Genomic DNA, 115,343 nt, shown 5'->3' with positions numbered 1-115,343 from the left:
ATCAATACAATTTCTGTGGCTATTTCTGCTAACTATACTTTAGAAGATTTGGCCGTACAAGACTTTTTCTTCCAACCGGACTATGATAGACCATGGAACTACCTTAACGTTTTAGCTCAACAAGCTTTAGGTGAAACATATGGTAGCGATAAAATGCTATTCTGATGATACTATGTAGTTATATTTATATATTTTCCAATAAATATATAAAAGATTAAAATAATCAGTTTTGGGACATCATTATGTTTCAGGCTATGAACTAAATATTGGCAGTAGTTGACTGGATTGAAAATATGCTCATACTAAGCTTGTTTCAATCCTAGTCAACTTTGACGGAGCGGGACCACGAATTCATAATGATTTCTGTCCCGCTCCATTTTTCTTGTGAAAAGTAATCTATCAATAAAATAGAAAATGTAATCAAATTCAAATGAAAAGTCATCTTATTTATGTGATATTACATATTTATAAAATTTTAGATTTTCATTTTGCTAAATAAACCATATAAAATACAAATACCTCAAAAAGATTCACTCACAATGAACCTTTTCGAGGTGTTTTTTAAAACATAGAATTTATTCTGTTTCACCTTGACCAATCGTCACTGAAGTGACATAGTCATTTTCTATTTTGAATTGTAATTTAATTTGATCTCCATGATATACATATACACCATCATCGGGATGATTAGTGTCTGAATTAGTGTGAGGTATACGATTCAATTTATCACTAGGATAAGCATCTTTCATTTGGTTTAAAGACACTGATTGATCCGTTACTTTAAATCGAATACTTGTAGCAGTATCATCACTTGTTGCTCTAACTTCTTGATCATACACCTGTTTGTACTCTATATTATCTTCCTTGTCCTGATCAATCTTGTAGCCGTTAAAGTTCAACTGTCCACTATCTAATGCGTTAATAAAATTTTCACTAGTAAGATAAGAAGCATTTTCACCTGCATTACCATTATGTACAAACTCGCCTTGATCTTGAGTTACTTGATTGTTGTAACTTGACGCATGATTGTCCCCATTAACCATTTGTTCAGCGTGTGCAACTTGCGAAAGTGAAAAAGCCATCGATGATGCAGCAAGCGTTAAACCCATCATTTTGAAAACCTTCATTTTCTCACTCCTATATACTTTTAAAATTAAAGTTCACTCACACACTTTTAGTATATCAACATTGGATGAAAGTCTAATCTATTTTTCTCATCTCCCTCTTTCTAGCACTTTACTGTCCTTCATCTTCATTTTAAAGACGGTTAAGCATCCTAAGTGTCTGAATTAAAAAAGAGTTAGATTATCAACTAATTTAGTCATTAATCTAACTCTCAACACGTTACCCTTTAAATCTTTACTTTTTATTGTTTTTAGCACGATCAATCAATACTTTTTTCGCGGCTTCTTCTTCAGTATTATCTAATTCTTTAGGCTCAAATGGAATTCCTTTTCGTTCACATGCTTTTTCAAGCAAATAATCTGTCATTTCGTGATTTTTCGGTAATACAGGACCATGTAAATAAGAACCTAATAAATTCTTATAGTGAATTCCTTCTTTGCGATCTGTGTCATTATTCCCGTAGCCATGTGTTACATGACCAAGCGTACCAAAATTATGATAAGTTCTACCACCATGGTTTTCAAAGCCAACTATTGTTCCAAATGTATCACTTTCAATAACAATGTCACCTGTTAAACGATCTGTTTGAGACTCTGTATAAAAGTCAAGTACACCTAATCCTTCAAGTTCTGTGCCATCTGGTGTAATATATTTCGTGCCTAAAAATTGGTACCCGCCGCAGATAGTAAGACCAGGCATACCATCTTCTATCGCTTCTTTAAGTGGCATCTTAATCTTACTAAGTTCTTTAGTGGCGAGCGCTTGCTCTCTATCACTACCACCACCAATGAAAAAAATATCGCAATCATCAAATGTTACACCATCTGTTTCATTAATTTCTTTAACATTAAGTTTGATATTTCTCTTTTTAGCACGTTGTTTTAACGCAATAATATTACCAATGTCACTGTATAAATTTAATTTATCAGACATAAAATGATATACCGTCAGTTCATTCATTTACGACTGTCCTCCTTCAAAAGAGCGATTTAATTGCTCTAACATTGGTGTTAAAGAAGTATAGTTAGGAATAGCGACCGTAAACGATGTATAGTCCATTGTTTTAGCAGTTGCTTTGTAAATGTCGTTTTCAACAATAACAGGTACATTTACTTCAGCAAGTTTCAAACGCAATTGAAGTTCTTCAGCACGAGTACCTGTAACGATTATGGCTTCAATATCTTGTTTTGTTAACTTTTCAAAGTCAGCATCGTAAATCCACGATGTATCACGACCATCTGCTGCGTTATCATTTAAGCTAATAACATACACTTTTTTACCTTCTAACTGTTCCCCAACTGATAAACTTGCATTCATACCAGCAGGATTTTTAGCAAGATTTATCATCGCTTCTTTATTTCCTTTAGAAAAGTACTGCATTCGTCCATTATCTGAAGTATATGTTTCAAAACCTTTTTGAATCGATGCATCATTAAGACCTAATTCTTTTAATACAGCATATGCTGCTATAGCATTGAATGCGTTGAAATCTCCAGCAATCTTCATATTAAAAGTAAAATTATTGATCGTCATATTTAGAAATGGTGACGCTTCAAAAGTGGAAACTTCATATGTAGGATTTTCACGTTTGAATCCACATTCACAATGATAGTGACCAATATGATTATAGTGAATATAATCATATTGCAATAGACGTCCACAGTTAGGGCAATATTTACTTTCATTCATGGTACTTTGTTCAAACTCATGTGCATGAGCTTCCATACCATAATAAACTAAAGCATCACTTGCAATTTTTAATCGACTTACAAATGGATCATCCGCATTTAATAATAATTTGATGCCCTTATTACCTATAGACTTTGCAATATTGTTAACCATAATATCTATTTCGCCAAATCGGTCCATTTGGTCACGGAAAAAGTTAGTAAAGACCATCATTGAAGGTGTCACTTCTTTTAGTACACGAGGAATTGACCCTTCATCAATTTCAATAACAGCAATTTTGGTGTTTTTTGTTGATTGCATTATAAATGCAGATGTAATTCCAGCGGCCATATTGGCACCTTCATTATTATGAATTATATCAATATGATTCTTTTTTAATGTATGTCCTATTAAATTTGATGTCGTTGTCTTTCCATTCGTTCCACTAATAAATACAATATCATCAACATTAGCTGCTAATTTGCGTAGTATTGTAGGATCCACTCTGCGTGCAATTTGTCCTGGTAAATCTGTACCTTTTTTACCTATTGATCTGCTTGCAGTTCTAGCAAGTTTTGCTAAGTGGATTGCAGTCCATTGTCTCATTGGCTTCCTCCTCGTCTCTCTCACTCGAATAATTATAACACGTACGCTGGATAACAAAAAATAATCATTACCAGATTATATAACTTTTCTTATTGAACTCAAAGCTTTTACTAACACAACGTGCTTTGATATACTGGTGATGGTTGATTAAGTTAATTAAATAATGAGGTGAATGTTTATGCTAAGTAAAGATCTTTTAGCTGCATTAAATGAACAAATGAACCATGAATATTTTGCTGCTCATGCGTATATGGCAATGGCAGCGTATTGTGACAAAGAATCATATGAAGGATTCGCTAACTTTTATATTCAACAAGCGAAAGAAGAAAGATTCCATGGTCAAAAAATTTATGATTATATCAATGACCGTGGCGAGCATGCTGAATTCTCTGCTTTGCCAGCACCAAAGATTGAATTCAATTCAATTTTAGAAACATTTAAAGATGGTTTAGCTCAAGAACAAGATGTAACGCATCGTTTTTATAATTTATCAGAGATTGCACGTAATGATAAAGATTATGCGACAACATCATTTTTAAACTGGTTTTTAGATGAGCAAGTTGAAGAAGAAGCTATGTTTGAAACACATATTGATTACTTAAATCGTATTGGTGATGACTGTAATACACTTTATTTATATGAAAAAGAACTAGCATCACGAAATTTTAATGAAGAATAAGTCATCTTAGTATTCGTTTTATGTCTGAAAATCATAATGATTTTCAGGCTTTTTTTACATCTATTCATTTTGACTTAATCACTTTACTATGCATATTGAGAATGTTTGGTTTACAATCATTATATTAATGATTGTAGAAAGGTTGTGATGCCATTGACTAATAATGCCTTTGTAGCTTTAGACTTTGAAACTGCCAATGGCAAACGTACAAGTATTTGTTCAGTTGGTATGGTAAAAGTAATTGATAATCAAATTACTGAATCTTTTCATACGTTAATAAATCCACAAGATTACTTTTCTAAAAAAAATATTAATGTACATGGCATAAATCCAGAAGATGTGATACATGCACCACAATTTGATTATGTATTTCCATACATGCTACAGTTTATTGCTAATTTACCCGTTGTCGCACATAATGCTGCATTTGATATGAATGTGTTACATCAGAGCTTGAAACAAGCAGGTATTATAACTCCAGATTTAACTTATTTTTGTTCATATCAACTTGCTAAGAGAACTATAGATGCACCAAGATATGGTTTAAAGCACATGATGGATTTTTACAATTTAGATTTTCATGGTCATCATGATGCTTTAAATGATGCTAAAGCCTGTGCCATGATTACTTTCCGGTTGTTGCAACATTATGATGATTTAGCAACGATGCTCTCTATCTATGGTAAGAATTTAAAGGACAAAGGCTAAACTATATAGATATTTTTTAATATCGTTATACTATACTAAAATGCAGGAGGGAGCAGGACAGAATTCATAATGCATTCGTCGTCCTGCCCCGGCAAGGCTGACTAGAATTGAAACAAACTTAGTATCAGCATATTTTCAATTCAGTCAACTACTGCCAATATTTAGTTCATAGCTTAAAATATAACTGTGTTCCTGGCGCTTTAATATTGTTATCTTATGACTTAGAAATAAAGTCATAAATCGTCATATTACGATAAGTCGACTTAACCAAATTTCCTACAGTTACTCCAATTAACCGTATAGGCATCTCAGGATCTTTTAATTCTGCATACAACATATATGCGATATTATAGATGTCAGTTTCAGAACGAATTGGATCTCGGAGACTCATCTGTTTAGATAAAGTCTCAAATTTAAAGGTTTTAATTTTAACTGTCACTGTTTTAGCTGACTTCTGCAATTTATTTAAACGTTCAGCTGTCTTTCCTGACAACTCCCACATTTTCTGTAAAATTTCGTCATCATCATTAACATCTGTTGCAAAGGTTCTTTCTGTGCCAACAGACTTTCGAATTCGTGATGACTTCACTGGGCTATCATCAATACCTCGAGCTTTATTGTATAAACCTCTTCCTCGTTTACCGAATAAACGAACTAACTCAAACACATCTTTTTGGTATAAGTCTTGACCATTATAAATACCATGCTTATGCATAATTTTTTCAGAAGCTTTACCTACACCTGGAAAGTCTCCAATGTCTAATGCCATTAATATTTTATGGACATTTTCATAATCTATGACAGTCATTCCATTTGGCTTGTTCATACCACTAGCTAATTTGGCTAAAAACTTATTATACGAAACACCTGCAGAGGCAGTAAGATGTGTCTTTTCATAAATATCACGACGAATATAGTTAGCGATTTGTGATGCCGGTAAATCTGGACGTACTAAGTGTGTAATATCTAAATAAGCTTCATCTAAGGACATAGGCTCAACCGCTTCAGTATAACTACGAAAAATCGACATGATTTCATTTGAAATCGTTCTATATTTTTCATATTGTCCTTGTACATAATAACCGTCTGGACATAACTTGTGTGCCTGTGACATAGGCATAGCTGAATGGACACCATATTTACGCGCCTCGTACGATGCTGTAGATACAACACCTCTGGAACTTGCTTTGCCACCAACGATAACTGGTTTACCTCGTAGCTTAGGATTATCTCTCATTTCTACTTGTGCAAAAAAGAAATCCATATCGATATGCACGATTCGTCTCTCTGTCATTTCACTCCCACCTTTATGACATTTAATGAATACATATGAATCTAATGTTTATTTGTTTTTAAATCGTCCGCAATTACTTCAAATATCGACAACAATGCTTCATTGGTGATATTAACATCCACTTTTATCATTGGTTTTGCTCCAGGATAAGGTCGCACACTCGGATAATTAGTTGCTATCTTTCTAGATTGTGTAGTCATTTTTACAAGCAGTTGATTATCATATAGACCTCCAATCAAAACATCATCATAATATATCAAATATTCGCCCATCATTTTACGTGTTTTTACTGATGTGCTATTTATGTTAGTCATTATTTGGGTGAAAAACTGCTCACTTGTCGCCAAAATTGATTTCTCCCTATAAAAAATCTCAATACAATTATACTGTGGAATAAAAGTTAAAACATGTAATTCGCACACTATACAAATTGTACTGAGATACTATATTATTTACACTGATTATTAAAATAGTAAGGTCGATTATAATACATATAGAGACCGTCATTTGTATTTTGAATATATTTGAAGCGATTACTCCATGCAGTGCCTACTAAATATAAATCTATAAGACAGTATCCGATATGTATGCTGCTAATAAAAATAATTGAAGAATAAGCATAGAAGTTAAAAATAATAAGTAAAACAGTTGTTATTATAATAAGTGGAGCAATCATTGTGATTGTAAATTGATAAATATTCAAATATTTATCCGAAGTTTGACTGACGAGTAAACCTTTTTTATAGTCGAAGTGAATTCTATCGCCTTTTGACAAAATAAAGTACATCATTTTATGAATTAATTTATGCACGATTAACATAACTAAAAATCCAATTATGCCGAAAGTCACATTAATTAATATACTTTGTTCAATTACTTGAGTAAATGTAAACGCCCATTTATATGTCAGCAATATCATAAACATGATAACCACCAATTGAAGACAAACAAATCTGTATGGCTTTAATATACCGTTAGTTAAATCAATTTTGTGCATCACTTCGACCTCCTGTGCATTAAAGTCATCTATAGTATACAACTTTAATTCCATGCTCAAAAGGTTTTTTCAAAAAAGTAAGTTGACTGTAATATGAATTTAATAATCCAGTCAAATACTTAAAAAGTAACACAAATAGAAAATTATTATTTTACAAAGTATTTACCAATTATTCTATTTATGCTGTTTCTTTTTAAATAAAGCAACCGTCTCAATATGTGTGGTTTGTGGAAACATGTCTACGGGTGTAATTTCTTTTAAATCATATTGCGTAGCTAACATATGTGCGTCACGCTGTTGTGTGGATGGATTGCATGAAATATAAACAATTCGTTCAGGATTTAAATCAAGCAATGTTTGAATAAATTGCGCCTCACACCCTTTTCTAGGCGGATCTACCATTACAACATCTGGTTGGATACCCTCACGTTGCCAATCCATAATGACGTCTTCCGCTTTACCACACACAAATGTAGTGTTGTGTAAATCATTAACTAGTGCATTTTGGCGCGCATCTTTAATTGCAGAGGGTACTACTTCAACACCATAGACATGTTTGGCTACCGGTGCCATATATAAGCCAATTGTACCTATACCACAATACGTATCAAGTACAATTTCTTGCCCATCTAATTGCGCATAATCAATGGCCTTTTGATATAGCTTTTCAGTTTGGCTAGAATTAATTTGATAAAATGATTGATCACTAATTTTAAATGTAATATCGCTTAATTGATCAACGATCTTGTCTTTCCCATATAAAGTCACCGACTGCTGACCCATAATTACATTGGAATGACTATTGTTAATATTTTGTTTGATACTCGTAATGTTCGGAAAAGCTTGTTTTAACTGTTCCACCAGCATATTGGCGTGTTTAAATTTAGAACCATTCGTTACAAAGATTACCATGATTTCATCTGTATAATGCCCAGTGCGTATCACCAAGTGTCGTAAAACGCCTTTCTTAGTCCGCTCGTTATAAATACTGATATGATATTCATTTATCCATTTTTTAACATGATTCATAATATCTTGGTGTTGCTTATCTTGGATAAGGCAACTATCCATATCGATAATATCATGGCTTCTTTGACGGTAATAGCCCATAATTTTATGGTTCATTTTATCTTGACCAATTGGTACTTGCGACTTATTTCGATAGCGCCAAGGATTATCCATTCCAATAGTGTCATTGATTACTGTATCAGTAAATTGCCCTTTTCTATGAAAAAGATTAACAACTTGTTCTTTCTTCATTGCAAGTTGCGCTTCATAACTCATATGCTGTAATTGACAGCCTCCACATTTCCAATAATAAACACAAGGAGGGTCTACTCTATGATGACTCGCTTTATTTACCTCAAGTAATTTACCTATTGCAAAATTCTTCTTTACTTTAATAACTTTATACTTAATTTCTTCATTTATTAAGACATTAGGAATAAATATTGGATAACGATCAATTTTCACTACGCCATGCCCTTCGTGTGTTAAATCAATGACGTTACCGATTCTAATGTCATTTTTGTTTATTTCTTTCACATCTTCACCCCACATGAAAAAGAGGTTTAAGTCGTTTAATATAGATATGTGGCTTACACCCTATGTCCACAAACTAGACCTCAACCTCTTCAACTAACTATTCAACCTTATTATTTTCATTATCGTTAAATGTTTCACTAGTTGTTGCTTGATTATCATTAATACTACTTTTAACTTGTTGATCTGCCGTCAATTCTTCATTATGTATGTCTTTTGGCGTAAACACTTCAATATGGCGTTTTAAATTTAGAAAATTGGCTGGTAATTTCCCACCATATTCACCATCCACATTTAATTGCATCTCAGTAAATGAAGAAATATTAACTGATTTAGCTTTTTTATAAATAACTTTCGGATGTTTGGTATGTTCCCCACGTGAAGCAAGTGTCATAATGTGACCTAATTCTGCTAAATTAGCCTTTTCAACAATAATTAAAGTGAAATAACCATCATCTAACTTAGCATCAGGAACAAGTTTTTCGAATCCTGCCATTGAATTGGTTAAACCTAACAAAAATAACAGTGTTTCTCCTTGAAAGACTTCATCATCATATTCAATTCTTATATCTACAGCATTCATCTGTGGAAGCATTTCAAAACCTTTAATGTAATATGCAAAAGGCCCAACTATGGATTTTAGCTTACTCGGTGTTTCATATGACACTTGAGTAATTTTTCCACCAGCAGCTAAATTAATAAAGTAGCGGTTGTTCATTTTCCCTATATCTACTTTTGTAGTATGTCCATTTATGATTACATCTAATGCCCCCATGATATCATTTGGTAAATGTAAAGCTCGACCAAAATCATTAACCGTACCCATAGGAATAATACCTAACTTTGGTCTGTTTGGTTGTTCTGCAATCCCGTTGACAACCTCATTCAATGTACCGTCCCCACCAGCAGCAATAATCATATCATAGTTACACGCTAACGCACGTTCAGCTTCAAGTGTCGCATCACCTACACGTTCTGTAGCATAAGCGCTCGTTTCATAGCCGGCACGTTCTAATTTAATTAATACATCTGGTAACGTTCTTTTAAATAATTCTTTACCTGATGTAGGATTATAAATTATTCTTGCACGTTTTCTCATAGTTTATCCCTCTACTTTTTATACTCATACTTTATATTAAATGATTTATTCAGGAGTTAAAAGTATTTATGTCTAACATCGTAAATATTATTAATTTTAAATTGACTTTATTGACCGAATATTAAGTTTTCATTTATTTAACTTTACAATAGATTAAGAACGCATAATGTTTAGTAAGACATTATGCGTTCTCATACTCTTTTTTATATTATAAAGGTGGCCGCTTCACATATTCATATTATAGCTATTGCATAAATCTATGAATATTACTTCACATGTTTGTGAAAATAATATTAGCGTTGATCTAATTGTTGTTTCAATAACTTATTGACAATTTGTGGATTCGCTTGGCCTTTTGAAGCTTTCATAATTTGACCAACTAAGTAGCCCATCGCTCTACCTTTACCATTTTTATAATCTTCAACTGATTGTGGATTATTATCTAATGCTTCATTAACAAATTTCAATAAAGTTGCTTCGTCTGAAATTTGCACTAAACCTTTGTCTTCCATGATTTGTTTTGCGTCTCCACCATTTTCAGCTAATTCAGGGAAAACTTTTTTCGCAATTTTACTGCTCATTGTGCCATCTTCAATAAGTTTAATCATACCTGCTAAGTTTTCAGGTGTTAACTTTGTTTCTTCTAAATCAACTTGATTTTTATTTAAATATTCATTTACGCCACCCATGAGCCAGTTAGATGTTAACTTCACATCTGCACCTTGTGCTACAGCACCTTCAAAGAAATCAGACATTTCTTTTGTAAGTGTTAACACGTGTGCATCATACTCTGGTAAACCTAATTCTTTGACATATTTTGCTTTACGTTCATCTGGTAGTTCAGGAATGGTTTGTCGTACACGTTCTTTCCATGCGTCATCAACATACAATGGAACGATATCCGGTTCTGGGAAGTAACGATAATCATCTGAACCTTCTTTAACACGCATTAATATTGTTTTACCTGTAGACTCATCAAAACGACGTGTCTCTTGTCCAATGACACCACCATTGAGCAATTCTTCTTCTTGACGTTTTTCTTCATATTCCAAACCTTTTCTAACATAGTTAAATGAGTTAAGGTTTTTTAATTCCGTTTTAGTACCGAATTCTTTTTGCCCATATGGGCGTAATGAAATATTGGCGTCACAACGTAATGAACCTTCTTCCATTTTACAATCTGACACACCTGTATATTGAATAATTGAACGTAATTTTTCCAAATACGCATAAGCTTCTTTTGGAGAGCGAATATCAGGCTCAGAAACTATTTCAATTAATGGCGTACCTTGGCGATTAAGATCGACTAATGAATAGCCGTCTTTGTGTGATAATTTACCAGCATCTTCTTCCATGTGTAAACGCGTAATGCCAATACGCTTTGTTTCTCCATCTACTTCAATATCAATATATCCATGTTCACCAATTGGTTCATCAAATTGTGAAATTTGATACGCTTTTGGATTATCTGGATAGAAATAGTTTTTACGATCAAATTTAGAATTTGTTGCAATATCCATGTTTAAAGCCATTGATGCACGCATTGCCCAATCAACAGCACGTTTATTAACAACAGGTAAGACACCCGGATATCCTAAATCAATTACATTGGTATTTGAGTTTGGTTCTGCCCCAAAATGTGCGGGTGAGGGAGAGAACATTTTAGAATCTGTTTTTAACTCAACGTGAACTTCAAGTCCGATAACTGTTTCAAAATGCATTATTTCCACTCCTTATAAATTTTCGTATGCGTCATGTAGGTTGTATTGTGTTTCATATTGATAAGCAACACGATATAACGTCTTTTCATCAAATGGTTTACCAATAAATTGTAAGCCAATTGGTCGTCCATTGGATTGTCCACAAGGAACAGAAATACCTGGTAAGCCAGCTAAGTTTACCGGTGTCGTTAATAAGTCATTTGCATACATTGTTAGTGGATCATCTAGTTCATCACCTAAATTGAAAGCAGTTGTTGGCGCAGTAGGACCCACAATAACATCATAATCTTCAAATACTCTATCAAAATCATTTTTAATTAATGTTCTTACTTTTTGCGATTTTTTATAATATGCATCGTAATATCCAGAACTTAATGCAAAAGTCCCAAGGAAAATACGACGTTTTACTTCAGCACCAAAACCTTCGGAACGAGACATTTTATATAGCTCTTCTAATGTTTGCGCTTCTTTTGAGTGATAACCATAGCGGATACCATCAAAACGAGCCAAGTTAGCTGATGCTTCTGAAGATGCGATAACATAATATGAAGGAATACCATATTTTGTATTAGGTAATGATACTTCTTCTACTTCAGCACCTAATGATTTAAGTGTTTCTACAGCATTTTTAACTGATGATTTAACATCTTCACTGACACCTTCTCCTAAATACTCTTTAGGTAACGCTACTTTAAGACCTTTAATATCTTTTCCAATGTCTGAAGTGAAATCAACATCATCTACAGGCGCACTAGTTGAATCGTGTGCATCAACGCCTGAAATAGCTTCTAGCACGAGGGCATTATCTTTAACATTACGCGTAATAGGTCCAATTTGATCTAATGATGAAGCGAATGCTACTAAACCAAAACGAGATACTCGACCATAAGTAGGTTTCATACCAACTACGCCACAATATGCTGCTGGTTGTCTAATTGATCCTCCAGTATCAGACCCTAAACTAAATGGTACTAAGCCTGCTGCTACAGCCGCAGCAGAACCACCTGATGATCCACCCGGTACGGCCGTGTGATCAAAGGGATTGACCGTTTTTTTGAAGTAAGACGTTTCGGTTGAACCTCCCATAGCAAATTCATCCATGTTTAATTTACCGATTAATACTGCATTTTCATGCTTTAATTTATTCATTACTGTTGATTCATAAATTGGAACAAATCCTTCTAACATCTTGCTAGCACAAGTTGTTTCTACACCTTCAGTAATAATATTATCTTTAATCCCCATTGGTATACCGAAGAGCTTTCCATCCATTTGGTCTTTATCTTGTAAATGATCTAATTCTTGTGCTTTCTTAACTGCATTTTCTTTATCTAATGTTAAAAACGATTTAATCGTTGGATCTGTCTCTTCAATTGCATCATAAATATCTTTAACAATATCTGATGGTTTAACTTTTTTATCTTTAATTAATTGTTGTAGATTCTCAATTGATTCATATCGAATACTCATCTTAAGCGTCCTCCTCATTCATGATGGCTGGAACTTTAAACTGACCATCTTCTGTTTCTTTTGCATTTTTTAATGCAAGTTCTTGAGGAATACCCTCTTGAGCTTTATCTTCACGTAACACATTTTGTAAATCTAAAACGTGATATGTTGGCTCAACACCTTCAGTAGCTGCACTATCATTTTGTTTTGCAAAATCTAAAATACTTTCAAGCGTTGTTGCCATTTCTTCAGTTTCTTCAGGAGAAATTTGAAGTCTTGCTAAGTTAGCGATATGTTCAACTTCTTCGCGTGTTACCTTTGTCATTAAATTAAAAGCCTCCTTATTACTCATTCATCATAAAATTGTATCAAATTTCGACACAAAAATCTAAATATTTATTACATTACACGGGAGCAAGACAAAAATCTTATTTTATAATAAAGCTTTCGGTGCCACAGCCCAACTTACTTTAGTTTAAGGCTATTAAATTAAAAAACTATTGAAAAATGTAACGTTCGGTAATGTGTGAATTAGCTCAGCAATACATCATTATCCCTTTTATGTCTAAAAGCATTAAAATAATGTTACTCATTTATGATATTTATGCCATTATCCTAGTTACATATACAAAATCCAGAATTTTAATAGCATAGTATTCATTAATTTAAAAATTCTGAATATAAAATCTATACTTAAAATACCTTATTAAAAACTTATATTCCTTAAAAATTTAGAAGGCATAAAATTTATCTTCTCTATCTCATTCATCATATTGTATAATATTACATGTAACTAAAAATAAAGGGGGTTCTTCATATGTTATTATTGGGTTCTACATTGCAAAATCAAGTGCAAACAGACTGGCAAACGTATATTATGATTGCCATTTACTTTATTATTTTACTGATTATCGGATATTATGGCTACAGACAAGCAACAGATAATATTAGTGAATACATGTTGGGTGGTCGAAACATTGGCCCTTACATAACTGCATTATCCGCAGGTGCTTCAGATATGAGTGGCTGGATGATTATGGGACTTCCAGGTTCTGTCTATAGCACTGGATTATCTGCTATTTGGATAACAATCGGACTAACACTTGGCGCTTATCTTAATTATATTATTGTTGCACCGAGGCTTAGAGTTTATACCGAAATAGCTGGGGACGCTATCACACTTCCAGATTTTTTTAAAAATAGATTAAATGATAAAAATAACATCCTAAAAATATTCTCTGGTTTAATCATCGTTATATTTTTCACATTATACACGCATTCCGGATTTGTTTCTGGTGGCAAACTGTTTGAAAGTGCTTTTGGACTAAATTATCATATCGGTTTGCTTCTAGTAGCCGTCATTGTTATTGCTTACACGTTTTTCGGAGGATATCTAGCGGTATCAATTACTGATTTTTTCCAAGGCGTTATTATGCTAATTGCAATGGTCATGGTACCAATTGTTGCTATGATGCAACTTAATGGATGGGATACTTTCAATCGTGTTGCTGAAATGAAACCAACAAATTTAGACTTATTTCGTGGAACAACAACTTTAGGAATTATTTCCCTTTTTGCTTGGGGATTAGGATACTTTGGTCAACCACATATTATCGTACGTTTTATGTCAATAAAATCACATCAATTGCTTCCTAAAGCACGTCGCCTAGGAATTAGTTGGATGGCTGTTGGTTTATTAGGCGCTGTCGGTGTGGGGTTAACAGGTATTGCTTTTATTTCTGATACTCATATCAAAATGGAAGATCCAGAAACACTATTTATCGTCATGAGTCAAATTTTATTTCATCCACTTGTTGGTGGCTTTTTATTAGCTGCAATTTTAGCGGCGATTATGAGCACCATTTCATCTCAATTATTAGTTACTTCTAGTTCACTAACAGAGGATTTTTATAAATTAATTCGTGGGGAGAAACATGCTGCTGAGCATCAACGAGAGTTTGTTCTTGTAGGTAGATTATCGGTACTAATTGTCGCAATTGTGGCATTAGCAATCGCATGGTCTCCAAATGATACAATTCTTAATTTAGTTGGAAATGCTTGGGCCGGTTTCGGTGCTGCCTTTAGTCCTTTAGTGTTATATTCTCTTTATTGGAGAAACTTAACGCGTACCGGCGCACTAAGTGGCATGATTGCTGGTGCGGTAGTCGTTATTATTTGGATTGTATGGATCAAACCTTTGGCAACAATCAATGAAATTTTCGGTATATACGAAATTATCCCTGGATTCTTAACTAGCGTTATAGTAACTTATGTTGTCAGTTTATTAACACAGAAACCTGGAGATTTTGTCAATAAAGATATTGAAAAAGTCAAAACCATAATCCGTGAAAAGTAAATGTAAAACATTTGCGCGTTATATTTAAATGTAAAGATAATATAAGACTTACAATTTCATCTTGGATATGCTGAATTATTTGTGTCTAATGACATCAATTGCATCTTTTTCATCATGTTGTTCATTGTGGCTTGCTAGTCAAATATTATCTAGCATGGAGTAATGCAATTGTAATATCACGATATAATTAATACCGCATCATTTATTTAGCATATGATTTTTTAATTTAATTAAACACACCCTAAAAGGTAAACGTTAGTCTAACTTTTAGAGTGTGTTTTTCACTAGATAATTTAACGCTATTGTTTATATAATTCCATAAATTGTGGCGCCTATTCTTTAAAATAATCAGGCATCTTTAACTTCGTCTCTTGATTAACATCATGATATATCTCAATTGTAAATTCTGCTGGAGACATAAAGTAAAATGTATAAGCATTATGCGTATAGGTTGGTTCTTCAGAAGCATAACCATCTTTCGTAAGTCGTTCATACATCGCATCGACATCTTCAATACTTTTTTGCGGAAAACCAATGTGCAATTCTTTAGGATATTTAAAATCATCGCCATAAATCAAATTAAAGACAAAATGATTTTCATCATGCATAGCCACGAACTGTTTACCCGCGTTAACAAAACATGTCATATCGAAATATTTTTCGAAAAATGTTTTAGCCTTTTGTACATCTCTAACTACCATGTTTAAATGTTTTAATTCCATAAAACCCAACCTATCTCATTAAATTTATTTAATACAATGTGAAATAATAACCATTAAAGTTATTCACTTAATAATGGTGTATTTGATTCATTTCCCTAAACTTATTTAAATAAACAAAAGGCGGATATGAACTAATATAAGTCCTTCCGCCTTTAAAAAAGTTTCTAGTTATTATAAATATGCACTTGTGGCTCTTTGTCATCTTTTGATTTACTGATTAAAGCTCTTGAAGTATTACCGTCTTTAATACGTATTTCGTAACTATCGATGTTATCAAAATATTTATTAGCTTGTTCAGTAACATATTGAGTGATTGCAATCGTTTCAGCTTGCCCATAATAATCTATAGGTAAATCTACTGTAAGTTGACGTGGTTTTTTATCTACAAATTTCACTTTACCTGCTGCTTGAGTAAAGTTTGTAAAATATGACTGTAAATTATTATTAAATTGCTTAAAGTTATTGTTTAATGTCTCGTTTAACTTATCTGCATCATCTGAAGGCAATAAGACTGTTTTTTCATTAATGGACTTCCAATGATTGATCGTAGTTTGGCCATCATCTGCAGTTGTTTGTGCGATAAAGCTTCCCGGAGAAATAGAGTCTTGACCAGATTGTTTATAGATAGCAAAATGAATCGGTATATCTTTCAAGTCTTCGTTTGCACGTAAACGAGATAGTATTTCAGATGCCATGGATTTACCTTGTTTCTCAATTTCTTTGTCATCTAAATTTTCACTATATGTTTCTCCATCTTTTTCCTTTTGGTAATAATAAACACTATTCATTGCTAGTCCAATAGTCATTCCTTTAATATTTGAACCTTTTTTATCCCTGTTGCCATAAAAATCTTGTTCTAGTATATTCGATAAATATGCAGGAGATTTTTTAGCAATTTTAGCTTTGTCTGTTTCTCCATGATGTGATGGATTAAGGCCTAAATTCTCATTTGCATTTTTATCCTTTTGTTCGCTTTCACTCATTTTGTCAATTTCATCTTTAGTAAATTTAGGCTCAAGATATGCATTAATTGTAGACTTCGATAGATATTGACCATCTTGGTATAAATACTTGTCAGTTGAAAAGACGTCTTTGCTTAAATTCAACAGCCCTCTCTCAAAATCTTCTCCATTATATCCATTCGTCATATTATCCTGTAAAATACCACGCGCTTTGCTTTCTTTAAATGGGAGTAAGGTACGATAGTTATCACCCTGTACATCTTTATCAGTCGCAATTTGATTCGCACTGTTTGGATGATCGGCTGATTTATCTTTTCTATCATCTTGATTACCGTTACTACAAGCCGCTAATATAAATAATACTGAAATCAATAAAATTATTGTCCGCTTCATCGCCGTTCTCCTCTACTCCATTATTTCCGTTTGCTTGTTAATAAAGTCACTTTCTGACCAAATTTCAGTACCAAACTTCTGTGCTTTTGTTAATTTAGACCCTGCATCTTCACCTGCAATAACTAAATCTGTGTTTTTAGTTACACTATTGGTCACTTTTGCACCTTGTAACTGAAGCCAATCAGCCGCTTCTTTACGAGTCATCTGTTCTAGTTTGCCCGTTAATACAATTGTTTTATCTTGAAACTCTGGGTGACCAGCTAATTCTGAAATCTTTACCCCTTTAAAAGTCATATTAACATCTTTGTTAGCTAATTTAGAAATCAATGATTGAATATCTTCATTTTCTAAGTATGTGACGACAGATTGCGCAAGTTTGTCACCAATATCATGAATGCTTATAAGTTCATCTTCGGTAACAGTTAACAAACGTTCTATCGTCTCGTATTTCTCAGCCAAAACATAACTTGCTTTGGCACCTAAATGACGAATACCAAGACCAAACAGTAAATGTTCTAAAGAATTAGATTTAGCTTTGTCGATAGCTTGTAATAGATTCTCTACTTTCTTTTTACCCATGCGTTCTAAGGGTAATAAATCTTCTTCAGTTAAATAGAAAATATCTGCAACATCTTTAATCAATTCATGCTGATAGAGTTGCTGGATGATTTTCGTTCCTAAACCATCAATATTCATAGCTTGTCTAGATACGAAATGAATAAGTCCTTCAACCAGTTGAGCCTGGCATTTTGGATTGATGCAGCGTAAAGCTACTTCACCTTCAATTCTTACTAACTTATGTCCGCAGCTAGGACAATGCGTTGGCATATGATACGTTTCGGCATCATTGGGGCGCCGCTCGATAATACTTTTTACCACTTCTGGAATAATGTCTCCTGCTTTTTTCACAACAACACTATCTCCAATGCGAATATCACGCTCATGTATTAAATCTTCATTATGCAATGATGCACGTGAAACTGTGGTTCCGGCCACTTTAACTGGTTCTAGAATAGCCGTAGGTGTTACTACTCCGGTTCTTCCTATGCTTAATTCAATGTCTAACAGCCGTGTAACTACTTCTTCAGCAGGAAATTTATATGCAATTGCCCATCTAGGCGATTTTTGCGTGTAACCCATCTCTTCTTGTTGTGCTAAATCATTAACTTTAATCACGATACCATCAATATCATAAGCTAATGATTCACGTTTCGCAGTCCATTTTTCAATGTACGCCAATACACCATCAATATCACTCACACACTCACGTTCTTTATTCGTTTTGAAGCCTAAGCGATCCAGTTCATCCAAAGCATCACTTTGAGTTGTTGCATTAAAATCAGAGAAATCATTGACACTATATAAAAATACACTTAACTTTCGTTTAGCTGCCAACTTTGAATCTAATTGCCGCAACGAACCTGCAGCAGCGTTTCTTGGATTTGCAAACGGTTGTTCGTTATTTTTCTCTTTTTGTTTATTTAAGGACATAAATGAAGCTCTAGGCATATATGCTTCACCACGTACTTCGAAGTTTAATGGCTCTTTTAATTTCAAAGGGATAGCATGGATCGTTCTTAAATTTTCAGTAATATCTTCTCCAGTCGTACCGTCTCCACGCGTCAATCCTTGCACAAATTTTCCGTTTTCATATTTTAAAGATACTGCTAAACCGTCAATTTTCAGCTCACACATATATTCTACCTCACCTATGTGATCACGAATGCGTTGATCAAAACGCTTTAAATCCTCTTCATTAAAGGCATTACCTAAACTAAGCATTGGTGTATCATGTCTAACCTTTTCGAATGAAGATTGGGCTTCACCGCCAACACGCACCGTTGGAGAATCAGTCGTTTTATACTCAGGATGATCCGCTTCAATTTGGATTAATTCATGAAGAAGCTTATCATATTCGCTGTCAGGAACAGAGGGGTTATCCTGAACATAATATTCATAACTATATTGATTTAATAAATCATGTAATTCATTAACACGATGTTGCAAATTATCCATGATTTAATCCTCCTTTTTTTCAATCGGTGCAAATTGAGCTAACAAGCGTTTAGGACCTTGTGACTTAAATATAATATCTAATTCTACAGAGCCATTTTTCTCATTAACATGACTAACCATACCTTCGCCCCATGCTTTGTGTATGACCTTATCTCCAACATGCCAATCCGATGACTTAACCTCTCTCTTAGGAGAAGTAACTCGTTTACTATAGCCACGTTTTACCATAGATTTTGACTTAGGTGCAATGGTTTGACGTTTATCTAGGTTTGGTAATTCTAATAAATCTTCAGGTATTTCTTCTAGGAAACGGGATGGCATATTAGATTGTGAGCGTCCGAACAGCATTCTACTTGTAGCTCTAGTAATATAAAGTTGCTCTTCTGCACGTGTTATAGCCACATAACAAATTCGTCGTTCTTCTTGCATGTCATGATCATCATCGCTTTTAATCGCTCTAATATGAGGGAATAATGATTCTTCCATTCCCATTAAAAATACAATAGGAAATTCAAGACCTTTAGCCGAGTGCATTGTCATCATTGTTACGCCATCATCAATTTGTGCTTCATCAATATCTGCTACTAATGATAAATCTGTTAAGAAATTAATTAAAGATTGTTCTTCAAGTGGCGTATTTTCTTCATAGTCTTTAGGCACTGACATAAATTCATCAAGGTTTTCCAAACGACTGCGTGATTCTATCGTTTGCTCTCGTTCTAACATAGCGCGATAACCTGTTTTTTCTAATATTTCTTCTACAATTTCACTGATTTCTAAAAATTCTTGTTCTTTAATCAAATTCTGTAATAAATCATAAAACTGTATACATCCTTGTGTTACTTTTTTAGAAAGTCCGATAAAGTCCGCTTCTGATAATGCATCAAACATACTGATATTATTTTGTAATGCATATGCCTGAATTTTCTCAACAGAAGATGGTCCTATACCTCTTTTTGGAACATTGATAATACGTTGTAAACTAATATCATCATTACTATTTGCTACGATTCTCAAATAACTAAGTAAATCTTTAATTTCCTTTCTGTCATAGAACTTTTGACCACCAACCATAGTATAAGGAATATTTGATTTCATAAATGTTTCTTCTAGGACACGTGACTGTGCATTTGTACGATATAAAATTGCAATGACGCCATAGCTTTTGCCATTGCGCTGATGTTTCATGACTTCTCGTACGACATATTCTGCTTCATCTCGCTCGGTCATGGCCTCATAATACTTAATTTTTTCACCATTGGTATTGGCTGTCCAAAGTCCTTTAGGCTTTCGTTCAGTATTATTTTTAATCACTTCATTTGCTGCATTAAGTATTGTTTTCGTTGAACGATAATTTTGTTCTAAATAGATGCTTTTAGCTTCAGGATAGTCTTCTTCAAAAGATAATATATTTTGAATATCTGCGCCACGCCAACCATAAATTGATTGGTCTGAATCACCTACTACACATAAATTTTTAAATTTACTGGCTAACATTTTCACTAATGTATATTGAGCTTTATTGGTATCTTGATATTCATCTACATGGATATATTGAAATTTATTTTGATAATATTCTAATGCATCTGGAACACGCTCAAATAACCGGATTGTAGTCATAATTAAATCATCAAAATCAAGCGCTTCATTACGAGATAATTGTCGTTGATAACCACTATAAACAGTAGCAATCATCTGTTCGTGATAATTATTCGCTTCTTTTTGAGCATCGTCGGGTGTCTTTAATTCATTTTTTAAATTACTTATTGCTGATATAAACATACGTGGTTCAAATTTTTTACTATCAATATTTTCATTTTTTAATACATCTTTAATGACTGATTTTTGATCTGTCGGGTCTATTATAGTAAAATTTCGTTCGATGCCAATGCGATCAGCATCTCTACGTAAAATTTTGACACACATCGAATGAAATGTTGACATCCAGATAACTGATGCTTCTTCACCGACTAATTGTTCAACACGTTGCTTCATTTCTTTAGCTGCTTTATTGGTAAACGTAATTGCTAGTATGTTATATGGCGAAACACCTTTTTCATTTAATAAATATGCAATTCTATGCGTAAGCACTCTTGTTTTACCTGAGCCAGCACCAGCCATAATCAAAAGTGGCCCTTCTGTCGTTCTCACGGCTTCGCTTTGTTCGTCGTTCATATTTGCAACTAATGAATTCATTACTGAAACTCCTTCTTAATTTTTACTGTTTTCAATGCTTGCTTAATATCTGTATAGATTAAATCTCCAACCACAATTGTATGCGCATAATTGGCCATTTGCTGTGCTTCTGACAACGTAGATATACCGCCACCATAAAATAATTGCGTGCTAGTCAAGGTTTCAGCTACTGACTTAACTTTTTCTACATCACCATAAATACCACTATATTCTATATACATGATTGGTAAATGATATAGCTGATCAACCATTTGAGCATAAGCAATGAGATCTTCTTCATTTAAAGCTGTTTGCGCTTGTGTTACTTCAGCTACTTTGCTTTCTGGATTAAGTACGATATAGCCTTCTAAAAACAGTTCATCAAAATTGATAACATGTTCATATTGTTTTAATGCCTTATGTAACATACCATTTTGATATTTAACATCTGCACTATTTAATACTGTAGGCACGAAATAAAAATCAAATCCTGGCATAACGCTATCAATATTGGAAATTTCTAACACTAAAGGAATAGGATATCTACGTACTCTACTCATTAAATGCAATACATTATCTTCTGTTACATTATCTGTGCCACCAATAATAATTGCGTCTGTGTTGGACATACAAATTGCATCTAAATCGCTGTCATTAATAACTTTTGCAGGGTCTAATTTAAATACATGGCGCCATTCTTTTAAATCATACATACAAGTATCTCCTTTTTTAACATACCTTAAATTATATCATTTTCTATTCTCATTTCTAAACTATTATGCCAAATAAATTCGATTATCATTACGTCAAACATGGCTGAGACAAAATCATTGTCCCAGCCATGTTGTAACACTATTCTTTTGTCTTAATATTTAATCGGTCAAGAATCATTGTATATGCATCATTACCCCATTGTAATGAGCGTTTTACACGTGAAATCGTTGCAGTTGATGCGCCCGATTCTTGCTCTATCGTTGCATAGGTATAACCCTGCTTTATCATTTTAGCTACTTGTAATCGCTGCGATAATGACTGTATTTCATTGACGGTGCATAAATCATCGAAGAATTGATAACACTCTTCTCTATTTTCAAGAGTGAGTATTGCATCAAATAATTCATCTAATGCTTTCCCACGTAATTTTTCAATTTGCATCGTTAACAACCCCTAGACTCATTTTCAATATTTAATCTCATTTTAACGTACTAAATGATTAAAGTGTAGTCAAATATACGCAAGAAGTTAAGGAGTTATTCTAAACCAGCACGATTAAAAATTGTATCCACTTGATTTAAATGGTGTTTTGGATCAAAGCATTCGTCTAATTCATCCTTAGATAATACATTTGTAATTGTTTCATCTTGTTCAATTAATTCGCGGAACGGTGTTTTCGTTTCCCATGATTCCATTGCTTTTGGCTGTACTTTATCATAAGCTTCTTCTCTTACCATTCCTTTATTGATAAGTGCTAATAATACACGTTGCGAATATATAAGACCAAATGTTTTATCAATATTATTTCTCATATTATCTTCATAAACAGTTAGTCTATCTACAATATTTGTAAAACGGTTAAGCGCATAATCTAATGCAATAGTAACATCAGGTAACATAATACGTTCAGCAGAAGAATGTGATATATCACGTTCATGCCATAAAGGTACATTTTCATATGCAGTTGTAATATAGCCTCTTATTACGCGAGATATGCCAGTGATATTTTCTGATCCGATTGGATTGCGTTTATGTGGCATAGCAGAAGAGCCTTTTTGTCCTTTGGCAAATGCTTCTTCAACTTCACGTGTTTCTGTTTTTTGTAAGTTTCTAATCTCTACTGCAAATTTTTCCATAGACGTAGCTATAAGCGCTAGCGTTGCAATATAATATGCGTGACGATCCCGTTGTAATGTTTGTGTTGAAACTGGCGCTGCATCAATACCTAAGTGCTTACACACATAGCTTTCAATTTCAGGAGGGATATTCGCAAATGTACCAACAGCACCGCTCATTTTCCCTACTTCAATTTCTTTGCGCACCTCTTTAAAGCGCTTTAAGTTACGTTTCATTTCCGTATACCATAGTGCCATTTTGATACCGAAAGTTGTAGGTTCAGCATGCACCCCATGCGTACGTCCCATCATTAAGGTATATTTGTATTTTTGAGCTTTTTCAGCTAGAACAGTTATAAATCGTTCTAAATCTTTTTCAATGATATCATTGGCTTGTTTAATGACGTAACTTAACGCTGTATCTACGACATCAGTTGAAGTGAGTCCATAATGCACCCATTTTCTTTCTTCTCCAAGTGTTTCTGAAACTTGTCTTGTAAAGGCAACAACATCATGACGTGTTTGTTCCTCTATTTCTTTAGCCCGATTGACATCTACTTTTGCATTTTGGCGAATTTTTTTAACATCGTCTTTAGGAATATATCCTAATTCACTCCATGCTTCACAAGCTAAAATTTCTACTTCTAACCATGCTTCGTAACGATTTTGATCTGTCCATATCTTTGACATTTCTTCTCTTGAATAGCGCTCTATCATTTTTTTAACTCCTATCACTAGTAATTTGATGAATGACTCAACATTAAAACTGTACAATAATACGAAATAAAACGAAAAAGTTCGTTTTTTAATCACTTCAACCTTAGCTTATCAAAATTTCAATTAAATGTATAAAGTTTTTCCTTACTTTCATATTCTATGATAATCTGAATACGAAAACAATTACTATCAACATTTTTACCACAAAAAAGGAGCCGGACAGAATTCATTATGAATTCGTATTCCCGCCCCGATATGGTTGACTAGAATTAAAAAAGCTTGGTATCAGCGTGTTTTCAATCCAGCCAACTACTGCAAATATATAGTTCATAGCCTAAATTATAAAGATGTTCCAAACTGTTTATCTTAATAGAACTAATCTGTATTCAATTTCTTTCCTATAAAAATGACTTCCTGTTTTAATACTTCTATGCTACCGTCAGCAAGCCCTTGAAATATAGGCTTTTCAATTCGACGTATTGGTATATATCCGTCAGAGCGCATGCGTTGTATACATTCAGTTATTGTTTCATTGTCATTTACTTGGAATTTCATAATCCACAACACTTTCTAATTCTTCAGGTTCATAAGCTGCTAACTTACGTTTACGTACACCTTTCGTCCAGAAACCACCATGTATATTTCTAGGCTCATATGCAATAATAAATGCTTTAGGATCTAGATTTTTTATGGTATCCATTAATTTAAGCTCATATTTGCGTGGAGTTAATATTTGCATCACCATACGACTGCCATCGCGTCCAAAAGCTGCGTAGTGTGTCACACCATAGCCTAAATTTCGCAATTCATTCGGCAAATCATGTTCGTATTCACCAGAGGTTACATTAACTACAACATAACCTAGCGCTAACTTTTCTTCTATTTTCATACCAACGATAATTCCAACAGAAAAGCCCAGCGCATATGCAAAAATGTTTTGTATTTGATCTAAACTTGACATTACTAATCCTAAACCTACGACATAGACTAATACTTCTAAAAAGCTCACGACTGCAGCAACATATCGATATCCTTTTAGTGTTAGAATCGTCCTCATGGTTAGGAATGTCACATAGCACACATTAATAATAAAAATAGCAAATACCATGAGCCATGGGTTTTGTGCAATTGCAGACATAAAATTCCTCTTTTCATTCATCAAATCCAGATTATTTTATCAGCCAAACTGATTTTTGTCACTAGTTTTTTTATTAACTTTCAGTATTCATATCACTTTTGGGCCAGCTATATCGTGTATAAGCCAGTTCTCTTTTATGAGCATTTCTAATATAATGACGTTCAATTGTTTGACGAGCTGCCTCAGATACACCTTTTCCTTCTAAATAATCATCTATATCATTATAAGTTACACCTAACGCTTCTTCATCTGGTAATTGCGGTTTATCATCTTCTAAATCAGCAGTAGGAACCTTCTCATATAAATGTTTAGGTGCATGTAAGAAGACTAAGAGTTGGCGTCCTTGACGTTTATTCAAACCGAAAATTGGCGCAATATCTGCAGCACCATCACCATACTTAGTAAAAAAGCCGGTAATATTTTCCGCAGAATGATCCGTACCAACAACAATGCCTTGCGTATGAGATGCGATGGAAAACTGTACTTTCATGCGCTCTCTTGCCTTTTCATTGCCTTTTTGAAAATCTGTTAACTTGATACCCGCTTCTTGTAGAGAAGTAACACTTTGATCTACAGCAGGCTTGATATTTACAGTCACTACTTTATCAGGTTGAATAAACGCGATTGCATCGTCAACTTCAGCTGCATCTTTTTGCACACCATACGGTAATTTAACCGCAATAAATTCGCATTTACGACCTTCTGCGTTTAATTCATCTACAGCTAGCTGTGCGAGTTTACCAGTTAACGTTGAATCCTGTCCACCAGATATGCCAAGAACTAAACTTTTGATGAATGAATGTGATAGTACATAATTTTTAATAAATGACTTAATACTTTCAATTTCTTCTGCTTCATTAATCTCTTTTTTAACTTTCATTTCCTTAACAATGATATCTTGTAACTTAGTCATTTTCTTCCTCCATCTCTTTCACGTGCTCAGCAACCTCAAATATACGTTTATGTTTATTTTCCCAACATGCTGTACTTAAATCAACGGGATACTCTTGGGGATTTAAATAACGTTTATTTTCATCCCACAATTGAGATAATGCTTTTGTTAAATAGGCTTGCGCCTCATCTTCAGAAGGTAAATCATAAACCAGTTTACCTTGTTCAAAGATTACATGGTGTAAATCAATAGCATCAAATGATTTAATATATTTCATCTTATAAGTATGAACCGGATGAAACATTTTCAATCGACTCTCATTATTAGGATTTTCGTGTTCTAACGTTATATAATCCCCTTCCGATTTCCCTGTTTTCTTATTAATGATGCGATATACTTTTTTCTTACCTGGTGTCGTTACTTTTTCTGCATTATTAGATAATTTAATACGATCAACGTATTGGCCTTCATTATTTTCAACGGCAACAAGTTTATATACCGCACCCAAAGCTGGCTGATCATAACCAGTGATTAATTTTGTACCTACACCCCAAGAATCTACACATGCACCTTGGGATTTCAAGCTCATAATAGTCTGTTCATCTAAATCGTTTGAAGCAATTATCTTAGCATTAGGAAAACCTGCTTCATCTAACATTCGACGTGCTTCTTTAGACAAGTAAGCAATATCGCCAGAATCTAAACGTATACCAACAAAATTAATCTTATCTCCTAATTCTTTAGCAACTTTAATCGCAGTTGGTACACCTGACTTCAATGTGTGAAATGTATCAACAAGAAAGACACAATCTTTATGTCGTTCAGCGTATTTTTTAAATGCCGTATATTCATCCCCATATGTTTGTACTAACGCATGCGCATGTGTACCTGAAACTGGCAAACCGAATAGCTTACCCGCACGCACGTTACTCGTTGAATTAAATCCTCCAATATAAGCAGCTCTAGCTCCCCACAAAGCAGCATCTAATTCTTGTGCACGTCTAGTTCCAAATTCCATTAATATATCGTTCGGGGCTACTTGACGAATACGACTGGCTTTCGTTGCAATTAAAGTGTGAAAATTGATGATATTCAGTAATTCTGTTTCCAACAATTGTGCTTGAATTAAAGGCGCTTCCACCCTTAACATGGGTTCATTTCCAAAGCAAAGCTCTCCTTCTTGCATCGCATGAATATGGCCAGTAAATCTTAATTGCTTTAAATATTCTAAAAAGTCATCCTGATAACCTATAGATGCAAGATAAGCAATGTCTGAATCTGTAAATTTAAAATTTTCCACAAACTGAATTACCCGTTTCAAACCATTAAATACTGCATAACCACTATCAAATGGCATATTTCTAAAATACAAATCAAAAACTGCCATTCGCTCATGTATGCCGTCATGCCAATAACTTTCTGCCATATTTATTTGATATAAATCATTATGCAACATTAAACTATCATCACTATATTGATACACAAGACTCTCTCCAATCGATCTTTTTATATATTTTATCATAATTCAAACATTCAGAATAATTTAGTTGTTTAATACATACTTTATGTGATCTGCTTTAAAAGACAAATTAGTGACAATGTAATCTTTTTTATGGCCTTTTAATAGCTCTCCATTATAATGGTGATGAGGTGAGCATATGTTAAGGGAAAAAGCCATACAATTTATCCAAACTATGTATAGAGAATTAAAATATTCACAAACTAAAATGAATGCTCGTATACTACAAATAGAGCAAGAAATTGAAGAATCTGGTATTTATACACATACATTAGAAGAATTAACGTATGGTGCCAAAATGGCATGGAGAAATTCAAATCGTTGTATCGGTCGACTATTTTGGGAATCGTTAAACGTTATTGATGCGAGAGATGTTCAAGATGAATCGTCCTTTATAAATTCAATCCATCAGCATTTATCTTTAGCAACAAATGGCGGAAAAATAAAACCTACAATTACTATTTTTTCAGCGGAAAACCCACCTAAAATTTTCAACAATCAAATCATTCGCTATGCTGGATACGATGACATGGGTGACCCTGCAGAACGAGACGTGACTCGTCTAGCACAACACTTAGGATGGCAAGGTAATCATACAGATTTTGATGTGTTACCATTAATCTTTCAAATTCCTGGGAAGCGTGTAACATATCATGAACTTCCTTCTGAACTTGTGAAAGAAGTTGATATTATACATGAGCATTACCCTAAATTAAAAGCACTTAATTTAAAATGGTATGCCGTTCCTATTATTTCAAATATGAACTTAGTTATCGGTGGCATCACATATACCTGCGCTCCTTTTAACGGCTGGTATATGGTCACTGAAATTGCAGTTCGAAATTTTACTGATTCTTATCGCTATAATTTATTAGAAAAAGTTGCAGATGCTTTCAATTTTGATACACTAAAAAATAATACATTCAACAAAGATCGGGCATTAGTTGAATTGAATTATGCGGTCTATCATTCATTCAAATCGCAAGGCGTTTCAATTGTTGATCACTTAACAGCTTCTAAACAGTTTGAACTTTTTCAACAAAAGGAAGCTCAAGCAGAACGCCAAGTGACTGGTAAGTGGTCCTGGCTGGCACCGCCATTATCGCCAACTTTAACCGATAACTATCACCATGGTTTTAATAATGAGATGAAAGATCCAAATTTCTATTATAAAAAGAACAAAACAACATCTTGCCCTTTCCATTAAACACGCATATGGGGGTCAACTATGAAATTACATTATTTAGGTCCAAAGGGCACTTTTTCTTTTTTAGCAAGCCAACAAATCGTCTCAGAGCCATCAATTGATCGGTGTGCACAGTCCAACTTGCTTGAGGTTATTTTAGCTGTTGTAAATAATAAAGAAGATATGGGAATCGTTCCTATCGAAAATTCTATCGAAGGGACGATTAATATGGTTGCAGATGCACTAGCACAACAAGATATTTTTGCCCACGGGGAAATTATCATAAACATTCACTTTGGGTTATATGCATTGCCCCATACATCACTTTCTGATATTTCTACCGTTTATTCGATTGCACCAGCGATTAGTCAAACACGTAACTTTATACACCAACATGGTTTTAATTACGATTATGTCGATAGTACTATTCAGAGTTTAGATAAAATTACATCGACGACTGCAGCAATTGCACCACTGGGCAGTGGAGAACGACTAGGATTTAAGGCCTTAGCATCAAATATTGAAGATTATCCGCATAACACAACACGCTTTTTAATCATCAAAAATCATAATCATTTTAAACCGTATACCAGTCAGACCATACTTGTTATAACACCTCAGTCCGATAAACCCGGCCTATTAGCCAGCATATTAAATACATTTGCATTATTTAATATTAATTTATCATGGATAGAATCACGACCTTTAAAAACAGAACTTGGAAAATATCGATTTTTTGTCCAAGCTGACAGAGGTTTAAATAATGAATTAAAAAAAGTGATTTCAATATTAGAAACATTAGACTTTAAAATTATCGGTTCGTTTTCTAATTAAAAATGATTCTGAAATAGTTTTAATGGCATCATTTTGAAGAAAATAAGACGGGAGCTTCTAGTAATTTTTTATAACGCACCTCGTTAATTTAGTTTAGTGGTATTTATTAAATGATACGAAAGTGCCTTATTTTTAAAGGTATAATTACATGTTAATACGCAGTATTTATGGCGAGACTCCTGAGGGAGCAGTGCCAGTCGAAGACAGGGGCCCCAACAAAGAGAAATGCGAAAAGCATTTCGTCAAGCAAAGCAAGTTGGGGTGGGGCCCAACAAAAAGACTTTCCAAAAGAAAGTCAACGAACAACGCGAGTTGGGGTGGCTGAGACGGCACCCTAGGAAAGCGAAGCCATTCAATAAGAAGTACTGTGAAAATAGAGAACAGCAGCAAGATATTTTCTAATTGAAAATGATCTTACTGCTGTTTTTCTGAGATGTATGTCCCAGACCCTATTTTTTTGGAATTTATATCCCTACCTGTATTATTTTAAATTTTTATCTTAAACTGTATTTTCTTGTATTAATATTTATACTTTAGCCATTATTTTAATGGTAAAGCTTTTGAAATATCAATACCTAAAATGATAGGCATAAAGAAATAAACTACAATAATGATAAGTACGGCACTAATGAGATTGACCCAAAAACCTACATAAGCCATTTCCTTAATTTCTAATTTCCCAGTACCAAACACGATTGCATTAGGCGGTGTTCCCACAGGTAACATATAAGCACAGTTCGCTGCCATAGCTGCAGGAACCATCAATAATAATGGGTGTACATCAACAGCTACAGATAATGATGCCAATATTGGTAATATCATCGTCGCTGTTGCTGTATTGGAAGTTATTTCTGTTAAAAACAGGACAAATAATGTAATAACAGCTACAATAATCATCGGGCTAACACCATCTAAAGATTTTAATTGTAAACCTAACCATTTAGCCAAACCACTCTCTGATATCCCTTTCGCTAAAGCTAAGCCACCACCAAATAAAATTAGTACTCCCCATGGTAATTCTTTAGCCACTTCCCAATCAATGATTCGTTGAAACTGTTGTTTGTTCTTTGCGGGTATAATGAAAAGTAGCACTGAAATAAATATGACGATGGTACCATCAGCTATTTCTGACGTTACAGACCAATTATTCAATAAAAATTCACGCGAAATCCAGAGTAAACTTGCAAATACAAATATAGCCTGAACAACCTTTTCTTCGTACTTCATTTTGCCAAGCTCATCTAATTTTGATTGAATCAATGATTGTCCGCCAGGCAAATATTTCATATCATGTTTAAAAGCTACATATCTTAAATATGCCCATGTTAATGCAATAAGTATAAATACAGTTGGAATACCAATAATCATCCATTTAGCAAAACTAATTTCTTGTCCAAAATGTTGTTCAAATTGTCCTTTCAAAATTATTAATGGTGGCGTTCCTATCAGTGTGCCAAGACCACCTATCGTTCCTGCATAACCTATCGCTAATACTAAAGATTTTTCAAATTTGTGTAAGCTGACTTTGTGTTTTTCTTTATCATTCAATTCATTTGCTTCTTTAATTATAGCTAGTCCAATAGGAATCATTATCATGACAGCTGCTGTGTTTGACACAAACATTGATAGAAACCCTGTTGCTATCATAAAACCCAATAATATTTTGGCTGTACTTGCCCCTATATACTTGATAATTGTTAAGGCAACACGTGTATGCAAATTCCATCTTTCCATTGCAATAGCTAGAATGAAGCCACCTAAAAATAAGAAAATAATATCATTGCCATATTCTGATGATACAGCTTCAGGTGATAACACATGACCAATTGGTAATAAAATTAGCGGTAAAAAACTTGTTGCTGCAATCGGAATTGCTTCTGTTATCCACCAAATTGCAATCCACACAGTTATTGCTAATACAAAAACCCCTTTTTCTGGCAAAGCCGGTGGATGAAAGAAAATTAATATTAAAGCAAAACATAGCGGCCCTAAAATAAGTCCTAATAATTGCCCTAAATTGTAAGACTTTTTTGTACTATTTTGCGAGAAAAATGTTAAATAACTTGATGTCCGTTGCTGCGAGTCATTTTTTGAAAATAACATCGCTTCCACCCCCTACATCTTTATGTTAATTATCAAAATATTCACTTAATAGATGATAATTATAAGTATTATACCATATAAAAAAACACCCTTTTGAAAATTAATTCAACAGAGTGTTCGAGTAAATAAATTTTATTATTCAATATTAATTAAATTTATATTGATTTCTTCAGTTTGATTTATGGTCACGTCTTTGGCATCTTCAACATGTATCGTTTTTTCAGCATTATCAAATGTATTAGCCGAAATGCAAACAGTTTGATGCTTCACATTATTATAGCTGCGTATGTGAATAGCATCTTTAGTCATCTTACCTTTAAAATGATTGTTAATAATATTGATATTTCTACCTGCCTCTGTTTGGTGTTCCTGCCCCAGCATATCAGCCGCATTTTTCCCATCTTTCACTGCTAAAAAGCGGATGCCTCCAGCACAGCTAATAAAATGATTATGCGCAATAAATGTATCTTTCCATTTTAATGGTGTCACTGCATAGTCAGTCATCCCATCAAAAACATTATTATTTATGTGAACATTTTCATAAAAATGTTGATAACGACTCGCATGAGAACCAATCGCCCGATTCCAAGGACCCATGCCAGCTGTTTCAGATTTTCCAAAGTAGCAATTTTCTATCACTACATTTTTAGTTATCGTACCATCACGCGTTCCAAATTTTGGAAATGCTCCAGGCACTTGTATATCGAGTTGAACAGCTTCTGAAAACCAGCGATCTCCATCTACATCTCTAAATCCAATAAATCGACATTGCTTTATATATAAACCATTAATTCCACAAGCATCAATACAGTGACCTCCTACAACATTTCTAATGGTGACATCCAACAAATGTATATCTTCAGCATGTCCAAAACAAAGTGCGGTATTATTATAGGGACAATTTTTACCGTTCATATCAAAGGTGCCCCCTTTAATATGGATATGACCATTACCACGATATTCATGATAGAAAATATATGGTTTCCCATTTTTCAATAAGGCATCTTTACCTGTTCGCAATAAAGTGGTTTGCTCATCTAGCAATAATGTCGTTCCTTCATAAATAACTAATGCTTTATTTATATGAAATTCACCCGCAGGTATATAAACCGTTTGTCTTCCTTTTCTTCGATGTGCAATATTAAGTGCTTTTTGAATCGCCCGTCTATCTGCACGTCGATTCTTGCCTTTCAACCCATAATCTTGTGCATTGATAATCATATCGCACCTCCTCAAAAAAAGTTGTAACTGCAGTGTCCTATGGCTATACTTATTACTATAAATACATCATATCACATTACACGTTTTTCTTTATTTTAAGCAATTTGGGAGGCAAAAATGATTAAGAAAGCATTAATCGTAGTTGATTATTCAAATGATTTTATCGCAACTGATGGAAAATTAACGTGCGGACATCCAGGTCAAGCCATAGAGGAGTATATCAAATCCCGATTGGAAGCATATCATGCCGCACAACAAGACATTATTTTTACAATGGATTTACATTACGAAGAGGATATTTATCATCCAGAAACCCATCTTTTTCCACCACATAATCTTGCGGGCACACATGGACGAGAATTGTATGGAACGATAGGTGATTTCTATAAGCAACATCAAGATCAAAAGCATATTCACTATCTCGATAAACGTAGATATGATTCTTTTTATGGTACACCTCTTGATTCTCTTTTACGTGAACGGCATATTGATACCATTGAAATCGTAGGTGTGTGTACTGATATTTGTATTCTTCACACAGCGATTTCAGCATATAATTTAGGCTACAATATTCATATACCAGCCAAAGGGGTCGCTTCCTTTAATCCAGCTGGACATGCTTGGGCGTTGCAACATTTTAAAAATACATTGGGCGCAGAGGTAGAAGAATAATCTGAAAACGTGCTAAAATAAAAGATATCATATTTAGTAAGGGAGAATAAAAGCATGACAAAAACTTATATATTCGGGCATAAAAATCCAGATACTGATGCAATTTCATCAGCTATCATTATGGCAGATTTTGAACAACTCAGAGGTAATACTGAAGCAACTGCTTATCGTTTAGGTGACGTAAGTGCAGAAACACAATTTGCGTTAGATCATTTTAATGTCAATGCACCCGAACTTTTAACAGATGATTTGGAAGATCAAGATGTTATTTTAGTTGATCACAATGAATTCCAACAAAGTTCAGATACGATTTCTGGTGCTACAATTAAACATGTTATTGATCACCATAGAATCTCTAACTTTGAAACAGCAGGACCTTTATATTATCGTGCTGAACCAGTGGGTTGTACAGCTACTATTTTATATAAAATGTATAAAGAGCGTGGTTTTGAAATTAAACGTGAAATTGCAGGACTTATGGTGTCTGCAATCATTTCAGACAGCTTATTATTTAAATCACCAACTTGTACTAAAGAAGATGTTGCCGCTGCTCAAGCACTAAAAGACATCGCTCAAATAGATTTAGATAGTTATGGTTTAGATATGCTTAAAGCAGGCGCATCTACTACAGATAAATCTGCTGAATTTTTAATTAATAAAGATGCAAAATCTTTCAACATGGGAGATTATGTCACTCGTATTGCACAAGTTAACACAGTAGATATTGATGAAGTATTAGACCGTAAAGATGAATTTGAAAAAGTAATGTTAGAAGCAAGTGCCAATGAAAAATATGATTTATTCGTGTTAGTTGTCACTGATATTATCAATAGTAACTCTAAAATATTAGTTGTTGGTGCTGAAAAAGAAAAAGTTGGCGAAGCATTTAATGTTAAGTTAGACGACGGTATGGCATTCTTAACTGGTGTTGTATCACGTAAAAAACAAGTTGTTCCTCAAATAACTGAAGTTTTAATTAAATAAAAATTTTACAGTTTAATTGAATATTAATTAAGTAACGATTTTCATTGCTCATGCTGTGGAAATCGTTATTTTTTATAGTGAGTCAATATTTATATCATTTTTTCACATTACATCCTCCTACCCTAAATGCAAACACAAAAACTGAATTAGTATGATTATAATGAGCCATATATTACAATGACAATGATATGTATTTATCTTATTAGACATGCTTTTATGGTCAAAACGTAATTATGAGTTTATAAAAAATGAGTCTGGAACATCATTATGTTTTAAACTATAAACTAAATATTGGCAGTAATTGACTTGATTGAAAGTACGCTGATACCAAGCTTTTTTCAATCCTAGTCAACCTTGCCAGGCGAGACTACGAATTCATAATGAATCCTGTCCCACTCCCCATGTCATTAATAATATTGATATAGAAAAAAGGAGGCACTGCATTGAATCACATAGAACAAAGATTTAATGAGAGCAAACAATATTTTAATACTCAAGCTACTAAAAATGTTAAGTTTAGAAAACAGCAATTAAAAAGTTTGCGTAAAAATATTAAAAACAATGAAAAAGCATTACTAGAAGCATTGAAAAAAGACCTAGGCAAAAACAATGTCGAAGCCTACGCGACTGAAATTGGCATCGTACTAAAAAGTATTAAGCTCGCACTTAAAGAATTAAAATCTTGGACTAAAACCCAACAAGTCGATACCCCATTATTTATGTTTCCGACAAAAAGTTATATTATGAAAGAACCTTATGGTACTGTCTTAATTATCGGACCTTTTAATTATCCTGTTCAACTAGTATTTGAGCCACTCATAGGTGCCATAGCAGCTGGTAATACGGCTATTATTAAGCCATCCGAATTGACACCACACACTACCGAAGTCGTTAATCACATCATTGAATCGTCTTTTGAACATCGGTATATTAGTATTGTTGAAGGTAGTATTGATGAAACTCAAACGTTGCTTCATCTCCCCTTTGATTACATTTTCTTTACAGGTAGTGAAAAGGTTGGACGTATTGTTTATGAAACAGCTAGCAAACAATTGACTCCTGTAACCCTTGAATTAGGAGGAAAATCACCTGTTATTGTCGACGAAACTGCGAATATTAAAGTAGCAAGTGATAGAATAACCTTTGGAAAATTTACAAATGCTGGACAAACGTGCGTAGCACCTGATTATATATTAGTAAATAAAAAAGTAAAATCTGCACTAATTACAGCATTAAAACACTCTATTTCAGAATTTTATGGCAAAAATGTTCAAAACAGTCCTGATTATGGGCGCATTATTAATGACAAACATTTTACTAGGTTAAATGAATTATTAAATATTCATCGCAATGAAATTATTGTTGGAGGGACTAGCGACAAAGAAAACCGATATATAGCGCCTACATTGTTAGAAAATATTACCCCACATTCTAAAATTATGGAAGAAGAAATATTTGGCCCTATTCTACCTATCATTGAATACGATGATTTTAATGAGGCATTAGATATCGTGCGCGCAAAATCAAAACCTTTAAGTTGTTACTTGTTTAGTGAAGATGAAAATAATACACAACGCGTACTGAATGAATTATCATTTGGTGGCGGTGCAATTAATGATACTTTAATGCATTTAGCTAATCCAAATTTACCTTTTGGAGGCGTTGGTGCTTCAGGCATTGGACAATATCATGGTAAATATTCATTTGATACATTTAGTCATGATAAATCTTATATATTTAAATCGACACGTTTAGATTCAAGTATGATTTATCCACCTTATAAAGGTAAATTAAAATACATTAAAGCGTTTTTTAAAAATTAATAAACAAGCCCAATAACCACAAGGCAGTTTTGATAGATTGACTATCATGACAACATATGCCAATGTGTTATTGGGCTTATTTTTATCTATTATTTCAAATTAAAAATGTGACACAAACACCTTCTGGAGCAACATGTGTTGAATCAGTCAACGATAACTTTCCAGTATCATGATTGCGTTCAAAGACTGTGACAATGCCTCCATCTTCTTGATGTGCACAAACAATGTAATCATCTGAAGCTGTTATATTAAAGTCTCGAGGAAATACGCCGCCACTTTTAACGATATCAATTAACTCTAAATGTGCACCTTCGTCACTTAATTTAAAAATGGCAATGCTATCATCTCCCCTATTACTCACATAGATAAAACGTTGGTCGTGAGATAAGCGTACTGCTGCTAACTTCGTTTCATTTTGTAGCTGTTCTGGTATTGTTGAATGACGTTCTAATTCATGAAACTCGCCATTTTGATAAGTTGTCACACTGATGATATTTGATAATTCATGTACCACATACGCATATTGTCCATTGTTATGAAATGCGATATGACGAGGCCCATCTGCATCATTAAATTGTGATACTGTACTTTCTTTAAATCCTTTATCACTGAATTCATATGTGATAATTCGATCCGCACCCAAATCAGTAACAACAACAAAGCGTTGATCTGGTGTCTCATGAATGAAGTGTGCATGTGAGTGTTCTTGACGTTCATGAGAACCAAGGGGATAATGGAGTGCTAATTCATCTATAAGGTTGATAATATGGCCTGTTTGAGTATCCAATTTATATAATCTCACAAGTCCAGCACTATATACTGCCTCAAAAAGGTATTCACCACTTGTTGATATAGATATATAACAACCTGTCCCTTCCGTTGATGGCAGACATTGATTCATATATGTTAAAGAGCCATCCGCTTCCTTTTTAAAACTTGCAACACCACACTGAGCATCCTCTTTTGTGATTGCATATAAATAATCATCTGTCTGAGCCAAATATGTTGATGCTTCAATGTTGTAACCTGTTTCTAAAAATTTGATACGCCCTTGTACATCATCTAATTCATAACGATAAATACCCTTTCCGTTATGTTTCGTATATGACCCAATATATCCAATTGTCATAACTATCATCCCTCCAAACTTCTTATTTACTATTCTATAAAAGATTACAATTAAATAACAACTATTTAACAAATAAAAAAACAGCGTCTGTAACACTAACAGACACTGACTAAAACAATATAGAATTAAGCATTATTTCCTTCAATATCAGAAATAATTTCTTTTGTTTTTCTTTCGATATCTTCAAAATCTTTTTTGAAAATGTAAGCAAAAGCTACAAAACCTACACTTACAATGACAGTTGTAATAGCCACTAAGCTAAATACAAATTTAAATAATCCTTTAATAAAGTTCCACATTGCGATTTCACCTCTATTTAAAAATAAGCATATTTACAATATATAATATTATCACATATGCATTTACCATTAAACTTATACCCTTATTCTGATATAATAATCAAAAGCTTATCACAATATTTTGTTACCAATTCCACCAATTAATAATAGCATTTTTTACTTTATTATAAGTGTTTCCATTCATGAAAATCACCTCATTAATTATGATTAGCAATATCTAATGCTGTTATTTATTATAAATTCATTATTGTGAAAAATACAATTAATAACATATTACAATTCTGTAATAAATTAACTTGTGGAGGTTTACAATGCAACATGTTCAATCTGAAATTATGACACATCGTGGCTCGCACTATGATTTAGGTGTTAAAACAGCTCAATGGTTACGTAAAACCCCTTTACTAAAAAATAGAGAACAAGAGTGGAAGAAACGCATGCCAAGATTTGATATAGATGTTAAAGAAACGTATGGCGTTTTTCAAACATATGCGCCAGAAATATGGCAAGAACTAACTGGAATGCAAGATGTATTAAATCTTCCAAGTAAACAAATGGTCTTAAATTTCGCACATTATCGTTTTACTGATTTACCAGAGAGCGGTTGTACCGTCTTTCAAGGCAAAGATTATATGGTCAGAAATTATGATTATCATCCTGCAACTTATGATGGTCGTTACTTATTATTTCAACCGAATGATGGTGGTTTAGCTCAAATTGGACCTACATCCAGAGTGACAGGTCGAATGGATGGCATGAATGAAGCTGGCCTAGTAATGGGGTACAATTTCATGCATCGTAAAAAGCCAGGTAATGGATTTGTATGCTATATGATTGGTCGCTTAATTTTACAATATTGTAAAACTGTTGATGATGCAATTACGTTTTTACAAGAACTTCCTCATAGAAGTTCTTTCAGCTACATAGTTATGGATAAAAACTTAAACCATGCAATTATTGAAGTCACGCCTCGCAGTTTCAACGTCCGTTATGATAAAGTATGTACGAATCACTTTGAACTTTTAACTCACGAAAATAGAAATTATACGGCTGAATCTCAAGCTCGCCTTGAACGTACTATCAGTCAAACATCACAATCACTTGACAAACATCAAGCATTCAAACTATTTAATGATCCTCAATATGAAATATATAGTAAATTATTCAGAAGTTGGTCTGGTACGATCCACACTTCTATGTATGAACCACAATCTTTATTTGCATGGATGACTTTAGGTGAAAATAAAGCGCCACGCGTTATTGATTTTCAAGCATGGTTAAACGGCACGCCGCTATCCTTTAATCAATTTGATGGTCGTTTAGATACTGATTTAACCTTTGCTACTTATTAATGAAAAAACATTAAATAACGTGTTTACTTCTATAACGAATAAACAAAAGAGAATAAGTCTCTGACAACATATAATTAAACATTAGGAATTAGTTTAAAGTATTTAGACAAGGCTTTTGAGGGTTCAAGATGTGCTGAAACTATTACCAATGAAAGCAAGTCAATAATACGAACGATCGTTAATAAAGAAAAGAGCAGGACTACGAGTTCATGATGAATTCGCAGTCCCGCCCTGGCAAGGTTGACTAGGATTGAAAAAGCTTGGTATCAGCGTACTTTCAATCCAGTCAACCACTGCCAATATTTAGTTTATAGTTTAAAACATAATGATGTACCAAACTGAACTGTTTTCTAGGTATCATGTTTTAGACTCTGTGTCATCTAATTATTGGATTATTATATCTCCATCAGTTGTATAAAACTCTAAAATGTTGTGACTGATACCTACTTTTCCTTCTTTAAATGCTGACTGTGTGACAACACTTTTACCGTGACCTGGATGAAGTTTTAATAATGTGTTTTTTGGCTTTCGTTTATATGCAAAATTAATGTCTCCATTTTTCGTAGCTGCTTTCAAATTTGATTGTCGCGGCATATCTTCAAATCTTATATCTCCTTGATTAGCAAGAAAAATAGAATCATTCATTTGGCTATTTTCAATGTTAAAGCCCCCACTGTCTACTTTAAAACGACTTGACCGCATCTTACTGTTATTGATGTTCATATAATAATTATCGCCATTGATTTCAGCATTATCGAAATGACAATTGGTAATATTTATGCTGTCAACCCCTTTATAAATTGTTGTCTCAGCTGACTGAATACCATCAATAATTAACTTATTGTTTGGAGCATCGATCGTTAAATGCTTTAACATTTTAGATGGTACCTCTATTTCAATCATATAATTAATGGTTCTAAATGGATTGACATTAACACTATAACCTCTATTTGAAGATTTGGTTTGCATTACGCGCAATGTACCTTTGTATTTATGCATAGTTACCTTATTATCACTGTAATATTTCACCTTAAATTGTTTACCTTGCTTTATATGAACGCCACCAGAAGCTTTAATTGATAAACTTTTTATTTCATTTGCATCATAAGACTGAGTATATTTCAAATTTTTATATTTTTCTTTATCATGCATAAACCATGATAGTGTACCGCTAATGAAGAAAATAATAAATATAGCGATACCTGCAATCATTACTTTTTTCATTATTGGACGCTTCCTTTAACCGTTTTAATATACCACATTAAATATTTAATAATTAAACGATAAATTAAATTAACCAGTTTTAATGCTAAAACGATAAATATTAATCCCAATCCTGAATATGAAAGCCCAAATAAAATATTACTCAATGAATCTGGAATGTGTCGCCACAAACTTACGAGCATTAAAATGATAGGTGTTAATGTTAGAACACAAGCCATTACCAATATAAGCATTAAAATCATCCCAACAATTAATGTAGGAATTAAAATAAATAGCGTCGATAATACACCTAAACTAAGTGATGCCATAACTGCTCTAACAACATTACGTAGATTAGGACGGAACTCTGCATAACTAATCGCTGATTTCGCTTTAAAATTTTTGGCAATATTTTGCGGTTCCGGCATTTTTGTAACAATTTGTTGTTCTGTTTTCCCTTGTTGTTCTTCAGCCAAAAACATCGATTCATACTTATACATAATTTGGTCTTTTTGTTCTCGAGGCAACTCATCTAATTCAATTTCAAGCTGGTTTAAAAAAGTAATCTTATCCATACGTTCACTCCACTATATCGTTTATCTATATATCATATTTAGTGGTAAAAATTTAATAAGTCGAATGTATTAGCGACTGAAAAATTCTAATCGTTTTACACTATTATCTTTATATAAAATAGATAATTTCATATGATTTTGCTTATCAAAATATGTAATTGACTTATATTTCTTGCCCTGATGTGTTTTTTTATAACTTTCCCCTAAATTCATAATGGCTTGATCAATTGAATCACCAATTTGAACTCCAAAATTAGTAGTAATATTAGAATGATTAATTAACACAATCCCTTTTATTTTATTACTATGCTTTTGAACTTTAACTATAAGATTTTTATACTTTTTATGTGTATAAAAACGATATCTATCTAACTTTATTTTGTGGTTCAGTTGATAATCCGAATTATTGAATTGTTGATTTAGTTGTAAATCATTAATTTTTAGTTCAGATAAATCCACCGACTTTTCATTTTTATAAACATTTAAACTTATTAAAACAATAATGGAACTTATTAAGAATATTAAAAAAACAATCCATCTGTTTTCAATACGCACTTTATTCACCACTTTCTTACTATTTATTAAATATATCATAAGCACTAGCTCGTTGCATTTATCTTTATGGTATCTTTATGAATATCTTATAAAAGAAAGCGTCTTCATTTGTATATTATGCATTTGTTGCTATAATTATATAAACTACTTAATGGGAGGAAATGATTATGGCTAAGTTAGAAACATATTTTAAGCAAAGTCAACCTATTGGTCAGTACATTGATGACATGACAGTAAACAAGGAAAATGTATTGTCAATTTATGAGTCATTCAAGCTACCTAATGATGATCAGCGACTCAAACAGTTGCAACAATCAGCTTACAGCAAAGTATTAGTAATATCAGAAGACTGGTGTGGCGATGCGATGATGAATTTACCTATTCTGAAACGTATCAGCGAAGAACTAAATTGGGAAGTGCGTGTCTTCCATAGAGACGAAGATACGGATTTAATTGATCAATATTTAACTAATGGTACATCTCGTTCGATACCCATTTTTATCTTTTTAAACGATAACTATGAACAAGAGACCGTTTGGGGTCCACGTGCACAAATTGTTCAAAAATTTGTCGATGACGTTCGTTCAACGCACTTACCTAACAAAGAAGATGCTAATTACGAAGATATGTTAAATGAAACACATGTTATTATTTCTAATCGTTATAAAACAGACTCTACATTATGGCAAGCTGTTTATGACTCTATTATTACGAAATTAAGTTAATTATCCAATGAAAAAACACCCTAAAAGTTAGCTTTCTTCTAACTTTTAGGGTGTACTTTGTTTCAATATTACTTTTATTATTTTTAATATTTTTTATATATCGCGCTTAGTTGCATAAAACAGTGTTGTTACAAAAAGCACTACAATTGATGCGATTGAGATAAACCACTGCCAATTTGTAAATTCTATATTGCTATTTAATTCCTTTTTTGTTAAATAGCTAAACGGTATATATTTCATCGCATCTTGTATGTGTTCTCCCCATTCTGGAATAAGTCCTAAAAATGGATCAATAAATGGCACAATAAAGATTAAGAAAATACCTATTGTAAATATCACTGCTGGCTTTTGAACAATGAGTGTCAGCAAGAATAATACTAATCCATAAAATAATAAGAAAATCACATAGAACCAAATGTTTTTTAGGAATATATCTCCATCTAATTTATCGCCCTTAGTAAAGGCTTGAATTAACAGCATAGAAATATAAGCTACTCCTGCAAATATAAGTGCTATCAAAATAATTGATATAACTTTCGCCATCACATATCCAATTCTGCTAGAAACTCTGTTCATATAAAGTTGAATTGTCCCTTGTGAATAATCTCTAGTGATTGTTTTAATTACAAAAAGCGTGCCCACAAATAGTAAAGCCCAGTTAATCATTGGAATTAATGACTCATAGTGGACTTTATGCGCATTTTTCATAAACAAGTAGGATACTAGTCCAAATAACCCACCAACAAGTGCAATTGCCACATATGTCAAATAACTTTTTATTATACTAATTAAATCATATTTCACTAGTTGTAAGCTTCTCATTATTTATCACCTCTTTGATTAATATTAAAATACGTGTCGCGTAATGAATTTTTACGTGATTCGATAAACGTTGGGTACACATGACGTTGCGCTAACAATTTAAGTAATTGACTATAATCTTGTTGAATTTTAATATGCAATTCTCCAAGTTCAGCATGTGACTCGAGTACATTGAAATGGTTCTCTAGCACTTCTTTCGCCTCGTCAAACTGCTCTACCTTAACTTTAATAATAGTAGCATCATCAATACTTCCTTTTGTCATATCAACATCTTGTACAAATTTACCATTTCTTAAGAAAATAGCACGATCACAAATTAATTCAATATCTTCAAGTTTATGACTAGAGATAAGTATTTTCATTTGTAGTTCTTCAACTAATGACTTAATTGTCTCAAGAACATCAATCGATCCATCTGGGTCCATACCATTCGTTGGTTCATCTAAAATCAAATACTTTGGTTTATTCATCAAAGAAACTGCAATTGCTAATTTTTGTTTCATACCCATAGAGTATTTTTTAACTTTTTTATTAATATATGATCTCATTCCAAAAGCATCGATAATTTTATCTGAATAACTTTTATCAAATCCATTACCTAATACTTGAGCAAATAATTTCAAATTATCTAATCCGGATTTATTATCATAAAGCTTTGGATGTTCGATTAAATAACCTATATTATCTTCACGATTAACCGCAACTTCTCCTTGATAGTTGATAATATTATTGTTCATCACTTTCATCAATGTTGTCTTTCCAACACCATTTTTACCAATAAGTCCTACAATTTGACTTTCCTTAAAATCAAAATCGATTTGGTCTAACACGACATTATCTTTATATGTTTTGGTGATTTTCTTTAATTGCATCAAATACCTCCTGACTTTTTTATAAACGTTTAATGTATTTTAACTGTATGAAATAATTAATAATAAATATGATAATTGCAATTACTAATAATCCGTTGTTTAAAAAATAAGCAACCTCATTTTTAGACAATTGATTATTGAACAAAGCATGATTTAAAACTGTAAAGAAAAATGAATACATAACTGGTATAACAATTAACATGAAGATTAAATAACCAACATAGCTAACGCCTTTTCGCTTATACTCCGTATATTTTGGAAAAGCGATTGGTATAGATAGGAAATTAACAATTAAAAATGAATATGCAGTTGAAATATGCAGTCGATTCATGAGTTCATTATCAATTGTTTGACTATCATATAAACCGATGACCAGTGCTCCAAAAAGTGTTAACAATAAGCACGTAAGATAATTTGCACGAAGCATGTCCTTTTTAGATACGGGCAAACTGGCAAAATATATATAGGCTTGTTGTCCACCTAGTCTTTTATGCACTCTAAACATATGTCCTGCATCAAAGATACTAATTATCATTAAGATGATACCTATTGGAATAAAGATGATAAATCCAAAATCTGTATTTACTGTAATAATAATGTAAATTGGAAAGAACACTAAAAGCCCTAAGTATATGTAAAGGGTCCATTGTCGTAATTTAAAGTTTCGCATCAGAAGGGATTTCATTGTGAATCCTCCCTTACTGATAGATTATTTTTCTGCCCTTTATCTAAATAAATCATTAATTCTTCTATCGTCGGACTATAAACTTCTACATCATGACCAAAAAGCTCTTTAAATGTATTACCGTGACTCGTCAATCCTAAGTAACCAGTGTGGCGTATCTCTTTGTAATCTAGTAGGTCATCTAGTTCACTATCTAATTGAGCTGCATCACCTTTGACAATATCATATTTTGCTAATAAAGCATCACATTCACCTGTTAATAAGATTTCACCATTCTTTAGATAAACTAAATAGTCGGCAATTTTTTCTAAATCAGACATAATATGCGTTGACATCAATACTGTCTTTTGTTCATCTAATAGTTCATGTTGTATCAATGTCAGAACTTCATTACGAGCTACTGGATCTAATCCAGAGGTAGGCTCGTCAAAAACAAACAGTTCTGCGTGATGACTAAGTGCTAACGCTAATGATAATTTCATTTTCATCCCACTCGAAAGCATCTTTATCTTTTGCTGCTTGTTCAAGTGAAATTGTCTCAAGTAATCGTTAAAACACTTCGTATCCCACTGATTATAAAAAGGTGCCGTATAATACTCTAATTTATCGATTGTCCAATCAGGATTTGCATATATATCTGAATAGACAAAGCCTATTTTATCCTTAATGTACTGTGGTGCATCATCCATAGTACGATTAAAGAGTTGAATTGTTCCACTAGAAGCCTCGAGTAAACCCATTATCAGACGTATGATGGTCGTCTTACCAGACCCATTAGCTCCGATAAAACCAGTGACAAATCCACGTGGTATATTAAAGGAAATATTTTTGAGTTCAATTGATGGATTTTTGTAATTAACGTTGTTTAGTTCTACAACATTCATACTTCATCCTCCTCATAAATCAAAGAGATAATTTCCTTTATTTCTGCTAAAGACATACCAATCGTTTTAGCCTCTTTACACAATGAATGAGCAAGTTGTTCAATCACAATAAATTGTTTCTCTTTTAAAATAGATTGGTCTTGTTCTTTAACAAAGGTGCCTTTTCCTCTAATTGTATTCACAAATCCATCTTTTTCTAAATCTTCATAAGCACGTTTTGTCGTGATTAAACTGACTTGTAAATCCTTAGCCAGCTCTCTCATTGATGGTAAATGGCTCCCAGCATCTATCTGACCTGTTAAAATATTTTCTTTTATTTGCTGCTTTATTTGTTCATATATAGGTTGATTAGAGGTGTTTTTTATCAGTATTTTCATGCACGTCCCCCTTTAATAACTGTATATACATAATATACACACTATAACTTCATATGTAAAGAGAAAAAAAGAGATTTATTGTTTTATTCAGGAGGACTGTATATATACTATATATATGCAATTGCATTTTCTCGTAATATATAAGCCGTAAAATGCCTGAAGTTCAGCAATTTACGACTTAAGTATATCGATAAGAACATGGTAAAAAATGTAATTATTATTACTTTATTTTCTATTTTGCTTGCGTCTATCATTGTTCCGACTAATAAAAGCACAAATAATGAACAAAATAGCAGCGGTTAAAATTTTAATTCCTGAGCTTTCGTGATTCGTAGCTTGTAAATAGTATCCAAGAACAAAAAGAATAATTGCTAAAATAGCAAATATTTTAGTTAAATGCTTCATTTCATTCACCTCAACACGAGCATTATATCAGACTTAGCTACAACAATGAACTGATTTTAATAACTATAAATAAGATAGCACACTTTTATATTGATGAAATTAGAATCGAATGTTAGAATATAGGTGTATCCACAAATTATGCTACACAACCCCAAGTCTGTTGCCGCAGACTTGGGGTTTTTTGTGTATGGTCATCCTTTATCTTTCCATTTGTTTTCTAACCAAATACGAAAAATAACAAGTATTCCACCTGTTAATAATGTAGTTATTACATCTAACCACCACGTCATTATGCTACACCTCCCAAACTGCAAAGTGCCATTGGATAGATGACCTGTTCTTATTTTAACATAAAATAAGAACATATGTTCGTATTGAAGAAATTTATTTACCTATATTTTTAAGATGACTTTATCTTTATCAATTTTCAAGATAATATAAGTATGAATATAAATTAAAGTGAGGTTAAATAAATGAACCCATTAGCACAGAACTTAAATAATGAACTTTATCAGTACAATCCAGAAGTTTTATCCATGTTGTCTCAATTAGGTAAAGAAATGTTTTACCCAAAAGGTATTCTTTCCCAATCAGCAGATGCCAAGTCTACAAAATATAATGCCACAATAGGAATGGCCACAGATAAAGACGGTAAAATGTATGCTAACGAATTATATGGTGTCTTTAATCATTTATCACCAGATGAAATTTTTCCTTATGCGCCACCTCAAGGCATTGAAGGATTAAGAACATTGTGGCAAGAAAAAATATTAAAAGAAAATCCAGATTTAAAGTCACATATGATCAGTAAACCAATCGTGACAAATGCGCTTACTCATGGTTTGTCACTAATTGGTGATCTCTTTGTTGATACAAATGATACTATTTTATTGCCATCACATAATTGGGGTAACTATAAACTAATCTTTAATACAAGACATCAAGCTAATATCAATACTTATGATATTTTTGATAATAATGGCCATTATACTACGGATGCATTAGTATCAACTTTAGAACATTACACTTCTGACAAGGTTATTATGATTTTAAATTATCCAAATAATCCAACTGGCTATACACCAACTAAACAAGAAGTGAAAACAATTGTTGAAGCCATTGAAGCATTAGCCAATAAGGGGACAAAAGTAATTGCGGTTGTAGACGATGCATATTATGGTTTATTTTATGAAGATGTCTATACGCAATCTATCTTCACAGCGCTCACTACTTTAAATCACAAGAATATTTTACCTGTTCGTTTAGATGGTGCAACAAAAGAATTTTTTGCATGGGGATTGCGTGTTGGCTTTATGACATTTGGTATTCATAATGATACAGCTCAACAAGTATTAGAAGCTAAAGTCAAAGGGTTAATCAGAAGTAATATTTCTAGTGGACCAATGCCATCACAAAACGCAATTAAATATGTATTAGAACATCATGAACAATTTAATAAAGAAATTCAAGCAAACATTAATACTTTGCAAGAGCGTTATGCTGTAACTAAAGAAGTCGTTTATGATAAACAATACCAACGTCATTGGCAAGCTTATGATTTTAATTCAGGCTACTTTATGGCACTTAAAGTGAACGGTGTTGATCCTGAGGAATTACGTGTTCATTTAATTAATAAATATTCAATCGGTATTATTGCCTTAAATGACACTGATATTCGTGTTGCCTTCAGCTGTGTCGAAAAAGATGATATTCCGCATGTATTTAATTCGATTGCTCAAGCTATTGAAGATTTAAAATAAGGAAATCGTTGATTTGAAAAACATTTTTTAGAATATCATTCATGAAAAATATAGGCTAGACCATTTTCCCCCAAATAATAGAGTCTGGCACATAAATCTCAGAGAAGGAGCACTCAGATGAATTGAATTCAACTCATCTGAGTGCTCCTTTTTGATTTAATACTTCGTATTGTTTGCTCGCTTTCTTAGGGGACAGCTTTAGTCACCCCAACTTGCTTTGTTCGACGAAATGCTTTTCGCATTTCTTTTTGTTGGGGCCCCACCCCAACTCGCTTTGTCTGACGAATTTCTTCTCGAAATTCTATTTGTCTAAGAATTTTATGTCCCAGACTGTTTTTTATATTTTATACTACACGCTTAAAAGAACGGAGTTTTTAATGAATCAAAATGTTTAACGTTCTTAACTTTCAAAGTTGATTAGGACGGAAAAAGCTTGGTGTAAACTTATTTTCAATCTAGTAAAATACTACCAATATAATAGTTAAGAGCCTAAGACATAATAATTATGTCTTAGGCTCTATATTTAACTTTTTAACGCTATTTTACATCATACCTGGCATTAAGGGCAGTATGAAATAGATATAAATCACATACAAAAAGCCTATTAAATCAGCATTTTGCATTCTTTAAACATTCATTTTTTTTAATTTTTTCATTTCATTATGACCAAGTTATGACCACCAATTATTTCACACACAAACCTTTATAAATATATTTACAATAATTAATATGTTTATCCATAGAATGATTTCTCGTTGCAATATAATGCTTCTCTCAGCATCTTATATCACCTAACAAAGTTAAGTGTAAAACGTTAAAATTGAAAAAACACAAGATATTTGTGCACTTTACTTTTAATAAATTTCTAGCTACATCTTTTTTGAAATGTTTTATTTTAATACTCAATTATCAGTAAATTTTTAAGCTGGTTTATATTCCATAATTACTATTTTATTGTTTAGCCTTTTTTTCAGATAAGGTATATATCTACAATACCCAAAGAGCCCCCACCTTTTCTTATGGTAGTCAAAGTAATTATATTCATTTATAACTTTCATTTTATTTGGTAAAACTTTATCCAATTCATTTAAATCATTGTATCCATATTTAAAAACAGGTTGTGAGGATAATTTTGATACAGATTTATGTCTTTTTGTATTACTTGCAATTGTTTTTGAGCAAAATTCAATCGCAAAGGCCAAATTATGATCTCCAAACTTTTTAATAATAGTATGTAATAATTTAGTCATTACACTCTCATCAAAATACATCAATACACCTTCAAAGATAAACAATATATTTGACTTACTATTAAAAAATTTATAATTTTTAACATCTTCAATCCAACTGTAATCCAGCATTGATTTAGCTATCATCTTATAACTATCTGTTTCTTTAAAAAATGTTTTTCGTATTTCTATTGATTCAGGTACATCTAAATCTATCCACGATATTTTTTCTTTATTAAATCTTTGAAACCTTGTATCTAAGCCACAACCTATATTGACCACAATCAAATTTTTATTATCCTTGATAAGTCTTTTAGTAACACTATCTATTATCACAGAACGTATACTAATTCCAATTTGAGACATGTCATCACATGTAACATTTTTGTACATATCATCTAAACCATCAAATATTTTTTTAGATAGTGCGTCTTTTATTATTGGTTTTTCGTATTCGTACTCTTTTGCTCGAGCTATCAAAGGAATTAACATTGATTCGGGAATTCCATCCAGTCGTTTCATTTAATCACTCCTTAAAAATATTATTATTAATACATTAGAAATTTTTATAACTTATTTCTAGTGAGATTTATTTAAAATTTCTTTTTTTAATTTACTTCTCAAATGTTCTAATGTAATAGGATCTGTGAACCAATAATCTTCTGCTTTATATGAAATTACATGTCCTTTTTTTACAGCTTCAATATTCTGCCATGTATGTGTTTTTTCAAAATCAAATTTTCCGTACGAAGGTTTACTTAAAAATATATAATCACCAGCATATTTACTAATATTTTCTTTTGAAATGGAAGCATAACCTTTTTTATCTTCTTGTAATTTATCTTTATATTGCTTTGTCATTGGCATACCGAATGCATCATGAACAATATCCAAACCACGACCCCATGTAGAGTTATATATGTATATTTGCTTTTCATCTGGTTCAAACACAGATGCTGTTGCTTGACCAACTTTACTTTGAATTTCTTTTTTATCTTTTCTAGTTTTATCTTCCCACTCTTCAATCCATTTTTTGGCTTTATCCTCATTATTAGTCAACTTGCCTATTTCTTTTAATATTTCTTTATGATTGTATTTATTGTATGTATATGGGACTGTTGGCGCTATTTTTTGATATTTTTTAATATTTTTATCCATAGCATCTACAACTATTAAATCTGGTTTTGCTTTAGCAACTTTTTCAACATCGTTTTCTCCAATATAATCAACCCCTTTTAAATAAGGTTTTAAGATTGAAGAATCTTTAGTTATATCTGAAACAGCAATTGGTTTGATTCCTAACTTTATAAAATCACCAACATAAAATCCAGTTAATACAGCAACTCTTTTAGGTTTCTCTGGTACTTTCAGTGTTTTACCATTTTCAATTTTATAGTCTATAGTCTTTGTCGAGTCACTTGTTTTATCGACAGACGCTGAACACGCAGTCAAAATAAATAAACTACATAATAAAATTCCAATTAATCCTTTCATAATATCATCCTTTCGTTTTTAATTGATATTCATTTTCAATTATAGATTTTTAAAAATAATAGTCAATACTTATACCTATCCTACTCGATGATATGAATGTATTTCGTTAAGCCATAATTAACTTATACATTGTTTTTAACGTGTGAGAGAATTTTTATTATCACATGAAAGCTTTTTGATATAGAAGTTTGTGAATAAAAAATAGGCAAGTACCGAAGTACCTGCCTAGAAAAGGATCATTCACTTTTTATATTCTAACTGATTTTTCCCCATAAGTCACTTAATACCTGACTAGTTGGAACAGAACTATTCCATGTTCTAATAGGCAAGTAATAACGTTGCCCCTCCCGTTTATATAATACCCATAAATAATTTTTATATAACTAATTTATGTAATTTTACAAGGCTCAAAATTGAGTTCTGCAGTTAAATTCATAAACATTTAGTATGGAATTTTAGTTTTGCTGTTTGATGTTATGTGTATTTTGGTGCGTTCTGGTACAGGTAAGTTAGCTATTTCCGATAAAGCTCTCAGACCTAAATGTTGGTATGTACCAACATCTTTAATTTCTTCAGAAACTTTAATGAAACGATGAGCTTGTGTTCTATCTAAGTTGATATTTTTCAACCAATTACCCAATTCTCCATGTGCTAGGTCATTTTCTTTCACATGCTTCAATCTTCGACCAATCTCGAAAATCGATTAACCAGCCTTTGATGATGTCGAATTTAACAATGTAATATATACATTTTGCATACATAGTTATTAAAACTCATTCCCCACTGCAACACAGGGCGTTTCTCAGCGTCCTAAAATACAAAAAACGTCACTCGTAAGTGACGCTTGAAACGATATATTTAACTTACCCGTATGCTAATTAATAAAATACCGACTAATACAATGTTTTTTGCTATTAGTAACTGATTGATAGGTTGTAATCATCATTTTATCTTTATTCATTTTACCATGCTGACTTGGTAAAACTAAATGTTGTGGATCAATACAAACTATTTTTATTTCGTTATCAATCAAATCGTAATACCAATATACTCTTAAACCCTCTTGAACATCAAGTAACCCTCTAATATCTGTTTTCATTAAGCCCTTTATATTTCTAATATCTTGTTGAGTATATAAAGATAAAATTGATAACATTCTCTCATCATAATTTATATTCGTAGCTTCATCGGGGTTATTTTTGACTATGCTTATATTTTCACTGAAATGGGTTATAGCATTGATTTGATTTTGTTGTGTAAAATCAGAAATAAAATTAGTAAATTTCAGATCATTATTTTGTTTTGAATACTTTACTTCTTCATTAAAAAAAACAACTTCTTTTACTTCAGCATTTCTTAACTCGATTTCTACTTTGTCAGTTTCAAATTCATTTCTAGTTGGTAAAAAATCTTTATTAACTATTTCAACGTGAACGTTCTTTTTTCTTTTTTTAGAAGTAACATTACTATTAAATCTAGGCATTTACCAATCCTATATATTCCTTAATAATTAAATCGTTATTCATAATTTCTTGCTGAGTAATTTTATTTTTCCACTCTTCATCTTCATGAGAACGTTCTACTAAACCAAAATCACTAATTTTTAAAGTACTCTTAATAATTTCTCTCAAATATTCTGTAATTTCCTGCTGCATTGTTTTATCTTCTATTTCAAAATTACTCATTGAAAAGTCTATGTCATTATAGCCAAGACTATATTTATTGTTCTTATATACGTCTCGAATAACAGGGCCGTATTGCCAAGCTTCAAATTGAGCGTCAAATAAATATTCAGGCAAGTTTAAACTTTCACTTTTTGTAACTTCATATTCTTTACTTTTAGATAGTTGCCCATATGAAGCACCATAATATGCAAATAAAAAGTATAATGTTTTTTGTAGTCTTAAAGGAGAAATGTTTTTTATTTCTTCTTTCATTAAACCAATTATATTTTCAACTGTTGTCAGGTATTTTTGCTCAGCCATGATAAACTCCTCCATAATCAACACATCATATTGAACATAAAAATAACAGTGACTATACACTGTCACTGTGTATACTTTCTATAATTGGTACACAAAAACAGTATATATCTTTGTGTGTATTCGCTAAGATGTGTTACGCATTTGCAACTCTTATTTATAATATAGAGCATTTCAACATTTTTTACCATACATCCACTCAAATTTGTCAACTTAATCTGAAATTGCGGAAAGAATTTAGATAAAATAAACCACCACCTATTTGAAGGTAATGGTTTCACATTAATCCTCTAACGGTATATCATCAACAATCATTGTTCTATTAGGATAGTTATCATTTATTTTATCTAGTGTTCTCTGTTTATCTTCTTCATCTTCTTCGTCCCATTCACCAATATTTATAATTACCGGAGTGTCAGCAGTGAACTCTTTTTTCTCAGTAAACAGTTTATGATATTTCCCAAGCATATCACGAGCTCTTAAACGGTCACTTGGTTTTATAGGTATTTCTATAAGTTCAACATATTCATTATACACTAACTGAATTTTACCGTTCTGTGGGTTTTCTTTATATTCACCACGCTTAACAATAACTTCCTTTGTTTCTGTCTCGTCACCGACAGCTGAATTTGTTAATAAATGTAATAACTCATTAGCACTTAATATACTTTCGTCTATCACTTTTTTCTTTTGTTCTTGAATATATTCATTAATATGTTTTTTCTTTAATAATCGACTTCCCGTAACGTGTGCTGTCTTAGGCGAATATCCGGCTGTTATAGCGCTTTGTGTAACATTTAATGTTCTTATATACTCATTCACAAAACGCTCTTGTTTAGGCGTTAATTTAGGCATATTTATTCACTTCTCTCTGTTAAAATAAGCCCACCCAATCATTTGAGTGAGCAATGCGTTTATTAAATGTTAAATGGTTGAATAATATTTACATTCCCTATAAATTCTACAGGTTGAATGTTATTCTCTCTTTTCAATCGATCAATATATTGTGTTAAGGTTCTTTGTTTAGCACTGTACTCGTCGTTATAACCTAAAAGTTTATCCTTAGCGTCTTTAAGTTGTTGATTGAGTGTTTCGTATCGCTTTAAATCATCTTGATACGTTTCATTGTATTCATCACTTAATTCATCCGCGACATCTTGCATGTTTTCACAGTTTTTTATGACAACTTTTTTGAATGACTGTTTCATAACCATTAAACGTTTACTTTTAGCTCTATAATCAGATTCTAATTTTTCTATTTTTGTATAAAGTTTGTCAGCTTTTTCTACTTCGCCATTAATCACTAAATCTTGATACTCTTGATTGATATCATCTAGTTGTTTGCCATCATTTTTAACTTCTGCGTCTAGGTTTTTAATCTCTTTTCGGTAATCCTCAATGTTAGTTTTATATTTTTCAATTTGATCTAATGTTTTCAATGGTATGCCTCCTATTTAAATAACTCTCTATTTTTCGCAATTGCATTTTGTCTAGTTACATCATCTTTTATATCCAAGATTTTTTGACGTTTTTCACGATTTGCTTCTTCATTATTTTGTTTTGATTCTTTACTGTCTTGTTTTATGTTTTTATTTTGTCTCTCTTGATATACATATAATTTCAGCTTTTGACTTTCAGTTAGATCTAAAACTTCGCTTAATTCTTCGTACTGATTTGCTTTCATATAATATACTCCTTTAAACTTCAATTCGTTTCAAAGCTTCATAGCGTTTCATACTGCCATCAGCTAACTTTTTAATACTAATCATTGCTTGTTGCTTCTCTTGTTCCGTTGTAATAATGTAATAACCACGTTCATTACGTTTATAACTACACCCTATAGGATAGGCATAATCATAAACTAATGAATTGATCACCTTTCTTAACCATCGTTCATTACTCGAATTATATTCATATCCCAATTGATTTAAGATTTTGGTTTTAGTAATATATTTCTTAGACGTATTTCTTATCACATTGAGTACTTGGCGGTGTTCATCGGGTAAGTTATACGTCTTTTCTTTTTCGACTAATTTCTGCATATGTTTCACCTCACTTCACATTTACTTTATACATCTATTATACTAAATTTGCACGATTATAACAAACTAATGTTCGCTATTTGAATTTATTTAACTTACTATTAACATACGTCAAACTATTGTAATAAAAGCTTTAACAAACACTTTTTCAGTTATATATAGAAATATCACGAAAAGAACTAATGTTCGCTTTCACAAACTCGCACACCCTAGTGTATTTCTACAATAGTTAACATTTATTAGCTAAATGAAGAAGTCACACAAGAGTATGTGACCTCTTTTTATTACTATTTACTCAAACTGTAATAAGATGATTTCAATTCACTCAACTTACGCTCTAACGCCTTATAATCATCTAGTGTGGCATTCTCATCTTGTACAAATGCAGTAACTAATTTTAATCCTTCAACTAGCTCACTTGCAGGTTCATTAATTCCAGTAGCTAACTGATATAATATTTCGATATTACCTATCACATCAGCATTACTAGACTGAACACCCTCAAGTTCTTCAACATTTAATCCACCCTCAATATAAGTGAACATATCAGTATTATTACTTTCTGCGAATGTTTCCAATCCATACATAAAATAATCGTTATCAAACATAAAACTAGCCATCATATCGCTTATAGTGTCATGTGTACCATCTGGTATTTCATAACCTGCATAATGACCCTCAATACTTCTTATAAGCCCTTCAGTGTGCTTAGGAGACGCTAATTCAAACGCTTTTCTAACATTACAATCTTTGATGTAGATATGACCGTACAAATTACCTTCCATGACCACATACACCATATCAAACGGATCGTTATATATTTTGAATCCAAACGGTGTCTTTTTGCTGCTCTCTAATAATCCTGTGTAGTACCTTAATAACGCAGCTGCTCTTGTTTCAAATTGATTTGCGATAATTTCTATATTCATATTCATTCACTCCTTATTTAGTCACTCTCAGTAACATCGGTACCCATGAAGGTACTTCAGTTTGTTGCCCATATTCTGGATAAGTAATAGCTAATGGTAAACTTGGCACTCTACCATCTAACAAATAGCGCATGACATAGCTTCCTCTATAAACTAGATCAAGATGTTCTCCCTTAACTAACTCAATCAACGCATACATTGTGAGCTTATTCCAACCACTCCAAAAGACGATATTCTTATCCTGATCATGTGTCACACTCGTTTTACCTTTATAATCATGATCTAATTCTTTAAATAAATCTTCTAACTGATAAATAGGAATTTCCTCATATTCTTTTACATAATCGTACATATACTGTTTAAGTTGCTCTTTTTCCATGTGTAACCTCCTGTTATTTTTATGTCTTATTATTACCATTTGTCACTTGAGCCATAAATTATTTAATAACTGTGTACTATACGTAATTAAATACACAACGATTTTAATTTTTGTGTACCAATCGACGCATTGATAAGCATAGGGATATAGTACTTAGTACACAAAGTACACTAAATTTCCAATGATAGCTTTATATATAATTCAGAAACATATAATAAAACTTTCATCTTTTTTATTTATACTATCTATATATGAATGTGTACTTCGTGTACTAACGTTCTTAATCATTGATATGACAACTTTTCTTAAGTACACACATTTTAAATTCGACTGTGTACTAGAGTGTACTAATAATTTTCATTATATGGATTATGAGAATGGGAAAAGTCAAAACCTAACTCTTCAATTATTTCTTTTTTGATTGCATATCCCAAATGCCTTTCTGATTTATGTTTCACTTGTTTTTGTAATCTTTTCTTATCTGTAATTAAATAACCTTTTTTATTCCATTGTCCTGTAATAGTCTGCATCTCATGACCTAATTTATTTTTAACAGTTTCATTTTTAATACAAAGAAAATCATGTTTATATACCGCTTTAACATCTCCGTAATTTACTGAATCATAACCGTCACCTACGATATTATTTCTATTCGCATCTAAATATTGTAATAGTTCCTCTAACAGTTGCTTAGGTTTATCAATTGTCTTATTGTTTTTAACCATGCTGTCATAGGCTTGTTCAATAATCTTAAAATGATCATGTTCAAATCCATCAATATCATTCAAAACCTCACCGGTAACTTGTAGTAACGCAAAGGCACGTCCTAAACGTTGCATGATTTCATTACTACCTTTTTGATTAAAATACCGTTGATAGCTCTCAAAAGCTTTCTTATACACGTCTTTTTTAGACTCATATTGTTTAATAAATGCCAACCCTAACGTTCCATAGTTCTCCCTAAACGATTTGTCTAATGTGGTAAAATCAAAATTATCTGGATATGGTTGATCTTGTAGTGTAACTACACGTGCTGATACACCCGCTTTTTCATCAGCCATATTTGCGATAGATGATTCACCAGTAGAAATTAAAATATTTCGCCATTCTTTTTTAGCGTTTAGCGTTAAATTAATATTACTTCTTGATTTACTTTCGCCACTAGAAAAGTTATATGTGGCACTGGTAACAAACTTAGGATGTGTGTTACGTGTATCATCTTTAAACATTGGAAATGAGTTCAAAAATGACGCCATTGATTCAATACTATTTTGAGTAGAACTCCATGTCGTAATAAGGTCACTGGTTCCCCAAACACTTGATACTAAGTTGAGTGTGAATGTTTTACCTGTGGATGTACTACCTGATATTTCTACAATAAAGGGCTGTAATCCAAATTCTCTTAATAAAACTGAGCCTAAAGATGCATACAGCATAACCATTACCATTGGTAAATCTTTTATTTGAGCAAACACCTTTTTAGAGTAACCTTGTAGTGTTCCTTTACTTCGAAAAGAGTCTATTAACTTTTGAAACCCTTTATCATTGCTAAACAACTTGACATTGCTGTCTTTCATTACTTCTTGATAAGGATAAATAAAATAACCTTTCACATGCCCCAAACGCGTTGCAACTTTAACATTTAATGGTGGATTATACCGTTTAGATACATTAATATAGTCAACAAGTTTAGTAGATGTCGACGATGTTACATCTAGCTTTTTATTAACCAATTTCAAGAGTTGACGACTATCTGAAATCTCTTCAGCACTCACAGCTATATTTACCGGCGTTTTATTGTCATAGAAAAGCATATTGAAGCTGACCTCGTTACTTTCAATATCTTCAAAGCGTTCAGTGATTTGAGGGATTGTACTTGTGATAAAAACCTTTTTATCTGGTTCACCTTCTTTTTTACTTGGTATAAGTTGATATAAGGCAACACCGCATTGATGATGTTCAATTTCATATCCTTTCGGTATAATTTCTTGTAAGGCACTATCTTTTTTATTAATTTTTTCAATTTTATCAAGTACATCACTTTTACCTGTTTCCATACAAAGCTCCTTTCTAATTGTTATAGTGTTTATTTAATATCGATTGAAAAGTAGCGTTGATTTCTTGTTCTTTCATAGGTGGTTTACATGCGAATTGTCCCCATAATAAAGCATATGAATACACAATATAATCATTAACGTGACATCTTAATAAATGCCCAACTAAGCTAGCTAGTGCATTGTTACGATTGCCTTCGGTTGTTCCAAAGCTTAACTCACGCCAGTACGCACTATCACGTCGCGTATATCCTATAACATTAGGACTAGCATTTGATTGTTTATACTCCTTTGACCACTGTTCGAGCATATCAACATCCATAATTGGACAGTCATTCACTCGCTTAATAAATATGTGCCCTTTTTGAATAACTGTTAATGCAAAACATCTACTTGGCTGATATGAACCTTCATCAACTTTGTGGCCAATTTTATTTGCTAATACTTTTGTATATTTACGATAATCATCTGCACTTATGCGCTCATTTAGAGGGATATACAGGCGTATTCTAGATTGTTCAGTTGTATGGCTGAACGATGTGTGCCAAAACCATGCAACATTGCTTAAAGCTGAGCTGATTGCTTCATGTAATTGCTTTAAATCATTTATTTCATCATAATCAAGTACAATCACATTTCTGTATATGACATTTTTATCGTTTCGATGCTTTTTGATAATTTCACCATGATCATTTGCACCGTCTTTAATATCACCGTACACAGCAACACCACGTGCATACTTATAATTTGCTTCTATAGGCACAGACAGTTTATTAATTAACTTACTCCATTTAGGTTTTGAAAAGCTCTTAAATGAACGTGAGTCTAAACTTTCATAATGTACCACTGAAACATGTGTGTCATATTCTAATTTAATTTCATTCATTTTTTGCACCTCTAGTGATTCACAGAGTAAAAAATGTTATAATATAGATGTGTAATTTCTAAATTACTCTGTGATTTTTAATTTTTGTGCGTCATCTGATTCCTCGCCAAAGTTCTCAGATGATGCTTTTTCTAATTCATGAAACTTTTGTATAATTTTATCGAACTGTTCTATATAGAGATGGAATAAATCAAACATTTGATTATTGTGAATACGTCTCTCATGATAAGAAAAACCCTCTCTAATTAATTCATCTTTATTTAAGTTATGATTTGGTTCATGTGGATATAACTCCTCAAAATGCCAACCATGATTATCCTTTAAATCCTCAAAACTATCTTTCAACAACTTTAAATCGCTAAATAAATTTTTAATTTCCCAATTCATTTTTATTCTCCTTTCTCTAATTGAAAATTATTCTTTAATTCTTGTGCGCACCATTTCATTATCAATTCTAAGTGCTTTTCACGACTAACCTCTGAAACCACTTCAATACCATCAACATATTCCGTGTGTTCATAACTTTCCAAGTTATTCATGACACTTAACTCAAGTTGATAAACCACGTGTTCTATTACTTCTTTTTGTTCATTATTCATTTTCTAATCCTCCTGTTAAATTACATCCATAAGTTACCATCATGCCGTACACACTAAAAGCGACATACATGTTAGATATTGCTAGTAATAAAATTGTTAACAATGAAACTAAGCAGATATAAGTTAAGTACATTTTCATTGCCTTGCCTCCAATAACTTTTTGATATTGACTTGTTTAAAGTCGTTATTCTGGATATTCATATGAGCAGTAAGCTGTTCCATGAATTCATCTACATCAGACTTTTTGAATCTGTACGTAGATCCGACCATATAATATTTCATGCCATTATTAATAAGTAATTCTTCAATAGTAGGCTTACTTAAATTCAGATAGTTAGACAACTCTTTGTAAGTCATAAAATATTTCTCTTTCGCTAATTCGTCCACACGTACATTGATAGCCTGCTCAAGTAACTCACGTGCTTCATCTTCATCAATATTAATGTTGAACATTGGTTTATGCCTCCTTTACTTCAAATTCAAATAATTCATTTACCTCAACTTGTAAAACTTCTGCCATTTTCTTAGCTAATTTAGGGCTTGGAATCTTTTTACCATTAATAATTTGGCTTAAATAAGAAATTCCAACACCTGTTTCACGAGATAAATCAGATAAATTAAAACCTTTTAAGAACATAGCTTCTTTAAACTTTCTAGTATTCGCTAAAATAGTCATAATTAAAATCCTCCTTCGTTTTTGACTGACTTCTCAATCAATTTATAACTTTATTATACATAATCGTTTTTCTTTTGCAATAGTTTTTCGACTGACTTCTCAATCATTTTTTATTTTTTTGTACATAAACGTCCAAAAAAATGCTATTATTAACATAATTAGGAGGTTTGTAATGATTAGAAATAGATTGTCTGAACTACTGTCAGAAAGAGGACTAAAAATATCTCGTGTTGCAAAAGATGTAAAAATAGCAAGAAGTTCACTTACTTCAATGACACAAAATGATTCTGAAATGATAAGATATGATGCTATAGATAAATTATGTAGTTATCTGCACATATCTCCTTCAGAATTTTTTGAACATAATCCGATCAATTTTGACTTTACTTTTGATGAAGAACCGAATTATAAAATTAATGATGTTTTCGAGGGATTTGAAGTAACTGCAAACATTACTCACGCTTTTTCGATTGAAAATTTTGACTTTGAAATTTTAGTAGACGTCGAATTAGATAATAGGCAAAAATTAAATTTTGACTTAGACGTCTCATATAAAGAAACTGAAAAGATAACTAATTCACAACATAGATTTATTTTCACGATTAAAAATGAAGATGAAAATATCGGATTAAAAAAATACGTTGATAGTTTATCTGCAGGCCTTAAAAACTTGTTATTTAAAAAAATTAACCAAAAGTTAAGTGGGTATGTTTCTGAAATAATAGTAAAAAATATAGACGATATTGAAGAGCTTTTTCCAAATAAAGGCGAAAAATGTACGACTCTACATAAAGAAATTTTACAAACTGATAGCCGTTTATCTAGTGATATTTTTAAAGAATATTAATCGAGGTGATCAAATGGCAAGTTATGAAAAACGCGGAAATACATGGCGCTATCGTATATCACTAGGAAAAGACGCAAAAACGGGCAAATATAAATATATTTCAAACTCAGGTTTTAAACGCAAATCAGACGCTAAACACCACGCTGAAATGGTAGAACGTCAATTAAGAACCGGTGATTATATCGCACCGTCCACATCTACATTTAAACAGGTTGCTAACGATTGGCTTAAACAATATGCTAACGAGGTAAAAGTAAGTAGTGTCAGAGCACGCGAGAAAGCCATACACCACGCCATAGAACGCTTTAACAATAAACCAATACAAACTATCAATAAACATGATTATCAACGCTTTGTAAATGATATAAGCGCACAGTATAGCAAGAATTATATTGATAGCATTATAGCCTCTACGAATATGATATTTAAGTACGCATACGATATGAAATTAATAAGAATAATGCCTAGCGAGGGTATTAAACGACCTAAAAAGAAAGTTAGTGTGGAAGAATTAGAAGATACTGAGATACATAAAAAGTTTCTTGAAAAAGATGAATTATTTCAATTCCTGGAAATTGCCAAAAATCACCATTCACCACAAAATAGCTTTGAAGTATTTTGTACATTAGCATATACAGGCATGCGTGCAGGTGAATTATTGGCATTGAAGTGGTCTGATATAGACTTTGAGAATAACACAATCAATATTACAAAGACTTATTACAATCCAAATAACAATAAAAAGCAATATCAAATACTTACACCAAAAACTGAAAGCTCAATCGGAAAAATTCCAGTTGATCCTCATGTGATTAAATTACTTAAAAACTATAAAGTGGATGTTCAGGACACATGGAAAAACGAATTGTATGTAGATAATAATTTCGTTTTTACTGATGTTAACGGCTACCCTCTTGTAATTAAAAAACTACAATTATGGATAAAAGCTATACTTAAAAAGACTGACATAACTAATAAACAAATAAGCACTCATTCATTTCGTCATACTCATTGTGCGTTACTTATAGAGGCTGGTGTGCATATTAAGGAAATACAAGAACGCTTGCGCCATAAAGATATAAATACCACTATGAACATCTACGCTAAGATTACGAACTCATACAAAAAAGACGCTTCCCAAAAGTTTAGTAAACTCATGGAAAACGTCTCAAAAGATTTATTTTAAAATTTATATGCCCAAATTATGACCATTGAAGATTTCAAAAGCTACTACAACAGTGTTCAACGGTCTTTTTACATCATACCTGGCATGCCGCCGCCCATTGGTGGTTGGTTATTGCTTTCAGGTTCAGGAATATTAGCTACAACTGCTTCTGTTGTTAAGAACATTGCTGCAACACTTGCTGCATGTTGTAAAGCTGAACGCGTTACTTTTGTTGGATCAACAATACCAGCTTCTAACATATTTACCCATTCGTTAGTAGCAGCGTTAAATCCAACACCAGAGTCCGCATGTTTTAAACGTTCAACGATGATTGAACCTTCTAGTCCTGCATTTTCTGCGATTTGTCTAACCGGTGCTGTTAATGCTTTTAAGACGATATTGATACCAGTCTCTACATCACCTTCTGCTTGAATATCGCTCACTTTTTTATAGATATTAACTAGTGCTGTACCACCACCAGCAACAATACCTTCTTCTACAGCTGCGCGAGTTGAGTTTAAAGCATCTTCAATACGCAATTTACGCTCTTTTAATTCTGTCTCAGAAGCTGCGCCAACTTTAATTACTGCAACGCCCCCAGCTAATTTTGCAAGACGTTCTTGTAATTTTTCTTTGTCAAAGTCTGAGTCAGTTTCTTCAATTTGTGCTTTAATTTGACTAACACGTGCATCGATATTGTTATTGTCTCCATCACCATCAACAATCGTTGTATTATCTTTCGTTACTTCAACTTTATTGGCACTACCTAACATATCCATCGTTGCATCTTTAAGTTCTAAACCTAAGTCATCAGTAATCACTTGTGCACCTGTCAAAATAGCTAAATCTTCTAACATAGCTTTACGACGGTCACCAAAGCCTGGTGCTTTAACAGCAACTGCAGTGAATGTTCCACGCATGCGGTTTAGAACGATATTAGTTAATGCATCACCTTCTACTTCATCAGCAACAATTAATATTGGGCGACTAGATTGAACGACTTGTTCTAGTAAAGGTAAAATATCTTGGAATGAAGATATTTTTTTATCTGTAACTAATATATATGGACGTTCTAATTCTGCAGTCATTTTATCTGAATCCGTAACCATATATGGTGATTGGTAACCTCTATCAAATTGCATACCTTCTACAACTTCAAGTTCAGTATTGAAACCACTAGATTCTTCAATAGTTATTACGCCATCATTACCTACTTTATCCATAGCTTCTGAAATATATTGTCCAATCTCTTCATCTGCTGCAGAAATAGCCCCAACTTGTGCAATTTCATTTTTATTTTCAACTTTTTGTGATATATCATGTAATGCTTCGATAGCTACTTTAACTGCTTTATCAATACCTTGACGTAAGCCAACTGGATTTGCACCACTCGTTACGTTTTTAAGTCCTTCTTGAATCATTGCTTGTGCTAGCACTGTAGCAGTTGTTGTTCCATCCCCAGCAATTTCATTTGTTTTATTAGCTACCTCTTGAACTAATTTTGCCCCCATGTTTTCATATGGATCTTCAAGTTCAATTTCTTTTGCGATTGTCACACCATCATTAGTAATAAGTGGTGCAGCATATTCTTTATCTAAAACAACGTTACGTCCTTTGGGTCCTATTGTTACTTTAACTGCATTTGCTAATTTATCCACACCACGTAACATTGCTTGACGTGCGTCTTCTGAAAATTTAAGATCTTTTGCCATTCTATTTAACCTCCATTAAAATATGTGTCTGTAAAAATTGAATTCTATAAATTATATTATTATTCTATAATTGCTAAAATATCATCAGCATTTAATATTAAATATGTGTCGTTTCCTTGTTTTATTTCAGTTCCCGCATATTCTTGGAATACAACTCTATCCCCTTCGTTAACATCTGGAGTGATACGTTGACCATTTTCAAGTTGTCGACCTAAACCTACCGCGATAACTACACCTTCATTAGATTTTTCTTTAGCACTATCAGTTAAAACAATGCCACTTTTAGTTGTTTGTTCTTGTTCTTTTTTTTCAATTACTACACGATTACCTATTGGTTTAAGCATGTGTTTTCCTCCTCAATGGGACAAATATTTTAGCACTTTAACAAGTAGAGTGCTAAGCTACTTTTTATATTAATCAAAGTTGGTCAAAATTTCAAGCAAAAAGCTTCCTTCTTTTTTGTGCTAATCTTGCTTTTAAGATACAATATAATAAGTGTTATTTACATTTATTGGAGGTACTTTATGTCCAGAATTTGGATTTCTTTCCTAACAATAGTCATCTATGCACTAGCTCAATATCTACCTGTATTTATAATTAAATTAACTAGTTTTCAAATTAAGTCACCTACACAGCTATTGCATGTTGCTATTTATATTCAAGTTATTTTATTTATCATTGCAGCGATCATTATTATTTTGCTGCAAAAAGTAATTAAGAATCCAACTAAACTCGAATCAGATTACAAAGAACCTAAACGTTATTTAGTTCAATACGCATTATTAGGTTTTATCGTCGTAATGATTTATCAAATGTTTGCTGGTTTGATTAATACTTGGATTTTTGGTGAGCTTAAAGCCAGTCCTAATACAGAACGATTGATGGACATAGCTCGACAAGCACCAATATTTATTATATTAATTTCTATCGTAGGACCTATTCTAGAAGAATATGTTTTTAGGAAAGTAATATTTGGGGAAATTTTAGATAGGCTTAAGGGAAATATAGTAATGCGATTTCTAATTGCATCTGTTGTCAGCTCATTACTCTTTGCACTAGCACATAATGACATAACATTTATTATTGTCTACTTTGGTATGGGAATGATATTTTCTCTTGCCTATGTATTGACTAAACGTATTGCAGTGTCAATTATGATACATATGATGCAAAACGGATTTGTTGTTATTATGCAAGTTTGTTTCGGCGATGTGCTTAAACATTTACAAACACAAGCAAATGCTATTTTCCATTTATTTTTTTAATCAAAGAATCCCATCTAAGCATATATTACTGCTAGGATGGGATATTTAACATTTTAAGTAGGAAATTGAACTGGTCTACGTCGATTTCTAAAATGTTTAAATACAAAACGCAAAGCTGGAACATAATTTCCAAAATAATAGCACACAGATGGTTTGACATTAATCATCTGTGTGCTTCTTTTATCTTCAATACTCCACATTATTGGTTCGCATACTTAGGGAATCAGTTTCAGTCACCCCAACTTGCGTTGTTCGTGGACTTTCTTTTGGAAAGTCTTTGTGTTGGGGCCCGCTGTGCTTTTATATGTCTTGGCGAAGTGTTTCGTACTTTGTCTTAGTAGTACTTAATATAAAAAATAAGGCTCTGGTAATTTGTCAAAAATATTTATATCCTAAACTGAAATAAATATTTATTCATTTATTGTTCTTTTTCCTTTTGACGATTGATGAACCAGTAAACCATTACGGCAACAAAGATCACACACATACTTCCAATAAGCGTTATATTTAAACGATTAAATTTAACATCTGTCATGCCTTGCTTATGGTCTTCACCTTCTGCAGAAATAATTTTATCCTCAGAACGCTGAGTATGATTATCTTCACCTTTTTTATCAACTGGTTTTTTCAAATCAGGCATTGAACCAATTTCTCCAGTTATTAAAGCTAATACCTGCTCATCCAAGTTTTTATAGTACTTTGATGAGTTTGTTGGATTGAAATATTCAAATCTAAAATAATTTGAACCACGTTGTAATGAATTTAAATAACTATTGCCACTAAAATTTTGTTTTCTAAAAAGTGCATATAAATCTTGATCAGAAACTTGGTTACCACTCTCGCCAAGTTTGTTTACCTGTTCTATAATAAATGGATTATATTTAAATGAGCCAATGGCTAATGATTTAAATCGTTTCATGATTGATTGACGTTGATTGTTAGCAACAGGTCCCTCATCATAATGATTTCGTGGAAAATAAGATGACGAATTACGACCAGAATCATGTCCCCGTCCATTAATTTGATTAATGAAATCATCCGAGACATTATGATCTGTTTTCTCTCCATTTTGAGGATATTGTTGTCCATTAGATGTGTTCCAACCTTGATTTCCATTACCGTTATTTTGTCCATTATTGTTATCTTTATTATTTGGTTGATTCGTTGGTTTGTGACCATGACCACCATTTTGTGTTGGTGGCTGTGGATGAGAAGGTGTTCCCCCATTGTCCTTCCCGTCGGATGGCTTGTTGTCTTTACCTCCATGATCCGTGCCATCTGATGGCTTGTTTGGCTTGTTATCTTTACCTCCATGGTCCGTGCCATCCGATGGCTTGTTTGGTTTGTTATCTTTGCCTCCATTATCCGTACCATCCGATGGCTTGTTTGGCTTGTTGTCTTTGCCTCCGTTATCCGTACCATCTGATGGTTTGTTTGGCTTGTTATCTTTGCCTCCGTTATCTGTACCATCTGATGGCTTGTTTGGCTTGTTGTCTTTGCCTTCATTGTCCGTACCATCCGATGGTTTGTTTGGCCTGTTATCTTTGCCTCCGTTATCTGTACCATCTGATGGCTTGTTTGGCTTGTTGTCTTTGCCTTCATTGTCCGTACCATCCGATGGTTTGTTTGGCCTGTTATCTTTGCCTCCGTTATCCGTACCATCCGATGGCTTATTTGGTCTGTTGTCTTTGCCTTCATTGTTGGCACTATTTGACGAATTGCTTGGTTGGTTCGTATTATCTGAATCTTTCTGGTTACTATTGTCTTGTGATAAATTATCTGAATGAGCAGTTGATTTTTCATTAGTAACTTTGTTATATAGCGTATTATCCTGTGCATGAGTTATATGCGGACTTATAACCTGTGTGCTTACAGCAATAGCAAAACTTGCAGATAAATATTTGATCTTTGTCTTTTTTCGTGTCATCTCTATTCCACCTCCTCTCTACATGTCATGACTTCTTTCACTTACTAGTATAAAGAAGTTTACATACATATGCATTTAATTATTATTATTGAAAAGTAATATTAATATTTCTGAAACTTTAAAGTAAATTTATTTCACTTCGTTGAGTATATCTATTATCCTAAGTATATTAAAAGGCAAAGGAGTTTTTAAAATGGGTTTATTTAGCAAAAATAGTGAAAAATCATTTCTAAATGCTATCGAGGGAAGACGTACAGTCTATAATTTAAAAGAAAGCATTTCTATTAGTGATGAGGAATTAGAACAAATTATGACTCAAGCAATAAAACATGTGCCCTCCGCTTTCAATTCACAATCAACACGCATTGTCTTATTATTGAATAATAAGAATAAACAATTTTGGGACAATACTAAAGCTGTATTAAAAGAAAAAATGGGTGCTGATCGAGACTTCACTGCAACTGAACAAAAAATCGATAACTTTAAACATTCTTACGGTACAATATTATATTTTGAAGATCAATCTGTAGTTAAAGGGTTACAAGAACAAATGCCTTCTTATGCAGAAAACTTTGCGATTTGGTCAACACAAGCAAACGCAATGCATCAATTTGCGATTTGGACTGCTCTAAGTACAAAGGGTATTGGTGCTTCACTCCAACACTACAATCCACTTGTTGATGCAGTAACACATCAAGACTTTGATATTCCCGAAACTTGGGAATTAATGGCTCAAATGCCATTTGGAGATGTGCGTGAAGAACCTAATGAAAAAGAAATCCAACCTGTCGACGCACGCTTTCTTGTACGAAAATAATCCATAGCATTATAAATAGCTTTTTATATAAACGAGGGCAGAATAAATCAAAATTGATTATTCCTTGCCCTCTTTTTGCGTTTCTTTATTGTTTTTAGTAAATTAGATTTAACAATCACCTAAGGAGTGATACGATGAAACTTCAACTTTTACAATTTAACGTTGCTTATGCAGATGTGAATGCAAATGAACATAAAATAAAAACATGGTTTTCGAATTCTTTACAACAAGACACTGATGTCGTGATTCTACCTGAAATGTGGAATAATGGATATGCATTAGAGCAACTAGAAGAAAAAGCAGATTTTGATTTAGAAAGAAGTACAGATTTCATTAAAAATTTAGCACTACAATATCAAGTAGATATTATTGCTGGGTCTGTATCAAATAAGCATCATGACCACATATTTAATACTGCATTTGCAATTGATAAAACTGGTAAAGTGATAAACCAATATGACAAAATGCATTTAGTTCCCATGTTAGATGAACCAGCATTCCTAACTGCTGGTAAAAATGTTCCAGAAACATTTAAATTATCAAACGGTGTAAAAGTGACACAAATGATTTGTTATGACTTACGATTTCCTGAATTACTAAGATATCCTGCAAGAAGCGGTGCGGCAATTGCATTTTATGTTGCACAGTGGCCAAGTGCACGTCTTAACCATTGGCAAGTGTTGCTAAAAGCACGTGCAATCGAAAATAATATGTATGTAATAGGATGTAATGGTTGTGGGTATGATGGAAAAACGCAATATGCCGGACATTCCGTGGTTATTAATCCTAATGGCGAAATCATTCAAGAATTATCTACCACCGAAAAAGAACTTACAGTTACTATAGATATAGATGCAGTTGAACAACAACGTAAAGCAATACCTGTATTTGACAGCTTAGTGCCACATTTATACAAATAAACAAATAAAAGTCGTGAGTTTGGGAGTGACTCACGACTTTTTTCGCTTATTAAGGGAATGTTTTTACAGTTATTTTCAATAATAATTTGGGGATGTTATTAATTATGAAAATCTTCTGACTAGAGTAACACTAGTACAATAATTACCTTCTACAGTTAAGTAGCTAAGCGTAATTATCTACATTGAGCCCTACACAACTCAATGTTAGCAATTCATCAATTATCATTAAGTTGGGATGGCTTAACAATAATTAATCAATTTAACGAAGAAAACATAGTTAAGAATGAATAACTTCTATTATTGAGAATATACAGCTCCAACAACTTACTACAATCATTGTTGGAAAATTGAAAAGCTTATCGTAGCTACAATCCAATTAGTTTTCAAAAAGCTTTATCAATATCTATCACATCTCTGTGATATGTCTATATTAAAACATGATAATTACATAAATAGTCTAAAAATTCTCAACTAATTCATTTTTATTCTTAACTGTATCTTAAATATGTTAAAATTAAACAAAGAACATATATATAACATATTTGTATGCGAATTAAACAGTTAGGCATTAATGATCAAATGAATTGCGTAAAATTGTATAATGATACCAAGGAGCGTGACGCTAATTTGAAGGCGATAGACAAAAAAATTGAAAGATTTGCTAGATACTTGCAGCGTCAAAACAATCTAGACCATATTCAATTTTTGAAGATACGCCTAGGCATACAAGTCGCATTAGGTAATTTTTTCAAAACTATTGTTACTTATGGTGTTGCTCTTTTATTCCATACCTTTCTTTACACATTAATTACACACTTAACGTATTTTTTCGTTAGACGTTTTGCGCATGGTGCACACGCAAGGTCATCATTGTTGTGCCACATTCAAAATTTAGTTTTATTTGTGGCATTACCTTGGTCAATTGTGCATTTTCAAGTGTCTTGGACATTCATGATTTTGCTAGCATTTATCGCATTCATAATTATTATATGTTACGCACCAGCGGCAACTAAAAAACAACCCATACTGCCCCATCTCAGAAAGAAAAAGAAAAGAAATGCCATTCTTATTTCAATCTGTTTTTTGGTGCTAATGTTGTTTGTAAGTGAGCCATACATGCAATTAATAGCTTTAGGCATGTGCTTAGAAGCTATAACATTATTACCAATATTCTTTTCCAAGGAGGAAACATAATCATGAACTTATTAAGCGGATTATTTACAAAAGGGATTAGCGTAATTTTCGAATTTATTGGAAATTTTTCTGTACAAGATATGTGTAATGGTTATTTTGATGAACCAGAAGTACCTCAAGAATTAATCGATTTACACAGAAATTAAAGATAGAAAGTGTGTAAAGAATGGAATATTTAAACAGTATCTTCATATCAATCTTTCAAGCAGTTATGTTAATAATTGTAGCTAAAATTATTGCAAACGTTAAGTTTTACTTAAGGGATTATTTAGCCGTTGCCGGCATAATAGTCCCTTCTGCCGTATTATTTGTTGTTTTTGGCAGACAATCAATTATCTTTTTACTTATTATTTGTTTAATATACTTTTATGTAAAAATAGGGTTTTATTCTATAATCGCTATATTAGGCTCTGCCTTAATAATGTACATAAGTAACTTTTTCTCAGTTTCACTCATAATATTAATAGGTAATTTTATCAAATTTAGGATAATATACGTAATAATTTCTTTATCATCATACATACTGATAGGTGTTTTATGTGCATTTATGACAAAATACTTAATTAATAAACTCAAAAAAACATACTTATTTTTTAATAAAGTATACATAATCGTCATATCTACTTTTTTAACATTTACCATCGCTATATTTTATTTATATTCATTAAAATTCCAGCAAACATACCAAGAATGGAAACTATTTGCACTTTTATTCATAGGAATTTTAATATTCCTTGCAATTTTTATCATCGTTATTACATTCTCTGTACATAGGGAGATGCAGTATAAGCGTAATTTAAAAGAGATAGAAACATACTACGAGTACACGCTGCAAATAGAATCGATTAATAACGAAATGCGTAAGTTCCGTCATGATTATGTTAATATTTTATCTACCATGTCTGAGTATATACGCGAAGATGATATGCCGGGTTTAAGAGAATATTTTAATAATAATATTGTATCGATGAAAGACAATTTACAAATGAATTCTATTAAAATTAATGGTACAGATAAGCTAAAGGTTCGTGCCATCAAAGGTCTTGTGACAACCAAAATTTTACAAGCGCAAGAAAAAAACATTCCCATCAGCATTGAGGTTCCAGAACTAATTGAACATATTGAAATGAACACAGTTGATTTAAGTCGAGTGATTGGCATTATCATTGACAATGCCATTGAAGCTTCAGAAAGTTTAGAAGATGCATTAATCCGCATTGCCTTTATAAAAAATGAGGATTCTGTGTTATTTATTGTAATGAATAAATGTAGCGATACAACGCCCAAAATTCATGAACTTTTTCAAGAGAATTTTTCTACTAAAGGCAAAAATCGTGGTTTAGGTTTATCTAATTTAAAAGAAATTATAGATGCAACACCAAATACGTTACTTGATACTACTATTGATAATGGATATTTCATACAAAAAGTAGAAATTTTAAATAATATACCATAAGGACGTGAAGACATGAAGATTTACATTTGTGAAGATGATGTTAAACAACGTGAAAATATGGTTGAGATCATCAATAACTATATCATGATTGAAGAAAAACCAATGGAAATTGCTTTAGCTACAGATAATCCTTATGAAATTTTAAAAATGTCAAAGGAAAATGAGGATGTTGGTTGTTATTTTTTAGATATTCAATTAGAAGCTGACATAAACGGTATCAAGTTAGGTAGCGAAATAAGAAAGTATGATCCGATAGGTAACATAATTTTTGTTACAAGTCATAGTGAGCTGACATATTTAACTTTTGTTTACAAAGTATCGGCTATGGATTTTATTTTTAAAGATGACCCTGCCGAACTTAAAACTCGTATTATCGATTGCCTTGAAACCGCACATACGCGCTTAAAGTTATTGTCAAAAGAACGTACCGTTGAAACGATAGAGCTTAAGCGCGGTAGTAATTCTGTATATGTGCAATATGATGAAGTGATGTTTTTTGAATCATCAACAAATTCACATCGATTGATTGCACATTTAGATAATCGTCAAATTGAGTTTTATGGTAATCTAAAACAAATTAGTCAAATCGATGATCGTTTCTTTAGATGCCATAATAGTTTTGTTGTCAATCGACACAATATCTCTTCAATCAATTCAAAAGAACGTGTTGTATATTTTAAAAATGGTGAACATTGTTATGCATCAGTACGCAATGTTAAAAAAATATAATTATTAGTTAACATGAAATAATGGGTGGCGGACAAAATCTTGACAATAAATCAGACTTTGTCCACCACCCATTAATATTCACAGAAACGCTCTAGCTAGTTTTTTTGTTTAATTGTTGTTTAACTTCTTCTAAGGTTGGAATGCTTTCGATAGCACCATATTTTGTTGTTACAGTTGATGCAACACAATTACTAAATTCTAATATCTTTGCGCCATCTTGTTCAAGCTGTTGTGTCACTGGTATATCTTCAGCTAATAATAAGCGACTTATAACTGCTCCAATGAATGCATCTCCAGCACCTGTTGTATCAATAGCTTTGACTGTAAATCCCTCGTGATAGATATGTTTACCATTTTTCAAATAGATGGACGCACCATTGGAGCCTGCAGTATAAATTACCGCTTCCACGTGCCCTTTAAATAAAGCTTGAATACCCGCTTCTAATGATGATTCACCAGTAATAAATTCAAGCTCTTCGTCAGAAACTTTGACAATATTTGCTTTAGGAATAAACTCATTTATTGCCTTTTTACAATCTGTTGCATTTTTCCATAAAGGTAAGCGAACGTTTGGATCAAAAATAATCGTTCCACGTTGCGCTTCAAACTTTTCAATGAGTTTATAATGCGCTTGTTTCATATCACTATCTATTAAATCTACTGAACAAAAATGCATGATATCTTCTGATGACACATCAATTTCTTCAACATTGTCTGGATGATATAGCATATCTGCAGATGGTTTTCTGTAAAATGAAAAGTCACGCTGTCCATCTTCCTTTAAACTGACAAAAGCTAATGCTGTGTTAGCGACGTCAGTACGTTTTATATGAGACGTCCCTACGCCAATTTGTTGTAACGTTTCAACAATAATATCACCAAATGCATCTTGACCCAACTGCGTTATCATATGAGCTTGCCCTCCAAGACGCGCTACTGTGCTCGCGACATTTGCTGGTGCACCACCCACTTGTCTTGTAAATCCTGTAACATTTTTCAATTCCGAATTAACAACATTTGGAATAAAATCAATCAATGCTTCTCCAATAGCATAAAGGGTTCTCATTTATTTTTCATCCTTTAACTCATATTTTGTAAATTTTAAATAAACTTGACCTGATTCGGTTGACGTTTTAATACCTGTTGCCTGCTCATCTGGGAATATCCGTGAAGTTAACACCCGTTCTCCGTTATTACAGAAAATTTCTATGCTTGATGTATCGACAAATATTTGTAATTGGGATAATGGTGTATCTAAAATCGTACTTCTTGTTGTTCCCTTAACCGGTTCTGGTAAAGCGCCACTATCACTGCGATCTAATGTTAACCGCTGACTTTGTTTATTATAAGTAATCAGCGTGCTATGTTGTTTTGATGTTCGCAATTCAAAATAAACTTCGGAAGCTTCATTTTCTAGAATATCAATTATTAATTCATAATGTAGTCCCTCATATGGATGTAACTTTGTTGTGAATTTATTTGCATACCCTTCAGCTGTTTCTTCATTATGACGTAACTTTTGTAACGCTGGTAGCGGGCGTTGAATAAGTTTACCATGTTCAACTGTTAATACTCTTGGTAATGTTAGGCAATGTGCCCACCCTTCGTCATCTGTTGGATAGTGCGTATCAGGCATACCCATCCAACCAATGAGAATGCGATTACCTTGTTTATCTAGAAAGGTTTGTGGTGCGTAAAAATCAAATCCATAATCAAGCTCCTTAAAATCTTGATGCTCAAATGCTGGCTTTTGAGTATCCAATGTTCCTAGTAGATAGCCCGATTGGTAGATGTTATTATAGCGCTCTCCTTCAGGGGAAATACCTTGAGGACAAAATAGTAAAACGTCAGTCTGATTAAGATTGAAAAAATCCGGACATTCCCACATATAACCAAAGTTCAATAACTGTGTCGCTATTTCACCTACAAACGCCCATTCATTAACCTGTTCTTCCATTTTATAAAGTAATAAGCACGCATTTTCTTGTTCGTTTTGAGCTGCGATAATCATAAAATATTGACCATCTTTTTGAAAAACGTTTGGATCTCTAAAATGTTGTGTATATCCCGTTGGTGGTGCTGGAATAACTGGTTTTTCAAACTTTACTGCGTCACCATACTCATCAACTTTAGCTAACATTTGGCTAGAGTGTCGATTCCACTCTGAATCTCTATGATTTCCGGTATACATATAGTAAAGTTGACCGTTGTATTCAAAAGCACTTCCACTATATACACCATGACTATCGTATGCAGTATCTGGTTCTAAAATGGGGCCGTGCGGGGTAAAACTTACTAAATCCTTACTAGTATAATTAAACCAATATTTCAAACCATGAACAGCTCCTAATGGAAACCATTGATGTGATACATAATAAGTCCCATTATAAAATATTAAACCATTAGGATCATTTAAAAGTCCTGTTTCAGGTTGAATATGATACGTTTGTCTATAATGTGAAGCATCAACTTTTTGTTTCAATTCAATTAATTGTGATTGAGGAACATCATCGATACCTTGATAGCGTTGTTCTCTTGTCCATTCACTCATGATTTACCTCCATCAATTTGTTGTTACTTATTTTCATTCATAGTTTATCACTTAGATGGTATCGGTTCCATCCAAAGACAATAACAAATTTAGTTATTTTTATAATTCTACTGGTATGACTGTCAGTAGCTGTGCATCATGATGATTTATGAGCCGATGCAATTGAGATAAAGCTTGTTGACCCGCTTTAAAATAATGATACATTACCGTATTGATTTGCGGTGTCACAATTTGTGTTATTGGATCTCCTCCAAAGCCATATATTTTATGTGGTATTAACTTGTGATGAGGTTGCGAACAATAACTATGTATAGCCAAGGCAATTGTATCTGTAGCTCCTATAATAGCATCTGCAGTGTGTACTGATTGTAGATGCAATTTCACATCATTCTTAGCTTCCATAAACTGGAATGATGTTTTAAAAACTTGGACGTCAATATGGTTCAAAGCTAAAATATCAAGTACACCATTTTTACGTTGTTGTCCAACTGCTTTATCTTCTTCAGTGACACCAAAGAAGTAAACTTGTTTGTAATTTGCTTCAACTATTTGACGTCCTACATAACTACCAGCTAAATAGTCATCATGAATAATACTATTAACGCCAGAATGTTCTTGACCAACTAAAATAACCGGCACATTTATCTTATTAATTACATCTAAATGTTGTGGCGTGATACGCGTTGCCATTAAAATAATACCGTCAACCTTACTTCTTGATAGTGTCTCTAGTGCAATAATTTCTTCTGATAGATCCAGTCCTGTATAATTAAGCAGTAATTGATATTCTAACTCTTTACAGACATGTGCAACGCCTTTGATAGTTTCATCTACAGCATGTGAATTCATACGTGGAATAATCGCACCAATCATTTTTGTGTGTCTAGCACGTAAACTTTGTGCAAATTGGTTAGGTTGATAATCTTGCTCTTTGATTATTTTGCTTAATTTTTCTTTTGTTTTTGTACTTACCGATCCATTGTTTAAGTAGCGAGAAACTGTACTTTTAGAAACACCAGCTAATCTGGCAATATCTGCTATATTTTTCATCTTCGTCACACCTAATCACTCTGTTTCTCTTTTATATCTTATTTTATCATAAATGTAATCGCTTTAAATACTTTTTATCTATACTTAAGTCTTAAAAATTTAATGCCTTTTGTTCAATTTATTTAATTCTCCATAGAAATAGGCTTTTTCTCCGTGCACAATCTGATCTAATCCTACTTCATCCTCCTCAACTGTAGTTGCAATAGGGCTTATTCTTTGTAATATTCTACCGATAATCCATGTCAAAAGGATAGAATACAATACTACTATAACAACAGCAATACTTTGGATAAATATTGGGTGTAAGTCTCCATTATATATTAAGCCATTTGTAATGTCCGAATTTACTTGATGGGATTGAAAGATGCCTGTCAAAATAGCACCAATAATGCCACCCACGCCATGTATTCCAAATGCATCAAGTGTATCATTATATTTATACTTTTCTTTAATATGATTAATAACTATATAGCAGAAGATACCTCCTACAATTGAAATGATATAGGCGCTAAGTGTAGTAACATAGCCAGCAGCTGGAGTAATTGTGACTAAACCAGCAAGCACACCTGATAATAATCCAAGTAAACTCAGTTTCTTAGTTATAATATATTCAAATACTAACCAACCAAACGCACCTCCACTAGCTGCGATAACAGTATTAATAAATGATGTAAGTGCAACGCTATTAAAAGCAAATGCACTTCCGGTATTAAAGCCATACCAACCCATCCATACTAAAATCCCACCTATCAAGGCAATAAGTAAATTGTGAGGTTTGATTTTCTCAACTTTCTTGCCACTACCTATCATAATGGCTAGCACTAAGCCTGAAATACCTGATGTAATATGAACGACTGTGCCGCCTGCATAATCAAGTGCACCTAATTGTTGAATCCAACCACCACCCCACACCCAGTGTGCAACTGGACTATAAATAACAAGTACCCAAATAAAAATAAATATCATAAATGGAAAGAATCTCATTCGTTCAGCAATTGAACCTGATAAAATTGAAATAGCAATCGTACAAAACATCATTTGAAAAAGCATGAATAATGCAAACGGAACATGTGGACTAAGTTGACTATTAATTTCAAAACCAACATGTTGCAATCCTATAAAGTCAAAATTACCAATAAACATATTCCCTTTTCCGAAGCTTAACGAAAACCCAAGCAAAACCCAGGTAAACGTTACGATCACCATGGCTGTCAAACTTTGCATCACTGTATTAAGTACATTTTTAGAATGTACAAGACCACCGTAAAATAAACTTAACCCCGGTGTCATTACCCATACGAGTAATGTACATAAAAATAAAAATATTGTGTCATCCATCTTCATAATTACCACTTCCTTTAAAAATATCATAATGATACTATAAAAAAATGACAAAAATACGTAAGATAAATTAACACAATATGTAACATAATATAACAAGGTGGATCGAAAAACAAACTGTGAAGTACAAATGTCTGAAGGTTCTTCACAGTTTATTTTAACCGTTGTTTATTTCTTATATCTATTTAAATCTTACTTTAAGCTTTTTGAACTGTAATGGTCCATGATGCATCATCTAATTGTTCATAGTTTGTCACTGGATATCCTTGTTCTGCAGCCCAGTTTGGAATTGCTTCTGTAGCTTGAGTGCAATCAAAGTCAATCTTTAGTTCATCACCAGCATCTAATGTTTGCATTTTCTTTTGTGCTTCTATCAATGGAAATGGACAAACCATTCCTACTGTACCTAATTCATATACCATATACTATTCCTCCTATTTATGATGATAATTGTGTTTGAGATACTGTTTTATTCGCTTTTTTATCTGTTTGCTGTATTTGTTTCATTGGTCTTATAAAAATAAAATAGCTTGTAAACCACACGCCTAAAATCATTGCAAAAAGTGCAATCCAACCTTTCCACGACATTATAGCTGTTTCTACTAAACCATTTCCTATTGAACAACCACCTGCAACAGAAGCACCGAAGCCCATGCATATACCTCCTACTGCACTATTTCGAATCGTACGTATATCTGGTAAGCGCCATTTAAATTCATGTGCACCTCTAGCTGCGATGTATGATCCTATAAAAATACCAAGAACCAGTAGTACGCCCCAGTCAATAAGTTTTGAATCACCAGTAATGAGATAAGTTACAAGATTTGCAGACGGCGTAGTTATCCCTAAGCCATAATCTCGTCCAGTTGAAATACTCATTGGCCACGCTAATAAAGCAATTAAACCAACAACAATACCAGCTACAAACGGATGATAGCGTTTTTCAAACAAATAATGTCTAATACCGTGATATTTTTGTTTTAATTTTGGAACTGCTACCTTAGGTTTGGGTTTACGCAATGTTTTAATAACAACATAAAGTGTGATAATAGTAAGTACAATGACAAATATCCACATTGGAATACCGGTTGTTTGTGCCATACTTGCATTTACATTTGTAGGTTGATTTACCCAAGTCATCACAGGTAATAAAATGCCCGTTTTTGTTGCTGCAGCTGTTAAAGCGTACATGATCAATGCGATCCAACTGCCAATCAATCCCTCGCCTGCTCTATACCAAGTCCCTGTTGCACAGCCACCAGCTAATACTATACCGATACCAAATATAAATGAACCGATAATAGTTCCTACTATTGGGAATGTACTATCTGGTATAGCAAACAATCCTAAACTTGTTAAGATAACTAGACCGACACTCTGTACGGTTATTGCTACAAGTAGCGCATAAAACATCTTATTATTTTTTTGTACATACATATCTCTAAAGCCACCAGCAAGACAAAATCTTGTCCGTTGCATTACAAAACCTAATAATACTCCTACAATAAGACCACTAATAATCATCCAAATCATTCAATCCCTCTTTTCCGATAATAATAATAAGATATTATACATTACTGTGTTAGTAACTGTAAATATTGAAAATGAGAAATTCAGATAATTAAATTCATTGTTAAACGTATTAAAGATCATGGATAACTATTGAAAATTGTATGATTAAAACTAAGACCACTTCTAATAATATTTTTTCTGTACATAACCCCCTCAGAAAACCTACTGCCGACACAGTATTAAAGCATTTGAGTGACCAAAAATTAGATAAATGATTGCTAAATATAATGCTACAATTAAAGCTAGAAATATCATAACTATCTTTTAGCGATTCTAATTTGAAAGCATAAAAAACAGTAATAATATTTTCTTTAAATTTAAAAAGCGTAACAAAAGTCTTTTGGACTTTCATTACACTTCCAATATATATTCTCTATAATTATGAATAGTTTTTCATAAAGAAAAGTAACGACTGTAACTCAATTCCGAAATCAATATGTTGTACCTGAACCGTTGATGGTGCTTTAACGCGACGTGGAGTGAAATTTAAAATGCCTTTAATATTCGCATCAACTAATTGATTGACAACATCTTGTGCCGCTTTTTCTGGCGTTGTCAAAATTGCAACATCGATATCTTTTTTAGCTAATATTTCTTTTAAGCGGTCAATATGTTTTATAGTTACTTGGCCGATTTGTTGACCAATCATCGTTTCATCAATATCAAATGCTTCAGTAATGGTCATTTCACTATGAATCGAAAAATTATAATTAAGTAGTGCTTTACCTAAATTACCTACACCTACAAGTGCTATTTCTATGGTATCACTATCACTTAATTCAGATTTAAAAAATTCTAACAAGCCATCAATATTATAGCCATATCCTTTTTTACCTAGCTCACCAAAATAAGAAAAATCGCGTCTAATCGTAGCTGAGTCAATATTCAATGCCTCACTGATTGTCTTCGAATTTACGCGGTCATATCCTTTTGATTTAACCCTTTGAGCAAATCTATAATATAGCGGTAAGCGTTTTAAGGTTGCTCTTGGTATTTTGACACCGTCTTTAGCCATCTTTTTGTCCCCCTCTTGTTTGAATGGTTTATAGTATTTTTATTCAAACTAATTAGAGCAAAATTAGTTACGTATAAAATGTATTTCATCTAATAAAGAACATACTGGCTCATTATACCGTAACTTAATAAAAAAAACATGTCCTATTTCCAAGTTTAAATGTAATACTGTAAAATAAATAGTAACGTTATGCAATAGATTATGAAAACCATTTATATACTATTATTTTATATTTTATTTTCTTAATTAGAAAGGTGAAGGCTGAATGATACTTTTACAACTTAATGACATTTCAAAATCATTCGATGGTGAAGATATATTTACAAATGTCGATTTTGAAATTAAAACTGGAGAACGTATCGGCATTGTCGGTCGTAACGGCGCTGGAAAATCCACTTTGATGAAACTCATTGCTGGCGTTGAAGACTACGATCATGGCCATATCTCTAAAATTAAAAATTTAACAATAGGTTATCTCACTCAACAGATGACTTTAAATTCTGAAGCCACAGTTTTTGAAGAAATGGCTAAACCCTTTACCCATCTTAAAAATATGGAACAGTTAATTAAACAAGAAACCGATTGGTTAGCACAACATGGAAATGATTATGAATCACTAGATTATCAACAGCACATGGAGCGATACGAATCTTTGAGTTCACAATTTGAACATCAAGATGGTTATCAATATGAAAGTAAAATAAAAACGATACTCCACGGTCTAAATTTTACTGAGGCAGATTTCAATCGACCAATAAATGATTTTAGTGGTGGTCAGAAAACACGTTTGTCATTAGCTCAAATGTTATTAAATAATCCCGATTTATTATTACTAGATGAACCGACTAACCACTTAGATATGGAAACAACACAGTGGCTAGAAGATTATTTAAAATATTTTCAAGGCGCTATTGTCATTATTAGTCATGACCGTTATTTTTTAGATAAAATAGTCACACAAGTGTATGATGTAGCTCTTGGTGAAGTAAAGCATTATGTCGGCAATTATGAACGCTTTATTGAACAACGCGATCAATATTATCAAAAACGTATGCAAGAATATCAAAAGCAACAAGATGAAATAAAACGTCTCGAAACATTTGTCGATAAGAATATTACCCGGGCGTCTACTAGTGGCATGGCTAAAAGTAGACGCAAAATGTTAGAAAAAATGGAACGCATAGATAAACCGATGCTCGATGCACGTAGTGCTAATATGCAGTTTAGTTTTGAGCGCAATACAGGCAATGACGTGATGCATATAAACAACTTACTTATTGGCTACAGCACGCCCATTACAAAAGAAATTAATATTGAAATTACGAAAGGAGATCATATTGCCGTTATCGGACCAAATGGCGTAGGTAAAACAACGCTGATAAAAACCATTGCTAATAAACAAGAAAAGCTTGGTGGCAGTGTGACATTTGGTGCAAACCTACAAATCGGTTATTATGATCAAAAACAAGCTGAATTTAAATCGAATAAAACAATTTTAAATTATTTGTGGGACCAATATCCTAATATGAATGAAAAAGATATTCGCGCTGTACTTGGCCGTTTCCTCTTTGTACAAGAAGATGTTAAGAAAATTATCAATGATTTATCTGGAGGAGAAAAAGCACGCCTACAACTTGCCTTATTAATGTTACAGCGTGATAACGTGCTTATTCTCGATGAACCTACAAACCATCTAGATATTGATTCTAAAGAAATGTTAGAACAAGCACTCCAAAACTTTGAAGGTACAATTATCTTTGTCTCACACGATCGCTACTTTATAAATCAATTAGCCAATAAAGTATTTGATTTAAATCATGACGGCGGTAAGATATATCTTGGTAATTATCAATATTATATTGAAAAAACCGAAGAACAAGCAGCTATCAAAGCACATGAAAACATACAACGTGCTGACAATAAATTGGAGAAAAACCATGTTAACAACGATAATCATTCAAATTATTTTAATCAAAAAGAACACAAACGTCAGCAACGTAAAATAGAACGTCAAATAGAACAATGTGAAACACGCATAGAAACCTTTGAAACACAAATAACTGATATTGATGAACAATTAACCCAACCAGAAGTTTTTAATAATCCACAAAAATCTCACGAACTAAGCCAAATTAAATCTGATACCGAACAAAAGCTAGAACAAACATTAATTGAATGGGAAGAATTACAAGAAATGTTATTAAATTAAACACGCGGTGAAAAAGCAAGAAAAGTACAATTTGTTACTTTTCCTGCTTTTTTTAACGACTTTGTCAAAATATTTATTCACATAATAAAACCTATAAAGATAGCTATCCACAAAGTTATCCTAGTTATCCACAGGTAAATTGTAACTTTTGCTCAATATATTTGTTACAAATTTTACAATATCCACATATATAACCACTTGTTATCCACAAGTTGTGCACTGATTGTTGATAAGTACAAACGTTCCCTCTTGACGTACAAACTACGCTTAAACTTATTATATTTTGCATATCCAAATAAGTTATGAAATAATATCAATTATTACCTATAAATATATTAATATAAGGGGATTAAAATGTTCGATAATACAATATTTTTATTTATTTTAGCTATAATTATACTAACTATTATTGTAAGTATCACAACTGCTATTATTGAGCAAAAAAAGTTAACTATCAAAATCAAACAACTTTGGACGAATAAGGAGCGCCTAGAAGAATTTATTCGTCCAAACGCTCGTTATGATTATCAATATCAAAGTTATCGTTCGAATTATGCTCATGATGATTTGGTTGATGATAAAACATGGAGCGATTTAAGCATGGATAGCTTGTTTCAAACCATGAATTATAACTTTACTGCTATTGGAGAAATGAAACTTTATGCAACATTACGTGGTATGTTTAAAGCAAATAATAAAACATTAATACATAAAATTAAAACGTCAGAATCATTTAGAAATTATTTATCACTCAAATTATCAAAAGTTGGAAAAAAATATTATCCTTTTTTTCCCGATCAACTAACCGCTATTAAAAGAAATAATCTATTGATGCTTACTCCATTCTTACCTATTTTGAGCATATTGATTATTGTATTTAATAAAAATTTAGGTATTTTATTAACCTTATTAGTATGTTCGATTAATATTTTATTGTCTGTATTTTTGAAACGAACTTATGAAAAAGATTTAAAATCAATTTTTTATACTTCAAATGTTTTAACACAAAGTAAAAAGTTAAATGAGCTTGACGGAACACCTGAATTGAATATTAACTTTAATCATTTTAAAAGTTCACGATATTTAAGTGGTATTTTAGTTAAATTAGATGCTAACGACATTGGTTCAAGCATTATTTTGTTATTTAAAATAATTTTCATGCTAGATTATGTTATTTTTCATATTATTCAACGTAGTTTTTTTAAGTATATTGATGAAGTTCTTGAAAGTTATGATTATATCGCTATGTTAGATAATCATTATTCTGTAGCACTCTATCAAACCACGTTAAATATACAGTGTCAGCCTGAAATATTAGACAATCATGTGAAAGATGAGTCCTTATGTACATTTACTGAATTAGTTCATCCACTTATTGACGGTGCTGTACCTAATAATTTATGTCTTAAAAACAATATTTTACTAACAGGATCAAACGCTTCCGGAAAATCAACATTTATGAAAGCTATTGCGATAAATCTTATTTTGGCGCAAACAATTGAAACTGCTGTCGCTGCTGAATTTAAATATGTTCCAGGACATGTATATTGTTCTATGGCTAATGCTGACGATGTATTATCTGGTGATAGCTACTTCATGACAGAGTTGAAGTCAATTCGCAGACTATTTAATATTTCGTCAAAACGCCAAATATATTGTTTTATCGATGAAATATTCAAAGGTACTAACACGACAGAGCGCATTGCTGCTTCTCAATCCGTTTTAAGTTATTTAAGTAATATGAATAACTATTTTATTTTAGCTGCAACACACGATATCGAATTATCAAGTTTACTAGATTATTCAAATTATCATTTTAATGAAATCATTGAGAAGCAATCTATTGCTTTTGACTATAAAGTCAAGCCTGGAAAAGCTAATACTAGAAATGCTATAGAATTGCTGAGAATATCAAACTTTCCATTAGATATTTATCATCATGCCAAAGAGATAGTTGAGGACATATAAGCTTTTTGGGACAGCATTCATTTTGAATTTGTATTGCCCACCCCGCAAGATTGTTTAGAATTGAAAAAGCTTGGTATAAGTGCATTTAAAATTCACTTAACTACTGTTATATATAGTTAAGTGAGTCAGGGACATAAATCTTAGAAAAATAGTACTCAAATGAATTGATGTGCCCCCCATAAAGTTGGATTAAAGATCTAACTTTATGGGGGGCACATCATTATTTCAATAGAAATTGCTTTTTTATTTGTCTAAGAACTTTATGTCTTAGACTATCTTTATTATTTACAATAATGTCTCCCTGTAATTTAATTAACTAAATGCTTAAATTGTTGCTTCCTCAATATCAATATGGTTTTTGCCATTGAGATCTAATCCTGAAGTGATACCAGCTCGATATAAATAATAGCCTGCAGCACCTATCATTGCTGCATTGTCTGTACATAATTTTGGACTAGGAATTAATAGTTTAATTTGTTTTTGTGCACAACGTTTTTTTAATTCTGTTCTTAATCCGTGATTGCTTGCTACACCCCCAGCAACAATTAGTTGATTAACATCATATTGCTGACAAGCATTAATAGCTTTACCACTTAGTACTTCAACAACACTATTTTGAAAGCTTGTTGCTACATTAGCCTTATTTATTGGCAAATCTTTCTGTTTAAGATTATGCAATTTGTTTATAACAGCACTTTTTAAACCACTGAAACTAAAATCATAGCTGTCCTTTTCAAGCCATACTCTAGGAAAATGATATTCATCTTCTCCTGTTAATGCTAATCGATCAACATGCGGTCCCCCTGGATAAGGTAGTCCAATTGTTCGAGCAACTTTATCGTAGGCCTCACCCACTGCATCATCTCGCGTTTCTCCGATGACTTGAAATTGTAAATGATCTTTCATATAAACCAATTCTGTATGTCCTCCAGAAACGATAAGTGCCATTAATGGAAAAGTTAATGGTTCTTCCAAATGATTAGCATAAATATGCCCGGCAATATGATGAACAGGAATGAGCGGTTTATCATATGCAAACGCTAATGCTTTAGCCGCATTAATTCCTATTAACAGTGCCCCAATTAGCCCTGGTCCTTCCGTCACAGCGATAGCAGTAATATCCTCCATCGATACTTGTGCCGTTTCTAACGCTTCGTCGATTGTAGGGAGTATACCTTCAACATGATGCCTGCTTGCAACTTCAGGTACAACACCACCAAAGCGTTTATGACTATCTATCTGACTTAACACTGCATTAGATAATATTTCTGAACCATTCTTTATAACACTAACACTTGTTTCATCACAGCTCGTTTCAATCGCTAAAATTAAAATATTTTCATTCATGTAACTTCACCCACATCACTAACGCATCCTCTCCATCTCCGTAGTAATTTTTACGTTTACCACCATATTGAAAACCTAATTTTTCGTATACATGTTGAGCGATAATATTGTCGACACGTACTTCTAAACTCATTGTGTCACATGTATGTGCCGCATAAGTCATGCCATATTTAAGCAACAATTGTCCTAAGCCAAGATTACGATATATTTCGCTCACTGCGACCGTAGTCACTTGCGCTTGATCGAGCACTGTCCAAAGACCTAAATAACCAATAATTTGGCCATTACGTTCCGCCACAAAATATTTTGCATATTGATTTTGAGTTATTTCATGGTAAAAGGCATCAATGGTCCATGAACTATGTTTAAAACTCAAACGCTCTATATCAAATACTTGAGGTACGTCATCGACAATCATTTCTCGTATGTTTAGTTGTTCTGTTGCTGATTCAGCCAATTGCGTTCTGCCTCTGATAATTTAAGATAATTTGGTGTAAACGTATAAATATTTGCAGGTTGTTTTATTAAATCAAGCATCACTGCTGCATCAGGCAAATTTTCCTCTATTGGGCCATCTAATCTTGCACTTAACTTTTTGGCATCTTGACCAATAAAGATATAAGGTTCCTTTAGGCTATGCAGTTGTGTCAGTAATTCATCAATCGTTATATAGCCATCATTTATAATCGTTTTTAATTGTCCGTGTTGATGTTGATAAACACCTGCGTATACAGCATCTCTTCGAGCATCAAATAATGGTACAATAAGCTGATTTGTTTGATGCGTTGTCGCAGCGAGCGCTTCAAGTGATGACACGCCAAATAATCGTACATTTAATGCGTAAGCAAGCGTTTTTGCTACAGTTACACCAATTCTTACTCCAGTGTATGAACCTGGCCCTTGTGCAACTATAATGGCATCAATATTCTCTTTTGTTAAATCGCATTGAGTAAATAGCTCCTGAATTCCAGGCATTAATTGAACTGAGTGGTTTGTTTTATTATTAGTAGTTTTTGCTGCTAATACTTCCTCATCTTTCATCAAAGCAATTGACATTGGCTGATTTGATGTATCAATCAATAAAGTATTCATTCTCTATTGCCTCCTTAATTGCCTCATAATGCTTGCCTTGTGCATTTAAAGATAGTTCACGTTCCTGTTCGTTTATAATGTGAATGTCAATCGTTAAGTGTTCCTCTGGTAATAAGTCTTGAATGAACTGACTCCATTCAACAATACTAATGCCATCGTCATCAAAGTATTCATCAAAACCCAAATCTTCTTCCATTCCTTCTAAACGATAACAATCCATATGATGCATTTTTAATTTACTACCTTGATAAGATTTAATAATATTAAAAGTTGGTGAATTGATGTGACGCTTGACACCTAAGTGTTTACCTATGAATTGTGCGAGCGTTGTTTTCCCGGCACCTAAATCTCCGTTAAGTAATATTAAATCTCCAGTTACAAGTGTTGATACTAATTTCGCAGCAAAAGTATCCATTTCATGTAGATTATTGATACGAATCAATGTACATTCTCCTTATTTAATAGCATTAAAATATAAACTTCTAGGCTTTATCTCTAGGACATGACAAATCATTTTAACTTATTTATTGTAACAAAAATTAAGATAGATTTCTCTTTTAAATAATCATTTGCCAAAATAAAACAATTGTTAGAAAATTCAAAATTAAGGTTGACTATCATGACATGTTATAGTAAATTAAGTTTATCGAATTTTAAAACAATTCAAACTATTGAAACAAATTATAACCATTCAAGAAAAGAGGAGTATAATAATGACTAATCACACATTTCTATATCAACCGACAAATGTAAATATTATTATTTTATTATACTCCAAAGGGCTGGAACTTTAGTATCACTTGTACTAAATGTTTAAGTCCTATTTCTAATTGAATGGGACTTATCAGCGTCCCAATTTTATTGGGGCGTTTTTTTGTTTCATGATTGTCAACGACGGGGGAATTATTTATGAGAAGCGATATGATCAAAAAAGGTGATCATCAAGCACCAGCAAGAAGTTTATTACATGCTACAGGGGCATTAAAACATCCAACTGATATGAACAAACCATTTGTCGCAATCTGTAATTCATATATTGATATTGTACCTGGGCACGTTCATTTACGTGAATTAGCAGATATCGCTAAAGAAGCTATTCGCGAAGCGGGTGCAATTCCATTTGAATTTAACACAATTGGTGTTGATGATGGTATTGCAATGGGACATATAGGAATGCGCTATTCTCTTCCATCACGCGAAATCATTGCAGATGCTGCTGAAACTGTTATCAATGCACACTGGTTTGACGGTGTCTTTTACATTCCGAATTGCGACAAAATCACACCTGGTATGATATTAGCAGCCGTTCGAACAAATGTACCGGCTATTTTCTGTTCTGGTGGACCAATGAAAGCTGGTTTATCAGCTCATGGAAAAGCATTAACATTATCATCCATGTTTGAAGCAGTTGGTGCATTTAAAGAAGGCTCTATTTCAAAGGAAGAGTTTCTTGATATGGAACAAAATGCCTGCCCTACTTGTGGCTCTTGTGCTGGTATGTTTACAGCAAATTCAATGAACTGTTTAATGGAAGTTTTAGGCTTAGCACTACCATATAATGGTACTGCTTTAGCAGTAAGTGAACAGCGTAGAGAAATGATTAGAGCTGCAGCATTTAAGCTCGTTGAAAATATTAAAAATGACTTAAAACCTAGAGATATCGTTACACGAGAAGCAATTGATGATGCGTTTGCTCTGGATATGGCTATGGGTGGTTCAACGAATACAGTATTACATACCTTGGCCATAGCTAATGAAGCTGGAATTGATTATGACTTAGAGCGAATTAATGAAATTGCTAAAAAGACGCCTTATTTATCAAAAATAGCGCCTAGTTCATCTTATTCAATGCATGATGTGCATGAAGCTGGTGGTGTTCCTGCTATCATCAATGAGCTTATGAAAAAACCAGGCACTCTCCATCCAAATCGCATTACAGTAACTGGAAAAACACTTAAAGAAAATAATGAAGGTAAAGAAATAGCTAATTTTGAAGTTATTCACTCATTAGAACATCCATATGATAAACAAGGTGGTTTATCCATTTTATTTGGTAACATCGCTCCGAAAGGTGCTGTTATCAAAGTTGGTGGTGTAGACCCTTCAGTTAAAGTTTTTACAGGAAAAGCAATTTGTTTTAATTCACACGATGAAGCAGTAGCTGCGATTGATGATAAAACAGTTCGTGCAGGTCATGTCGTAGTTATTCGTTATGAAGGTCCAAAAGGTGGTCCAGGAATGCCTGAAATGTTAGCTCCAACGTCATCAATTGTTGGTAGAGGTTTAGGTAAAGATGTTGCTTTAATCACTGACGGCCGCTTCTCAGGAGCTACACGAGGCATTGCCGTGGGACATATTTCTCCAGAAGCCGCTTCTGATGGCCCTATTAGCTTATTACGTGATGGAGATGAAATTACAATTGACTTAATTAAACGCACTATTGATGTTCATCAATCTGACGAAGTTTTAGAACAACGTAAAGCCGAAGTCAAACCGTTTAAAGCTAAAGTTAAATCAGGCTATCTAGCTCGATATACTGCGCTCGTTACAAGTGCAAATACTGGCGGTATTATGCAAGTACCTGAAAATTTAATTTAACAAGGAGTGTTATTTATGCCCAAACAATTCGTACACAATACTTTACAAGACGATGAATCCCCTAGTTCACATCAATCATTAAGTGGCTCAGATTTATTAGTAGAAGCATTATTACATGAACATGTCGATTTTATCTTTGGTTATCCAGGAGGTGCTGTTCTCCCATTATACGATACATTCTATGATGGTAAGATTAAACATATTTTAGCACGTCATGAGCAAGGCGCTACACATGCCGCTGAAGGTTATGCACGTGTTTCTGGCAAACCAGGTGTCGTCGTAGTAACTAGTGGTCCAGGTGCTACCAATGCAATTACTGGTATTACCGATGCCTATTGTGATTCACTTCCCCTAGTCGTCTTTACAGGACAAGTCGCATCACCTGGCATTGGTCAAGATGCTTTTCAAGAGGCAGATTTATTATCGATGACCACACCTATCACAAAAGCAAATTATCAAATTAAAAATGTTGATGATATTCCTAAAATCGTACATGAAGCATTTTATATTGCTAATACTGGCAGAAAAGGACCTGTTGTTATTGATTTTCCTAAAGATATGGGTGTTTTAAAAACATCCGTACCTGTAACAAATGACCTTGCTTTACCAGGGTATCATGTGCCAAACGAACCAAATGTAGATGACATTAAAGCGCTTGTCTCACTTTTAACTCACGCTAAAAAACCGTTAATTTTAGCAGGGGCTGGAATTAATAATTCACAATCAAATGAACTGTTAACACAATTTGTTTCAAAATATCAAATTCCAGTTGTCACTACGCTTCTGGGCCTAGGTGCCATTCCATACAACAATCCTTTATTCCTTGGAATGGGTGGAATGCATGGTTCCTATGCAAGCAATATGGCTTTAACTGAGTGCGATTTACTTATCAATTTAGGTAGTCGTTTTGATGACCGTTTAGCGAGTAACCCTGCTCAATTTGCGCCTAATGCCAAAGTTGTACATGTCGATATTGATGAATCTGAAATCAATAAAGTCATTCAAACTGATTTAGGTATTGTGGCAGATTGTAAAAAGGTTTTAAAAAAATTATCTGCCTACTTTAATAAAGAAATTCAATTCACAGCATGGGCACAACATTGTCAAAGTAACAAAGACTTACATCCATTCAAATATGCGACAGATGACCAAACGTTTTGTAAGCCACAACAAGCGATTGAATATATTGGTAAGATAACCAATGGAGATGCAGTTGTAACCACCGATGTTGGCCAGCACCAAATGTGGGCAGCTCAATTTTATCCATTTAAACATCATAGTCAATGGGCTACAAGCGGTGGATTAGGAACAATGGGCTTTGGCATTCCATCAGCAATTGGCGCACAATTAGCCGCACCAGATAAAACTGTAGTTTGTTTTGTTGGTGATGGTGGCTTTCAAATGACTAACCAAGAAATGGCAATTTTTAATGAATATAAGTTAAATATTAAAGTTGTACTGATCAATAATGGCACACTCGGAATGGTCAAACAGTGGCAAGATAAATTCTTTAATCACCGATTTTCACATTCAGTCTTTAATGATCAACCGGATTTTATGAAAATAGCAGAAGCATACGGAATTAAAGGTTATTTAATCGATAATCCTGCTCAATTAGAACAACAATTGGATAAGGCATTTAGTAGTGAAGGTCCAGCACTAATTGAAATTCGAATTTCACCTGTTGAACCTGTTAATCCAATGATACCTGCTGGTAAAGCAAATCATGAAATGGAGGGATTAGAATGAAACGCACATTAAAATTAACGGTTGAAGACAAAGTCAGTACGCTAAATCGCATTACAAGTGCCTTTGTCCGTCTTCAATATAATATCAGTGAACTTGAAGTTAAGCCCTCATCAGATCCTGGTATTTCAAATGTTTTACTAACAGCAGATATCGAAAACGAAAAATTATTTAAAATTTTAATTGCTAAATTAAAAAAACAAGTAACAGTTATCAATGTCGTTGAACTATAGATTATCCCTTTGATGCGCTAGCCTATAAACAATCAAAAATAAATAGAGCTAACATCTTAAATAATTGGGATATTCAACTTTCAATAGATTGAAAATTTTGAATATTATAATAACAATTTGGAGGAATTTATTATGACTAAAGTTTATTATGATCAACAAGTAACTAAAGATGCATTAAAAGGCAAAAAAATTGCTGTAATTGGCTACGGTTCTCAAGGCCATGCACATGCACAAAATTTAAAAGACAATGGATATGATGTCATCGTTGGAATTCGCCCAGGACATTCATTTGATAAAGCAAAAGAAGATGGATTTGATGTGTACCCAGTAGCTGAGGCTACTAAACAAGCCGATGTCATCATGGTGTTATTACCAGATGAAATTCAAGGTTCAGTATATAAAAAAGAAATTGCACCTAACCTTGAAGCGCATAATGCACTAGCATTTGCTCACGGTTTTAATATTCATTTTGGTGTTATTACACCTCCGGAAAATGTGGATGTTTTCTTAGTTGCACCTAAAGGCCCTGGACATCTTGTAAGACGTACATTTGTAGAAGGAACTGCCGTACCTGCCCTCTTCGGCGTTCAACAAGATGCTAGTGGAGAAGCACGTGATATTGCTCTAAGCTATGCCAAAGGTATTGGTGCCACACGCGCTGGTGTTATTGAAACAACATTTAAAGAAGAAACTGAGACAGATTTATTTGGTGAGCAAGCTGTACTTTGTGGTGGTATCCATAAATTAATTCAAAGTGGCTTTGAAACATTAGTAGAAGCAGGATATCAAAAAGAATTAGCGTATTTTGAAGTACTACATGAAATGAAATTAATTGTTGATTTAATGTACGAAGGCGGCATGGAAAATGTTCGCTATTCAATTTCAAATACTGCTGAATTTGGTGACTATGTTTCAGGACCACGCGTCATTACACCAGAAGTAAAAAATAATATGAAAGCAGTCTTAACTGATATTCAAAATGGAAACTTCGCAAATCGATTTGTTAAAGACAATGAAAATGGCTTCAAAGAATTCTATCAATTACGTGAAAAACAACATGGTCATGAAATTGAAGCGGTCGGTCGTGAATTAAGAAAAATGATGCCATTTATTAAATCTAAAAGTATTCAACAATAATCATTTAGGGGGAATTTAATTATGGAAAGCCATATTCAAATTTTCGACACAACACTTAGAGATGGTGAGCAAACACCAGGTGTTAGTTTTTCCTTTGAAGAACGTTTAAAGATTGCCAAACAGTTGGAACATTGGGGCGTAGATGTCATCGAAGCTGGATTTCCTGCTTCGAGTGAAGGGAGTTTCAAATCTGTAAAAGCCATATCAGAAGCATTAAAAACAACAACAGTATGCGGTTTAGCTAGATGTCGAAAACCTGATATAGATGCTGTATATGAAGCTACTAAAAATGCAGCTCATCCAGCTGTACATGTATTCATAGCTACTTCACCTATTCATTTGAAATATAAATTAAAAATGTCACAAGCAGAGGTTCTAGCATCAATTAAAGAACATGTCAGTTACTGTAAAGCACGTTTTGATATCGTACAGTTCTCACCTGAAGATGCAACACGTACAGAATTACCTTTCTTATTAAAATGTGTACAAACTGCCGTAGATGCTGGTGCATCAATAATCAATATTCCAGACACTGTAGGTTATAGCTATCCTAGTGAATATGGCAACATTTTTAAATACCTCATTAACCATGTTCAAACAACTCAAGACGTTATCTATAGCGCACATTGTCATGATGATCTTGGTCTAGCAGTGGCTAATAGTTTAGCTGCAATTGAAGGTGGCGCAAGACGCATAGAAGGTACTGTTAATGGTATCGGAGAACGCGCTGGGAATACAGCATTAGAAGAGCTAGCTCTTGCTTTATATATCAGAAAAGAACATTACGGTTTAACAACTCATTTAACATTAAATGAAACGAAATCAACATCAGATTTAATCGCAAGATTTGCTGGTATACGCGTACCACGTAACAAAGCAATTGTAGGACAAAATGCGTTTAGTCATGAATCCGGTATACATCAAGATGGTGTGTTAAAAAATCCAGAGACATATGAGATTATTACGCCTCAACTAGTCGGTGTTAAAACAAATGAATTGCCGCTAGGTAAACTTTCAGGAAAACATGCCTTTGCTGAAAAACTAAAATCATTAGGTTACGATATTGAACCAAAAGCTCAAATACAGTTATTCAAACAATTTAAAGCTATTGCTGACAAGAAAAAAACAGTATCAGACCGAGATATTCATGCATTAATTCAAGGTACAGAACATGAACAAAATGCATTATATCAAGTTGATTCATTACAATTACAATTTGTATCACAAGGATTACAAAGTGCTGTAATCGTTATTAAAGATAAAGATGGCCATCTTTATCAAGATTCAAGTATTGGTACAGGATCAATTGTCGCCATTTATAATGCTGTGAATCGTATTTTCCAAAGAGATAGTAAACTCATCGATTATCGAATCGATTCTGTTACTGAAGGCATAGATGCTCAAGCTGAAGTACATGTTCAATTAAATATTGACGGTCAATTTGAAACGGGCATTGGCATTGATCATGATATTTTAATGGCTTCATGCAAAGCTTATGTTGAAGCACATGCCAAATATGCTTTAAACCACCCTACTGCTCTATTACAGGAGGTAATTAGTCATGACTTATAATATCGTAGCTCTACCCGGTGATGGCATCGGTCCAGAAATATTGAATGGTACATTAAAACTATTACAATATATAAGTCACAAATACCAATTTGACTATCAAGTAACTAAACATCATTTTGGCGGTGCTTCTATTGATCATTATCATGTACCTTTAACTGCTGAAACACTTGAAGCATGCCAAAACGCAGATGCTATCTTATTAGGAGCTATTGGTGGTCCAAAGTGGACTGATCCGAATAATCGGCCTGAACAAGGCTTACTTGCTTTAAGAAAGTCTTTAGGTTTATATGCAAACATACGCCCAACGAAAGTAACTTCAGGTATGAGTCAATTTTCACCACTAAAAGCGGACCGTGTAGAAGGAACAGATTTGGTTATTGTACGTGAATTAACTAGTGGTATTTATTTCGGAGAACCGAGACACTTATCAGATACATCTGCAGTTGATTCATTGACTTACACAAGCGATGAGATTGAGCGTATTGTGAGAGTCGCTTTTAATCTAGCACAGCAACGCAAGAAAAAACTTACTTCTGTAGATAAAGAAAATGTTTTAGCTTCCAGTAAATTATGGAGAAAAATAGTTAATAAAGTGAGTTTAGAATATCCTGATGTCACTGTAAATCATTTGTTAGTAGATGCTTGTAGTATGCATTTGATAACATATCCAACACAATTTGACGTCATTGTTACAGAAAATTTATTTGGTGATATTTTAAGTGATGAAGCATCTGTTATTCCAGGATCTTTAGGGTTATCACCTTCAGCAAGTTTTAGTGAGAACGGTCCGCGTCTATATGAACCTATTCATGGTTCTGCACCTGACATCGCTAATCAAAATATTGCTAATCCAGTAGGCATGATTCTCTCATTAGCAATGTGCTTGCGTGAAAGTTTAAATCAAGCTACTGCCGCAGATGAACTTGAACAAAATGTATATTCAATGATTCGTAAAGGCATTTTAACTAAAGACCTAGGCGGCACAACATCTACATCTCAATTCTTTGAATACTTATACAAAAGCTATTAAGGAGGGGCGCAATATGGAACAAACATTATTTGATAAAATTTGGAATCAGCATGTCATTACAGGTAATGAAGGTGAACCTCAATTATTATATATCGATTTGCATCTTATCCATGAAGTAACGTCTCCTCAAGCTTTTGAAGGGTTAAGACTTCAACAACGTCAATTACGTCGTCCTGATCTAACCTTTGCCACATTGGATCATAATGTTCCAACAATTGATATATTTAACATCAAAGATGACATCGCTAATAAGCAAATTACAACGTTGCAGCGCAATGCCAATGATTTTGGTGTACATCTTTTCGATATGGGGTCAGATGAGCAAGGCATTGTGCATATGGTTGGTCCCGAAACAGGATTAACGCAACCAGGTAAGACAATTGTATGCGGCGATTCACATACTGCAACACATGGTGCATTTGGTGCTATAGCTTTTGGAATTGGTACAAGTGAAGTTGAACATGTGTTTGCAACCCAAACGTTATGGCAAACAAAACCTAAAAACTTAAAGATTGATATTCAAGGCCAGTTACCTAAAGGTGTGTATGCCAAAGATATCATTCTCTATCTTATTAATCAGTATGGTGTCGATTTTGGTACTGGTTATGCCTTGGAATTCACAGGTGAAGCTATCCGCCAATTATCTATGGAAGGACGCATGACTATCTGTAATATGGCAATCGAGGCTGGCGCAAAATATGGTCTAATTCAACCCGATCAAACAACCTTTGATTATGTTAAAGGACGACCATATGCTCAAAATTATGAACACTCACTCGAAAAATGGAAACAACTTTATACTGACACTCACGCAAAGTTCGACAAAGTAATTGAAATCGATATTTCTAATCTAGAACCGCAAGTCACTTGGGGTACAAATCCAGAAATGGGAGTCAGCTTTAATACACCATTTCCCACTATCAAAAGTGTTAACGATGAACGTGCCTACAAATATATGGGACTACAACCAGGTCAAAAAGCAGAAGACATTGACTTAGGCTATGTATTTCTAGGTTCCTGTACTAATGCACGACTATCTGATCTTCTAGAAGCAAGTCAAATTGTCAAAGGTAAACATGTACATCCTAAAATAACAGCGATTGTAGTTCCTGGTTCAAGAACGGTAAAACATGAAGCCGAGGCTCTTGGATTAGATAAAATTTTCAAAGAAGCTGGATTTGAATGGCGTGAACCTGGATGCTCCATGTGTCTTGGTATGAACCCAGATCAAGTTCCTGAAGGTGTTCATTGCGCTTCAACAAGCAATCGTAATTTTGAAGGACGTCAAGGTAAAGGCGCACGCACACATCTTGTATCACCTGCTATGGCTGCAGCTATTAATGGTAAATTCGTTGATGTTAGAAAGGTCGTGTGTTAATGATGGAAATTAAACCAATAACGATTTATAAAGGAAAAACTGTTCCCCTTTTCAATGATAATATCGATACTGACCAAATTATTCCGAAAGTTCATTTGAAGCGTATCACTAAAACAGGATTTGGCCCTTTTGCTTTTGATGAATGGCGCTATTTATCTGATGGCACTGATAATCCTGATTTTAATCCTAATAAACCTCAATACAAAGGTGCGTCTATTTTAATTACTGGAGATAACTTTGGTTGTGGCTCTAGTCGCGAACATGCCGCTTGGGCACTAAAAGATTATGGTTTCAATATCATTATTGCCGGTAGTTTCAGTGATATATTTTATATGAACTGTACAAAAAACGGGCTATTACCCATTGTGCTGCCGGAAGATGTAAGACATAAACTAGCTCAACATGCCAACATTACGATAGATTTACCTAATCAGACAGTAAATACAGACACACAACAATTCCATTTTGACATTGATCCTACATGGAAGAACAAATTCATTAATGGTTTAGATGATATTGCGATCACATTACAATATGAAGATTTAATCAAAAACTATGAAAAAACGAGATAAAAAGGTTGGAGGTACTATGACAGTTACAAGTCGTGTTTCTGCTCAAGATGTAGATGATGCTTATTTAAGAATTAAGGATGTTGTCAAAGAAACACCTTTACAATATGATAGATATTTATCACAAAAATATCAGTGCAATGTATATTTAAAGCGAGAGGATTTACAGTGGGTTCGTTCTTTTAAGTTACGTGGTGCTTATAATGCTATATCAGTTTTATCTGAAGCAGATAAAGCTAAAGGAATAACATGTGCTAGCGCAGGTAATCATGCACAAGGCGTCGCATATACAGCTAAACAATTAAAGCTGAAAGCAGTCATTTTTATGCCAGTAACAACCCCACTTCAAAAGATAAACCAGGTCAAATTCTTTGGTGAATCACATGTCAAAGTCATTCTTACTGGGGACACTTTCGATGACTGTCTTAAAGACGCTTTAGCTTATACAAAGCAGCACCACATGACTTTTATTGATCCATTTAATAATGTTCATACAATTGCTGGTCAAGGAACCATTACTAAAGAACTAATTAGTGAAGCTGAGAAAGGTCATCTTCAATTTGATTATGTATTCAGTGCAATTGGTGGCGGTGGCCTTATTTCTGGTGTTAGCACCTATTTAAAGCAACATTCCCCTAAGACTAAAATTATCGGTGTAGAACCTATTGGTGCTAGTAGCATGTATGAAGCTGTGGTTGTTCAACATAAAATCGTTACTTTATCCAATATCGATAAGTTTGTAGATGGTGCCTCTGTAGCACGCGTCGGTGATATTACTTATGATATCGCATGCCATAACGTAGACGATTTTGTACAAGTGGATGAAGGTGCAGTTTGTTCAACCATTTTAGATTTATATTCTAAACAAGCCATTGTAGCAGAACCAGCTGGTGCGCTTAGCGTTTCTGCCTTAGAAAATTATCTCGAACAAATTAAAGGCAAAACGATTGTTTGTATTATTAGTGGCGGAAATAATGACATCAATCGTATGAAAGAAATAGAAGAACGCTCTTTACTTTACGAAGAAATGAAGCACTACTTCATCTTAAATTTCCCTCAACGTCCAGGGGCATTAAGGGAATTTGTTAACGATGTGCTCGGTCCTCAAGATGACATTACTAAATTTGAATACTTGAAAAAAACATCTCAAAATACTGGTACCGTTATTATAGGTATTCAATTAAAAAAACATGATGACTTAGCACAACTTAAGCAGAATGTTAATCATTTTGATCCTTCAAACATCTATATCAATGAAAATAAAATGCTATATTCTTTGCTGATTTAAATAAATTACGACTAATCGGTTGATGACATAACTATGTTTCATCAACCGATTTTCTATAAAAAAAGCATATTTATCGCTATCATAAATCTTAATAACTCAAAAACGATAATATGCCAAACGTTAACCTCTAAATTTTTTGATATCTACCATAATTCTACTGCACTATAAAGTAGTAACAGCGCAATAATAACATTAATAATTCTATAATGGCGATGATACAAAGTATTCATCACTTGACCCAATAGTGACCAAGCAAGCGCACCAGCAATACCTATAACAATTAATAATATCGATCGAATATAAGTATGTTCCCAAGCAGCAGGTAATGAAAATGTCGTCAATCCTGTCAAAAAATAAAGCATTGCCTTTATATTAGTAGTTTGAATTAATATCCCTTTCAAAATAGGACGATCTAACGCATCTTCAGCATCCTCTGGCGTAGACACCACCACATGGTATGCTAAATATAAAAGATACACTGTTCCTATTATCTTCATAATCAAAATAAACATTTGTGATTCTTTCAATGGCTCTGAAAATAATAATGCCACAGTTAAAGTCAATAAAATGCCTAGCAACACGCCTAAATTAAATGGTAACGCTCGTAAAAATCCTTTCTGCTGTCCCTCTGACATCGCCATAATCGTATTAGGCCCAGGCGTAAATGACATTGTAGTAATAAATAATATGTAAGGAAATATAATAACCACCCCTTTCAAAGGAATAGTTATATTTTACCACGATATCAAAGACATACAACTATAATTTCAGAAAATTCCGATAAATAATGTTGTCTGATGTCAGCTTCAATCACTTTCTCTTCGCAAAGCCGTTATTTATCGACTTGTTTTTTAATTTTTGGCATAAAAAAAGAGACCTCTCGGTCTCAATGCGGCTCATCGCATCCATTTGCTTTGCCTGGCAACGTCCTACTCTAGCGGAACGTAAGTCTGCTACCATCGGTGCTAAGGAGCTTACTTTGCTTTGAGACAAACGCTCGCATCTTTCCTTATTTTCTATTTTTGTTTGCTCATTTAGCTCGACTAAACTCGCTGCTCAAAAATCTCAATGCGTCAGCTTCAATCGCTTTCTCTTCGCAAAGCCGTTATTTATCGACTTGTTTTTCAATTTTTGGCATAAAAAAAGAGACCTCTCGGTCTCAATGCGGCTCATCGCATCCATTTGCTTTGCCTGGCAACGTCCTACTCTAGCGGAACGTAAGTCCGACTACCATCGGCGCTAAGGAGCTTAACTTCTGTGTTCGGCATGGGAACAGGTGTGACCTCCTTGCCATTGTCACCAGACAAGTGAATGTTATACATTCAAAACTAGATAGTAAGTAAAATTGATTTTGCGTCGCAAAACATATATTTGATTAAGTCTTCGATCGATTAGTATTCGTCAGCTCCACGTGTCGCCACGCTTCCACCTCGAACCTATTAACCTCATCATCTTTGAGGGATCTTATAACCGAAGTTGGGAAATCTCATCTTGAGGGGGGCTTCATGCTTAGATGCTTTCAGCACTTATCCCGTCCATACATAGCTACCCAGCTATGCCGTTGGCACGACAACTGGTACACCAGAGGTATGTCCATCCCGGTCCTCTCGTACTAAGGACAGCTCCTCTCAAATTTCCTACGCCCACGACGGATAGGGACCGAACTGTCTCACGACGTTCTGAACCCAGCTCGCGTACCGCTTTAATGGGCGAACAGCCCAACCCTTGGGACCGACTACAGCCCCAGGATGCGATGAGCCGACATCGAGGTGCCAAACCTCCCCGTCGATGTGAACTCTTGGGGGAGATAAGCCTGTTATCCCCGGGGTAGCTTTTATCCGTTGAGCGATGGCCCTTCCATGCGGAACCACCGGATCACTAAGTCCGTCTTTCGACTCTGCTCGACTTGTAGGTCTCGCAGTCAAGCTCCCTTATGCCTTTACACTCTATGAATGATTTCCAACCATTCTGAGGGAACCTTTGAGCGCCTCCGTTACCTTTTAGGAGGCGACCGCCCCAGTCAAACTGCCCGCCTGACACTGTCTCCCACCACGATAAGTGGTGCGGGTTAGAAAGCCAACACAGCTAGGGTAGTATCCCACCAGCGCCTCCACGTAAGCTAGCGCTCACGTTTCAATGGCTCCTACCTATCCTGTACAAGCTGTGCCGAATTTCAATATCAGGCTACAGTAAAGCTCCACGGGGTCTTTCCGTCCTGTCGCGGGTAACCTGCATCTTCACAGGTACTATGATTTCACCGAGTCTCTCGTTGAGACAGTGCCCAAATCGTTACGCCTTTCGTGCGGGTCGGAACTTACCCGACAAGGAATTTCGCTACCTTAGGACCGTTATAGTTACGGCCGCCGTTTACTGGGGCTTCGATTCGTAGCTTCGCAGAAGCTAACCACTCCTCTTAACCTTCCAGCACCGGGCAGGCGTCAGCCCCTATACATCACCTTACGGTTTAGCAGAGACCTGTGTTTTTGATAAACAGTCGCTTGGGCCTATTCACTGCGGCTCTTCTGGGCTTGCACCCTAAAGAGCACCCCTTCTCCCGAAGTTACGGGGTCATTTTGCCGAGTTCCTTAACGAGAGTTCGCTCGCTCACCTTAGAATTCTCATCTTGACTACCTGTGTCGGTTTGCGGTACGGGCACCTGTTATCTATCTAGAGGCTTTTCTTGGCAGTGTGAAATCAACGACTCAAGGAAACAATTTCCTCTCCCCATCACAGCTTGACCTTATGAGTGCCGGATTTGCCTAACACTCAGTCTCACTGCTTAGACGTACAATCCAATCGTACGCTTCGCCTATCCTACTGCGTCCCCCCATCGATTAAAACGATACTAGGTGGTACAGGAATATCAACCTGTTATCCATCGCCTACGCCTGTCGGCCTCAGCTTAGGACCCGACTAACCCAGAGCGGACGAGCCTTCCTCTGGAAACCTTAGTCAATCGGTGGACGGGATTCTCACCCGTCTTTCGCTACTCACACCGGCATTCTCACTTCTAAGCGCTCCACATGTCCTTGCGATCATGCTTCAACGCCCTTAGAACGCTCTCCTACCATTGTCCAAAGGACAATCCACAGCTTCGGTAATATGTTTAGCCCCGGTACATTTTCGGCGCAGTGTCACTCGACTAGTGAGCTATTACGCACTCTTTAAATGATGGCTGCTTCTAAGCCAACATCCTAGTTGTCTGGGCAACGCCACATCCTTTTCCACTTAACATATATTTTGGGACCTTAGCTGGTGGTCTGGGCTGTTTCCCTTTCGAACACGGACCTTATCACCCATGTTCTGACTCCCAAGTTAAATTAATTGGCATTCGGAGTTTGTCTGAATTCGGTAACCCGAGAGGGGCCCCTCGTCCAAACAGTGCTCTACCTCCAATAATCATCACTTGAGGCTAGCCCTAAAGCTATTTCGGAGAGAACCAGCTATCTCCAAGTTCGATTGGAATTTCTCCGCTACCCTCAGTTCATCCGCTCACTTTTCAACGTAAGTCGGTTCGGTCCTCCATTCAGTGTTACCTGAACTTCAACCTGACCAAGGGTAGATCACCTGGTTTCGGGTCTACGACCAAATACTCAACGCCCTATTCAGACTCGCTTTCGCTACGGCTCCACATTTCCTGCTTAACCTTGCATCAAATCGTAACTCGCCGGTTCATTCTACAAAAGGCACGCCATCACCCATTAACGGGCTCTGACTACTTGTAAGCACACGGTTTCAAGTTCTCTTTCACTCCCCTTCCGGGGTACTTTTCACCTTTCCCTCACGGTACTGGTTCACTATCGGTCACTAGAGAGTATTTAGCCTTAGGAGATGGTCCTCCCAGATTCCGACGGAATTTCACGTGCTCCGTCGTACTCAGGATCCACTCAAGAGAGAATATATTTTCAACTACAGGATTATTACCTTCTTTGATTCATCTTTCCAAATGATTCGTCTAATATATTCCTTTGTAACTCCGTATAGAGTGTCCTACAACCCCAATAAGCAAGCTTATTGGTTTGGGCTTTTCCCGTTTCGCTCGCCGCTACTCAGGGAATCGATTTTTCTTTCTCTTCCTCCGGGTACTAAGATGTTTCAGTTCTCCGGGTCTGCCTTCTAACATGCTATGTATTCACATGTCGATAACACAACATAACTTGTGCTGGGTTTCCCCATTCGGAAATCTCTGGATCAATGCTTACTTACAGCTACCCAAAGCATATCGTCGTTAGTAACGTCCTTCATCGGCTTCTAGTGCCAAGGCATCCACCGTGCGCCCTTAATAACTTAATCTTCCACACTGTGCTTCAAAATGGTTCAACTCATTATCTGAATACGATTTCTTTTAAAGCTCATTCATTTTGAGTCAAACGCGCGCATGCTTTGTTGTTTCATCATTTCTAATGCTCATTTACATTAGTAAACTGCGCTTAGAAATGCTTCAAAGCCTCGCCTGACAAACGTTTTCTTTCAAAATTATATAAGTGTGTATGTGTTATTAATCTTGTGAGTGTTCTTTCGAACACTAGCGATTATTTCTTATGAATTCAAGCTTATTTAAAACTCTAATTCACTCGGTTTTGCTTGGTAAAATCTAATTTACTTACTTATCTAGTTTTCAATGTACAACAATCAATTTTAAATGAAGCATTGGCAAATAGTATTATTTGTCAAACGCTCTCTTTTAAAACGATTTATTTGAATGTTAATAAACATTCAAAACTGAATACAATATGTCACGTTATTCCGCATCTTCGTAGAAGATGTTCCGAATATATCCTTAGAAAGGAGGTGATCCAGCCGCACCTTCCGATACGGCTACCTTGTTACGACTTCACCCCAATCATTTGTCCCACCTTCGACGGCTAGCTCCGAATGGTTACTCCACCGGCTTCGGGTGTTACAAACTCTCGTGGTGTGACGGGCGGTGTGTACAAGACCCGGGAACGTATTCACCGTAGCATGCTGATCTACGATTACTAGCGATTCCAGCTTCATGTAGTCGAGTTGCAGACTACAATCCGAACTGAGAACAACTTTATGGGATTTGCTTGACCTCGCGGTTTCGCTGCCCTTTGTATTGTCCATTGTAGCACGTGTGTAGCCCAAATCATAAGGGGCATGATGATTTGACGTCATCCCCACCTTCCTCCGGTTTGTCACCGGCAGTCAACTTAGAGTGCCCAACTAAATGATGGCAACTATGCTTAAGGGTTGCGCTCGTTGCGGGACTTAACCCAACATCTCACGACACGAGCTGACGACAACCATGCACCACCTGTCACTTTGTCCCCCGAAGGGGAAGACTCTATCTCTAGAGCGGTCAAAGGATGTCAAGATTTGGTAAGGTTCTTCGCGTTGCTTCGAATTAAACCACATGCTCCACCGCTTGTGCGGGTCCCCGTCAATTCCTTTGAGTTTCAACCTTGCGGTCGTACTCCCCAGGCGGAGTGCTTAATGCGTTAGCTGCAGCACTAAGGGGCGGAAACCCCCTAACACTTAGCACTCATCGTTTACGGCGTGGACTACCAGGGTATCTAATCCTGTTTGATCCCCACGCTTTCGCACATCAGCGTCAGTTACAGACCAGAAAGTCGCCTTCGCCACTGGTGTTCCTCCATATCTCTGCGCATTTCACCGCTACACATGGAATTCCACTTTCCTCTTCTGCACTCAAGTTTTCCAGTTTCCAATGACCCTCCACGGTTGAGCCGTGGGCTTTCACATCAGACTTAAAAAACCGCCTACGCGCGCTTTACGCCCAATAATTCCGGATAACGCTTGCCACCTACGTATTACCGCGGCTGCTGGCACGTAGTTAGCCGTGGCTTTCTGATTAGGTACCGTCAAGACGTGCACAGTTACTTACACGTTTGTTCTTCCCTAATAACAGAGTTTTACGATCCTAAGACCTTCATCACTCACGCGGCGTTGCTCCGTCAGGCTTTCGCCCATTGCGGAAGATTCCCTACTGCTGCCTCCCGTAGGAGTCTGGACCGTGTCTCAGTTCCAGTGTGGCCGATCACCCTCTCAGGTCGGCTACGTATCGTTGCCTTGGTGAGCCGTTACCTCACCAACTAGCTAATACGGCGCAGGTCCATCTATAAGTGATAGCAAAACCATCTTTCACTATTGAACCATGCGGTTCAACATATTATCCGGTATTAGCTCCGGTTTCCCGAAGTTGTCCCAGTCTTATAGGTAGGTTACCCACGTGTTACTCACCCGTCCGCCGCTAACGTCAAAGGAGCAAGCTCCTTATCTGTTCGCTCGACTTGCATGTATTAGGCACGCCGCCAGCGTTCATCCTGAGCCAGGATCAAACTCTCCATAAAAAATTATGATGTTTGATTAGCTCATAAATACTAATTAAATCTTTGTAACGTTTCGTTACATTATTGGAATTAACGTTGACATATTGTCATTCAGTTTTCAATGTTCACAGAGCGGGTGATGGGAATCGAACCCACAACATCAGCTTGGAAGGCTGAGGTTTTGCCATTAAACTACACCCGCATATATAATAGATGATTGGTGCGGCCGAGAGGACTTGAACCTCCACGGGATTTCTCCCACTAGGCCCTCAACCTAGCGCGTCTGCCATTCCGCCACGACCGCTGGCAAAACGCAATAAACTTATTCGTCTATCGAGAACAATAATAATTGTAATAGATTTGTAATTCAAAGTCAATTATAAATTAACTTTAATTTTACCTTCTTAACAACTTGTCAAATTCATAACTACTGTCTAGCACAACGCTATCCATAATACTATTATTACATCCTTATGTCAATACTTTTAATAATATAAAAAAGCCTAATCTTCTTAGTAAATTTGTTAATCACCATAAGCTTTTATTACACACATATGGCTATAGTGTTTCCTAATTTAATTTTGAAGATTAGACTTTCTCTATATCAATTATTATTTTCTATAATCCTGATTTAGTTTTAATTTCCCATTACATTTGCCACATCTCATGATTGAGATATTCACTCTTTTAATTCTTAAGTATGTTACGCCACATCTTTTACATTGGTATTCATAATTAGCACGCTCTTGATAGCTTTTGATTGCAGAACAAAATCTCGTTGCACCGACTTTGGCACTCAGTTCTTTAAAGTCATTATCTTTGTGCTGATATCCTTTGCCAGATAGATGCAAATGATAGTGACATAGTTCATGTTTAATAATATCCTTTAATGCCTTTAGTCCGTAATGTTTATATTGCATAGGGTTAAGCTCAATATTATGCGTTTTTAAAATATATCTGCCACCAGTCGTTCTTAGTCTGTTGTTAAAATACGCTTCGTGCTCAAATATTTTATTAAAATACTGCTTAGATATAGTTTCAGTTAGATTTTGCAATTCGTCATTATTCATTTGGATTAACCATTGTTAATGATACTTTTCCTTTTTGCTCATCTATATCTATTATCCATACATCAACAATATCTCCTACAGTTACAATATCCATTGGGTTTTTGACATATTTATTAGATAGTTTAGATATATGAACCAGTCCATCTTGTTTAACACCAATATCAACAAACGCACCAAAATCAACGACATTTCTCACAGTTCCACTTAATTTCATTCCTTTTGATAAGTCTGCTATTGAAAGTACATCTGATTTTAACAGTGGTGTTTCGAACTCGTCTCGTGGATCTCTGTGTGGTGCTTTTAAAGATTCAATAATGTCTTCTAATGTTGGAATACCTATATTTAATTTTGTAGAAAGTGAATTCACATCTAATTTACTTAATTTTTCTTTTAGTCCTTTCGTTCCTAACTCATTGATATCTAAATTCAGTTGCTGAAGTAATTGATATGTCGCTTGGTAACTTTCTGGGTGGATAGACGTATTATCCAGTGGCTCTGTTCCATCGATGATACGTAAAAATCCAATGCTTTGTTCAAATGTTTTAGCACCTAATCTTTTTACTTTACTGATTTCTTTATTATGCTTAATAGCACCATGTTGTTCACGGTAATCTATAATATTTTGTGCGATTGGTGCCGTTAAGCCGGATACATATTGCAATAATGATTTTGATGCTGTATTAACGTCAACACCAACTTGGTTCACAGCTGTTTCAACAACAAATGCAAGTGCCTGCTCAAGTTCTTTTTGATTAACATCATGTTGATACTGCCCAACACCAATTGATTTTGGATCTATTTTAACCAATTCACTCAACGGATCTTGAACTCGACGACCTATTGAAACTGCACTTCTTTCTTCTACTTGAAAGTTAGGAAACTCATTACGAGCTACTTCAGAAGCAGAATATACAGATGCACCTGCTTCATTGACGATAATAAATTGAACTGATAATTGGTATTCTTGAATAACTTGTGCTACAAATTGTTCTGTCTCACGACTAGCAGTACCATTTCCTATTGCAATCAGTTCTACATTATAATCTCTAATCATTTTTAATAGTATGTTTTTTGCCTCTTGGACTTTAGATACAGGAGGATGTGGATACATCACATTCTTAGCAACAAAAGTGCCAAATGGATTAATTACTGCCAATTTACATCCTGTTCTAAATGCGGGATCAATCCCTAAAATTTGTTTACCACGCATTGGTGGTTGTAGTAATAAATGACGTAAATTCTCACTAAAAACATCAATTGCATGATGTTCTGCTTTATTAGTAAGATCTGATCTTATCTCTCGTTCAATTGATGGCATTACTAAACGTTTCAAACTATCGCTTATTGCCTCTTGAATAATACGACTTGCTTCAGTTTGATATTTTATTTCTCTTTTAGCAATAAACTGTTGAATATGCGTGATATCAAATTCAATTTTCACAGTCAATATTTTTTCTTTTTCTCCACGATTCACCGCTAAAACTCTATGGTTAGCTATTTTTTTAATAGGTTCGGAATAATCATAATACATTGAAAAAATTTCTTTTTCATCTTCCGCTTTTTTCTTTTTTGTCGTAACCAATTGCCCTTGATGGTACACATCTTTTAACAGTTTTGTACGATATGAAGGTTGATCTGCAATACGTTCAGCAATAATATCTTGCGCACCTTGGATAGCTTCTTCAACAGCGTTTACCTCTTCATTTAAGAATGAGGCTGCTTTTGTTGTTATATCTACGTCTAGTTTAGGTAACAGTAACCAGTCTACAAACGGTTCTAATCCTTTACGTTTTGCCTCGGTTGCTCGTGTTTTTTTCTTTTGTTTGTAAGGCCGATATAAATCTTCAACACGCTGTAATTTAGTCTGTTTTAAGATGTCTTGTTTTAATTCTTCTGTAAGCAATCCCTGTTGTTCTATATTATTAATCACTTCTTCTTTACGCTTTTGTAAATGTGCTACATATTGATATTCATCAGCTATTTGTTTTATTTCAACTTCATCTAAACCGCCAGTAGCCTCTTTTCGATATCTAGCAATAAAAGGGACTGTATTATTATCTTCTAATAACGATAATACTGCAGTAATTTGTTTTTTTGAAAATGAATAATTTTGTTCGATAGTTGCAATTAATTGATTGTCCATTGTTTTACCACACTTTTCTAGAAATTCATGCTTATTTTAACATATATTGATATCATCTTCTGATTTAAAAGATATTCATAGAAAAAACAGAGACCTTTACAAATGATGGTCTCTGCTTTTATTGTTTTGCAGCTTGTTGTAATTTTTTTATTGCCGTCCGTTGTAGTCGTGATACATGCATTTGACTCAGTCCTATACGCTCGCCAGTTTCTTTCTGACTCAAACCTTCTATAAATGTACATTGAATAATTTCTCGTTCACGCTCAGATAGAATAGGTAAAATACGTTCTAAAATCATTCTTTTTTCGGTCAAGTCGTAATTATCATCTTGCTGACCCATGATATCTAATAAAGTTACTGTTGACCCATCTTTATCAGCTTCAATCGAATGATCAACACTTAGCGCATTGTAACTTTGCCCCATTTCCATTGCTTCAAGCACTTCTTCTTCTGTAACTTCAAGTCTGTTTGCAATTTCTGTAATAGAAGGTGATCGTTCTAGTTCATTTGTTAACTCATCGCTAACTTTTTTAATTCTAGGTCCAATCTCTTTAATACGTCGAGGCACATGTACACTCCATGTCTTGTCTCTTAAATATCGTTTGATTTCACCAATAACAGTTGGCACCAAGAATGCTTCAAATTTTCGATCGAACGAAATATCAAATCGATTGATTGCACCTATTAATCCAACCATTCCCACTTGAACTAAATCTTCATGATGTGATTGCCCTTTAGAATACTTGTAAGCAAGTGATTCAATTAACTTGCGATAATGTTTCACCAATTTATCTTGGGCTTCTGTACTCTTGTCTTCTTGATGCTCTTTAATCCATTGGTTTATTTGTTCAGGTGAAGTGTCATTAATTGATTTCGACTCTTTCGTCATTTTTTGGCACCTGCTCTTTTTTTATATTCTTAATCATACTGATCGTAACACCAGATTCTTTACAGACAGTAACTTCATCCATTAAAGATTCAATTAAAAATAAACCTAGCCCACCTTCACGTAAAAAGTCAATATTCTCATTATTATTATATGGCCCTAATTTTGCTTTAGTTGCTTCATAATCAAAGCTTTCTCCTTGATCGGAAATAACGATTTTAATTTGATTTTCTAGAATTTCAAAGCAAAGATTAATTCTACCGTTTTCTTGTTCGTTTTTATAAGCATGTTTTACTGCATTGGTCACCGCTTCACTCACAGCGATTTTGGCGTCTTCTATATCATCATATGATGCACTTGCTCTGGAAAACACGCCCGACAACGTTAAGCGAATTAAGCTTACATATTCAGCTGAAGCTGGTAATCTCATTTCAATATAATCGTGATTTCCAAGCATTTTATTCAACCTCCGTCCCTTCATTAACATGCATTAAATCTTTTAATCCTGTAATATCAAAAAGTCTACTAATTCGATCTGTCACGCCTAAAATATAAAGTTCTTTATTATGTTGATTTAATGCTTTTAGTGTTCCAACAAATAAGCCCAGACCAGTAGAGTCCATATAACTCACATTTGCTAAATTTACGTGAATATCTTTATCTCCTTCTTGTCGCATTGGAACTAAAACTTCTTCCAATTCTGGTACTGTATAGACATCCAGTTCACCAGCTACATTAACTTCATAATATTTTTCAAATGATTGAGTTTCTACATTAAGGTTCATATATTTACACTCCTAAATAAATTCATTTCACAAAATACATACGCTCTATTTATACCCACAACAATATTGTTATAACCACAATTTTTTATGTTAATTTACTCTTTTGATAATCAAAATTGTCATATCATCACGCTTGTTCGGATTTTGTATTTTTAAAATTGCTTCATATAGTAATTGTACAATATCTTGCGGATGCATATGTTTATATTTATGAATTAGATTTAATAAGTCCTTTTTTGAAATAAACTCACCCATTGAGTTTCGAGCTTCGGTTACGCCATCGGTAAAGATAATGATTAAATCATTGAGATTAACTGCAATTTCTTGTTGGTGATAACGTGTATTTTGACTTACACCCAATACGCGACCACGAACTTCAATTTCTTCAAATTCCTCGGTTTCCGCTCGATAAATATAACCTGGCTCATGCCCCGCCGAACTGCAGTATAGTAAATGATTCATTTCCTCATATAAACCATAGAACATAGTTACAAACATATTTTGGTTAACATTTTTTTCAACAACTCGATTTAGTCGCTTCAATCCATCACTTGGCAATTGAGAGTGCCCATATGAGTCCATACCAAATTTGATCATACTCATAGCTAATGCGGCTGGAATACCTTTACCGATGACATCTGCAATCGCAAAACTCATCGTTCCGTCTTTATGGTCAATCAAATTAAAATAATCTCCACTTACTTTTTGTGCAGCAACTGATATGACGCCAATTTGTATACTGTCAAATTGTGGTATGTCAGCCTTTAACATAGTTTGTTGCAATCTAGAAGCTAAATCAATTTCTTTATCGTGGAATTGTAATTTATTTACTAACTTTTGATAATCTCGATAGCTGTAGCCAAATCCTCTAACTACTTCTTTTAAGACGTCTAATGTATCTAAAATTTTATGTTCTTCTAAGCTAAGAGAAGATATATAATTCTTATGTATTTCCACAATATCTTCAGGCAAAATATCTTTTTTAATCACTTCACTCGTGTAGTTTTCACATTTTTCTAGTAGCTGAGGTTGCACACCAGTAGCAATGCTTTCGTCTAATAATTCTTTATAGTGTTTTTTAAATTCTTCCACGACGTTTCCTCCTTACTACAACATTCATTATTACTTCAATGAAACGACCATTTATTTAACATAGGCTAAACATGAAACATTTCGCTCTAATAAGTCAAGAGTACCATAATAGCATAAGCAAATGGCAATAAAAACCTAGCTACTATTCTATCAGCTACATTTAATTTCTTTAATTTTTACTTAACACGTAGTCATTTTAAGCCAAAAAAAACTTTAGGGAATACCTAAAGTTTAAACTCAAGACATTCTTTACCATTAACTTTTCAAGCTATTAAACAACACTTAAGATTTGTTTCAGCTCAAGTATAAAATGTATGAGTATGTTTGATTAGAAGTATGTTAACTATGTTACATGAGCATTTAAAAGTTTCGAAAACAATGACCTATTACATATATAAAACTTTGAGTAATACATATATCTAATTCAAAAAATTTAATGATAGTTATGTAAACCTAGACTAATGTCTAGGGCATGATCTACTTCTTTCATTTTATCCTCAGAGAGATAAGTAAGTTTTTCTTTTAATCTTTTTTTATCTAATGTTCGTATTTGCTCTAACAGAATAACAGAATCTTTATCTAACTTATATTTCTTTTTACCTATTTCCACATGAGTGGGTATTTTCGCTTTATTAATCCTTCCAGTAATTGCAGCTACAATTACAGTTGGACTATATTTATTACCGGTGTCATTTTGAATGATAACAACTGGTCTTACTCCCCCTTGTTCAGACCCTTGTACCGGTGATAAATCAGCTAAATATACATCGCCGCGTCTAATCATTCACTCTGATGATTGGAAGTTAGATAAGTTTCATTGCAATCACAAGCTTCACATTCAATTGGAAAAGCCTCTGTTGCTAGGGAGAGATTAAGGTCTGCCATCTGAGCATACCCTTCTTTTAATGACTGTTCTAGACTATGACTACGATTTTGATTAAAAGTTAGCATAAGAAGAACCTCCAGTGATTCTAAAAAAGTTATTATTAAACCTTTAGTTAGTTTAATAATAACAAATTTTAGATGGAGTGACTACACTATTTTAATAAATCATTAATAATGTATTCTTTATTATCAAATTTGTAAATTCTTGGCAAGCGTCGTCCAAGGTTGCATAGCACCTCATAATTGATTGTTTTTTGTTGTTTTGCAATTGCATCTACTGATTGTATGCTATCCTGTTGTTTACTTATAACACATACTTCATCGCCTTCAACAATATCATCATTAATTTTAATGATTGTTTGATCCATACAAACACGGCCAATCACTTCACATTGCTGTCCTTTCACATTTACAAAATGCCCTTGCATTATTCTCAAATAACCATCTGCATAGCCAATTGGTATGATACCTATTTTTATAGGTGATTGCGCTGTATAAGTACTGCCATAGCTGACTGACTCACCAGGTTGTAGTTCTTTTGTTTGTACAATTTGGGTCATTAACTCAACACTAGGTTGAAGTTCAATGTCAGCCTCTTCCTTTACATACTCTGATGGATAGTAACCATATAGTGAAATACCTAACCTTACAGCATTACAAATATCTGCATCTATCATCAATGCACCAGCAGAATTTTGTGCGTGAACATAACGTGGCATATCCGTTGAAGTTACCCATGTTTTAAAACATTGATATTGCTGTTGTGCAGAATCTCCTGGTTCATCTGCACATGCAAAATGTGTATAGACACCTTCAAAAACAAGATGCTCGTGCTGTTCTATTAAATGAATGGTTTGGTGGTATTCTGCTTGGTTTTTAATACCTAAGCGTCCCATGCCTGTATCAAGTTTAATATGCAACCACAGTCTTTTCTCATTATCATCATTGATAGCTTTAATAGCAGATGATAACCATGATTTTGAAGGGACTGTTATTGCAACTCTATGTTGAATTGCTTTATTAATATCTTCTATAGGTATAACTCCTAAAATCAATATTTTTGCTTTGATTCCATGCATGCGCAATTCTATCGCTTCATCTAAAGTTGCTACAGCAAAAAAAGAAGCGCCATGGTCCACTAAATATTGAGCAATTTGCACACTTCCTAAACCATAGCCGTTCGCTTTAATTACTGGTATCACTGTCTTATTATCATGTAACTGAGTGAATTGTCGGTAATTGTTATTAATTGCAGCTAAATCGACGTTGATATAGGTGTTTCTATAATACTTATCTGACATGTTATGTCCTCCTCGAAATGACCGTAACATATTATAAATGGATATTATCATATCTCATTTTTCTTATTTTTATTATATGCCGCTTCATCCATTTTTTCTAATAAAACTTGACTCATAGCATAATGATCACTATGTGTAATACTTACATGCACTTTAAATCCTGGATAGTCGATACATGGTTTTCCATAATCATCGTTATAACAATGGATATCATGAAAAGCAACAGTTTTACCTAGTCCAGTACCTAAAGCCTTACTAAATGCTTCCTTTGTTGTGAAACGTCCAGCTAAAAATTCAAGTTTTCTACGTTCGCTTGAAAAACTATGATAGCGCTGTTGTTCTCCAGGAGATAAAATACGTTCAATTAATTTGGGTTGTTTATCATTTAATCGTTGAACACGTTCAATTTCAATTAAATCAATACCTATTCCATAAATCATCTATTTAACCCTCATTCTATGTCATTATTTTCATTATCAATGTTATCTTCATCAGATTGCTCAGCTTTTTGTTGTCGAATCATTTGTTTTAGGCGCTGTGCCTCTACTTTATTAATTAATTCTACACTTGGAAAGCCACCAGCAGTAAAAAGTTTTACAGTTGCTAAATCATAAAATTGCATTAAAAAGCCTTCAGTAATATCGATGTTTTGAATTCTAAATAGCGGTATTGCTTGTGTTGAAACAAATATAATACCCGTCCGAATGTAAATTACATCAGCTTCTAATGAATAGCGAAAATTTTTATATTTTAACCAAGGATTCACAACAATAAAAATAACAATATATACACTAAAAAATATCGCTAGTCCAATGCTAATTTGCATTAAAGTTAGCCAGTGTAATAAAAAATAATTTATTAATATTGCTGCAATCAAAATGATACTTATAATTAGTAAAGTTATTGTTGCTGCAATACGCATGATTTTAGGTCCATTTTGATTCATATGATTATAAGTTGTCATTTGATTCACCTCTTAAAAATGTCGAAGTAACATTTTCAACTTTATGCTCATCTTCAAATTTCAACGTCACACCCTGGAAAATTGCACCTTTGGCTAGAATAAAGTTTATTGTAGCGAGACGAGCACGTTGTAAAAATGGGTGTTGTTCAGTTTCAATTTCAAGTATTTTATCTTTTTTAAAGTAATAACTATTTAACGTTAAAAATGTCAGTTCACTTACTGCAATTTCACTGTCATTTTGCGCCATTCCTGAACATTTAAAGTAGACCCAAGCATGTAATATTCTTATCAAAATTAATACTGCTGCAATCCCAAAGCTCCAAACACTCCAAAAATAGGTACCGATACTTGCTAAAATTAATATGATCACTGAAAAGATGAAGAAATGTCGATGAAAGCTTCTTAAAGGCATGCCTTTATCAATTTTGATAAAATCCATTTCTGGCACTAAATCAGCTAATATGCGATAAGCCTCATGCTGTTTAATAAAAGGTAAAATCATAACTCTACCTTTTGTACTGACATCTACTTCTGAAGTGACATCTGAATCGCTCGTAATAATAAAATGTATAGATGTATATCCAAATAATTTGCGTAATAACGACTGTTTTTCAACGACAGCCTGCAATCTATCAGTTGGTACTGTTATATTTTTTACATTTAGTAATCCATAAGATACTTTTAACTGACTATGCGATTGTGTCACTGTGTAATGATAGTACCGAATCATCATGATTGCCGTTCCTACAATGTAACTTACGATAATAAGGGCAACAGTAATGACAAATACAATTTTAAATGCTGAATTCACCCAACTTAATATACCGTGAGTCAAACTATCCCATGGTATAAAGTCTTCTACCGAATTAAATATTGGACTGAGTGCTGCAAATGTCACACCAACAGCTCCACTTGTTAAAGCCATTAATAATAAAGTCTTAAAGGACATTTTAAATATAATATTTTGATTATCTGTTTGTTCATTGTCTAGTGATTGTGTATCTTGTAAATCATGTTTCTTATTTTCAAGTTGTAAGTCACCTTTTTGCAGTAATTCGAGTTGTTTATTTCGAATTGATTGTTCAATCATTTGGCTTTGTGATTTCGTAATTGTTTCTAATTCCACGCCATCGCTTGGCGTTTTTATTTGCAATTTGACACCATTAACAAGTTGATCGATAACACCTTGAGTGGTTTCAAACGACTGGATTTTTCGGACATTTAATTCTTTTCTATTTTTGTTAAAAACCCCATGTGTGACAATGAAGTGATCATCTTCTAACCAATATCTTGTACTATATACTTCTAAAATTTGTGACACTAACGATATTATAAAGAACATCAGCACTATACCTAACCCAATATAATCACGAATTTCTGAGAAATCAAATTGCCATATATTCACACCTACGACAATGGCAAATAAAATAATATTTTGTTTTATTGCATTATAAATACAGTTAATATAGGAAATAATATGTAATTTTTGAGGATTAGACATCTGTATCTACACCTCTCAAACCTTGTATGATTTTATCCTGTAATCGCAATGCTTCAGCTTCCGAAACAATAGGAAAACTAATTTCATGACCGGCAGTTGGTATTACTAACTTATTTAATTTCAATTTATACAACAACGGATTTGATTTAACATCGATTTGTTGCACACGTTCGATCTTGCTCATTTTATGTTTCTTTAAAATATATGTCTTCTTAATTTCTATATTATTGCCATCAAGACGATAGTATCTATGATGGTATAAGATATATGGGCTTGCAATCAAAGTGATAAACATGAGTACTAAATAGATAGCAGCAATATATATCAACCA

At 33.7% G+C, this 115,343-nt stretch carries 114 protein-coding genes, 2 tRNA genes, 3 rRNA genes and 1 pseudogene (2 of these 120 cut by a window edge); 32 read left to right on the top strand and 88 right to left on the bottom strand.

Annotated features, from left to right (window positions below; all coding sequences use genetic code 11):
* Positions 1-165: the 3' portion of an FAD-dependent oxidoreductase gene (locus tag AL499_RS11795; protein WP_037540479.1), read on the top strand. 1,197 nt of this gene lie to the left of the window's left edge; the window shows 165 of its 1,362 coding nt (coding positions 1,198-1,362); its start codon lies beyond the left edge, outside the window; its stop codon occupies positions 163-165.
* A 410-nt stretch (positions 166-575) separates the two neighbouring features.
* On the opposite strand, the gene isaB is transcribed toward AL499_RS11795, so the two are convergent.
* From isaB to murT, 3 genes are all read right to left on the bottom strand, one after another.
* A complete protein-coding gene (gene isaB, locus AL499_RS11790; RefSeq protein ID WP_002492710.1) occupies positions 576-1,127 on the bottom strand; it encodes an immunodominant staphylococcal antigen IsaB family protein in 552 nt (183 codons plus the stop codon).
* Between the two features lie 232 nt (positions 1,128-1,359).
* On the bottom strand, positions 1,360-2,085 hold the full coding sequence (gatD, locus tag AL499_RS11785) for a lipid II isoglutaminyl synthase subunit GatD (RefSeq protein ID WP_002477956.1): 726 nt from the start codon (positions 2,083-2,085) through the stop codon (positions 1,360-1,362).
* Complete coding sequence (gene murT / locus AL499_RS11780; RefSeq protein ID WP_002492729.1) at positions 2,086-3,399, bottom strand: lipid II isoglutaminyl synthase subunit MurT; 1,314 nt, start codon at positions 3,397-3,399, stop codon at positions 2,086-2,088.
* A 178-nt stretch (positions 3,400-3,577) separates the two neighbouring features.
* On the opposite strand from murT, the gene ftnA reads away from it, so the two are divergent.
* Together ftnA and AL499_RS11770 are read left to right on the top strand one after the other, a co-directional pair.
* Positions 3,578-4,078: an H-type ferritin FtnA gene (gene ftnA, locus AL499_RS11775; RefSeq protein WP_002477954.1), complete on the top strand. Its 501-nt coding sequence runs from the start codon at positions 3,578-3,580 to the stop codon at positions 4,076-4,078.
* Positions 4,079-4,231: 153 nt separating this feature from the next.
* Positions 4,232-4,786: a 3'-5' exonuclease gene (locus AL499_RS11770; RefSeq protein ID WP_094449197.1), complete on the top strand. Its 555-nt coding sequence runs from the start codon at positions 4,232-4,234 to the stop codon at positions 4,784-4,786.
* A 214-nt stretch (positions 4,787-5,000) separates the two neighbouring features.
* Here the strand turns inward: AL499_RS11770 and dinB are convergent, their stop codons facing one another.
* From dinB to gatC, 8 genes are all read right to left on the bottom strand, one after another.
* Positions 5,001-6,080 (bottom strand): DNA polymerase IV, encoded by a 1,080-nt coding sequence (dinB, locus tag AL499_RS11765; RefSeq protein ID WP_002492706.1) that lies wholly within the window; start codon positions 6,078-6,080, stop codon positions 5,001-5,003.
* Between the two features lie 41 nt (positions 6,081-6,121).
* A complete protein-coding gene (locus AL499_RS11760) occupies positions 6,122-6,427 on the bottom strand; it encodes a TfoX/Sxy family protein (RefSeq protein ID WP_002492730.1) in 306 nt (101 codons plus the stop codon).
* A 101-nt stretch (positions 6,428-6,528) separates the two neighbouring features.
* Positions 6,529-7,077, bottom strand: a complete 549-nt coding sequence (locus tag AL499_RS11755; protein WP_002492737.1) for a metalloprotease family protein — start codon at positions 7,075-7,077, stop codon at positions 6,529-6,531.
* Between the two features lie 174 nt (positions 7,078-7,251).
* A complete protein-coding gene (rlmD, locus tag AL499_RS11750; RefSeq protein ID WP_002492695.1) occupies positions 7,252-8,637 on the bottom strand; it encodes a 23S rRNA (uracil(1939)-C(5))-methyltransferase RlmD in 1,386 nt (461 codons plus the stop codon).
* A gap of 82 nt (positions 8,638-8,719) precedes the next feature.
* On the bottom strand, positions 8,720-9,718 hold the full coding sequence (locus AL499_RS11745; protein ID WP_002492714.1) for a diacylglycerol kinase: 999 nt from the start codon (positions 9,716-9,718) through the stop codon (positions 8,720-8,722).
* A gap of 293 nt (positions 9,719-10,011) precedes the next feature.
* A complete protein-coding gene (gene gatB, locus AL499_RS11740; protein WP_002461357.1) occupies positions 10,012-11,439 on the bottom strand; it encodes an Asp-tRNA(Asn)/Glu-tRNA(Gln) amidotransferase subunit GatB in 1,428 nt (475 codons plus the stop codon).
* A gap of 12 nt (positions 11,440-11,451) precedes the next feature.
* Positions 11,452-12,909 carry an Asp-tRNA(Asn)/Glu-tRNA(Gln) amidotransferase subunit GatA gene (gatA, locus tag AL499_RS11735; protein WP_002461359.1) on the bottom strand — a complete coding sequence of 486 codons (1,458 nt, stop codon included), beginning with the start codon at positions 12,907-12,909 and terminating at the stop codon, positions 11,452-11,454.
* Between the two features lies 1 nt (position 12,910).
* Positions 12,911-13,213 (bottom strand): Asp-tRNA(Asn)/Glu-tRNA(Gln) amidotransferase subunit GatC, encoded by a 303-nt coding sequence (gene gatC / locus AL499_RS11730; RefSeq protein WP_002477947.1) that lies wholly within the window; start codon positions 13,211-13,213, stop codon positions 12,911-12,913.
* A gap of 492 nt (positions 13,214-13,705) precedes the next feature.
* Here gatC and putP point away from each other — a divergent pair, with 492 nt between their 5' ends.
* On the top strand, positions 13,706-15,244 hold the full coding sequence (putP, locus tag AL499_RS11725; RefSeq protein WP_002492726.1) for a sodium/proline symporter PutP: 1,539 nt from the start codon (positions 13,706-13,708) through the stop codon (positions 15,242-15,244).
* A gap of 332 nt (positions 15,245-15,576) precedes the next feature.
* On the opposite strand, the gene AL499_RS11720 is transcribed toward putP, so the two are convergent.
* The 11 genes from AL499_RS11720 to AL499_RS11670 all read right to left on the bottom strand — a co-directional run bounded on the left by AL499_RS11720 (position 15,577) and on the right by AL499_RS11670 (position 27,571).
* On the bottom strand, positions 15,577-15,966 hold the full coding sequence (locus tag AL499_RS11720) for a VOC family protein (protein WP_002461363.1): 390 nt from the start codon (positions 15,964-15,966) through the stop codon (positions 15,577-15,579).
* Positions 15,967-16,130: 164 nt separating this feature from the next.
* Positions 16,131-17,321 carry a CamS family sex pheromone protein gene (locus AL499_RS11715; protein WP_002492732.1) on the bottom strand — a complete coding sequence of 397 codons (1,191 nt, stop codon included), beginning with the start codon at positions 17,319-17,321 and terminating at the stop codon, positions 16,131-16,133.
* A gap of 12 nt (positions 17,322-17,333) precedes the next feature.
* Positions 17,334-19,337, bottom strand: a complete 2,004-nt coding sequence (gene ligA, locus AL499_RS11710) for an NAD-dependent DNA ligase LigA (protein WP_002492735.1) — start codon at positions 19,335-19,337, stop codon at positions 17,334-17,336.
* Between the two features lie 3 nt (positions 19,338-19,340).
* Positions 19,341-21,533 carry a DNA helicase PcrA gene (gene pcrA / locus AL499_RS11705; RefSeq protein ID WP_002492700.1) on the bottom strand — a complete coding sequence of 731 codons (2,193 nt, stop codon included), beginning with the start codon at positions 21,531-21,533 and terminating at the stop codon, positions 19,341-19,343.
* Positions 21,533-22,225 carry a heptaprenylglyceryl phosphate synthase gene (pcrB, locus tag AL499_RS11700; protein WP_002492712.1) on the bottom strand — a complete coding sequence of 231 codons (693 nt, stop codon included), beginning with the start codon at positions 22,223-22,225 and terminating at the stop codon, positions 21,533-21,535. The genes pcrA and pcrB overlap by 1 nt, the downstream gene beginning before the upstream one ends.
* Before the next feature lie 139 nt (positions 22,226-22,364).
* The gene (locus AL499_RS11695; RefSeq protein WP_002461369.1) at positions 22,365-22,667 is read right to left on the bottom strand and encodes a YerC/YecD family TrpR-related protein; all 303 of its coding nucleotides are present in this window, start codon (positions 22,665-22,667) and stop codon (positions 22,365-22,367) included.
* Between the two features lie 95 nt (positions 22,668-22,762).
* Positions 22,763-24,058 carry an adenylosuccinate lyase gene (gene purB, locus AL499_RS11690; protein ID WP_002477941.1) on the bottom strand — a complete coding sequence of 432 codons (1,296 nt, stop codon included), beginning with the start codon at positions 24,056-24,058 and terminating at the stop codon, positions 22,763-22,765.
* Positions 24,059-24,433: 375 nt separating this feature from the next.
* Complete coding sequence (locus tag AL499_RS11685; RefSeq protein ID WP_002492702.1) at positions 24,434-24,613, bottom strand: NETI motif-containing protein; 180 nt, start codon at positions 24,611-24,613, stop codon at positions 24,434-24,436.
* Positions 24,594-25,196, bottom strand: a complete 603-nt coding sequence (locus tag AL499_RS11680) for a DUF2179 domain-containing protein (RefSeq protein WP_002477940.1) — start codon at positions 25,194-25,196, stop codon at positions 24,594-24,596. The genes AL499_RS11685 and AL499_RS11680 overlap by 20 nt, the downstream gene beginning before the upstream one ends.
* A gap of 73 nt (positions 25,197-25,269) precedes the next feature.
* A complete protein-coding gene (nadE, locus tag AL499_RS11675) occupies positions 25,270-26,109 on the bottom strand; it encodes an NAD(+) synthase (protein ID WP_002477939.1) in 840 nt (279 codons plus the stop codon).
* Positions 26,102-27,571, bottom strand: a complete 1,470-nt coding sequence (locus tag AL499_RS11670) for a nicotinate phosphoribosyltransferase (RefSeq protein WP_002492724.1) — start codon at positions 27,569-27,571, stop codon at positions 26,102-26,104. Before AL499_RS11670 ends, nadE begins: the two co-directional genes overlap by 8 nt.
* Positions 27,572-27,746: 175 nt before the next feature.
* On the opposite strand from AL499_RS11670, the gene AL499_RS11665 reads away from it, so the two are divergent.
* A complete protein-coding gene (locus AL499_RS11665; protein ID WP_002492703.1) occupies positions 27,747-28,814 on the top strand; it encodes a nitric oxide synthase oxygenase in 1,068 nt (355 codons plus the stop codon).
* A 21-nt stretch (positions 28,815-28,835) separates the two neighbouring features.
* Positions 28,836-29,627, top strand: a complete 792-nt coding sequence (locus AL499_RS11660; RefSeq protein WP_002492721.1) for a prephenate dehydratase — start codon at positions 28,836-28,838, stop codon at positions 29,625-29,627.
* Between the two features lie 540 nt (positions 29,628-30,167).
* Here AL499_RS11660 and AL499_RS11650 read toward each other — a convergent pair.
* Positions 30,168-31,730 carry an SLC13 family permease gene (locus AL499_RS11650; protein WP_002492713.1) on the bottom strand — a complete coding sequence of 521 codons (1,563 nt, stop codon included), beginning with the start codon at positions 31,728-31,730 and terminating at the stop codon, positions 30,168-30,170.
* Between the two features lie 135 nt (positions 31,731-31,865).
* The gene (locus tag AL499_RS11645) at positions 31,866-32,951 is read right to left on the bottom strand and encodes a glycosyl hydrolase family 28-related protein (RefSeq protein WP_002492718.1); all 1,086 of its coding nucleotides are present in this window, start codon (positions 32,949-32,951) and stop codon (positions 31,866-31,868) included.
* A gap of 117 nt (positions 32,952-33,068) precedes the next feature.
* On the opposite strand from AL499_RS11645, the gene AL499_RS11640 reads away from it, so the two are divergent.
* The 3 genes from AL499_RS11640 (at position 33,069) to AL499_RS11630 (ending at position 36,430) form a co-directional block, all read left to right on the top strand.
* Positions 33,069-33,623 (top strand): cysteine hydrolase family protein, encoded by a 555-nt coding sequence (locus AL499_RS11640; RefSeq protein ID WP_002477934.1) that lies wholly within the window; start codon positions 33,069-33,071, stop codon positions 33,621-33,623.
* A gap of 54 nt (positions 33,624-33,677) precedes the next feature.
* On the top strand, positions 33,678-34,607 hold the full coding sequence (locus tag AL499_RS11635; RefSeq protein ID WP_002461385.1) for a manganese-dependent inorganic pyrophosphatase: 930 nt from the start codon (positions 33,678-33,680) through the stop codon (positions 34,605-34,607).
* Between the two features lie 443 nt (positions 34,608-35,050).
* Positions 35,051-36,430, top strand: coding sequence for an aldehyde dehydrogenase (locus tag AL499_RS11630; RefSeq protein WP_002492707.1), 1,380 nt, complete (start codon positions 35,051-35,053; stop codon positions 36,428-36,430).
* 94 nt (positions 36,431-36,524) lie between these two features.
* Here the strand turns inward: AL499_RS11630 and pglS are convergent, their stop codons facing one another.
* Both pglS and AL499_RS12590 read right to left on the bottom strand, forming a co-directional pair.
* On the bottom strand, positions 36,525-37,559 hold the full coding sequence (pglS, locus tag AL499_RS11625; RefSeq protein WP_002492709.1) for a 6-phosphogluconolactonase: 1,035 nt from the start codon (positions 37,557-37,559) through the stop codon (positions 36,525-36,527).
* 125 nt (positions 37,560-37,684) lie between these two features.
* A complete protein-coding gene (locus tag AL499_RS12590; protein WP_002461390.1) occupies positions 37,685-37,858 on the bottom strand; it encodes a hypothetical protein in 174 nt (57 codons plus the stop codon).
* 311 nt (positions 37,859-38,169) lie between these two features.
* Between AL499_RS12590 and AL499_RS11620 the strand changes: the two genes are divergently transcribed.
* Entirely contained in the window at positions 38,170-39,210 is a 1,041-nt protein-coding gene (locus AL499_RS11620; protein WP_002477931.1) for a C45 family autoproteolytic acyltransferase/hydrolase, read from the top strand.
* A 384-nt stretch (positions 39,211-39,594) separates the two neighbouring features.
* Here the strand turns inward: AL499_RS11620 and AL499_RS11615 are convergent, their stop codons facing one another.
* The 3 genes from AL499_RS11615 to AL499_RS11605 form a co-directional block, all read right to left on the bottom strand.
* Complete coding sequence (locus AL499_RS11615; protein ID WP_002461393.1) at positions 39,595-40,434, bottom strand: DUF4097 family beta strand repeat-containing protein; 840 nt, start codon at positions 40,432-40,434, stop codon at positions 39,595-39,597.
* A complete protein-coding gene (locus AL499_RS11610) occupies positions 40,434-40,988 on the bottom strand; it encodes an HAAS signaling domain-containing protein (RefSeq protein ID WP_002461394.1) in 555 nt (184 codons plus the stop codon). The genes AL499_RS11615 and AL499_RS11610 overlap by 1 nt, the downstream gene beginning before the upstream one ends.
* A 69-nt stretch (positions 40,989-41,057) precedes the next feature.
* Positions 41,058-41,582, bottom strand: coding sequence for a hypothetical protein (locus tag AL499_RS11605; RefSeq protein ID WP_002477930.1), 525 nt, complete (start codon positions 41,580-41,582; stop codon positions 41,058-41,060).
* Positions 41,583-41,710: 128 nt separating this feature from the next.
* On the opposite strand from AL499_RS11605, the gene AL499_RS11600 reads away from it, so the two are divergent.
* Positions 41,711-42,268, top strand: coding sequence for a thioredoxin family protein (locus AL499_RS11600; protein WP_002492740.1), 558 nt, complete (start codon positions 41,711-41,713; stop codon positions 42,266-42,268).
* 93 nt (positions 42,269-42,361) lie between these two features.
* Here the strand turns inward: AL499_RS11600 and pmtD are convergent, their stop codons facing one another.
* From pmtD to AL499_RS12840, 7 genes are all read right to left on the bottom strand, one after another.
* Complete coding sequence (gene pmtD, locus AL499_RS11595) at positions 42,362-43,090, bottom strand: phenol-soluble modulin export ABC transporter permease subunit PmtD (RefSeq protein WP_002461398.1); 729 nt, start codon at positions 43,088-43,090, stop codon at positions 42,362-42,364.
* Positions 43,090-43,962: a phenol-soluble modulin export ABC transporter ATP-binding protein PmtC gene (gene pmtC / locus AL499_RS11590; protein ID WP_002461399.1), complete on the bottom strand. Its 873-nt coding sequence runs from the start codon at positions 43,960-43,962 to the stop codon at positions 43,090-43,092. Before pmtC ends, pmtD begins: the two co-directional genes overlap by 1 nt.
* Positions 43,963-43,981: 19 nt before the next feature.
* Complete coding sequence (pmtB, locus tag AL499_RS11585) at positions 43,982-44,647, bottom strand: phenol-soluble modulin export ABC transporter permease subunit PmtB (protein ID WP_002492693.1); 666 nt, start codon at positions 44,645-44,647, stop codon at positions 43,982-43,984.
* On the bottom strand, positions 44,644-45,531 hold the full coding sequence (gene pmtA, locus AL499_RS11580; protein ID WP_002492705.1) for a phenol-soluble modulin export ABC transporter ATP-binding protein PmtA: 888 nt from the start codon (positions 45,529-45,531) through the stop codon (positions 44,644-44,646). The genes pmtB and pmtA overlap by 4 nt, the downstream gene beginning before the upstream one ends.
* Complete coding sequence (gene pmtR, locus AL499_RS11575; protein WP_002492708.1) at positions 45,528-45,908, bottom strand: PSM export ABC transporter transcriptional regulator PmtR; 381 nt, start codon at positions 45,906-45,908, stop codon at positions 45,528-45,530. Before pmtR ends, pmtA begins: the two co-directional genes overlap by 4 nt.
* A gap of 225 nt (positions 45,909-46,133) precedes the next feature.
* The gene (locus AL499_RS11570; RefSeq protein WP_002461405.1) at positions 46,134-46,313 is read right to left on the bottom strand and encodes an SE1626 family protein; all 180 of its coding nucleotides are present in this window, start codon (positions 46,311-46,313) and stop codon (positions 46,134-46,136) included.
* 191 nt (positions 46,314-46,504) lie between these two features.
* A complete protein-coding gene (locus tag AL499_RS12840) occupies positions 46,505-46,603 on the bottom strand; it encodes a Trp-rich small protein (protein WP_014533284.1) in 99 nt (32 codons plus the stop codon).
* A 183-nt stretch (positions 46,604-46,786) separates the two neighbouring features.
* Between AL499_RS12840 and AL499_RS11565 the strand changes: the two genes are divergently transcribed.
* On the top strand, positions 46,787-48,073 hold the full coding sequence (locus AL499_RS11565) for an aminotransferase class I/II-fold pyridoxal phosphate-dependent enzyme (protein ID WP_002492717.1): 1,287 nt from the start codon (positions 46,787-46,789) through the stop codon (positions 48,071-48,073).
* Positions 48,074-48,993: 920 nt separating this feature from the next.
* Here the strand turns inward: AL499_RS11565 and AL499_RS11560 are convergent.
* The 19 genes and pseudogenes from AL499_RS11560 to AL499_RS11475 form a co-directional block, all read right to left on the bottom strand.
* Entirely contained in the window at positions 48,994-49,824 is an 831-nt protein-coding gene (locus tag AL499_RS11560; RefSeq protein ID WP_062248912.1) for a class I SAM-dependent methyltransferase, read from the bottom strand.
* A 57-nt stretch (positions 49,825-49,881) separates the two neighbouring features.
* The gene (locus tag AL499_RS11555) at positions 49,882-50,796 is read right to left on the bottom strand and encodes an iron-hydroxamate ABC transporter substrate-binding protein (protein WP_002445383.1); all 915 of its coding nucleotides are present in this window, start codon (positions 50,794-50,796) and stop codon (positions 49,882-49,884) included.
* A 254-nt stretch (positions 50,797-51,050) separates the two neighbouring features.
* Positions 51,051-51,161: pseudogene (locus AL499_RS12780) on the bottom strand (hypothetical protein); the annotation flags it as partial.
* A 77-nt stretch (positions 51,162-51,238) separates the two neighbouring features.
* A complete protein-coding gene (locus AL499_RS11550; RefSeq protein WP_002445380.1) occupies positions 51,239-51,466 on the bottom strand; it encodes a hypothetical protein in 228 nt (75 codons plus the stop codon).
* Positions 51,467-51,670: 204 nt separating this feature from the next.
* Positions 51,671-52,279 carry a hypothetical protein gene (locus AL499_RS11545; protein ID WP_002445379.1) on the bottom strand — a complete coding sequence of 203 codons (609 nt, stop codon included), beginning with the start codon at positions 52,277-52,279 and terminating at the stop codon, positions 51,671-51,673.
* Positions 52,272-52,781 (bottom strand): Panacea domain-containing protein, encoded by a 510-nt coding sequence (locus AL499_RS11540; RefSeq protein ID WP_002492698.1) that lies wholly within the window; start codon positions 52,779-52,781, stop codon positions 52,272-52,274. The genes AL499_RS11545 and AL499_RS11540 overlap by 8 nt, the downstream gene beginning before the upstream one ends.
* 279 nt (positions 52,782-53,060) lie before the next feature.
* On the bottom strand, positions 53,061-53,633 hold the full coding sequence (locus tag AL499_RS11535; protein ID WP_002445377.1) for a terminase small subunit: 573 nt from the start codon (positions 53,631-53,633) through the stop codon (positions 53,061-53,063).
* Positions 53,634-53,695: 62 nt separating this feature from the next.
* Positions 53,696-54,217, bottom strand: a complete 522-nt coding sequence (locus tag AL499_RS11530) for a coiled-coil domain-containing protein (RefSeq protein WP_002445376.1) — start codon at positions 54,215-54,217, stop codon at positions 53,696-53,698.
* 11 nt (positions 54,218-54,228) lie between these two features.
* Positions 54,229-54,462: a hypothetical protein gene (locus AL499_RS11525; protein ID WP_002492317.1), complete on the bottom strand. Its 234-nt coding sequence runs from the start codon at positions 54,460-54,462 to the stop codon at positions 54,229-54,231.
* A gap of 13 nt (positions 54,463-54,475) precedes the next feature.
* Complete coding sequence (locus tag AL499_RS11520) at positions 54,476-54,820, bottom strand: hypothetical protein (RefSeq protein ID WP_002445374.1); 345 nt, start codon at positions 54,818-54,820, stop codon at positions 54,476-54,478.
* Positions 54,821-55,107: 287 nt separating this feature from the next.
* Positions 55,108-55,749 carry a pathogenicity island protein gene (locus AL499_RS11515; RefSeq protein ID WP_002492310.1) on the bottom strand — a complete coding sequence of 214 codons (642 nt, stop codon included), beginning with the start codon at positions 55,747-55,749 and terminating at the stop codon, positions 55,108-55,110.
* A 13-nt stretch (positions 55,750-55,762) separates the two neighbouring features.
* The gene (locus AL499_RS11510; RefSeq protein ID WP_002445372.1) at positions 55,763-56,128 is read right to left on the bottom strand and encodes a hypothetical protein; all 366 of its coding nucleotides are present in this window, start codon (positions 56,126-56,128) and stop codon (positions 55,763-55,765) included.
* 347 nt (positions 56,129-56,475) lie between these two features.
* A complete protein-coding gene (locus AL499_RS11505) occupies positions 56,476-58,185 on the bottom strand; it encodes a DUF927 domain-containing protein (RefSeq protein ID WP_002445371.1) in 1,710 nt (569 codons plus the stop codon).
* Positions 58,186-58,198: 13 nt separating this feature from the next.
* Positions 58,199-59,068, bottom strand: coding sequence for a primase alpha helix C-terminal domain-containing protein (locus AL499_RS11500; RefSeq protein ID WP_002445370.1), 870 nt, complete (start codon positions 59,066-59,068; stop codon positions 58,199-58,201).
* A gap of 63 nt (positions 59,069-59,131) precedes the next feature.
* Entirely contained in the window at positions 59,132-59,455 is a 324-nt protein-coding gene (tscT, locus tag AL499_RS11495; RefSeq protein ID WP_002445368.1) for a type II toxin-antitoxin system toxin TscT, read from the bottom strand.
* A gap of 2 nt (positions 59,456-59,457) precedes the next feature.
* Positions 59,458-59,667 carry a type II toxin-antitoxin system antitoxin TscA gene (gene tscA / locus AL499_RS11490; RefSeq protein ID WP_001058489.1) on the bottom strand — a complete coding sequence of 70 codons (210 nt, stop codon included), beginning with the start codon at positions 59,665-59,667 and terminating at the stop codon, positions 59,458-59,460.
* Positions 59,660-59,806 (bottom strand): hypothetical protein, encoded by a 147-nt coding sequence (locus AL499_RS11485; RefSeq protein ID WP_002445365.1) that lies wholly within the window; start codon positions 59,804-59,806, stop codon positions 59,660-59,662. The genes tscA and AL499_RS11485 overlap by 8 nt, the downstream gene beginning before the upstream one ends.
* A complete protein-coding gene (locus AL499_RS11480; protein ID WP_002445364.1) occupies positions 59,803-60,120 on the bottom strand; it encodes a helix-turn-helix domain-containing protein in 318 nt (105 codons plus the stop codon). The genes AL499_RS11485 and AL499_RS11480 overlap by 4 nt, the downstream gene beginning before the upstream one ends.
* Positions 60,121-60,124: 4 nt before the next feature.
* Positions 60,125-60,343, bottom strand: a complete 219-nt coding sequence (locus tag AL499_RS11475; RefSeq protein WP_000153640.1) for a helix-turn-helix domain-containing protein — start codon at positions 60,341-60,343, stop codon at positions 60,125-60,127.
* Positions 60,344-60,515: 172 nt separating this feature from the next.
* On the opposite strand from AL499_RS11475, the gene AL499_RS11470 reads away from it, so the two are divergent.
* Both AL499_RS11470 and AL499_RS11465 read left to right on the top strand, forming a co-directional pair.
* Positions 60,516-61,190: a helix-turn-helix domain-containing protein gene (locus AL499_RS11470; protein ID WP_002445345.1), complete on the top strand. Its 675-nt coding sequence runs from the start codon at positions 60,516-60,518 to the stop codon at positions 61,188-61,190.
* A gap of 13 nt (positions 61,191-61,203) precedes the next feature.
* Entirely contained in the window at positions 61,204-62,376 is a 1,173-nt protein-coding gene (locus AL499_RS11465) for a site-specific integrase (protein WP_002492309.1), read from the top strand.
* A 68-nt stretch (positions 62,377-62,444) separates the two neighbouring features.
* Here AL499_RS11465 and groL read toward each other — a convergent pair whose 3' ends face one another.
* A complete protein-coding gene (gene groL, locus AL499_RS11460) occupies positions 62,445-64,067 on the bottom strand; it encodes a chaperonin GroEL (RefSeq protein WP_002461409.1) in 1,623 nt (540 codons plus the stop codon).
* 59 nt (positions 64,068-64,126) lie between these two features.
* Complete coding sequence (gene groES / locus AL499_RS11455) at positions 64,127-64,411, bottom strand: co-chaperone GroES (protein WP_002461410.1); 285 nt, start codon at positions 64,409-64,411, stop codon at positions 64,127-64,129.
* A 180-nt stretch (positions 64,412-64,591) separates the two neighbouring features.
* Here groES and mroQ point away from each other — a divergent pair, with 180 nt between their 5' ends.
* Positions 64,592-65,332 carry an intramembrane glutamic endopeptidase MroQ gene (gene mroQ / locus AL499_RS11450; protein WP_002461411.1) on the top strand — a complete coding sequence of 247 codons (741 nt, stop codon included), beginning with the start codon at positions 64,592-64,594 and terminating at the stop codon, positions 65,330-65,332.
* A 418-nt stretch (positions 65,333-65,750) separates the two neighbouring features.
* On the opposite strand, the gene AL499_RS11445 is transcribed toward mroQ, so the two are convergent.
* Entirely contained in the window at positions 65,751-67,259 is a 1,509-nt protein-coding gene (locus tag AL499_RS11445; protein ID WP_062248909.1) for an SdrH family protein, read from the bottom strand.
* A 193-nt stretch (positions 67,260-67,452) separates the two neighbouring features.
* Here AL499_RS11445 and AL499_RS11440 point away from each other — a divergent pair, with 193 nt between their 5' ends.
* From AL499_RS11440 to agrA, 6 genes are all read left to right on the top strand, one after another.
* On the top strand, positions 67,453-68,076 hold the full coding sequence (locus AL499_RS11440; RefSeq protein ID WP_002461413.1) for a nitroreductase family protein: 624 nt from the start codon (positions 67,453-67,455) through the stop codon (positions 68,074-68,076).
* Between the two features lie 134 nt (positions 68,077-68,210).
* Positions 68,211-68,996 carry a carbon-nitrogen family hydrolase gene (locus tag AL499_RS11435; RefSeq protein WP_002492308.1) on the top strand — a complete coding sequence of 262 codons (786 nt, stop codon included), beginning with the start codon at positions 68,211-68,213 and terminating at the stop codon, positions 68,994-68,996.
* A gap of 627 nt (positions 68,997-69,623) precedes the next feature.
* The gene (locus tag AL499_RS11430; protein WP_037540641.1) at positions 69,624-70,190 is read left to right on the top strand and encodes an accessory gene regulator AgrB; all 567 of its coding nucleotides are present in this window, start codon (positions 69,624-69,626) and stop codon (positions 70,188-70,190) included.
* A 2-nt stretch (positions 70,191-70,192) separates the two neighbouring features.
* Positions 70,193-70,336 carry a cyclic lactone autoinducer peptide AgrD gene (gene agrD, locus AL499_RS11425; protein ID WP_002461416.1) on the top strand — a complete coding sequence of 48 codons (144 nt, stop codon included), beginning with the start codon at positions 70,193-70,195 and terminating at the stop codon, positions 70,334-70,336.
* Between the two features lie 20 nt (positions 70,337-70,356).
* Positions 70,357-71,646 (top strand): quorum-sensing sensor histidine kinase AgrC, encoded by a 1,290-nt coding sequence (agrC, locus tag AL499_RS11420; RefSeq protein WP_002461417.1) that lies wholly within the window; start codon positions 70,357-70,359, stop codon positions 71,644-71,646.
* A gap of 12 nt (positions 71,647-71,658) precedes the next feature.
* Positions 71,659-72,375, top strand: coding sequence for a quorum-sensing response regulator AgrA (gene agrA, locus AL499_RS11415; RefSeq protein ID WP_002461418.1), 717 nt, complete (start codon positions 71,659-71,661; stop codon positions 72,373-72,375).
* Between the two features lie 91 nt (positions 72,376-72,466).
* Here agrA and AL499_RS11410 read toward each other — a convergent pair whose 3' ends face one another.
* The 7 genes from AL499_RS11410 to AL499_RS11375 all read right to left on the bottom strand — a co-directional run bounded on the left by AL499_RS11410 (position 72,467) and on the right by AL499_RS11375 (position 79,904).
* Positions 72,467-73,441 carry a carbohydrate kinase family protein gene (locus tag AL499_RS11410; RefSeq protein ID WP_002492304.1) on the bottom strand — a complete coding sequence of 325 codons (975 nt, stop codon included), beginning with the start codon at positions 73,439-73,441 and terminating at the stop codon, positions 72,467-72,469.
* Positions 73,442-74,926 carry a sucrose-6-phosphate hydrolase gene (locus tag AL499_RS11405; protein ID WP_002492299.1) on the bottom strand — a complete coding sequence of 495 codons (1,485 nt, stop codon included), beginning with the start codon at positions 74,924-74,926 and terminating at the stop codon, positions 73,442-73,444.
* A 99-nt stretch (positions 74,927-75,025) separates the two neighbouring features.
* Positions 75,026-75,976, bottom strand: coding sequence for a LacI family DNA-binding transcriptional regulator (locus AL499_RS11400; protein ID WP_002461422.1), 951 nt, complete (start codon positions 75,974-75,976; stop codon positions 75,026-75,028).
* A 99-nt stretch (positions 75,977-76,075) separates the two neighbouring features.
* Positions 76,076-77,320 (bottom strand): ammonium transporter, encoded by a 1,245-nt coding sequence (locus AL499_RS11395; protein WP_002477917.1) that lies wholly within the window; start codon positions 77,318-77,320, stop codon positions 76,076-76,078.
* A gap of 194 nt (positions 77,321-77,514) precedes the next feature.
* A complete protein-coding gene (locus tag AL499_RS11390) occupies positions 77,515-77,739 on the bottom strand; it encodes a sulfurtransferase TusA family protein (protein ID WP_002461424.1) in 225 nt (74 codons plus the stop codon).
* 16 nt (positions 77,740-77,755) lie between these two features.
* The gene (locus AL499_RS11385) at positions 77,756-78,850 is read right to left on the bottom strand and encodes a YeeE/YedE family protein (protein ID WP_002461425.1); all 1,095 of its coding nucleotides are present in this window, start codon (positions 78,848-78,850) and stop codon (positions 77,756-77,758) included.
* 418 nt (positions 78,851-79,268) lie between these two features.
* The gene (locus AL499_RS11375) at positions 79,269-79,904 is read right to left on the bottom strand and encodes a redox-sensing transcriptional repressor Rex (RefSeq protein WP_002461426.1); all 636 of its coding nucleotides are present in this window, start codon (positions 79,902-79,904) and stop codon (positions 79,269-79,271) included.
* A gap of 265 nt (positions 79,905-80,169) precedes the next feature.
* Between AL499_RS11375 and AL499_RS11370 the strand changes: the two genes are divergently transcribed.
* Positions 80,170-82,113 (top strand): ABC-F family ATP-binding cassette domain-containing protein, encoded by a 1,944-nt coding sequence (locus tag AL499_RS11370; protein ID WP_002492298.1) that lies wholly within the window; start codon positions 80,170-80,172, stop codon positions 82,111-82,113.
* A gap of 354 nt (positions 82,114-82,467) precedes the next feature.
* Complete coding sequence (locus AL499_RS11365; protein WP_002492307.1) at positions 82,468-84,081, top strand: MutS-related protein; 1,614 nt, start codon at positions 82,468-82,470, stop codon at positions 84,079-84,081.
* 324 nt (positions 84,082-84,405) lie between these two features.
* Here the strand turns inward: AL499_RS11365 and tsaD are convergent, their stop codons facing one another.
* From tsaD to tsaE, 4 genes are read right to left on the bottom strand one after another with little or no spacing between them, the layout of a single operon-like run.
* Positions 84,406-85,428 (bottom strand): tRNA (adenosine(37)-N6)-threonylcarbamoyltransferase complex transferase subunit TsaD, encoded by a 1,023-nt coding sequence (tsaD, locus tag AL499_RS11360; protein WP_002477915.1) that lies wholly within the window; start codon positions 85,426-85,428, stop codon positions 84,406-84,408.
* On the bottom strand, positions 85,421-85,846 hold the full coding sequence (gene rimI, locus AL499_RS11355; protein ID WP_002461431.1) for a ribosomal protein S18-alanine N-acetyltransferase: 426 nt from the start codon (positions 85,844-85,846) through the stop codon (positions 85,421-85,423). The genes tsaD and rimI overlap by 8 nt, the downstream gene beginning before the upstream one ends.
* A gap of 11 nt (positions 85,847-85,857) precedes the next feature.
* Complete coding sequence (gene tsaB, locus AL499_RS11350) at positions 85,858-86,520, bottom strand: tRNA (adenosine(37)-N6)-threonylcarbamoyltransferase complex dimerization subunit type 1 TsaB (protein WP_002461432.1); 663 nt, start codon at positions 86,518-86,520, stop codon at positions 85,858-85,860.
* A complete protein-coding gene (tsaE, locus tag AL499_RS11345) occupies positions 86,501-86,962 on the bottom strand; it encodes a tRNA (adenosine(37)-N6)-threonylcarbamoyltransferase complex ATPase subunit type 1 TsaE (RefSeq protein ID WP_002461434.1) in 462 nt (153 codons plus the stop codon). Before tsaE ends, tsaB begins: the two co-directional genes overlap by 20 nt.
* Positions 86,963-87,429: 467 nt before the next feature.
* On the opposite strand from tsaE, the gene ilvD reads away from it, so the two are divergent.
* From ilvD to ilvA, 9 genes are all read left to right on the top strand, one after another.
* Positions 87,430-89,118 carry a dihydroxy-acid dehydratase gene (gene ilvD / locus AL499_RS11340; protein WP_002461435.1) on the top strand — a complete coding sequence of 563 codons (1,689 nt, stop codon included), beginning with the start codon at positions 87,430-87,432 and terminating at the stop codon, positions 89,116-89,118.
* Positions 89,119-89,133: 15 nt separating this feature from the next.
* The gene (gene ilvB, locus AL499_RS11335; protein WP_002492300.1) at positions 89,134-90,867 is read left to right on the top strand and encodes a biosynthetic-type acetolactate synthase large subunit; all 1,734 of its coding nucleotides are present in this window, start codon (positions 89,134-89,136) and stop codon (positions 90,865-90,867) included.
* Positions 90,864-91,097 (top strand): ACT domain-containing protein, encoded by a 234-nt coding sequence (locus tag AL499_RS11330; RefSeq protein ID WP_002461439.1) that lies wholly within the window; start codon positions 90,864-90,866, stop codon positions 91,095-91,097. The genes ilvB and AL499_RS11330 overlap by 4 nt, the downstream gene beginning before the upstream one ends.
* 132 nt (positions 91,098-91,229) lie before the next feature.
* Entirely contained in the window at positions 91,230-92,234 is a 1,005-nt protein-coding gene (gene ilvC / locus AL499_RS11325) for a ketol-acid reductoisomerase (RefSeq protein ID WP_002477911.1), read from the top strand.
* 21 nt (positions 92,235-92,255) lie between these two features.
* Positions 92,256-93,806 carry a 2-isopropylmalate synthase gene (locus AL499_RS11320; protein ID WP_002492313.1) on the top strand — a complete coding sequence of 517 codons (1,551 nt, stop codon included), beginning with the start codon at positions 92,256-92,258 and terminating at the stop codon, positions 93,804-93,806.
* On the top strand, positions 93,796-94,836 hold the full coding sequence (gene leuB / locus AL499_RS11315) for a 3-isopropylmalate dehydrogenase (RefSeq protein WP_002492314.1): 1,041 nt from the start codon (positions 93,796-93,798) through the stop codon (positions 94,834-94,836). The genes AL499_RS11320 and leuB overlap by 11 nt, the downstream gene beginning before the upstream one ends.
* 13 nt (positions 94,837-94,849) lie before the next feature.
* Positions 94,850-96,214: a 3-isopropylmalate dehydratase large subunit gene (leuC, locus tag AL499_RS11310; RefSeq protein ID WP_062248907.1), complete on the top strand. Its 1,365-nt coding sequence runs from the start codon at positions 94,850-94,852 to the stop codon at positions 96,212-96,214.
* Positions 96,214-96,786: a 3-isopropylmalate dehydratase small subunit gene (gene leuD / locus AL499_RS11305; RefSeq protein WP_094449184.1), complete on the top strand. Its 573-nt coding sequence runs from the start codon at positions 96,214-96,216 to the stop codon at positions 96,784-96,786. The genes leuC and leuD overlap by 1 nt, the downstream gene beginning before the upstream one ends.
* Before the next feature lie 16 nt (positions 96,787-96,802).
* Positions 96,803-98,071 (top strand): threonine ammonia-lyase IlvA, encoded by a 1,269-nt coding sequence (gene ilvA, locus AL499_RS11300; protein WP_002492306.1) that lies wholly within the window; start codon positions 96,803-96,805, stop codon positions 98,069-98,071.
* Between the two features lie 143 nt (positions 98,072-98,214).
* Here the strand turns inward: ilvA and AL499_RS11295 are convergent, their stop codons facing one another.
* From AL499_RS11295 to AL499_RS11205, 19 genes are all read right to left on the bottom strand, one after another.
* Positions 98,215-98,742, bottom strand: a complete 528-nt coding sequence (locus AL499_RS11295) for a LysE family transporter (RefSeq protein WP_226952573.1) — start codon at positions 98,740-98,742, stop codon at positions 98,215-98,217.
* Positions 98,743-99,260: 518 nt separating this feature from the next.
* Positions 99,261-99,375 (bottom strand): 5S ribosomal RNA (gene rrf / locus AL499_RS11290).
* A 67-nt stretch (positions 99,376-99,442) separates the two neighbouring features.
* Positions 99,443-102,364 (bottom strand): 23S ribosomal RNA (locus tag AL499_RS11285).
* A gap of 491 nt (positions 102,365-102,855) precedes the next feature.
* Positions 102,856-104,406: ribosomal RNA gene (locus AL499_RS11280) — 16S ribosomal RNA — on the bottom strand.
* The 16S, 23S and 5S rRNA genes sit together here with 2 tRNA genes alongside, the layout of an rRNA operon.
* 110 nt (positions 104,407-104,516) lie before the next feature.
* Positions 104,517-104,587: transfer RNA gene (locus AL499_RS11275), tRNA-Gly, on the bottom strand.
* A 16-nt stretch (positions 104,588-104,603) separates the two neighbouring features.
* A tRNA-Leu gene (locus AL499_RS11270) sits at positions 104,604-104,689 on the bottom strand.
* Positions 104,690-104,996: 307 nt separating this feature from the next.
* Positions 104,997-105,455: a SprT family protein gene (locus AL499_RS11265; protein ID WP_002492093.1), complete on the bottom strand. Its 459-nt coding sequence runs from the start codon at positions 105,453-105,455 to the stop codon at positions 104,997-104,999.
* Positions 105,448-107,598 (bottom strand): Tex family protein, encoded by a 2,151-nt coding sequence (locus AL499_RS11260; RefSeq protein WP_002478980.1) that lies wholly within the window; start codon positions 107,596-107,598, stop codon positions 105,448-105,450. Before AL499_RS11260 ends, AL499_RS11265 begins: the two co-directional genes overlap by 8 nt.
* Positions 107,599-107,716: 118 nt before the next feature.
* Positions 107,717-108,487 carry an RNA polymerase sigma factor SigB gene (gene sigB, locus AL499_RS11255; RefSeq protein ID WP_002461188.1) on the bottom strand — a complete coding sequence of 257 codons (771 nt, stop codon included), beginning with the start codon at positions 108,485-108,487 and terminating at the stop codon, positions 107,717-107,719.
* Entirely contained in the window at positions 108,462-108,941 is a 480-nt protein-coding gene (gene rsbW, locus AL499_RS11250) for an anti-sigma B factor RsbW (RefSeq protein WP_002492094.1), read from the bottom strand. Before rsbW ends, sigB begins: the two co-directional genes overlap by 26 nt.
* A gap of 1 nt (position 108,942) precedes the next feature.
* Positions 108,943-109,269 carry an anti-sigma factor antagonist gene (locus AL499_RS11245; protein ID WP_002461190.1) on the bottom strand — a complete coding sequence of 109 codons (327 nt, stop codon included), beginning with the start codon at positions 109,267-109,269 and terminating at the stop codon, positions 108,943-108,945.
* 90 nt (positions 109,270-109,359) lie between these two features.
* Complete coding sequence (locus AL499_RS11240; protein ID WP_002461191.1) at positions 109,360-110,361, bottom strand: SpoIIE family protein phosphatase; 1,002 nt, start codon at positions 110,359-110,361, stop codon at positions 109,360-109,362.
* 433 nt (positions 110,362-110,794) lie between these two features.
* On the bottom strand, positions 110,795-111,145 hold the full coding sequence (locus tag AL499_RS11235) for a type II toxin-antitoxin system PemK/MazF family toxin (RefSeq protein WP_002461192.1): 351 nt from the start codon (positions 111,143-111,145) through the stop codon (positions 110,795-110,797).
* Complete coding sequence (mazE, locus tag AL499_RS11230) at positions 111,142-111,312, bottom strand: type II toxin-antitoxin system antitoxin MazE (RefSeq protein WP_002461193.1); 171 nt, start codon at positions 111,310-111,312, stop codon at positions 111,142-111,144. Before mazE ends, AL499_RS11235 begins: the two co-directional genes overlap by 4 nt.
* 86 nt (positions 111,313-111,398) lie before the next feature.
* Positions 111,399-112,547, bottom strand: a complete 1,149-nt coding sequence (gene alr, locus AL499_RS11225) for an alanine racemase (RefSeq protein ID WP_002492086.1) — start codon at positions 112,545-112,547, stop codon at positions 111,399-111,401.
* Positions 112,548-112,594: 47 nt separating this feature from the next.
* Positions 112,595-112,987: a holo-ACP synthase gene (gene acpS, locus AL499_RS11220; RefSeq protein ID WP_002461196.1), complete on the bottom strand. Its 393-nt coding sequence runs from the start codon at positions 112,985-112,987 to the stop codon at positions 112,595-112,597.
* 11 nt (positions 112,988-112,998) lie between these two features.
* Positions 112,999-113,511 carry a PH domain-containing protein gene (locus tag AL499_RS11215; protein ID WP_002461197.1) on the bottom strand — a complete coding sequence of 171 codons (513 nt, stop codon included), beginning with the start codon at positions 113,509-113,511 and terminating at the stop codon, positions 112,999-113,001.
* On the bottom strand, positions 113,498-115,012 hold the full coding sequence (locus AL499_RS11210; RefSeq protein WP_002492082.1) for a PH domain-containing protein: 1,515 nt from the start codon (positions 115,010-115,012) through the stop codon (positions 113,498-113,500). The genes AL499_RS11215 and AL499_RS11210 overlap by 14 nt, the downstream gene beginning before the upstream one ends.
* A protein-coding gene (locus tag AL499_RS11205) for a PH domain-containing protein (RefSeq protein ID WP_002492078.1) crosses the window boundary here: on the bottom strand, positions 115,005-115,343 show its 3' portion. The gene runs 144 nt beyond the window's last position; 339 of the gene's 483 nt are visible here — the last part of the coding sequence; its start codon lies beyond the right edge, outside the window — the gene reads right to left on this strand; it ends in the stop codon at positions 115,005-115,007. Before AL499_RS11205 ends, AL499_RS11210 begins: the two co-directional genes overlap by 8 nt.

It is taken from the genome of Staphylococcus lugdunensis, assembly GCF_001558775.1.
GTDB classification, from domain to species: Bacteria; Bacillota; Bacilli; order Staphylococcales; family Staphylococcaceae; genus Staphylococcus; species Staphylococcus lugdunensis.
Note: the sequence above shows the minus strand (reverse complement) of the source record. Positions and strands in the feature narration are given on the sequence as shown.

What these genes read in the sequence shown, in the direction of transcription:
- AL499_RS11260 (WP_002478980.1), bottom strand. Translation starts at nt 107,598, where the DNA reads ATGGACAATCAATTAATTGCAACTATCGAACAAAATTATTCATTTTCA.
- isaB (WP_002492710.1), bottom strand. Translation starts at nt 1,127, where the DNA reads ATGAAGGTTTTCAAAATGATGGGTTTAACGCTTGCTGCATCATCGATG.
- AL499_RS11410 (WP_002492304.1), bottom strand. Translation starts at nt 73,441, where the DNA reads ATGAGAACCCTTTATGCTATTGGAGAAGCATTGATTGATTTTATTCCA.
- AL499_RS11235 (WP_002461192.1), bottom strand. Translation starts at nt 111,145, where the DNA reads ATGATTAGACGCGGCGATGTATATTTAGCTGATTTATCACCGGTACAA.
- ilvD (WP_002461435.1), top strand. Translation starts at nt 87,430, where the DNA reads ATGAGAAGCGATATGATCAAAAAAGGTGATCATCAAGCACCAGCAAGA.
- pmtD (WP_002461398.1), bottom strand. Translation starts at nt 43,090, where the DNA reads ATGAGAAGCTTACAACTAGTGAAATATGATTTAATTAGTATAATAAAA.
- AL499_RS11475 (WP_000153640.1), bottom strand. Translation starts at nt 60,343, where the DNA reads ATGACTATTTTAGCGAATACTAGAAAGTTTAAAGAAGCTATGTTCTTA.
- AL499_RS11755 (WP_002492737.1), bottom strand. Translation starts at nt 7,077, where the DNA reads ATGCACAAAATTGATTTAACTAACGGTATATTAAAGCCATACAGATTT.
- AL499_RS11245 (WP_002461190.1), bottom strand. Translation starts at nt 109,269, where the DNA reads ATGAACCTTAATGTAGAAACTCAATCATTTGAAAAATATTATGAAGTT.
- AL499_RS11365 (WP_002492307.1), top strand. Translation starts at nt 82,468, where the DNA reads ATGTTCGATAATACAATATTTTTATTTATTTTAGCTATAATTATACTA.
- pcrB (WP_002492712.1), bottom strand. Translation starts at nt 22,225, where the DNA reads ATGTATGATTTAAAAGAATGGCGCCATGTATTTAAATTAGACCCTGCA.
- alr (WP_002492086.1), bottom strand. Translation starts at nt 112,547, where the DNA reads ATGTCAGATAAGTATTATAGAAACACCTATATCAACGTCGATTTAGCT.
- AL499_RS11330 (WP_002461439.1), top strand. Translation starts at nt 90,864, where the DNA reads ATGAAACGCACATTAAAATTAACGGTTGAAGACAAAGTCAGTACGCTA.
- AL499_RS11470 (WP_002445345.1), top strand. Translation starts at nt 60,516, where the DNA reads ATGATTAGAAATAGATTGTCTGAACTACTGTCAGAAAGAGGACTAAAA.
- AL499_RS11570 (WP_002461405.1), bottom strand. Translation starts at nt 46,313, where the DNA reads ATGAAGCATTTAACTAAAATATTTGCTATTTTAGCAATTATTCTTTTT.
- AL499_RS11555 (WP_002445383.1), bottom strand. Translation starts at nt 50,796, where the DNA reads ATGAAAGGATTAATTGGAATTTTATTATGTAGTTTATTTATTTTGACT.
- AL499_RS11745 (WP_002492714.1), bottom strand. Translation starts at nt 9,718, where the DNA reads ATGAGAAAACGTGCAAGAATAATTTATAATCCTACATCAGGTAAAGAA.
- AL499_RS11400 (WP_002461422.1), bottom strand. Translation starts at nt 75,976, where the DNA reads ATGAAAAATATAGCAGATATTGCCAGATTAGCTGGTGTTTCTAAAAGT.
- groES (WP_002461410.1), bottom strand. Translation starts at nt 64,411, where the DNA reads ATGCTTAAACCAATAGGTAATCGTGTAGTAATTGAAAAAAAAGAACAA.
- ilvB (WP_002492300.1), top strand. Translation starts at nt 89,134, where the DNA reads ATGCCCAAACAATTCGTACACAATACTTTACAAGACGATGAATCCCCT.
- AL499_RS11660 (WP_002492721.1), top strand. Translation starts at nt 28,836, where the DNA reads ATGAAATTACATTATTTAGGTCCAAAGGGCACTTTTTCTTTTTTAGCA.
- agrC (WP_002461417.1), top strand. Translation starts at nt 70,357, where the DNA reads ATGGAATATTTAAACAGTATCTTCATATCAATCTTTCAAGCAGTTATG.
- ligA (WP_002492735.1), bottom strand. Translation starts at nt 19,337, where the DNA reads ATGGATAATTTGCAACATCGTGTTAATGAATTACATGATTTATTAAAT.
- sigB (WP_002461188.1), bottom strand. Translation starts at nt 108,487, where the DNA reads ATGACGAAAGAGTCGAAATCAATTAATGACACTTCACCTGAACAAATA.
- AL499_RS11520 (WP_002445374.1), bottom strand. Translation starts at nt 54,820, where the DNA reads ATGCAGAAATTAGTCGAAAAAGAAAAGACGTATAACTTACCCGATGAA.
- gatD (WP_002477956.1), bottom strand. Translation starts at nt 2,085, where the DNA reads ATGAATGAACTGACGGTATATCATTTTATGTCTGATAAATTAAATTTA.
- acpS (WP_002461196.1), bottom strand. Translation starts at nt 112,987, where the DNA reads ATGATTTATGGAATAGGTATTGATTTAATTGAAATTGAACGTGTTCAA.
- agrA (WP_002461418.1), top strand. Translation starts at nt 71,659, where the DNA reads ATGAAGATTTACATTTGTGAAGATGATGTTAAACAACGTGAAAATATG.
- purB (WP_002477941.1), bottom strand. Translation starts at nt 24,058, where the DNA reads ATGATAGAGCGCTATTCAAGAGAAGAAATGTCAAAGATATGGACAGAT.
- agrD (WP_002461416.1), top strand. Translation starts at nt 70,193, where the DNA reads ATGAACTTATTAAGCGGATTATTTACAAAAGGGATTAGCGTAATTTTC.
- tscA (WP_001058489.1), bottom strand. Translation starts at nt 59,667, where the DNA reads ATGAATAATGAACAAAAAGAAGTAATAGAACACGTGGTTTATCAACTT.
- gatC (WP_002477947.1), bottom strand. Translation starts at nt 13,213, where the DNA reads ATGACAAAGGTAACACGCGAAGAAGTTGAACATATCGCTAACTTAGCA.
- AL499_RS11565 (WP_002492717.1), top strand. Translation starts at nt 46,787, where the DNA reads ATGAACCCATTAGCACAGAACTTAAATAATGAACTTTATCAGTACAAT.
- AL499_RS11540 (WP_002492698.1), bottom strand. Translation starts at nt 52,781, where the DNA reads ATGGCTGAGCAAAAATACCTGACAACAGTTGAAAATATAATTGGTTTA.
- pmtC (WP_002461399.1), bottom strand. Translation starts at nt 43,962, where the DNA reads ATGCAATTAAAGAAAATCACCAAAACATATAAAGATAATGTCGTGTTA.
- AL499_RS11515 (WP_002492310.1), bottom strand. Translation starts at nt 55,749, where the DNA reads ATGAATATAGAAATTATCGCAAATCAATTTGAAACAAGAGCAGCTGCG.
- AL499_RS11650 (WP_002492713.1), bottom strand. Translation starts at nt 31,730, where the DNA reads ATGTTATTTTCAAAAAATGACTCGCAGCAACGGACATCAAGTTATTTA.
- AL499_RS11385 (WP_002461425.1), bottom strand. Translation starts at nt 78,850, where the DNA reads ATGATTTGGATGATTATTAGTGGTCTTATTGTAGGAGTATTATTAGGT.
- AL499_RS11370 (WP_002492298.1), top strand. Translation starts at nt 80,170, where the DNA reads ATGATACTTTTACAACTTAATGACATTTCAAAATCATTCGATGGTGAA.
- mroQ (WP_002461411.1), top strand. Translation starts at nt 64,592, where the DNA reads ATGTCCAGAATTTGGATTTCTTTCCTAACAATAGTCATCTATGCACTA.
- AL499_RS11620 (WP_002477931.1), top strand. Translation starts at nt 38,170, where the DNA reads ATGCAACATGTTCAATCTGAAATTATGACACATCGTGGCTCGCACTAT.
- AL499_RS11375 (WP_002461426.1), bottom strand. Translation starts at nt 79,904, where the DNA reads ATGGCTAAAGACGGTGTCAAAATACCAAGAGCAACCTTAAAACGCTTA.
- gatA (WP_002461359.1), bottom strand. Translation starts at nt 12,909, where the DNA reads ATGAGTATTCGATATGAATCAATTGAGAATCTACAACAATTAATTAAA.
- AL499_RS11510 (WP_002445372.1), bottom strand. Translation starts at nt 56,128, where the DNA reads ATGGAAAAAGAGCAACTTAAACAGTATATGTACGATTATGTAAAAGAA.
- AL499_RS11645 (WP_002492718.1), bottom strand. Translation starts at nt 32,951, where the DNA reads ATGATTATCAATGCACAAGATTATGGGTTGAAAGGCAAGAATCGACGT.
- AL499_RS11395 (WP_002477917.1), bottom strand. Translation starts at nt 77,320, where the DNA reads ATGAAGATGGATGACACAATATTTTTATTTTTATGTACATTACTCGTA.
- ftnA (WP_002477954.1), top strand. Translation starts at nt 3,578, where the DNA reads ATGCTAAGTAAAGATCTTTTAGCTGCATTAAATGAACAAATGAACCAT.
- AL499_RS11600 (WP_002492740.1), top strand. Translation starts at nt 41,711, where the DNA reads ATGGCTAAGTTAGAAACATATTTTAAGCAAAGTCAACCTATTGGTCAG.
- AL499_RS11525 (WP_002492317.1), bottom strand. Translation starts at nt 54,462, where the DNA reads ATGAAAGCAAATCAGTACGAAGAATTAAGCGAAGTTTTAGATCTAACT.
- AL499_RS11440 (WP_002461413.1), top strand. Translation starts at nt 67,453, where the DNA reads ATGGGTTTATTTAGCAAAAATAGTGAAAAATCATTTCTAAATGCTATC.
- AL499_RS11405 (WP_002492299.1), bottom strand. Translation starts at nt 74,926, where the DNA reads ATGAGTGAATGGACAAGAGAACAACGCTATCAAGGTATCGATGATGTT.
- AL499_RS11640 (WP_002477934.1), top strand. Translation starts at nt 33,069, where the DNA reads ATGATTAAGAAAGCATTAATCGTAGTTGATTATTCAAATGATTTTATC.
- groL (WP_002461409.1), bottom strand. Translation starts at nt 64,067, where the DNA reads ATGGCAAAAGATCTTAAATTTTCAGAAGACGCACGTCAAGCAATGTTA.
- AL499_RS11445 (WP_062248909.1), bottom strand. Translation starts at nt 67,259, where the DNA reads ATGACACGAAAAAAGACAAAGATCAAATATTTATCTGCAAGTTTTGCT.
- AL499_RS11610 (WP_002461394.1), bottom strand. Translation starts at nt 40,988, where the DNA reads ATGGATAAGATTACTTTTTTAAACCAGCTTGAAATTGAATTAGATGAG.
- gatB (WP_002461357.1), bottom strand. Translation starts at nt 11,439, where the DNA reads ATGCATTTTGAAACAGTTATCGGACTTGAAGTTCACGTTGAGTTAAAA.
- AL499_RS12590 (WP_002461390.1), bottom strand. Translation starts at nt 37,858, where the DNA reads ATGTGGAACTTTATTAAAGGATTATTTAAATTTGTATTTAGCTTAGTG.
- dinB (WP_002492706.1), bottom strand. Translation starts at nt 6,080, where the DNA reads ATGACAGAGAGACGAATCGTGCATATCGATATGGATTTCTTTTTTGCA.
- AL499_RS11210 (WP_002492082.1), bottom strand. Translation starts at nt 115,012, where the DNA reads ATGTCTAATCCTCAAAAATTACATATTATTTCCTATATTAACTGTATT.
- leuB (WP_002492314.1), top strand. Translation starts at nt 93,796, where the DNA reads ATGACTTATAATATCGTAGCTCTACCCGGTGATGGCATCGGTCCAGAA.
- AL499_RS11560 (WP_062248912.1), bottom strand. Translation starts at nt 49,824, where the DNA reads ATGAAACGACTGGATGGAATTCCCGAATCAATGTTAATTCCTTTGATA.
- AL499_RS11505 (WP_002445371.1), bottom strand. Translation starts at nt 58,185, where the DNA reads ATGGAAACAGGTAAAAGTGATGTACTTGATAAAATTGAAAAAATTAAT.
- rlmD (WP_002492695.1), bottom strand. Translation starts at nt 8,637, where the DNA reads ATGTGGGGTGAAGATGTGAAAGAAATAAACAAAAATGACATTAGAATC.
- rimI (WP_002461431.1), bottom strand. Translation starts at nt 85,846, where the DNA reads ATGATTGTCGATGACGTACCTCAAGTATTTGATATAGAGCGTTTGAGT.
- AL499_RS12840 (WP_014533284.1), bottom strand. Translation starts at nt 46,603, where the DNA reads ATGACGTGGTGGTTAGATGTAATAACTACATTATTAACAGGTGGAATA.
- pmtR (WP_002492708.1), bottom strand. Translation starts at nt 45,908, where the DNA reads ATGAAAATACTGATAAAAAACACCTCTAATCAACCTATATATGAACAA.
- AL499_RS11695 (WP_002461369.1), bottom strand. Translation starts at nt 22,667, where the DNA reads ATGCAAATTGAAAAATTACGTGGGAAAGCATTAGATGAATTATTTGAT.
- AL499_RS11435 (WP_002492308.1), top strand. Translation starts at nt 68,211, where the DNA reads ATGAAACTTCAACTTTTACAATTTAACGTTGCTTATGCAGATGTGAAT.
- tsaD (WP_002477915.1), bottom strand. Translation starts at nt 85,428, where the DNA reads ATGAATGAAAATATTTTAATTTTAGCGATTGAAACGAGCTGTGATGAA.
- AL499_RS11295 (WP_226952573.1), bottom strand. Translation starts at nt 98,742, where the DNA reads ATGTCATTTACGCCTGGGCCTAATACGATTATGGCGATGTCAGAGGGA.
- ilvA (WP_002492306.1), top strand. Translation starts at nt 96,803, where the DNA reads ATGACAGTTACAAGTCGTGTTTCTGCTCAAGATGTAGATGATGCTTAT.
- leuD (WP_094449184.1), top strand. Translation starts at nt 96,214, where the DNA reads ATGATGGAAATTAAACCAATAACGATTTATAAAGGAAAAACTGTTCCC.
- AL499_RS11635 (WP_002461385.1), top strand. Translation starts at nt 33,678, where the DNA reads ATGACAAAAACTTATATATTCGGGCATAAAAATCCAGATACTGATGCA.
- AL499_RS11720 (WP_002461363.1), bottom strand. Translation starts at nt 15,966, where the DNA reads ATGGAATTAAAACATTTAAACATGGTAGTTAGAGATGTACAAAAGGCT.
- AL499_RS11715 (WP_002492732.1), bottom strand. Translation starts at nt 17,321, where the DNA reads ATGAAGCGGACAATAATTTTATTGATTTCAGTATTATTTATATTAGCG.
- AL499_RS11465 (WP_002492309.1), top strand. Translation starts at nt 61,204, where the DNA reads ATGGCAAGTTATGAAAAACGCGGAAATACATGGCGCTATCGTATATCA.
- AL499_RS11480 (WP_002445364.1), bottom strand. Translation starts at nt 60,120, where the DNA reads ATGTTCAACATTAATATTGATGAAGATGAAGCACGTGAGTTACTTGAG.
- nadE (WP_002477939.1), bottom strand. Translation starts at nt 26,109, where the DNA reads ATGACTAAGTTACAAGATATCATTGTTAAGGAAATGAAAGTTAAAAAA.
- AL499_RS11215 (WP_002461197.1), bottom strand. Translation starts at nt 113,511, where the DNA reads ATGACAACTTATAATCATATGAATCAAAATGGACCTAAAATCATGCGT.
- murT (WP_002492729.1), bottom strand. Translation starts at nt 3,399, where the DNA reads ATGAGACAATGGACTGCAATCCACTTAGCAAAACTTGCTAGAACTGCA.
- tscT (WP_002445368.1), bottom strand. Translation starts at nt 59,455, where the DNA reads ATGAATTGGGAAATTAAAAATTTATTTAGCGATTTAAAGTTGTTGAAA.
- mazE (WP_002461193.1), bottom strand. Translation starts at nt 111,312, where the DNA reads ATGCTAACTTTTAATCAAAATCGTAGTCATAGTCTAGAACAGTCATTA.
- pmtB (WP_002492693.1), bottom strand. Translation starts at nt 44,647, where the DNA reads ATGAAATCCCTTCTGATGCGAAACTTTAAATTACGACAATGGACCCTT.
- pglS (WP_002492709.1), bottom strand. Translation starts at nt 37,559, where the DNA reads ATGACAATTGGATATATTGGGTCATATACGAAACATAACGGAAAGGGT.
- AL499_RS11665 (WP_002492703.1), top strand. Translation starts at nt 27,747, where the DNA reads ATGTTAAGGGAAAAAGCCATACAATTTATCCAAACTATGTATAGAGAA.
- AL499_RS11485 (WP_002445365.1), bottom strand. Translation starts at nt 59,806, where the DNA reads ATGAAAATGTACTTAACTTATATCTGCTTAGTTTCATTGTTAACAATT.
- AL499_RS11685 (WP_002492702.1), bottom strand. Translation starts at nt 24,613, where the DNA reads ATGAAATTCCAAGTAAATGACAATGAAACAATAACTGAATGTATACAA.
- AL499_RS11390 (WP_002461424.1), bottom strand. Translation starts at nt 77,739, where the DNA reads ATGGTATATGAATTAGGTACAGTAGGAATGGTTTGTCCATTTCCATTG.
- leuC (WP_062248907.1), top strand. Translation starts at nt 94,850, where the DNA reads ATGGAACAAACATTATTTGATAAAATTTGGAATCAGCATGTCATTACA.
- rsbW (WP_002492094.1), bottom strand. Translation starts at nt 108,941, where the DNA reads ATGCTTGGAAATCACGATTATATTGAAATGAGATTACCAGCTTCAGCT.
- AL499_RS11265 (WP_002492093.1), bottom strand. Translation starts at nt 105,455, where the DNA reads ATGAATAATGACGAATTGCAAAATCTAACTGAAACTATATCTAAGCAG.
- putP (WP_002492726.1), top strand. Translation starts at nt 13,706, where the DNA reads ATGTTATTATTGGGTTCTACATTGCAAAATCAAGTGCAAACAGACTGG.
- AL499_RS11500 (WP_002445370.1), bottom strand. Translation starts at nt 59,068, where the DNA reads ATGAATGAAATTAAATTAGAATATGACACACATGTTTCAGTGGTACAT.
- AL499_RS11605 (WP_002477930.1), bottom strand. Translation starts at nt 41,582, where the DNA reads ATGATATATTTAATAAATAGTAAGAAAGTGGTGAATAAAGTGCGTATT.
- AL499_RS11535 (WP_002445377.1), bottom strand. Translation starts at nt 53,633, where the DNA reads ATGCCTAAATTAACGCCTAAACAAGAGCGTTTTGTGAATGAGTATATA.
- pmtA (WP_002492705.1), bottom strand. Translation starts at nt 45,531, where the DNA reads ATGAATGTTGTAGAACTAAACAACGTTAATTACAAAAATCCATCAATT.
- pcrA (WP_002492700.1), bottom strand. Translation starts at nt 21,533, where the DNA reads ATGAATTCATTAGTTGCAAATATGAACGACGAACAAAGCGAAGCCGTG.
- tsaB (WP_002461432.1), bottom strand. Translation starts at nt 86,520, where the DNA reads ATGAATACTTTATTGATTGATACATCAAATCAGCCAATGTCAATTGCT.
- AL499_RS11320 (WP_002492313.1), top strand. Translation starts at nt 92,256, where the DNA reads ATGGAAAGCCATATTCAAATTTTCGACACAACACTTAGAGATGGTGAG.
- AL499_RS11545 (WP_002445379.1), bottom strand. Translation starts at nt 52,279, where the DNA reads ATGCCTAGATTTAATAGTAATGTTACTTCTAAAAAAAGAAAAAAGAAC.
- AL499_RS11680 (WP_002477940.1), bottom strand. Translation starts at nt 25,196, where the DNA reads ATGTCTGCAATTGCACAAAACCCATGGCTCATGGTATTTGCTATTTTT.
- ilvC (WP_002477911.1), top strand. Translation starts at nt 91,230, where the DNA reads ATGACTAAAGTTTATTATGATCAACAAGTAACTAAAGATGCATTAAAA.
- AL499_RS11615 (WP_002461393.1), bottom strand. Translation starts at nt 40,434, where the DNA reads ATGAAAAAAGTAATGATTGCAGGTATCGCTATATTTATTATTTTCTTC.